We start from the raw sequence: 80,864 nt of genomic DNA, 5'->3' as shown, positions 1-80,864 counted from the left end.
GCGGCCCGCGGGCCGCTGCCTGACGCGCTACGGTTTGCCTCTTCTTCTTCATCGACATATCCATGACTTTTGCCTCTCATGATATGCCCCGCCCACAAAATGACGGATAGGTCCGTTCGCGAAGATGCCTGGATCTGGCCTCGCGACCTGCATCCCTTCTTCCGACAGAATCTGCCGGAAGGGTTTCTCTTTCAAGTGATTCGCGAGGAGTTCGGCCCTTATCTCGATGGAACCGACCTTTCGCTCCTGGCCATCATCGGCGGCTCCGGAATCGGCCGAGTAACCGTCACACCCGAAGGCGGTACGCCAGGCGGCGAACTCGACTCGCTTGACCTGAAAAGCTTGCTACACGAAGACATCACCACCGCCCGCTTCGCGGAACTTGTTCGGTACTACGCGCGTGCGGCAATTTCCGGCGCCGTGCCCAAATTCCTCGCGCCTGAATCCCCGTCAGTCCAGGCAACGCCAGGCAAGCAAACACTACGCACGAGCCGACACATCATCAAGGGATCCGACGAGCAAACGCCCTATCTCGGTTTCAACGAGCATTACTCGATGCAGGTGCTGGCAAGACTCGGCGTCGCACGAGTAGCGAAGACCACGATGTCGGACGACGGCCGCGTGCTCGTCGTCGACCGGTTCGACATCGACGAACAAGGCAAACCGGCGTTTGGCCTCGAAGACGCTTGTAGCCTGCTTGGCCTGCCTCCGCATGAGAAGTACCGCCCGTCGACCGAACAGGTTCTCAACGCGACAAAGCCCTACATCGGTCCTGCCAATTGGCGAAGAGAGGCAGAGCAGCTCGGCTGGCAACTCATCACCAACTACGTCGTGCGCAACGCGGACTGTCACGCAAAGAACATCGCACTCCTCTACTCAAACATCGACGACGTCATCTACACACCCGCCTATGACATTGTCACCACGGAGGCTTATCCGCGCTTTGCAAACAATCCGCCGGGGCTGAGCATCGACGGTCGAAAAACGTGGGCCCCCGGGAAGACGCTGGAGCGTTTTTTCAACACGCGTCTCGGCATCCCACCGAAGCAATACCGCGAGATGGTCGAAGCACTGTGCGACTCCGCCGTATCGACAGGAAAAGATATCGTCGAAGCAGCAAAAAACGAGACGCGCTGGCATTGGATCGCCAAGCAGATGCTGCACGCATGGAATGAAGGAATGGGATCGCTCCGCAGCGCCAAACCGCAGGTCGCACTCAAAGCGCTCACGCCAGTCATCGAGGCCGCCGGTTTTTCAGACGCCGATCAAGCCGATAACGCGAAAGCGATCATCGGTCGCTCGGAATTGCTGGCAAATCACGACAAGAAACACTGACGTTTGAAAATTTGGACTTGATTGGACAGACGATGTCAGCTCGTGTCCGGCTCAGTTCGGCCATGAGCCGACTACCATCTACGCGATCCGCGCGTCCGCAAGGCGAAGACAAACGGACGCACAGTGCCTCACGCTTGAAGAAATAAATACCCCGAAGCAACTGCGCCCCGACAAGATTCGCTATACCGTCACTCAATCGCCGCGAAAAACGGCCCGTTCGGAGAGAACGATGCGACAGTGACATTGAAGGCTCAAACGGCGAGTGAGCCACCGTCAACGTAGAGTTCGACGCCTGCGATATAGCTGCTTTCGGTCGACGCCAGGAAGAGCACGGCGCGCGCGATCTCATCCGGCCGGCCCAGGCGCCCCATCGGCACGAGTTGCTTCAACATATCTTCGACGCCCGGCCGCGCATCGAGGTAGCTCCGCATCGGGCGTGTCTCGGTCCCGCTCGGGGAGACCACGTTCACGCGGATGCCTCGCTCCTTCAGGTCGGTCGTCCAGCTTCGCGCGAACGACCGCACAGCCGCCTTGCTTGCGTTGTAAAGCGACTGGCCAGGAAAGCCTTTGCTGCCGGCCACCGAGCCATTGAGGACGACAACGCCACCTGACGAAAGTAGCGGCAAAGCCTTCTGCACAGTGAAGAGCATGCCACGCACATTGAGGCCGAAAAGTCGGTCGAAACCCGCCTCGTCGATGGTGCCCAGCGGTCGCGGCTCGACTTCGGCCACGCCTGCATTGGCGAAAACGACGTCGAGTCTGCCGTGGTCGTGCTGGATGCGCTCATAGAGTCGATCGAGGTCGGCGAGGTTACTTGCGTCCCCCTGAACGCCGACGGCACCGTTGCCGATTTCTCGTATCGCCTCGTCTAGTCGACTTTGCCTGCGGCCCATGATGTAGACCCGGGCTCCTTCGTCCGCGAAAAGCCTGGCGCTCGCAAGGCCGATGCCCTCGCTGCCGCCGGTGATCGCCACAACCTTGCCCTCGAAACGCTTTGTCATATGGACCCCTGGGTTAAGTGGAGAATTGCTCCACTTAGTATATGGAGGCATCATCCACTTATCAAGAGAAATCAAGGCAAGGATGAAGAGCAAGCATTCCACGACCGACGAAGCACCGCTGCGTGCCGACGCGGCTCGCAACCGGGAACGCATTCTCGAAGCGGCGGAAGCGCTGTTTCTCGAACGCGGCGCCGAAGCCTCGCTCGACGAGATCGCGAAGCGTGCCAACGTGGGTATCGGCACGCTCTATCGTCGCTTCCCGACGCGCGACGCGCTCCTCGCCGCGACGAGTGATGAGCGCCTCCTGTCACTCGCCGAAGCAAGCCGCGCACGCGACGACAAGCTGGAACCGGACGCTTCCGTACGCGCCTTCGTCAAGGAGCTCGTGAACCACGCGACCCACTATCGCGGGTTGGCTGCGTTGCTGGGAACGGTACTGCAGGAAGGTACCGCTGGCTGTCACGCCGGGCGTGAAGAGGGGCGCCGGCTGCTCCAGCGTGCCCAGATGGCAGGGACGGTTCGCAAGGACGTCTCGGTCGACGATCTCGTGTGCGTGGTCACGGCGATCGCTCTCGCCGTCGAGCAAGGCGGCGCAACGAAATCGCGCGTTGCCCACCTGGTGGACCTCTTCCTCGACGGCATAGGCAATACCCAGGCGGCGTGAAGACATCAACTGCTTTTCGCTTCAAACAGGCAGCACGGGCAGCGATTGGATCTGAAGCGGACATTGGCTGGAGGACAGTGAAGGTCCGCTCGGGGTCGCTTGCCGCCCTTTGCCTCGAAAAGGGTGAGGCCCCTTGCGCCCTGATCTGACTGTGTCTGTCAGATCGCGTCGTCTCGACTTGTACAACTGACGTCCGCCCAATTCAATCCACCGGAACAAGCCCCGGCCGCACTCACCCCAGCGGCCGCGCCTTGATCCACAGAAACAGCGGCACGCGCGCCCACTGCTTCAACTGATCCGTATCGGCGTGATCGGGCGGCGGCTCGCGCAGCGACACGATCGCAAACCCGGCCGCTTCCAGCGCTTCCATATACGCCTGCAGCGGCAGCGACCATCCCGCGAAATGCATCGACAGCCCGTCGCGCGTTTCCACGCCGTCGAAATGCTCGCGCCCGAAATAGCTGCCCGTCAGCACGAACGGCGCGTCGGGCTGCGGCCCGGCAAAGCCGCCGCGATCGCGGAACGGATGCACGAGCGAGATGAACAGCGTGCCGTCGGGCTTCAGCACGCGGCGCGCCTCGTTCAACGCGCGCTGCATGTCGTCGAGATCCATCAGCACGTTGTACGCCATCACGAGATCGAAGCTGGCCGCGTCGAACGGCAGCGCCGCCGCGTCCGCCAGTCGATAGCGATGCGCGGAATCCGCGTGGCGCGCGGCGTCGAGCATCGCGGGCACCGCGTCGCTCGCGGTCACGTCGTAACCGAGCGCCTTCAACTCACGGCTCACGCGACCTTCGCCGCAGCCGATCTCCAGCGCGGCGCCGGCGCCGCGCCCGATGTAGGCCGCGAGCCCCGCGCGATATTTCCAGAACGCATCGTGGCCCGGCTTGCCGGCCCAGTCGATCCATTGGTCGGCGACCCGCGTCCAGTGTTCGGTGATGGCTTTCGTGTCGGTCATGCGTGCTCCCGCCCGGTATGCGTCGTTGGCTCAGGATGCGCATGGTAAGCCGAAGCGGATCGACGCGATTGCGTGCAAGCAGCATCCGATTTCCCTCGGGAGCAAGTCGATTGATTCGCTCAATCCCACGGATTCAGAATCGCGACACCGGTTTCAACAAAATCGGCAACGTTGCGCGTCACGACCGTCATGCCATGCACGATCGCCGTCGCAGCAATGAGCGCGTCCCGCTCGGATCGCCGGTCCGGCACATGGAGCCGTGCGCATCGTTGGGCGACGGCGGTATCGACCGGTAACACGCGCCCAGCGAACTCGGGCAGGACGTGCCCGTCAAGCCATGCCCTGAGAAGCGCCCCCTGTTCCGCGTCTCTGCGCTCGACCTGCAAGACGCCTGTCCCCAGCTCCATGATCGTGATGGCCGAGACAAACAACACCGACGCATCGACGGTCGAACACCAGGCCACCACGTTCCTGTCCGCCTTGCCCGCCCGCACTTTCCGGAGTTCCGAAACCACATGGGTATCGAGAACGAACATCATCAGAAATCGACCTCTTTGATCTTGACGTTTGCGCGCGGCGGGTCGAACTCGATGTCCTCGACACCCGGCATAGCGAGCGAGTCGGCAATGTTGCGCCGCTGCCGGGTGAGGCGCTGGTATTCCTCGAAACTCAGCAGCACATGGGCCGGCCTGCCGCGATCGGTGATGAACACGGGGCCGTCCTTTGTCGCCTTCTTTGCTTTGGTCACGTCCTGGTTGAGTTCACGACTCGAAAGCGTGGTGATGGTCACGATGAACTCCTGGAAACCATAAATGTAGGTATGTTACTACAATACATGATTCCGTGCCATTCCTCGCCCTGTACGGCGGGTTCCTCGCGATGCCTGTAGCAACGTCCTACAGTTACGAGAAACAACCCGCACCGCCGCGCATCGCCCCGCTCGACGATGCGCACCCGATTCCGAGGAAAGCCCATGCCGAGTATCTTCGCCGCACCCGCCGACGCCCCGCCAAGCCCCGTCGCGGCGGAAACGCGCTTGGTGCACGACGTGGCGACGCTGAAGCTGTCCGACTACCGCTCGGCGGACGGCGCGTCGTGGGTCATCTCGACCATCACGCCTGCCGCGGACAGCGGCGAGAACGTCACCGGCACGACGTATTTCGACACCGCGAAAGGCAGGACCGTCCCGGTGCCCGACGCGCGCCGCCGCTATGCGAATCGCGGTACGTGGCAGGTCGTCGCGAGTTCGAGTCCTGCCGTGCCTGCGACGGGCCGCTACGACTGGCTCACGCTCGCGTGGCTGCCGATCAACCGGCGCCCGCTGCCGCAAACGCCCGAGCACCTGTATTCGCCGTTCATTCGCGGCGGCACGATCGTCTATCGCTGGAATCCGGCCGCGGAAGGCGGCGAGCAGTTCGGCAACGTGCGGATGATCTTTCCCGAGTGGGCGCAGCAGGTGGCCGATGCGTTGCGGTCCGCGCCCGCTGCGGCGCAGGACGGCGCGTCGTCGGCCCCACCACCGGCGCTCGACCGCCTGAAAGCAGACACGAACCCGATGACCGCCGTGCTCGACTTCGGCGATGCGCTGCGCGAGGAGCCGGCGGAACGGATCATTGCACGGCTGCCTGCGCTGCTGCGGGTGAAGGACCGTCATGAACTATCGGCGATCGTATTCCTGTGCCTGTCCGCGGCGCGCGATGAAGACCGGCCACGCTTCGTCGAAACGATCGACGCAACGATCGCGGCAACCGACGACCGCGCCCGCCTGCTGGCGATCGCGTATGGCGCGTTCGCCGCGGGGCGGACACAACCGGTTCCATTCCGCGACAGGTCGCTGAATGCGCTCATCAACGACGTATTCGGCGCGCTGAAACAGCGGACGGCGGCGCTCGGCGTGCCGGTCGGCGAAGGGACGCAGTGGTACGAGTTCTTTACGGCGTATCGGCTGGGTGAAGCGGGGCCGGACAACGGCTCGTGACGCTGACGGCACGGTACATCCCCCTTTCCGTACGCCAGCGCGCAACGTAAAAATCCGCCGCTGCATGCAGCAGCAACGGCGTCCAGCGCTTGCTGCTCGTTTCGCTCCCGCCTGTCTCCCTGCGCTCGATAAGACCAGTCCTACGAGAATTCCCTCCTGAATCAGCCGGAACCGAATGATCGGTGCGCGCCTGTTTTTTACTCTTGTATGACGCACTGACGAACAGACAACGATCCGTCGTTCGCACAACGCCTCGCCCGACAGCGGTCCCGCGCGATTCGTTCGCCATCTGCACAGGTGATGTTTCCTCGACGGTGGCGCGGTTTCGCCTCGATGTCCCTATAGTTCGAATCACTCGATATTTCCACAGGAGCGTTCTCATGTTTGCATTCTCGATCCGAAACCTCGCCCGCTACGCCGTCATCGCGTCGGCCGCCACCATGCTGCCGACCGCCGAGGCCGCATCCAGCCTGGCCGCCACGCCGACGATCCGTGCGATGGCCGGCGCGCAACCGATCGACCATCTCGATCCGAAGACGACCGCGCTCGTCGTCATCGATTTCCAGAACGAATACCTGAACGGCAGGATGCCGATCGCCGACGTTCAACAGGCGATGGCCAACGCGAAGCGCTTGATCGACTTCGCGGATCGCAACGGCATGCGCGTCTACCAGGTCCAGCACATCGCGCCGGCCGGCTCGGCGGTGTTCGCACTCGGCGGCAAGACCGTCGAGTTCATTCCGGAGATGAAGCCGCGCGCGAAGGACACTGTCGTGCAAAAGGAAACGGTCAGCGTGTTCGCGAGCACCGATATCGACAAGCGCCTGAAGGCGGACGGCATCAAGACGCTGGTGATCGCGGGCCTGATGACGCATGCGTGTGTCGCAGGCGCCGCACGCGATGCCGCGCCGCTCGGCTACAACGTCGTGGTAGCATCCGACGCCTCTGCGACGCGCGCCATCGCACGCGCGAACGGCCAGTCGATCGACAAGGACACGCTGCACCGCGCTGCGCTCGCCGAGATCGAAGACACGTTCGGCGACGTGAAGACGACGGCCGACATCCTCGCACTGCCGCTACGCTGATCGGTCGCTACATCGCGCCCGCCGAAGCGGGTGCGGCAGCCCCGATCACCGCTTCTTCCGCGCACCGGAGCCCGACATGGATCAACTGCTTGCGATGCGCGTCTATCGAAGTCTCGTCGAAGCGAAAGGATTCTCGACCGCGGCCGATCGGCTCGACACGACCCATTCGACCGTATCGCGCCAGTTGAAACTGCTCGAAGCCAGCCTCAGTGTTCAACTCGTCAACCGCAATACGCGTCACTTCTCGCTGACGCCTGCGGGCGAGCGCTACTACGATGCGTGCGTCGAGATCCTCGAACGCGTCGCCGCGGCGGCGGAAGACGTCACCGACACGCCTGGCCGGCCGTCAGGTGTGTTACGCGTCAGCATGCCGTTGTCGGTCGGCACACTGGAAATGCCTGCGTGGTTGCCCGCGTTCCGCAATGCCTACCCTGACATTCGCCTCGACGTGTCGTGCAGCGACCGCTTCGTCAATCTGATCGGCGAAGGGTTCGACGTCGCGCTACGCATCACCAGCGAACTGCCGGACTCCGATCTCGTCGCGAAAACCCTCGCGATCTCCGACGAAATTCTCGTCGCGTCGCCGGACTATGTCGCGCGTCGAGGCCTGCCGCGCACAGCTGCCGAACTGGCAAAACACGATCTGCTCGCCTACAGCGGCGGCGACCGCACCAACTGGCGCGTCACGCCGCCGAACGGCGCCGTCGTCGTGATCCCGCTCGACAGCCCGCTGCGCATCGACGCAATCACCGCGCTGCATGCGGCGACGATCGGCGGGCTCGGCATCGGCGCATTCACGTACCACACGGTGTGCAACGACATCGCACACGGGCGGCTCGCCCCGATCCTGCCCGGCCATACGCTGGCGAAGCGCCGCTACTACGTGCTGTATCCGAAATCCCGGCATGTGCCGCCGAAGGTGCGTGCATTCGTCGATTTCGTGTCGACGTTGTACGACGGGCAGACTATTGCGTGACGCTCGTACAGCCAATAGATTCGGTGTCGCCATGAAGCGTAGCCTCAATTGCCGCGTCAGGACGGGTATGGACCTCACCGGTTGCGAACCGGCGTCAGGCAATGCGCGAGTGAATGCCCTGTGCTCGCATCTGGCAGCGTTCCTATTCCGTTAAATCAGCCGATATGCACCGGAGTGCGGCCGCGCCCACCGACCGCCACAAGGCATTCACGCGCGCGCGCATGACGATGAAAAAGCGGCCGCTCGCGAGCGGAGCGGCCGTCAAGGAGAGATCCCTATGCGGGATACCGGCGGACACCACACCAGACCGGCCTGCGTATTGTTGATGAACGATCTGCCGCTGACCATCAGACCGGTCTGATTCGCTGCATGTCGACGTGAACAACATGCAGTCCTGAGCTACCCGCGCGTATATCACGATCCGCAACACGCCGTTACGTTCTCGAAGGGAACCCCCATACGCGGCAACCGGTCGAAACGCCGCACGACCGTCGACGGCTTCGTCGCCGCGGCGGACAATCCCGTCTCCTGCCCCGCTCGATCACGTCCATTCTTCCTATTTCATGCTGAGCATCGGTCCCTTCTCGATCCGCGTCGTCGCGGTAGCCGTCGCCGCGCTGCTGGCGTGGCTCGTCGCGCGCTTCATCCAGCGCCGTCCGCCCGACGGGCATCACAAGACCGCGTCGAGCCTGATCCTCGACGCGCTGCTGCTCGGGTTGATCGCCGCGCGGGTCGGTTATGTCGCGCAATGGTGGCCGGACTATGCGGCGTCGCCGCGCGCGATCGTCGCGCTCGGCGACGGCGGCTTCGATGCGCGCATCGGTATCGCGGCCGCGCTGGTGTTCGCCGGCTGGCGCCTGCGCCGCCTGCGCCGCCTGCCCGCGCTGCGTCGGCCTGTGCTGGCCGGCATCGTCGCGGGCCTCGGTGCGTGGGGCATCGCGCAAGGCACGCTGGCAACGTTGCAACGCAGCGCGCCGCCGCTTGCCGCGATGCCGCTCCAGACGCTCGATTCAACACCCGTGTTGCCGGCGGGCTTCGTCGGCAAGCCGGTCGTCGTGAACCTGTGGGCGACGTGGTGCGCGCCGTGCCGCCGCGAGATGCCGATCCTCGAACAGGCGCAGCGCGACCATCCGGGCCTCACGGTGCTGATGCTCAACCAGGGGGAAAACGCGCAAGCCGTGCGCGCGTTCCTCGAACAGCAGGGCCTGCGCTTCGATCACGTGCTGCTCGATCCTTCGCTGCACGCGATGCACGCGTACGGCTCGCGCGGGCTGCCGACCACGTTGTTCTTCAACGCGAAAGGCGAACTCGTCGAATCGCACATGGGCGAGCTGACCGCCGCGCGGCTGAAGGACACCGTCACGCAACGGTTCGGGCAGTAACGCCCGCCACGCCGGAATCAGACTCGTCCGATAGGCCCTGCGATACGCGGTCCGTACACTCGGGCGCATGATTTCGCTGATCCAGTCCTCCTTCGATACGGCGCGCGATGCCGTCACGCATGTCGCACGCCGCCCTTCGTTCCTGCGCAAGCTCGACATCGCGGTGCTCGCGCTCATCGTCGCGAGCGTACTCGTCGTGATGGCCGACAGCGTGCAGGAGCTGCACCAGCAATACGGCCACGCGCTCTACGCGGCCGAATGGGTGTTCACGCTGCTGTTCTCGGCCGAGTACCTGCTGCGCCTGTGCACCGCGAAGAAGCCGGCCGCGTATGCGCGCAGCTTCTTCGGCATCGTCGATCTCGTCTCGGTGCTGCCGACCTATCTCGCGTTCTTCTTCCCCGGCCTGCACGCGCTGATCGACGTGCGGCTGCTGCGTCTGCTGCGCGTGTTCCGCATCCTCGGGTTGTCGATCTATCTCGAGGAAGGGCAGATGCTGATCCGGGCGCTCACGCGCGCACGGCGCAAGATCTTCGTGTTCATCGGCGGGATGTTCGTGCTCGTCGTGATTCTCGGTACCGTGATCTTTCTCGTTGAAGGGCCGGAGCACGGGATCACAAGCATTCCGGTGGGCGTCTACTGGGCGGCGGTGACGATGAGCACGACCGGCTACGGCGACCTGACGCCCGTCACGCCGCTCGGCCGGTTGATCACGTCGTGCGCGATCCTGCTCGGCTACGGGATCATCGCGTTTCCGACCGGGATCATGGGCGCCGAGCTGGTTGCATCGGCGCTGGAGCGCACCCGGGCGAACGCGCGGCCGGCCGATGGCGCCGGGCCGTGCTGCCCGCATTGCGGCGGCGCGCTCCCGGTGCAAGGCGCGCCGAATACCAACGCGCACGGCGGCGTGCCCGCCAAGGGCCGCGACGCGCGATAGGCGCCGCAAGAATAAGCCCCGTCCTATTTAGCTTCCCTCTCCGCTGGCCGACACTGCACGCATCGAGCGGGTCGACCACGACCGATTGCCCGGGCTGGAACGGCCTGCGCATCGGTCGCGATCGCCGCGGTTGTCATGAAAGTTCGCATGAAGCCGCACGCGCAATGCCTCGCTCGCATCCCGTCATTTCATTGAGGAGTTCATATGATCATTCGCGCTACCCTGGCGACGCTCGTCGCCGCCACGCTGACGACCGCCGCTTCCGCGCAGGTACTTCAGGAGAAAAACCTGCCGCTGAATCTCGCCGCCGACATCGCGCAGCAGACGATCCAGGCCTGCTCGGCCAGCGGCTACAACGTGACGGTCACGGTGGTCGACCGCAGCGGTATCGAGCGCGCGGTGCTGCGCGGCGACAACGCGGGGCTGCATACGGTGGACGCGTCGAAGCGCAAGGCCTATACCGCGCTGTCGACGAAAACGCCGACCGCCACGCTGGCCACGAACCTGCAGAAGAACCCGGCCGCCGCGCAGATGACGGCCATCGACGGCTTCCTCGTGCTCGGCGGCGGCGTGCCGATCAAGGCCGGCGATGAGGTGATCGGCGCCGTGGGTGTCGGCGGGGCGCCGGGCGGGCATCTCGACGAAGCCTGTGCGCTGCAGGGGATTGCGCGGGTACAGGCGAAGCTGCTGTAACGCGACGGGCCGTTCCTTGACGGAGCGGCTTTTTTTATCGGGCGCCGGCAAAGACCGTGAATGCGCCCGCCCCTCACCCCGCCTGCCCGCCCAGCATCTGCACGAACGCGGCCAATCCCGTCAGCATGATCTGCACGCCCACGCACAGCAGCAGGAACGCGGACACGCGCATCGCGACCTTCGTCCCTTCGCTGCCGAGATAACGCGCGAGCGTCGTCGCGCGGCTGTAGATCTGCCAGATCGCGAACCCGACGAGCGCCGCGACCGCCACCGACACGACACCAGACAACAGGTAATCGCTCGCCGTATGCGCACGATTGGCATGCAGCGCGATGCCGGCCGCGATCGAGCCGGGGCCGATCGTCAGCGGCACCGTCAGCGGAAAGAACGCGCGCGACATCAGCTTCTGCAGATCGTCGCCATGCATGGCGACGTCGCCGCCGGCCGGTACGTCCGGCGCGTTCAGCATCGACCAGCCGGCCACCGCCACCGCGAAGCCGCCGCCGATCCGCAGCGCCTCCATCGAGATCCCGAAGAAGTTCAGCACCGGCGCGCCGACGAAGAAGATCACGAGCAGCGTGAAGAACACGTTCGTCGCGAGCTGCTTCGACAGGATCGCGCGCTCGGCTTCGGTCAGCGATTGCGTGCGTTCGAGAAACACGAACGCCATGCCGAACGGGTTGATGATGCCGATCAGGCCCGTGAAGCCGAACAGGATTTCAGGGATCAGGCGGTCGATCTGCATCGCGGTCGTGCGCTCCGGTAACGAACGGGAATAAAAAAGCGGCCAGTCGAGAAGACCGGCCGCGAAAAGGAGATATCTCCATGATCCGGCACGCGTTCACGTGCCAGGCCGCAGAAATCCCATTGTCACGAAAACGAACGGCGCTGGAAATCAGTCGCGTCCGATTCTGCATGCAGGGTGGGCGTGGCGTGCGGCGAGAACCGTCGACACTGCCGGGCGACCTGGCGCGCCGTCACGATTGCGTGCCGTCGGCCACACGATGCAGGCAAAAAATGCGGCCGGTCGGAAGGAGCGGCCGCTCAAGAGAGGAGAACTTTCCGCGCATCGATTCGGCGCTGCCGCGCGCATGCGCGGCCTGCCGGGAATCGACGCGTCACTGTCCGATCAACCGCGTATGACTCGGCAGCTCGACCGAGAGATCGGTACCGCCCGCAGCCGACCGCGACGTATCGCGTGTCGCGGCGAGCCATTGCGTGAACTCGGCGGCCGTCATGCCGACGGCCTGGGCCGAACTCGATACCGGCGCGGCCGCCGGCGTATCGGCCGCTCGGGCAGCCGACTGCGCATGCGGCGGAGCGCCGCGCGCCGCAATCGCCGCGGGTTGCGCGGCAGGCGCGTTCGCGTTCGATCCCGCCTGACGCGCCGTCTTGCCGCGCGACGGCGCGGCGGACTTCGCCGCCGGTTTCGCCGCCGGGCGTGCGGCCTCCACAACCGGCTTGCGCGCCGACGCGCCACGATCGGCACGCGGCGCCGCGGCTTCCGCGACGACGGCATTCGACGCCACCGCCATCGCAATCGCCACCGGCTCACCCGCCGCCCCGCTACCCGCGACGTGCAACGCACGCGCTTCCGCGGACGCGGTTTCCGCCACCACCGTCGCGGCGGCCTTCATCTGCGCATCCGTCGGCGCCGCACGGTCCGCCCGCACGATCGCGACTTCCGCCGCGTGGCCGGTTGCCCGCGCCACTTCCGTCGCCGCGACGGCGGCCGTCGGCGCAGCCGCGATCGCAGCCGAATAAGCCGAGTCGTGCTCCGCCGCATGCTGGCGCTCGTCGACCAGATGCGTCGCGAGAATGCACGTCGCGCCGAACAGCGCGCACGCCATCAGCGTGAGCCGCCAGCGGCGGCGCAGCGGATGCGGGCGCACCCATGCGCGGTTGTCGGAGCCGAAGTCGGCCGCGCGAACGACATTGACGGGCCGCGCGGCGCTGGCGACGTGGCCGCCGCCCGCCGCAGGCGTTGGCACGCGAGGCGCGCCGTAGATATCGAATACGTGTTGCCGCGCTCGTCGGCTCGCCACGAACGGCCGGCGTCGCCGGCCGTACGGCGGCGGCACATCCGAGAACGGATGCGCGAGCGGAATCGCGTAATGCCCGGTGATGTCCTGCATGCTCATGATGTCGACGACGCATTGCGCGACATCCGCCGCGGCAATCCGTGCTCCCGTAGTTGAACGAATGGCTTCGAGTATCGCCGCCGCACCGGTTCCGGTAAATCGGACGGCGTCACCTTCAGTCCGATCCGGCGGTCAGCCTGGTCCTACCGCTGCCCGGGCGGTCGAACGGACGGCGCCTCCCCGCGCGAGCCCTGCGTCGAACCCACGCGCCCTCGCGCCGTCCGTCGACCGTTCAACTGCCGCGATACGTCGACACGTACCACGGCGAACACAGCAGCGGCACGTGATAGTGCTGCGCAGGGTCGGTCACCGTGAAGCGCACCGGCACGACGTCCAGCAACGCATCCGCCTGCATGAAATACTCGCCGAGATGAAACCGCAGCTCGAAGTCGCCGCTGCGCGCGAGATCGCCGTCGAGCATCGGCGCGTCGTTGCGACCGTCCGCGTTGCTGGCCGCGCGTGCGACGAGCAGCGGCGGCGTCTCGCCCATGTCGTAGAGCTCGATGCGCACGCCGACCAACGGCTTGCCGCTCGCGATATCGAGCACGTGCGTGCTGATGCCTGTCATGTCGTGTCCTTTCGCGATGGCGTAATCGCGTGCGTGACATGCGTCACGTGCCGCGATACACCGTGTAACTCCACGGCCCGAACTGCACCGGAAGATGCAGCCGTTCGTCGCCGCGTGCGATCCGGAAGCGGATCGGCACGACGGTCAAGAACGGCGACTGCACATTGCGTGTGCGGAAGTACTCGCCGACATGCAGCATCAGCGTGTACGTGCCCGCGCGATACGCGTCGCCGGCCAGCAGCGGTGCGCCGGTGCCGCCGCGCGCATCGACGGCAGCGGTGCGCAGCGGCACGTCGTGCGCGCCGTCGACACGCGACAGCTCGACGCGCATGCCTTCGGCCGCGACGCCGTGCAACATGTCGACGATCCGCACCGTCAGGTCGGGCGACGCGTCGCGCCGTACACCGCGCGCATTGCGCGGCGCGGGCTGCGCGTCAGCCGCCCACGCGGGCACGGCGGCCAGCGCGGCCGTCGCCAGCACGAGCCTGCGTCGCCCCGAATCGATCATGTCCTTCATGCGATGCGCCTCCTCGCGCGGGTACGCCGACGGCCTGCCCGTTCGCTCATCCATCAGAACCGGCCGCGCAGGCCGATGAACACTTCGTTCGACGACAGCTTCGACTTCAGTTGTTCGTCGCGCGCGTTGATGCGGTTCGCGAACGTGTTGAAGCCGGTCTCGACGTTGCCCATGTCGACATAGCGATACCCGAGGTCGATCGAGAAGCGCTTGTTGATCGCATAGCTGACGCCCGCGCCGGCCGAGTACGCGAGGTTGGTTTGCGTCTTCGACGCGAAGCGGCGCGTATCGTTGGTCTGCCAGCCGTCGGCCGACACGATCGCGACACCGATGCCGAGCGTGCCGTACACGGAGAAGCCGCGGCCGAGGTCGAAATCCTTGTAGCCGTTCAGCATCAGGCGCTGCGCCGACACGTGGAATTCGTTCGCGTTCGCGTCGAACGGCGCCCAGTAGCTGGTGAAGTTGTTGGTGCGCTTGAACACGTATTCGCCTTCCGCGCGCCAGCCGTTGCCGAACTGGTAGCCGAGGCCGAGCGAGCCGGTGACGTTCGAGCCCGTCTCCGGGCCGCCGACGCGGCTCGCGACGCGCGGGCTCGTCAGCTCCATGTTCACCGCGTTGTCGAACGCGCCGATGACGCGGCCCGTCGCGTAGTAGCCGGCGTCGCTCGCGTCGGCGGCCTTCTTCGTCTCCGGCACGGCGACGGCATCGGCAAAGGCGGTGCCCGAGAACAGCAGGGCGAGCGTGGACGGCAGGGCAAAGCGCTTGATCATGATGAATCGAATCCTTGACGATGAATGACTTGTCGGAGAAGCCGTCATCGTAGGAATCGCGCCGTGATCGTTGAACCCGTTCGGCTACGGGTTGCGCCTCCGTAGCGCTACGGAGGCGAGCCGCCCGCGAGCGCTGCATAGTCGCGCACGAGCTCGACCAGCGACGCGGCCCGCAGCTTGTCGAACACGTTCGCGCGATAGGTCTCGACGGTGCGCGGCGACAGCCCGAGTTCGCGGGCGATCTCCTTGTTGCTGCCGCCGCGCACGATCCCGTCCAGCACCTCGCGTTCGCGCGCGCTGAGCGTCGCGAGGCGGGCCACGCGGGTCTGGTCGGCGTCGTCCTGGCCGCGCTGCGCGGCCTGCCGGCGCAGCGCTTGCTGCACCGTGTCGATCAGCTCGTCGTCGTCCACCGGCTTGCGCAGGAAATCGAGCGCGCCGCGCTTGAACGCGCGCCGGCATGCGTCGACGTTGCCGTGGCCCGTCATCACGATCACCGGCAGGTCGCGGCGCGCGCGCAGCGCGTCGAGCGCATCGAGGCCGCTCATCCCCGGCATCCGGATGTCGAGCAGCACGCAGCCGAGCGCCGCGTCGTCCGCATCGGCGAGAAAGGCCGATGCGTCCGCGTAGCAGCGCGTCGCCACGCCCACCGTGCGCAGCAGCAACGCGAGGCCGTCGCGCACAGCTTCGTCGTCGTCGACGATCGCGACCACCGACGCGTCGCGCGCCGCATGCAGTTGAAGCGAATCGTTCATGCGGCCTCCCCGGCCAGCGGCAGCAGCAACGCGGCCTCGACCCCGCCCGACGGCAGATTGCGCACCGTCAGCGTGCCGTCCTGCCGCTGCGCGAGCGTGTCGCACAGCGGCAGCCCGAGGCCAAGCCCGCGCGCCCGCGTCGTGAAGAACGGTTCGAACAGGCGCGGCAGCACGTCGTCCGGCACGCCGGGGCCGTTGTCGGTCACGCTGAAACGGTAATGCCGGCCGACGCGCGCGCCGCTGACGCGGATCTCGCCGCGCGACGCGCCAACACCGGCGCCGGCCAGCGCGTCGCGCGCGTTCTGGATCAGGTTGTGCAGGATCTGCTCGACCGCGATCGGCTCGGCGAACGGCCGCTCGCGCGCGGCCGCGTTGTGCCAGCCGAGCGCGATGTGCTCGCGCGCGCATTCGTCGCGGTACAGGAACAGCAGCGTATTCATGATCGCATCGGGATCGAGCGGGCGGCGCTCGCCGCCATGCGCGGTGGTCACCGCTTCGCGCATGCGTTCCAGGATCGCCGCCGCGCGCTTCGCCTGCGCGACGCTCGTCTGCAGCGCGCGGCGCACGCTGTCGCGCTCGGCCGGTTGATCCAGCATGCGTTCGGCCGCACGCGTATGGCTGACGATCGCGGCCAGCGGCTGATTCAGCTCGTGCGCGAGGCCGGCCGCCATTTCGCCGAAGGTGTCGAGACGACCGAAGCGGTCGAGACGCGCACGCGCATCCTCGCGCCGCCGCGCCTCGCGCAGCCGCCACGCGCCGAGCGCGCCCGCCGCGAGCAGCGCCGCCACCGCGTTCCACAGCGCGATCGGCAGCCACGGCAAATCGGCGGCCGTCAGCGTGCGCGTGGTGCGCAGCACGAACGCCTGCGGCTGCGCGGGCAAATGTTTCTCGAGATGCATCGTCCATAACGGCGTCGCGTCGCCGCTCACGCGCTGCAGCAGCTCGACGCGGCGGTCGCGCAACTCGAGCGTCGCCGATGAAATCGCCGTCGACCAATCACCCGGCTGCAGCATCTGGCCCGGATCGACGCGCACGGCCCAGCCGGTCCCCGCGACGAGCCAGTACGCGACGGGGCCGTCGAACGCGAGCATGAACGGCTTGCCGGGCCGCTGCTGCGGCAATGCGTCGGGAACCGGCCCGCGGTCGGTCTGCCAGCCCGCGCCGGGCCGCCAGTAGGCGAGCCCGTCGAGCTGCGGCATCCGCTCACGCAGGTTGTCGAGCATGTGCGCGGGCGGCGCGGCCAGCGACGACGCGCCGAGCGTCGCGAGGATCGCCTCGTGCTGCGCGGCCTTCTGCGCGAGCAGGCGGATCGTGATGCTCGAATCCTGGAAGAAGCGGCCGTACGCGTCGGACACGGCGCGCGAGATGACGAACGCGGTGCCGGCGAGGCTCAGTGCGAGCCACGCGGCCAGTGCGGCGATTCGGAAAGACGGTTTCATGTTCGATGGCAAGCCGGAAAGCGCGCCGGTGCACAACACGAGACGATTGCCGCACCCAGCGCCGGGTTGCCGTCATTGTCGGCAAATCGACACGGCCCGTGGTCCGAATCCGGTTATGCCGGATGTCAGCCCAGTCCCAAACCGCCGCGGCACCGATTGCACCGCGTGAATTTCAGACTGGGCTGATGTTCTTCACACGCCGAACCGACCAGAATCGGCTTGCTTGTTCTCCGTTGCCTCCTGGAGTACAGGCTCCATAGTCGATACTTTTCCCGCCGCCCCCGGCGGGACTTTTTTTGGACGGCGTCACGCCGCTACCTGCCCGGAACCTGTCCGGCCATGATCGCGCTCTCCTCTCCTCATTCGCGCACGCACGGTGCGACCGCATCGTGACCGACGCCCCTTCCACCGCCGTCGCGATCCTGACGATCGACCATCCGAGCCGCGGCACGTTCGACGATCGGCTGCGTCGCGCCGGGTACGGCTACGACCGCCTGCGCATCGACGACATCCTGCGCCGCGCCGGCTATCGGCCGTCGCGCTTCGAGTATCTGCCCGACCTGCTCGCGAGCTGCGACACGCGCGCGTTCGATCTCTTCATCATCCAATGCGAAACGGCCTGCCGGCGCACGACGGACGCGATCCGTGCGTTGCGCGCGCGTTTCGCCGGCACCGTGGCGATCGTGTCGATCAGCCAGCGCGACGCGGATCTCGCGCGCTCCGCGTGCTTCATCGCCGGCGCGAACGAGCATCTGCCGTACACCGTGCCGCCGGACACGCTGATCGCCAGCATCGCGACGTGGCTGCGCTGGTCCCATCATCGTGCGATCCATCATCGCCATTGGCAGATCGGCCAGTTCGAATTCGATACGGCCACGCGCAGCGTGAACGTCGCCGGCCGCGAGCACGTGCTGACCGAGAAGCACTTCCAGATCGCGACCGCGTTCTTCCTGAACATGGGCCGCGCGCTCGACCGCGCGCACGTGAGCCAGCTCGTGTGGGGCTCGCTCGTCGCGGCCTCCAGCCGGCGGCTCGACACGCACGTCGCATACCTGCGCGACCGGCTCGAACTCGACGGGCGGCACGGCGTGCGGATGATGACGATGTACGGATTCGGCTATCGGCTCGTCACGTGCGAGCCGGATGCGGAGCCTGCGACGGACGAAGCGATGCAGCAATAGCCGGCCGCGCAGCGGAATCCTGCGGGCCTCGCGCGGTCGCCAGTCGCAGGTCGTTCGGCGTACGTCCGTCGCTGGGTCGACTCGCCGGCCCCTCGCAACCCTGACAGCGCCCATTGCGCGCTGATCGGACTCCATTATCATGGGGGCACCCTGGCCGACCGCCCCGCTCCCGATGGACCACCGCGCCGCACCCGATCACTCCCGCTCCGCCGCCGCGCATGTGTCCGCCGCGCCGACCCGCGTCGGCCGTCGCCAGCGCGCGCTGCTCTATGCCGGCGGCGCGGCCGTGACGGTCGCGATCCTGCTCGCGAGCGGCCTGATGCTGTATACGATGGCGCGCGAAGCGATCCAGGCGCGCTATACGACCTTCGCGGTACGCCAGTTCCTCGTCCAGATCGAATTCAAGATGCGCACGACGGGCATGGACACGCTCGTCACGCACGACGAAGCCGTGTGGAACGCGCGCGCGACCGATCCGGCGCGCGTCGCCGCGCTCGCGGCCGGCCGCGGCCGGCTGGTCATCCAGGGCAGCCCGGCCTTCCCGCCGACGCTCGTGCTGGCCGACCTGTCGCCCGCGCACCCGGCCGACAGCTACGCGCACGATCTGGCGATGGCGAGCGACATGAGCTATCGCGTCGGCGCGTACGTCGCGAAGCACGACGCCGATCGCTCGATCGCCGGCTACGTGTATCGCCCCGACCGCAGCTTTGCGGTCGTCATCCCCGAACCGGTGCCGCCCGATCCGCTCACCGCGTCGCCCGCCACCGATGCGGCCACGCTCGTCGCCCAGGTCGCCGCCGGCATCGCGACGCCGCCGCCCGGTCAATACGAATGGCATCCGCCCGTCTACGATCCGGTGCAGCGGCGCGACGTGTTCCGCGTCGCCGGCGCCGTCTACGACAGGCAGGTGCCGCGCGCGGTGTTCCTGTCGACGCTGCCCGTCGACGTGCTGCGCACACGCCTGTCGACGGGCGACACGTCCGACGCCGCGATCGTCGTCGATGCGCACGGGCGCACGCTGCTGCGCGCCGGCACCGCGGCCGACGACGATGCCACGCGCGCGGCCATCGAACGGCTCGGCGCACGCGCGCGTGATGCGGCCAGCCGCGGCGGGCCGCGCACCGCGTTCGGCGACGGGCTGTTCACGCTGAGCCAGCCGATCGCCGAAACCGACTGGACGCTCGTGCAGGCGTTCACGCTGCGCTCGCTGCTCGCGACGATCGGCCTGCGCGCAGGCTGGTACGTCGCGATCATGTTCGCGGTGATCGCGCTCGTCTGGTGGCTGCTCGTGCGTTTCGACCGCCGCGTGCTGAAACCCGACGACGCGCGCACCCGGCGCGTGATCGACAGCGAGAACCTGAACCGGACGATCGTCGAAGCGGCGCCGTCCGGCATCGCACTGCTGTCGCTCGCGGACGGCGCGGTGCTGCTGCAGAACGACACGATGCGCGACTACGATGCGCGCCGCGCGGGCGAACCTTCATTACCAGCGAGATTGCTCGAACGCTTCGACCGCTCGCCGGCCGCCTCCGCGTGGCAGCCCGATCTGCACGTGACGCTGCCCATCGCCGGCGGCGAGGCCGTCGACCTGCTCGTCAATCTCGTGCGCACGCGCTTCCACGACATGGACGTCGTGCTGTGCAACTTCTCCGACATCACGTCGCAGAAGAACGTCGAGCGCCGGCTCGACGAAGCGGCGCGCGCCGCCGACGCCGCGAACAACGCGAAATCCGCGTTCCTCGCCACGATGAGCCACGAGATCCGCACGCCGCTGAACGCGATCCTCGGCAATCTCGAGCTGATCGGCCGCGAGCCGCTCGCCACGACGCAGCGCGAGCGGCTGCAGACGGTCGAAGGCGCGTCGTCGGTGCTGCTCGACCTGATCAACGACATCCTCGACCTGTCGAAGATCGAGGCGGGCCAGATGACGATCGAGGCGATTCCGTTCGATCTAGCCGAGACGATCCGGCAGACCGGCGCGATGTTCGAACCGCTCGCGGCAGCGAAGGGCTTGCAGTTCGACGTGTTCGTCGACGATGCGCTGGCGTCGCGCTATCTCGGCGATCCGACGCGCATCCGGCAGATCGCCGCGAACCTGCTCGGCAACGCGATCAAGTTCACCAACCACGGCGAAGTCACGCTCGAGGTCTATCTGCGCGACGACACGAACCCCGATTCGCCGATCGCGATCGGCGTCAGCGATACCGGCATCGGGATGACCGACACGCAGCGCGCGGCGCTGTTCCGCCCGTTCACGCAGGCCGATACGTCGATCACGCGGCGTTACGGCGGCACGGGCCTCGGGCTCGCGCTGACGAAGCAGCTCGCGCAGATGATGCACGGCGCGGTCGACGTGAAGAGCGAGCCGGGCAAGGGCAGCACCTTCGTCGTCACGCTGCCGCTGCCGGCGGCCACCGACGCGCAGGTGGCCGAACACGCCGCCGCGCAGGCCGACGATGCCGCGCTGCTGCCGGCCGTCACCGCGCGCGTGCTGGTGGTGGACGATCATCCGGTGAACCGCACGTTGCTGCAGGGGCAGCTCGTCACGCTCGGCTATGCGGCCGATGCGGCCGAGGAAGGGGCGGCGGCGCTGCGGCGCTGCACGGACACGCGCTACGACCTCGTGATGACCGACCTGAACATGCCGGGCATGGACGGCTACACGCTCGCGCGCGTGCTGCGTGCGCAGTATCCGGCACTGCCGGTCGTCGCCGTCACCGCGCATGCGAGCGCGGCCGAGCATGCGCGCTGCGCGGAAGCGGGGATCGTCGCGGTGCTGGTGAAGCCGGTGCTGCTCGACACGATCGACCGGACCGTGCGGCGGTATGCGCATGCCGTCGCCGGGCGGGCGCCGGCACGGCGCGCGCTCGTCGATCTCGCGGAAGGGCCGCTGCCGCCGGACGTGCATGCGCTGCTGGATGCGAGCCTGACGAAAGCGCTTGCCGCGATTCGCGATGCGCTCGCACGCGACGATATCGGCGTGCTGCGACATGAGCTGCATGCGCTGCGCGGCGCGTTCGCGACGATCCACGAGCATGCGGTGGCCGATGCGATCGGCGAACTGCAAGCCATCGTGCACGGCGGCGACCTGACGGCGTTCGATGCACGGCTGGCGGATGCGGAAGGCCTGGCGCGCGACGCGCTGCAACGGCGCACGACGCAGGCGCCGCCGGCCTGAATACGGCTCGGCCGGTGCTCGCCGGCCGGCCTCTCCCGCCCTTCTCCCATGATCTTGCGGCGTTCGCCCGCAAGGCCGCTTCACGCGTGTAGGACTGGGCCTACACAGCCGCTATCTCGAATCAGCCAGGGACGACTGATTAGGACGAGGCTGATCCCTACCATCGGTTTGTGACCTGACAAACTGAAAGGAGTAGGGCAAATGAACAAGACTTATCGCAACGTATGGAACGCTGCAACCCAGACCTGGACGGCGGCGGCCGAAACGGCGACGAGGAAGCGCAAGGGCTCGTGCCGTGTATCAATTGCGACCTGCATCCTTGCAGGCGCACTGATCGGCAGCGTATCGACCAGCGCGATCGCCGACGATCAGATCAGCTCCGATGCAACGCTCACCTGTGAGGCAGGCTACGTCGCGGACGGCGCGACGTGCGTTGCCACGCGCACTTCCGGGTCGGCCGAAGCGAAAAGCATGAGCACGACCAGCAGCGGCATCGGCATCATGCTTGGCGCGAACGCGTATCAAGCCGGCCCCGGCGCAACGGCGGACGGCGCGCAATCCGTCGCAATCGGCAATAACACGGCGACGGCCGCCACCGCCGGTGCTTCAACTGCACTTGGCACCAACTCCACAGCGTCGGCGAGTTACGGCGTCGCGATTGGCGGCGCCACGCAAGCCGGTCGAGGCGCGATCGTAACGAGCGGAGCAACAGGTTCGATCGCGATCGGCACGATCTCCAGTGCCAGTGCCCGAAACTCCGTCGCCTTGGGAATGGGGTCCGTGGCCGATCGCGAGAACACTGTGTCCGTGGGCGCGGGTGTACCCAATATCGACGGAAGCACGTTTACTCGACAGATCGTGAACGTATCCGCCGGCACGCAAGACACGGATGCCGTGAACGTCGGCCAGATGAATGCCGGCCTGTCGACCACGAACGCTTCGATCGCCGCGACGAATTCGGCATTGTCGACGACCAATGCGTCGCTTGCGAGGACGAATACCACCCTCTCGACGACCAACACGACGCTCGCCGCGACCAACACGGCCCTGTCGACAACGAACTCGCAAGTCGCTTCGCTCGAAGGCGGCCTGTCGACCGCGAACACCAACATCGCGACGCACACCACCGAGATCACGACGCTCAACGACAAGCTGAACGAACTGTCGAGCGGCACCGTCGGCCTCGTCCAGCAGGCGGCCGCGGGCGACAACATCACCGTCGGTGCGAACACCGACGGCGGCGCGGTCAATTTCGCGGGTACGGCCGGCGCGCGCAAGCTGTCGGGCATCGCAGACGGCACGGCGGACGCGGATGCCGTCAACGTCGGCCAGATGAATGCCGGCCTGTCGACCACGAACGCTGCGATCGCCGCGACGAACGCCGAACTGTCGACCACCAACACGACGCTCGCCGCGACCAACACGGCCCTGTCGACGACGAACTCGCAAGTCGCGTCGCTCGAAGGCGGCCTGTCGTCCGCGAACACGAATATCGCGACGCACACCTCCGATATCTCGACGATCAACGACAAGCTCGGCGAACTGTCGAGCGGCACGCTCGGCCTCGTCCAGCAGGCGGCCGCGGGCGCAGACCTCACGGTCGGCGCGAACACCGACGGCGGCGCGGTCAACTTCGCCGGCACGGCCGGCGCTCGCAAGCTGACGGGCGTCGCGGCGGGCGACATTTCCGCCACCAGCACCGAAGCCGTCAACGGCGCGCAACTGCACGGCGTGTCGGACAGCGTCGCCTCGGCAATCGGCGGCGGCGCATCGGTGAACCCGGACGGTTCGATCTCCGCACCGAGCTTCACCGTCGGCGACGGTAGCGGCGGCACGAAGGTCGTCAACTCGGTCGGCGACGTCGTAACCAATATCGACGGTCGCGTGACGAGCAACGAAGGCGATATCAAGAAGCTGGCCGACGACATCGGCAGCGGCACGCTCGGGCTCGTCCAGCAGGCGAACCCGGGCGACGACATCACCGTCGGCGCGAATACCGACGGCAACGCCGTGAACTTCGCCGGCACGGCCGGCGCACGCAAGCTCACGGGCGTCGCGGCGGGTGACGTGTCGGCATCCAGCACCGAAGCCGTCAACGGCGCGCAACTGCACGGCGTGTCGGACAGCGTCGCGTCGGCGATCGGCGGCGGCGCGATCGTGAACCCGGACGGTTCGATCTCCGCACCGTCCTTCACCGTCGGCGACGGCAGCGGCGGCACGAAGATCGTCAACTCGGTCGGCGACGTCGTGACCAATATCGACGGCCGCGTGACGAGCAACGAGGGTGACATCAAGAAGCTCGCCGACGATATCGGCAGCGGCACGCTCGGCCTCGTCCAGCAGGCGAACCCGGGCGACGACATCACGGTCGGCGCGAACACCGACGGCGGCGCGGTCAACTTCGCCGGTACGGCCGGCGCACGTAAGCTGACGGGCGTCGCGGCGGGCGACATTTCCGCTGCCAGCACCGACGCCGTCAACGGTTCGCAACTGCACGGCGTGTCGGACAGCGTCGCGTCGGCGATCGGCGGCGGTGCATCGGTGAACCCGGATGGTTCGGTTTCCGCACCGTCCTTCACCGTCGGCGACGGCAGCGGCGGCACGAAGGTCGTCAACTCGGTCGGCGATGTCGTGACCAACATCGACGGTCGCGTGACGAACAACGAAGGCGACATCAAGGACCTGAGCGAGCAACTCGGCAGCGGCACGGTCGGCCTCGTCCAGCAGGCCGCCAAGGGTGACGACATCACCGTCGGCGCGAACACCGACGGCCGCGCGGTCGACTTCACCGGCACGGCGGGCGCACGCAAGCTCACGGGCATCGCTGCGGGCGACGTGTCGGCCACGAGCAACGAAGCCGTGAACGGTTCGCAACTGCACGGCGTGTCGAACAGCGTCGCCTCGGCAATCGGCGGCGGCGCATCGGTGAACCCGGACGGTTCGATCTCCGCACCGAGCTTCTCGGTTGGCGACGGCAGCGGCGGCACGAAAATCGTCAACTCGGTCGGCGATGTCGTGACCAATATCGACGGCCGCGTGACGAACAACGAAGGCGACATCAAGAAGCTCGCCGACGATCTCGGCAGCGGTACGGTCGGCCTCGTCCAGCAAGCCAATCCGGCCGACGACATCACGGTCGGCGCGAACACCGGCGGCAACGCCGTGAACTTCAGCAGCAAGACCGGCGCACGCAAGCTCACGGGCATCGCCGCAGGCGACGTGTCGGCAACCAGCACCGAAGCCGTCAACGGTTCGCAGCTGCATGGCGTGTCCGACAGCGTCGCATCGGCGATCGGCGGCGGCGCGTCCGTGAACCCGGACGGCTCGATCTCCGCACCGAGCTTCACCGTCGGCGACGGCAGCGGCGGCACGCGGATCGTCAACTCGGTCGGCGACGTCGTGACCAACCTCGACGGGCGCGTGACGAGCAACGAAGGCGGCATCAAGAAGCTCTCCGAGCAGCTCGAAAGCGGCGAACTCGGCCTCGTTCAGCAGAACCCGTCGACTGGCATGATCACGGTCGGCGCAACGACCGGCGGCACGTCGGTGAACTTCGCCGGCACGGGTGGCGCACGCGTGCTGTCCGGCGTCGCGAACGGCGTGGGCGACGACGATGTCGTGACGGTATCGCAGCTCCGCGCGACCGGCCTGATCGACTACACCGGCAAGGAAGTCGGCGCGGTCACCTATGACTCGGGCCTCAATTTCGACACCGTGACGTTCGCCGGCACCTTCGGCACGAAGCTGCAACGCGTGGCGGCAGGCGAGATCAGCGCGACGAGCATGGACGCCGTCAACGGCAGCCAGCTGTTCGACCTGCAGGAGCAGTTCGCGAAGCAGTACGGCGACCTGAGCGGCCAGCTCGGCGACCTGTCGAGCCGCTTCGGCGATCTGTCCGACCGCCTCGGCGATCTCGAAGCCAACCCGGGCACGGGCGGCCCGGGAACGGGCGACGGCTCGACGGTCGTCGGCGAAGGCGCGGTCGCGTCGGGCGAAAACAGCTCGGCGATCGGCCAAGGTTCGCTGGCATCGGGCGAGAACGCGTCGGCGGTCGGCCAGGGTGCGGTCGCGTCGGGCAACAACGGTTCGGCGATCGGTCAAGGCTCGGTGGCCTCGGGCGAGAACGGCTCGGCACTCGGCCAGGGCGCGGTGGCATCGGGCGAAAACGGCACGGCGCTTGGCCAGGGCTCGGCGGCATCGGGCTCGAACGGCACAGCCGTCGGCCAGGGCGCGGTCGCCTCGGGCGAGAACAGCACGTCGCTCGGCCAGGGCGCATCGGCCACCGGCAACGGCTCGGTCGCGATCGGTCAAGGCTCGGTCGCAACGGAAGCCAACACCGTGTCGTTCGGCAACGGCACGGAAGAAGGCAACCGCCGGCTCGTCAACATCGCAGACGGCATCAACGCGTCCGACGCGGCGACGAAGGGTCAGCTCGATCGTGCGATGGAATCGGTCGACGCACGCTTCAACGACACGAACCGCGCGATCAACGACGTCGCGAAGAACGCGTACGCCGGTATCGCGGCCGCGATGGCGATGCCGAACATGACGCCGTCGCAGCCGGGCAAGACGGTGGTGGCAGTCGGCGCCGCGAACTTCAAGAGCGGCTCGGCGATCGCCGCCGGCGCCACCTACCGGTCGCGCAACGGCAACTGGCTCGTGAACGGCGCGACGTCGATCACGTCGGTCGGCGATGTGGGCGTGCGCGCCCAGGTCGGCTACGAGTTCTGACCGGACGGCTCCGCGCAAGCGGAGCGTCGACCCGAAGCGGAGGGGAGCGATCCCTTCCGCTTTTCGGCCGACGGCCAGTGGCGATTCATCGGAGTCGCCACCGGCCGTCGGCGCGACGGGATCGCGTCCGGCCAGCCGTTTCGCCGCGACCGATCGCACCCCGCGCCGGCCCCACCCCGCATCAACGACGCCGAGCGCGTGCCGCCAGGCACGACGCAACGCGTGAGAAACCATGAACAGAACCTTTCCCATCCGCATCGTGATCGCCGACGACCATCCGGCGGTCGTCATCGGCGCCCGCTACGAACTGTCCGCGACGAACACGATCTCGGTCGTCGCGACCGCGCACAACTCGACGGAACTGATGGAAGCGCTCGCGAAATATCCGTGCGACGTGCTCGTATCGGACTACGCGATGCCGGGCAGCGATTACGGCGACGGCCTCGCACTGTTCACCACCATCTTCAAGCGCCACCCCGGCCTGAAGATCGTCGTGATGACGATGATGGAGAACACGGTGGCGCTGCGCGCGCTGATCGATCTCGGCATCGCCTGCATCGTCAGCAAGTCGGACTTGCCGAACCACCTGACGATGGCGATTCACGCGGCCTATACGAGCGGACGCTATCTGTCGCCTTCGATGGACCGGATCCTGCGCCATGCGGGGAGCCTGAGCGGCAAGGCGCCCGCGTTGTCCGTGCGCGAGGTGGAAGTGATCCGGCTATTTGCGTCCGGATTGTCGGTCAACGAGATTGCCGAAAAACTGAGCCGCAGCAAGAAAACGATCAGCACGCAAAAGAGTTCGGCGATGCAGAAACTCGGCATCGAGCGCGACGTCGATCTCGTTCGTTATGCGATTTCGTGCGGGCTGGTGACCGACTACGGTTATGCGCCGGCGCATGCGGCCGGCGAGGCGAAATGAAACGCCGAAGACATGAATCGATGAAATGAACCGGCCGGCGCCCGCGAGGCGCCGGCGCAGAGTGGCTCACGCCCCCGACCTCCGCCATCCGGTTCGCCGCCTGGCGGCGGCTGCGCACGCCCGTATGCAGCCGGCGTCGTCAAACCGGCGCAGCCCCGCCTTCTTCCTCTTCCCCGCCCCGCCCTTCGCTGCCCGATGCGGCGACGATCCCGTGCTCGATCGCATAGCGCAGCAGGTCGATGTCCTTCTCGATCCCGAGCTTTTCCATCGCGCGCGCCTTCTGCGTGCTGATCGTCTTCTTGCTGCGGCTCAGTTTTTCGGCGATTTCGTTGACGGTCAGGCCCGACGCGTAGTGCCGCACGACCTCGAGCTCGCGCTCGCTCAAATCGCGCTTCTGGTCGGCCGCCCGCGCGCTCGAATGCGACGTGAGCGTGCGCACCACCTTCTCGACCGACGGCGAGTAATAGGTGCCGCCGGTGGCGGCCGCGTGAATCGCGGGAATCAGGTGATCGACCGTGTCGGACTTGCTGACGATGCAGGTAATGCCGAGGCGTGTCAGCGCACCGACCACGGCCGGATTGTCGAGCATGGTCAGGACGACCAGCTTGACCGCCGGATAGTGCCGCTGCAGGTAGGAGAACAGCGTGATGCCGTCGCCGTGCGCGCTGCCCGGCATCGCATAGTCGGACACCGCGACGTCGCACGCGCCGGCATCGAGCAGCTTGATCAGCTCGGTCGAATTGACGGCCTTGCCGGTCAACTGGATCGTCGGCACCGACGACAGGCCGTGTTCGACACCGGCGAGCATCGCCGGATGATCGTCGGCCAGTACCACACGTATCTGATAGCTTCCCATAGTCGTCCAGATTTGCGCGGCAATCGTCGCGGCCGGATCGCCGCGCGGCTGGCGGCTAACGGCGCGCATCGCGGCGTCGTGGATCGTAATTGGGCGCTATCTTCGCATGAAACCGGGGGCATCAGCCATCGCCCCGGCCGGTGGCGGCTTCCGGATGGTGCGACGCGATAAAAAAACCGCCGGCTCGTGACGAGCGGGCGGTTTCGGGTACTGGCTGAAGGGGGGAGCGTCCTGCATCGGCTCAGGGCCGATCGCCGCCCCGCGCATACCGGTGGAACGGCATCCGTTACGCGTTACTGCGCGTCGATCCGGACCTCGACGCGGCGGTTCTGCGCACGGCCTTCGGCCGTCGCGTTGGACGCGACCGGCTCGGCCGCACCCTGGCCCTGCGACACGAACGACTGCGCCTTCAGGCCGTTGGCGCTCAGGTAATTCATCGCGTTGCGCGCGCGCGAAGCCGACAGCGCGAGGTTGTGCGTCGCGCTGCCCGTCGAATCGGTGAAGCCGGTGACGGTCACGCGACGGAATTCGACGCCGCGGTTGATCTCGATGAAACGGTCGAGATTGTCGCGCGCCTGCGGCGTGAGCACCGCGCTGTCGAGCGCGAAGTTCGCGTCGCCCTGCAGCAGCACCTGGCGCTGCGGGACCGGGGCCGGCCGCGGTTGCGGCTGCGGTTGTGCGACCGGCTGCGGGGCCTGAACGACCGGCTGCGGCTTGCCGCACAGGAAGGTGATCTCGCGCGGATCCTTCTTCGGCGCACGGCTGTACACGCGGTCGATCATTTCGAGCGGCGTGAAGCCTTGCCCCTGGCAGAACTCCTCCGCCGCGCGGGCGCATGCGTTCGCGCTGCCCAGCAGCCCGTCGCAGCTCACGCGGAACACGTTGTCCGGCTTGCCGGGAATCGACACCGCGCGGATGTCGTAGGTGAGGCCCGATTGCGTCGTACACGCACCGAGCGCCATCGCGATTGCGCCGATCGACGCGGCGCGCAACAACAAGGTTTTCATGGTCATGATGAAACGTCCGCCTGGAGGCGGACGCATAAAAAGTTGAATGAGGGAAGTCGGGACGGGCGGGGCGATGTGCCCCGCCCTGCGCGTTACCACTGATACGAAGCGCCCACGCCGACCGTATTGCCGCCGCTCGACATACCCACGCCGGCCTTCATCTTCAGGTTCTGCGTGATGCGGGCTTCGCCGCCGAACGCCACGGCCTGATAGCCCTTGTAGGTCGCGCCGCCGATACCGAACGAGATCGTCTTGCCCGGATCGACGCCCGGAATCATCGTCAGCGCGGTGGCCGCGGCGATACCCGAGTACGCGTTACGCGACAGGTCGTTGACCTGGCCCTGCATGCCGCCCATGGCCCGGTCGAGCTGACCCTTCGTCGCGACGTCGGTCGCGTTCACACCATCCGACACGTTCGAGATCGTGCGGGTCCGGTCGATCGAGCCGACCGATACGGTGTCGTCGCTGTACGCCGTCGAGCCGGCACCCAGCGCAACCGAGTTCGAACCCGACGCATTCGCGCCCGAGCCGATCGCGACCGACTGGTTGCCCGATGCGTTCGAGCCGCTGCCGATTGCGGTCGAGCCCTCGGCCGCGCTCTTCGCGCCGGAGCCGATCGCGACGCCGTTGCTCTGCGACGCGCCCGCGTTCGAACCGATCACCGTGGCGTTGTTCGCGCCCGTACCGATCGTCGAACCCGAACCGGCGGCCGTGTTGCCCGTGCCGCTGCCCGCGTTGGCCGGCGTCGTGCTGCCGGTGCCAACATCGGTGCCGGCGAAGTACTCGTTACCCGAGCCACCGTCACCCGGACCACCGCTGCCCGGGGGCTGCTGCTCGAGCGCGCCGACACGGCCGTCGAGACCGCCGATACGGTCGCTCAGCTCGCTCAACTGGCCGAAGTTCACCGCGTCGTACTGGCTCGCGCCGTCCGCCACGTTCGTCAGTCGCACCGGCGCCGCGCCCGTGCCGCCCAGCGTCACCGAACCGTAGTTCGGCGTGCCGTCGCCGTTCAGGTCGTAACGCACCGCGAGCGAATCGGTCGCACCGTACGCGGCTGCGGCCTGCACTGCTTCGGCCACGGTCTTGTACTTGCTGCCGTTCACCTCGATCGACGTATCCGCGAGCTTGCCGTCGGCATCGACCGTCGTGCCGCCGCCGATCACGTCCGCCACGCTTTGCGCGGTGCCGTGCAACTGCGAACCGTTGATCGCGTCGACGCTCGTCGCATTCACCGCACCCGCGGCCACGCCGGTCAGCACGCGGTTGCCCGCCGTGCCCGCGAAGTTCACGGTCGTGCCGTCCGTGTCCTTTGCGACCGTGATGTCGCGCGTCGTGTCGTCCTGCTGAACCAGGCCGATCGAGCCGTGGACGAGGCTGTTCGAGATGTTCTCGATCGCATCGCCGACGTTGTCGAACGTCTTGTCGCTGACCTTGTACGACGGGTTCGTCACGTTGCCGTTCGCGTCGACGGCCGCGCCGCCGCCGAGCGACTTCGCGACGCTCTGCGACACGCCGTGCAGTTGCGCACCGTTGATCGCGTCCGTGCTGGTGGCCGATACCGCGCCTGCCTTCACGTTCGTGATCGTCGTGCCGTTCGCGCCGGCGAGCGTGACCTTGTCGAAGTTCGCCGAGCCGTCGCCGTTCTTGCCATACGTCACCGCGAGCGAAGCCAGACCCGCACCCGGGTTGGTCGGATCGACCGGCGCCACCAGGCCTGCGTCCTGCAGCTGACCCAGGTTGATCGCGTCGTGACGATCCGTACCGTCGGCAACGTTCTTCAGTGCGACCGGCGTCGTTGCACCCGCGCCGCCCAGCGTCACCGAACCGCGGTTCGGCGTGCCGTCCGCATTGCGGTCGTACGTCACCGCCGCGATCGACTGGCCCGTCACCGGATCGACCAGGCCCGAGTCGCCCAGCTGCTTGTTGATCACGGTGATGTTTTCCGTGTTCGTCGACGTACGGCCGTCGAGGTTTTCCAGCGCGCTGCCCACGTTGTTGTACGCGACCGACTTCGACGCATCCGCCGGATCGGCCAGCGAGTACGTCGGGTTCGTCACCTTGCCGTCCGCGCCCACCGTCGAGCCGCCGCCCAGCGATTCGGCGACACTCTGCGCCGTGCCGTGCAGCTGCGCACCGTTGATCGCATCCGTGCTGGTGGCCGTCACCGCGCCCGCCTTCACGTTCGTCAGCGTCGTGCCGTCCGCGCCCTTCAGCGTGACGACATCCTGCGTCGCGCTGTCGTATGCCACCGCGAGCGACGTCAGCCCCTTGCCCGGGTTGGTCGGATCGACCGGCGCAACCAGGCCTGCGTCCTGCAACTGGCCGAGGTTGATCGCGTCGTTGCGATCCGTGCCGTCGGCGACGTTCTTCAACGCCACCGGCGCCGTTGCGCCCGCGCCGCCCAGCGTCACGCTGTCCTTTGCCGCGCTGTCGTAGGCCACCGCCAGCGACGTCAGGTTGCCCGCGCCGTCGTCGCCGACCAGACCGGCGTTCTTCAGCTGGCCGAGGTTCAGCGCATCGCCGTCGTCCTTCGCATCCGCGACGTTCTTCAATGCGACCGGCGTCGTTGCACCCGCACCGCCCAGCGTCACGGTGTCCTTCGCCGCGCTGTCGTACGTCACCGCTGCGATCGGCTTGCCCGTCGACGGATCGATCAGGCCCGCGTCCTTCAGTTGCGAGACGTTCACCGCGTCCATGTCGGCCACACCGGCCTTCACGTTCGACAGCGTCGTGCCGTCCGTACCGGCGAGCGTGACCTTGTCGAAGTTCGCCGAGCCGTCCGCGTTCTTGCCATACGTCACCGCAAGCGAAGCCAGACCCGCACCCGGGTTGGTCGGATCGACCGGCGCAACGAGACCCGCGTCCTGCAACTGGCCGACGTTGATCGCGTCGTGACGATCCGTGCCATCCGCGACATTCTTCAGCGCCACCGGAGCCGTTGCGCCCGCGCCGCCCAGCGTCACCGAACCCATGTTCGGCGTGCCGTCAGCATTGCGGTCGTACGTCACCGCGGCGATCGACTGACCCGTCACAGGATCGACCAGACCCGAATCGGCGAGCTGCTTGTTGATCACGGTAATGTTTTCCGTGTTCGTCACCGTGCGGCCGTCGAGGTTTTCCAGCGCGCTGCCCACGTTGTTGTAGGCGACTTGCTTCGACGTGTCCGCCGGGTCCGCCAGCGAGTACGTCGGGTTCGTCACCTTGCCGTCCGCACCGACCGTCGAGCCGCCGCCCAGCGAATCGGCCACGCTTTGTGCCGTGCCGTGCAGCTGCGCACCGTTGATCGCGTCCATGCTGGTGGCCGTCACCGCGCCCGCCTTCACGTTCGTCAGCGTCGTGCCGTCCACGCCGGCCAGCGTCACCGTGTCACGTGCCGCGCCGTCGTACGTCACCGCCATCGACGTGAGGTTGCCCGCGCCGTCGTCACCCACCAGGCCGGCGTTCTTCAACTGGCCGAGGTTCAGCGCGTCGCCGTCGTCCTTCGCGTCCGCGACGTTCTTCAGCGCGACCGGCGTCGTTGCGCCCGCGCCGCCCAGCGTCACCGTGTCCTTCGCCGCGCTGTCGTATGCCACGGCCAACGGATTGCCGGCGCTGTTCTTGTCGAGCGCACCGAGGGCGTCGCCCACGCTGTGGTAGTCCTGGCCGCCGACCGAGTACGTCGGGTCGGTGAGCGAACCATCCGCGCCGACGCCCGCGCCGCCGCCGATCTTGTCCGCGACGCTCTTCGACACGGTGAACAGCTGCGAGCCGTTGACCGCGTCGTTGCTCGTTGCGTTCACCGCACCGGCTGCGACGTTGTGGATCGCGACCGGCACGCCGGCGTTGCCCAGCGTCACGCTGTTCTTCGCGGCGCTGTCGTACACCACGGCCAGCGATTCGCCCGTCGTCGGGTCGATCACGCCGCCCTTCTCCAGCGAATCCTTCAGGTCGCCGAGGTTCTGGTTCGTCGTGAACAATTGCGAACCGTTCACCGCGTCCTTGCTGTCTGCCGCGAGCACGCCGTCCGCCACGTTGTGCAGGGCGACCGGCGCGGTCGCGCCTGCGCCACCCAGCGTCACGCTGTCCTTCGCCGTGCCGTCGTACGTCACCGCCATCGACGTCAGGTTGCCTGAGCCGTCGTCGCCGACCAGCCCTGCATCCTTCAACTGGCCGAGGTTCAGCGCATCGCCGTCGTCCTTCGCGTCCGCGACGTTCTTCAGTTGGGTCGGACCCGTGCCGTCACCCAGCGTCACCGAGCCATAGTTCGGCGTGCCATCCGCGTTACGGTCGTACGTCACCGCCGCGATCGGCTTGCCCGTCGACGGATCGATCAGGCCCGCGTCCTTCAGCTGCGAAACGTTCACCGCGTCCATGTCGGACACGCCGGCCTTCACGTTCGACAGCGTCGTGCCGTCCGTGCCCTTCAGCGTGACGACGTCCTTCGCCACGCCGTCGTATGCAACGGCCAGCGACGTCAGGCCCGCACCCGGATTGGTCGGATCGACCGGCGCCACCAGGCCCGCGTCCTGCAACTGGCCGAGGTTGATCGCATCGTGACGGTCCGTGCCGTCCGCGACGTTCTTCAGTGCGACCGGCGTCGTTGCGCCCGCGCCACCCAGCGTCACCGTGTCCTTCGCCGCGCTGTCATACGTCACCGCCGCAATCGGCTTACCCGTCGACGGATCGATCAGGCCCGCGTCCTTCAGCTGCGAAACGTTCACCGCGTCCATGTCCGCCACACCGGCCTTCACGTTCGACAGCGTCGTGCCGTCAATACCCGCCAGCGTGACCTTGTCACGTGCCGTGCCGTCGTACGTCACCGCCATCGACGTCAGGTTGCCCGCGCCGTCGTCACCGACCAGGCCTGCATCCTTCAACTGGCCGAGGTTCAGCGCGTCGCCGTCGTCCTTCGCGTCCGCGACGTTCTTCAGCGCCACCGGCGTCGTTGCGCCCGCGCCGCCCAGCGTGACCGTGTCCTTCGCCGCGCCGTCATACACCACCGCCAGCGATTCGCCCGTCGTCGGGTCGATCACGCCACCCTTCTCCAGCGAATCCTTCAGGTCGCCGAGGTTCTGGTTCGTCGTGAACAGTTGCGAACCGTTGACCGCGTCCTTGCTCGTCGCGGACAGAACGCCGTCCGCCACGTTGTGCAGCGCCACCGGCGTGGTCGCGCCCGCGCCACCCAGCGTCACGCTGTCCTTCGCCGCGTCGTCGTATGTCACCGCCATCGACGTCAGGTTGCCCGAACCGTCGTCACCCACCAGGCCAGCGTTCTTCAACTGACCGAGGTTCAGTGCGTCATGATCGTCCTTCGCGTCTGCGACGTTCTTCAGCGCCACCGGCGCGGTCGCACCCGTGCCGCCCAGCGTCACGGTGCCCTTCGTTGCATCGTCGTACGTCACCGCATTCGGATCGCCGATGCCACTTGCCGCGAGCGCATCCAGTGCGTCGCCGACATTGTGGTAATCGTTGCCGCCCACGCTGTAGGTCGGATTCGTGATGCTGCCGTTCGCACCGACCGCCGCGCCGCCACCGAGCGCATTCGTCACGCCCGTCAGCTGGCTCACGTTCACCGCATCGGTCGCCTGCGTGCCTGCCGCGACGTTGACGATCTGGCGTTCCGCACCTGCACGGCCGACCGACAGCGCGTTCGCACGATTCGCGAACGAATCCGCGCCGAGCGCAATGCTGTTGGCCGCGCCTGCGGTCGCGTTCGCGCCGAGCGCCATCGCGCCTTCGACGCTGCGCGCGATGTTCGCACCGGTACCGATCGCGATCGCGTTGGTCGCACCGGCACGCACGTTCGCGGCGTTACCGACCGCGATCGAGCTGTCGCCGATCGCTTGCGCGCCGTTGTTGCCGATCGCCAGCGCGTAGTCGCCGTTCGCCTGCGCGTTCGCGCCCATCGCGACGGCTTGCGTGCCGTTCGTCTGGACGTTCGAACCCATCGCGACCGAGTAATCCTGGCCGGCGCCGGTTTGCGCGAAGCTGCCGAGTGCGACCGAGTTGTTCGAACCCGCGATGTTCTGCAGGCCGACCGCCACCGCGTTGCCGCCGCTTGCCACCGACGACGTGCCGATCGCGGCCGCCGTGGCCGTCGCCGGGTCCGCGCCGTTCAGCGAAGCGAGGTTGTTGCCCTGCAGCCCTTCGATCGCGACGAGCGGATCGCTGACGTCCATCGGCTGCATCGAGCGCGCGCTCACCTCGTCGATCGCGGCCTTGGTCTTCTTGTCGAGTTCAGACGAGAAGCTGTCGATCGCCTGCTGCGTCTTCGACGTCACCGACGTCGACAGGGTGTTCAGCGCCGCATACAGCTGACCACCGTTGACGGCGTCCGTGCTCTGGAATGCGACGTCACCGTCCGCGACGTTGACGATCCGGCGTTCCTGGCCGGCCGCGCCGACCGACACGACGTTGTTCTGGTTCGCGACCGAGTTGTAGCCGATCGCGACCGAGCCGTTGCCGGACACCCGTGCACCACTGCCGAGCGCGAGCGAATTGGCGCCCGCGCCCTGTGCGCCCGCGCCGATGGCGACGGCCAGCGCACCGCTGGCGATGGCCGGCGTGCCCGTCGTCGGGTCGGCATTGACCTTGACGAAGCGCAGGTTGCCGCCGGACAGCTCGTCGCGAAGATCCGACAGGCCCGTGTCCAGTTGCTTGACGTTGACCGCGTCCAGGTCGTCGACACCCGTCGCGACGTTCTTGATCTGCGTCGGGCCTGCGCCGTTGCCGAGCGTCACCGTGCCGTAGTTCGGGGTGCCGTCCGCGTTGCGGTCGTACGTGACCGCGGCGATCGACTTGCCGTCGTCGCCGATCAGGCCCGAGCCCTTCAGTTGCGAAACGTTTACCGCGTCCATGTCGGCCACGCCGGCCTTCACGTTCGACAGCGTCGTGCCGTTCGTGCCTGCCAGTGTCACGGTGTCCTTCGTGTTGCTGTCGTACACCACGGCCAGCGATTCACCCGTGACCGGATCGATCACGCCGCCCTTCCCCAGCGAATCTTCGAGGTCGCCCACGCGGGTGTTCGTCGCGAACAACTGCGAGCCGTTCACAGCATCCTTGCTGTCGGCGGCGAGTACACCATCCGCTACGTTGTGGATGGCGACCGGCATAGTCGCGCCTGCGCCGCCCAGCGTCACGCTGTCCTTCGCTGCGCCGTCGTACGTCACAGCCATCGACGTCAGGTTGCCTGCGCCGTCGTCGCCGACCAGACCCGTGTCCTTCAGCTGACCGAGGTTCAGTGCATCGTGGTCGTCCGTCGCGTCCGCGACGTTCTTCAGTTGCGTCGGACCTGCGCCGTTGCCCAGCGTCACCGTGCCGTAGTTCGGCGTACCGTCCGCGTTACGGTCGTACGTGACCGCAGCAATTGCCTTGCCCGTCGACGGATCGATCAGGCCCGAATCCTTCAACTGCGAAACGTTCACTGCGTCCATGTCGGCCACACCGGCCTTCACGTTCGACAGCGTCGTGCCGTCCGCGCCGGCCAGCGTGACCTTGTCGCGCGCCGCGCCGTCGTACGTCACAGCCATCGACGTCAGGTTGCCTGCGCCATCGTCGCCAACCAGACCTGTGTCCTTCAGCTGACCGAGGTTCAGTGCATCGTGATCGTCCGTCGCGTCCGCGACATTCTTGATTTGCGTCGGACCGACGCCATTGCCCAGCGTCACCGAACCGTAGTTCGGCGTACCGTCCGCATTCCGGTCGTACGTGACCGCGGCAATTGCCTTGCCGTCATCGCCGATCAGTCCCGAATCCTTCAACTGCGAAACGTTCACTGCGTCCATGTCGGCCACACCGGCCTTCACGTTCGACAGCGTCGTGCCGTCCGCGCCGGCCAGCGTGACCTTGTCGCGCGCCGCGCCGTCGTACGTCACAGCCATCGACGTCAGGTTGCCTGCGCCATCGTCGCCAACCAGACCTGTGTCCTTCAGCTGACCGAGGTTCAGTGCATCGTGATCGTCCGTCGCGTCCGCGACGTTCTTCAGTTGCGTCGGGCCAGCGCCGTTGCCCAACGTCACCGTGCCGTAGTTCGGCGTGCCGTCTGCGTTGCGGTCGTACGTCACCGCGGCGATCGACTTGCCGTCGTCTCCGATCAGGCCCGAGCCCTTCAGCTGCGAGACGTTTACCGCGTCCATGTCGGCGACACCTGCCTTCACGTTCGACAGCGTCGTGCCGTCCGTGCCCTTCAGCGTCACGGTGTCCTTTGCGTTGCTGTCGTACACCACGGCCAGCGATTCGCCCGTGACCGGGTCGATCACGCCGCCCTTCGACAGCGAATCTTCGAGGTCGCCCACGCGGGTGTTCGTTGCGAACAACTGCGAGCCGTTCACCGCGTCCTTGCTGTCGGCGGCAAGCACGCCATCCGCTACGTTGTGGATCGCGACCGGCGTAGTCGCGCCTGCGCCGCCCAGCGTCACGCTGTCCTTCGTTGCGCCGTCATACGTCACCGCGAGCGACGTCAGGTTGCCTGCACCGTCGTCGCCCACCAGGCCAGCGTTCTTCAGCTGACCGAGGTTCAGTGCGTCAAGATCGTCCGTCGCGTCCGCGACGTTCTTCAGTTGCGTCGGACCTGCGCCGTTGCCCAGCGTCACCGTGCCGTAGTTCGGCGTGCCGTCCGCGTTACGGTCGTACGTGACCGCGGCGATCGACTTGCCGTCGTCTCCGATCAGTCCCGAACCCTTCAGTTGCGACACGTTCACTGCGTCCATATCGGCCACGCCGGCCTTCACGTTCGACAGCGTCGTGCCGCCCGTGCCCGCCAGCGTGACCTTGTCGCGTGCCGCGCCGTCGTACGTCACCGCCATCGACGTCAGGTTGCCCGCGCCGTCGTCGCCGACCAGGCCCGCGTCCTTCAACTGACCGAGATTCAGTGCATCGTGATCGTCCTTCGCGTCGGCGACGTTCTTCAGCGCGACAGGCGCCGTCGCACCTGTGCCGCCCAGCGTCACGGTGCTCTTGGTTGCATCGTCGTAAATGACCGCATTGGGATTGCCGATACCGCTCGACGCAAGCGCATCGAGCGCGTCGCCGACGTTGTGATAATCGGTTCCGCCGACGTTGTAGGTCGGATTCGTGACGCTGCCATTTGCCCCAACAGCCGCGCCGCCGCCGAGCGCATTCGTCACGCCCGTCAACTGACCGACGTTGACCGCATCGGTTGCCTGCGTGCCTGCACCGACGTTGACGATTTGTCGCGTAAACACCCTTCCGTCGCCATTCGGCGATCCCGCACCGACGGATACCGTGTTGTCACGGTCGGCTACCGACCCATAACCTAACGCAACGGAGTCCGTGGCAGTCGCCTGGGAAAGCGTTCCCAGTGCCACCGCGTAAGATCCCGTTGCAACCGCACCTCGACCGCTTGCTGTCGCGCCGCCCAATGCGACGCTCCAATCACCCGTGGCGGACGCGTTCGACCCCAATGCAACCGCAGCGGTGCTCGTGGTATTCGTCAATGCATTGTTGCCCATTGCGATGGATTGGGCAGCCAGTGCATTCGCAGCACGACCGACTGCGACAGCCGAGCCACCGGCTGCGGAGGTGGATCCACCAATCGCCACCGAACCGCCAGCCGCCGCCGCTGCAGTAGCCCCCGCGCCCGGATTGACGTTCACGTATGCATTGTCGACCTTCGCAGCAAGCGCTGTGTTCATCTGGCCGAGGTTCACCGCATCCGTGTTTGCCGTACCCGCTGCCAGATTCGTGATCTGTCGTTGCAGCGAAGTCGAACCTACCGAGACTGAATTGTTGCGATCGGCAATCGAGTTCGCACCGAGCGCGACAGCGCTCGTACCGGTAGCTTGGGTGCCACGACCGAGCGCAGTGGACGTTGCGCCCGTTGCGCTTGCCCGCTCGCCCAATGCGACGCTCGACGCCGACGCGGCATTGGCGAGCACGCCGATCGCAACCGCGTTCGTGGTTGCATTAGCGGTATAGCCGATCGCCGATCCAAAGGTGCCGCTCGTGCTGGAGCCGCGACCCACCGCGATGGCGTTCGCACCCACGGCGCTTGCTGTCATGCCAAGCGCAGTGGCGCCATCTCCGCTCGCATAGGCGTTATTGCCGGCCGCAGTCGTATTGGTTGACGCCGCTACGGCCAGGCGCCCCATTGCCGTGGCGTTATTGGCAGCGGCATTGGCACCTACGCCGACCGCCACTGTCTCGGCGCCCGTTGCGCGGGCCAGCGTGCCCAGCGCCACGGCATTGGTAGCGTTTGCAACCGTATTTCCGCCCAATGCCACGGCCGAGACACCCGTCGCGCTGGCGTTGGCGCCGATTGCGGTCGCGCTGGTGCCTGCCCGCGCCGGCGTCGCCGCAGCATACAGACCCGTGCTGATCGCCACATACGGATTGCTTGCCGTCGCTGCGCCCGCAATCGCCGAATTCAACTGGCTCACGTTGACCGCGTCCGTGCCCGCCACGCCAGCGGCGAGGTTGTTGATGCGGTGGTTCGTCATATTGAAGTTGCTGTCGACGTCCACCGCTCCCCGAAGGTGTACGCCGGAACCGCCCAGCAAGAAGAGGTGCCCGTCGACGGTGCCGCTAATGCCAGCCTCGGTCGCTGCGCTTGCCTGACCGATGCCCGAACCGCGTGCATCCGCATTGTTGTAAAGCTGAAACGATCGGGCGTGGCCTTCGCTGAGCCGCCAGTTAGCGATCGGAGCACCGCAATTCGCCCCGGTGTTCCGGGTGCCGGTGGCGTTGCCGCCGCCAAAAAGCATTCCTGCGGTTCCGCCCGGCGCACAAAGCGACAACGACCCGCCACCGTTCGCTGCCTGCGCATTCGCATCGGCTGCCATCGTACCGCCACCCACCCCGGCCATCACCGCGACAGCCGCCGTCACCGACGAACGCATCGCCGTATTCGATTTCGATTTCGTGCGCATCCGCGCCGTTTCGGGCGCCGCCGCCCATGTGCCCGTCGTCGCGTTCCAGACGGTCCGATAAGACTTGTTCACGTTGATAGCCCCTGTAGAAGAGAAGTGGGAAGGACGAACCTCGTCCACAGATGCCAATGTATTGATCGCCTGTCATTTCGATAATCAGACGGCTGGACGCGATAGCAATTATTTTGTAGGCCTGGTCCTAACATAACGTTGCTTGACAATCAGCCGTGTCAAACACGACCCGACGCACCATTCTCTCGATCGATTCCGTTTGACACATCCGCGTCCCGGGCCTTATATACGCAGCGCGCCGCCGATTGCACGAGTAGGACTGGTCCTACCCATCGCGCGCGAGTGTTTCGGACTGCCCTACATACAGGCCCGTCCGCTATCCCGATAATTTTCCCGTTCCCCGAGCCGGCAACGCATGGCGCTGCCATTCGTATGGCTCGCGGATATCGTCCGCGTCCCGGCCTCGCGGCGGCGCTTGCCGCACGCACCGCGCGCGTCTCCCGATTTGCGCATTGATTCACCGGTGTTCGTCACATGCCCATCCGCCATCTCTTCGCGTCCCACACGGACGCCAGCGCGCCGTTCGCGTCGATCGACGACGACGCGCGCGACCTGAGCCTGCTGAACCGGTATCAGCGCTTCACGCTGTACGGCGGCGCGGTCGTGCTGTCGCTCGTGATCCTGATCGCGGCCGGCATCCTGCTCGTCGGCTCGGTGCGCGACTACATCGCCGAGCGCCGCGACCTGTTCGCGACGCACAAGGCGCTCGTGCAGCTCGAAATGGACGCGAAGCAGGCGTCGATGCGCCGCGCGGTGATCAATGCCGAACTGCTGTGGAACGGCCATCCGCCGCATGCGCGCGCGGCGTCCGACGCACTGCGGCGCGACGGCCACGTACTGCTTGCACCGATGCGCGGCGTGAGCGAGATCTTCCTGGCGGCGTCGCCCGCCGCGCTGGCCAACGACGAAACCGATCGCTACGTGCAACTGATGGAACGCCAGACGATTTCCGTCGCGGCCGCCGAGCGTCAGACCGGGCGCGCGGTGCGCGGCTACGCATACAGCCCCGACCGCAACGTGATCGCGATCACGCCGCCGCCGTCGATGCCGTATCACGACGTGCTCGCGCACATCGGCGTGTCCGACACGCACGCGCTGATCCAGCACCTCGCGTTCGACGCCGCCGACTGGTCCGATCCGGCCATCGCGCGCTACTGGCGCCTGTCGCGCCGCATCGCATGGCAGGCGCCCGCCATCGATCCGCTGACCGGCAAGATGGTCTTCCGTCTCGTCGAACCCGCTTTCGACGGGCAACGGCATTTCATGACCTTCGTCAGCGACTTCGACGTCGACGTGATCGCCGACCGGATGAAGCACGCGCCCGACGACACCGTCGCGATGCTGATCGACGAAAACGGCCGCGTGCTGCTGCATGTCGATCGCACCGACAACGCGGAAGACGGCGCCGCGCTGATGAAGCACGCGCTGGCCGAAGGCACCTGGCGACGCGGCCTCGTGCATTTCGACGAAAGCTACCGGCACGGCGTGTTCACGATCAGCGACCGGATCTCCGACACCGGCTACGCGATCGTCTATGCGTATTCGTGGCACACGATCGCCTATGCGCTCTGGTCGACGATGCTGCGCGAATTCGGCACGACCGCGACCATCCTGATCGTGCTGTGGACGCTCGTGATCGCGTTCGACCTGCGGGTGTTCGCGCCGCTGTTCCGCCGCTCGCGCCGCGTATTCGAAAGCGAGCGGATGAGCCGCACGATCGTCGCGACCGCGCCGTTCGGCATTGGCCTCGTCGCGCCCGACACGCATCAGGTGCTGCTGCGCAACCGGATGCTCGAGCTGTACGACCGCGAAGCCGGCGATCCGCCGCTGCACGAACGGCTGCTGGCGCGCTACCGCGAGCACGCGCACGCTGCGCCGGTCCAGCTCGACGTCGAACTGCCGGTGACGCTCGCCGACGGCCGCGCGCGCGACCTGCTCGTCAACTTCGTGCGCGTGCGCTACAAGGGCAAGGACGCGCTGCTGTGCAGCTTCTCCGACATCACGACGCGCGCCGACGCCGAGCGCGCGCTCGACAGCGCGAACCGCGCGAAATCGACGTTCCTCGCGACGATCAGCCACGAGATCCGCACGCCGCTGAACGCGATGCTCGGCAATCTCGAACTGCTCGACAAGGCGCCCGACCCGAGCCGGCAGAAGCCGCGCCTGCATGCGGTCACGTCGGCCGCGCGGATGCTGCTCGACATGCTGAACAACGTGCTCGACATGACGAAGATCGAGGCCGACCGGATGACCCTCGAAGCGACAGGGTTCCGGATCGACGAGCTGATGCGCGACGCGGCGGACCTGTTCGAGCCGGTGGCCGGCGCTAAGGGCATCGCGCTGCGCATCGACATCGATCCGGCGGTCACGCATACGTATCTCGGCGACCCGATGCGCGTGCGGCAGATTGTCGTCAACCTGGTCAGCAACGCGATCAAGTTCACCGATCGCGGCGCGGTGGCGTTGTCGGTGTCGGCGCCGCCGGGCGACGCGACGCCGGTGACGATCCGCGTCAGCGATTCGGGCATCGGCATGACGGCCGATCAGCTGGCGCACGTGTTCGAGCCGTTCGCGCAGGCCGACGAATCGATCGCGCGCCGCTTCGGCGGCACGGGCATCGGCCTCGCACTGAGCTACAAGCTCGCGGAATCGATGGGCGGCCGCATCGAGGCGAACAGCGTGCCGGGCGTCGGCTCGACCTTCGTCGTCACGTTGCCGCTGCCGCTCGACCGCCAGCCGGGCGCGGCCCAGGCGCTGCCGGGCGAGGATGCGCCGAACGTACGCGTGCTGTTCGTCGACGACAACCCGGTCAACCGTTCGCTCGTGCACGATCAGCTGGACGTACTCGGCTATCAGGCCGATATCGCATCGAACGTCGCGGACGCGCTCGATCTGGTGGATCGCCACGACTACGCGGTGGTGCTGACCGATCTGAACATGCCCGGCCTCGACGGGTACGCGTTCGCGCGCGTGCTGCGCGAGCGCGGGCGCGTGCAGCCGATCCTGGCGGTGACCGCGCATGCGGAACCCGACGTGTTGCGCCTGGCGTGGGAAGCGGGCATCGACGAGATCGTCACGAAGCCGACGTCGCTGAAATCGCTCGACCAGGCGATCACGAAGTACACGGGGACGTGGCGGCGGCCGGTGTATCCGCCCGCACCGACGCGGGCGCCCGGCCCTTTGCCGAAAGACCTGCACACGGTGCTCGCCGATGCAACGCAGCGTTCGAGCGCGACCATTGCGCGCGCATTGCAGGACGGCGACCTGAAGGTCGCCCGTTCGGAGATTCACAGCATGCGCGGTGCGTTCGCGATGATCGGCGAGCGGGAGATTTCGGGGCTCTGTGCGTCGATGGAAGCGCTGGCGCTGGCGGGCGATGCAGCGGCGTTCGCGCGGGAGTTCGAACGCTATCGACAGGCTGCGAACGAGATCCTCGTGCGGCGTGCGGCAGGCTGATCGAAGGCGTCTCTGAAACGCTTTCTGACACATCGGCAATGAAACGACGATGCGTCCAGCCGATGCGAATGCCCCGGAATCGTTGTGCAGCAAGCATTCGAAGCATTGGCCAGATGGCCAATGCCGATGAATTCGTACATGACTGGTGCCTGACGCCGGATGTTCTCGGCTACAGTGGTTGCACGTTTTCGCGACGATTTCTCAGGCCGCTTCGACACGCAGCACGTGTGATGAAGCGATGCTGGAAATCCGCTGCGTAAACGAGCGCGGCCCGCAGGTGATAACAGCACCCACGGGCCGCTGACCACAACCAACTCAACAACGGAGTTGACCATGGCTGGCGCGAATCATAACGCACCGATGTATTTCCACGATTGCTTTGTCTCCACTCGATCGTCTCTTCAATCCCGCCGTATCGTTCCGCACCTCCGGCTCGCCGACATGGCGCCGCCTGTCGTGCATCTGTGGATGAAATTGTCCGGCCGATGGATCGAGGCGGCGGGCTTCGATCCCGAGCAGCGTTTGCATATCGAGGTGTCGCACAAGCGGCTGGTGATCACGCCGATCGACGACGCGGATTGCGATCATCGCGGGAAAGACGAGTGCCCCGATGTCGGTCCTGCGGCAGCACAACAGCCGCAGCTGGTTTCGGTGACGGCGGGAGAAGCGCAATGAACTACGGCGATCCGAATCAATACACCGACGACGTACCGGACGATTTCGACTACTACGATGTCGGTGAACTGGCGGCCAAGTCCGCCCTCGTGCTGAAGCTCAACGCACTGATCGCTTCGCGCGGCCTGAACGAGGAAGAGACCGCTGCGCTCGCCGAGATGGCGCGACCGGCAGTTACGCCCGAGCAGCGCGAGCGGCTGCGGAACGTTTCACTGGATCAACTGATGCTGACGCTGGCGTCGTTTGGCCAGCATGTGGAGATCGTGGTGAAGCCGGCGGGGGAATCGGGGCCGGCGGGGATTACGGTTTCGATCTGACGGCCGAGCCAAGGCCAGCGCCAATAAGTGTTCATGTGCGGCATCGCAACGCTTCCGCCGAACGTGGAGCACATCGACAAACGGTAGCCGGCCGTGCTTGCCCACGACGGGCAAGCACGAGAACAACGGCGAATCGCAATGACCAACAAGACTGACTTTCACCAGATTCGAACCGAGGCGGATTACGAGGCCGCCCTGAAGACGGTATCCGCGCTCGTCGACCTGGATCCAGCGCCAGAAACGCCTGCGGGTAAGGAACTGCAGATTCTGGCGATTCGGATTGAGCGCTACGAGGCGAAGCGCTTCCTGAAAGAAGTGTGTGGCGGCCGGAAGCGCCTCGGCGCTCGCATGAGGCAGCGTTAGGAGTAGTGCTATCAAACACATAGCATGACGACGGCCGGGCCCAACGGCCGCCGCCGAAGCGGTTCCGGCGCCACACTCGTTCAATTTAACGTGAACGATCGTTACAACCAATCGGACCAGGCTGATTCTGTGCGAGCCGTGCATGGAGCGCAGCGAACTCCTCCTCCAACTCGTCGTACGCAACCTTGACGGCCGGATCTTCAAGCAGGCGAGCGGCGTCGGCCGCAGTGTGCGGCACCGGCACGTACTGGTCTTCGTCCGAGTGAGCCTTAGTCATCGTTGATTTCCTCCTTCAATTGCCTGCGGGCGATACCCGCGATGGCGTGCGAATGAAGTTCAAACAATAGCGGCTTCACAGGCTCGACACAAAACAAAAAAGCCGCTACCGAAATCGACGGCAGCGGCCAACCCGACGAATCACCCGATCCGCCGTCTTCCTGATACACCCGCTTACTGTTGAATCGTCGCCTGCTGCGCCAGCTTGTCCACCAGCGCCGCCATCGCACGCTGCTGCGCCTGCGCTTCGAGCTGTTGACGCAACACCGTCTTCGCCGCCTCGAACGTCGGCACGACTGTCGGGCGCTTCTCGTCGAGTTTCACGATCGCAAACGCATTACCGATCCGGATCGGGCCCGCGACGGCGCCCGGTTGCAGCGACGTAATCGCCTGCGCGAGCGACACCGGCAAGCCGCCCGCCTTCCCGTCGGCCACCGGCGTGCGCAACTCGACCCACTGTGCAACACCCCCATTCGGCGTCGTGTTGTACTTCTTCGCCACGGCGTCGAACGCAGCGCCCTGCTTCAGCTCCGCAACCAGCGCGTTCACTTCGGCCGGATCGGCCACCGCGATCACTTCCGCGCGATATTGAAACTGCCCGCCATTCGCGACGATGTCGTCGTAACGCGCCTTCACCTGCGCATCGGTCACCGCTTGCGGATGCACGTTGTCGCGCAGGTAGAGATCCGTCGCCGCGACCGTACGGGCGCGCATCACGACGCGATTCACTTCGGGGCGACTGCCGTAGTTGGCCTTTTCCGCCGCCTGCTCGACCAGATGCCGGGCGATCAGTTCCTGTTTGGCCTGCGCGCGCAGCGCGGGCGTGACGGCTTGCCCGGACGCTTCGATCATGCCGTCCACATCGCTGCGCGCGATGGGCGTGTCGTTGACGACCGCTTCGACGCCCGTCGGCAGCGGCGTTTCGGTTTTCGTGCCTGCGGCGCGTGCGACAGGGGCACCGCAGGCGCACGCGAGTGCGATCAGCGTGGAAACAATGGAAATGTGATGCTTCTTCATGACGATTCCTTCATCGAGGGAGGGAGATGCCGCACGCGATGGCGGCCGGGAGGAGATGCGGCAGCTTCGCCGCGGGCAACCGATCGCGTCGGCGCCTGACAGGCCGCGCGCGAGCGATCGCGCCACGGCCAGACCTGAAACGCGAACCGGTCGGGCCGGCCGCGCATGGCTTTGCAGCGTCGTCGCCGCCGGTCACGCTGCGACGATCGACGGGCAGAAAGACAGAGATGAATGCCCTGCGCTCGCATGAGGCAGCGTTCTCCCAACCTGCGACCCAAATGGTGCAGATGCGACCGAGCCCACCGGTCGCCGCAAGACATTCACGTGTGTCCGTCCGGCTTTGCGGGTACCGAAGGCATCGTTCGCTTCGGCCGCGCGCGGAGAAAAATACGCTGCCCGGTGACCGGGCAGCGCGTCCAACGAAGCTAGGCTTCGGATACGAGGTATCGGGCGCATACCATGCAGCCGCCCGACCTTCGCATTGTCGAAGCGCATATGGCGTCCGCACAATCAGCCTGGTCCTATTCCGCATGACATCACCGTTGAATCGTCGACGTGTCGCGCGCGTTCATCGTCACGGCGAGCGGCGGAAACGCGGCCGCGCTGCGCATCGCGCCGTAGAACTTGTTCATCGCGACGTCGATCCCGTAATTCGGCAGCGTGCGGCCGAGGCCGTGCGAGAACAGCGTCTCCGGTCGCAGCGGAAAGCAGTGGTCGAGCAGGAAGCGCGCACCGGCCGGCGAAATCGTGTACGCGCAAATCCCGTAGAACTCGAGCAGATCCATGACGAGTACGGGGCCACGGTCGCTGCGGAAATCGTCGACGGCCTGCCCGAGCGCCGCTTCGTCGAAACGCATCGTCACCGGCGTGCGGCTGTTGAAGATCGCGCCACGCAAAATCGAATCGAAGTTGTAACCCCACGCGACGAAGTCGTAGCGATCGGCATGCGCGGCGAGGAATTGCATCGCCGCGTCGTTGAAGTCGGGACGAAAGATCGCGTCGTCCTCGACGATCGTGACGAGTTCGTTGCCCGCCGCGATGTCGGTCCACAGGCGATGCGTGGTCATCGCGACGCCGATCGCGCCGCGTGTGTACGGCAGGCCGTCCGCGAACAGCGCGCTTGCGGCGATGTCCGCCTCCGACAGCGCGCGCCCGTCGATCGCGTCGGCGAATTCGAAATCGATTTCAGGATTGTTCGTACGAAACGCGTCGCGGCGGCCACACTCGCCGCGCAGCGAAATCACGCGAAGCGTCGGGCAGACAGCCGGTATGTCGGCGGCTGGCAGCCGCACCGGTGCAAGGCGGATATCGGTTCGATCCGTAACGGGCATCGACATCGTCACCACCCCGTCACGATCGAAATGCCGAACACGATGCCGATCGCCATGCCGAGCGCACGCCCCTGCAACATCGGCTTCAACGCCGCCGGCTCGTAGAACGGATCGACCACGTCGTCGCGATTGCGCCACGCGGCGACGAGCGGCGGCACGAGCAGCGCCATCGCCATCAGCAACGCGGTCGCGATCGTCACGACCATGCCGCTCGACGACCAGCGCGTGCCGAACTCGACCACTACGTGAACCAGCCCGACGGTGGCCGCGCTCGCGACCATCCCGACCACGGTGCCTTTCACCAGAAAATCTGCCGCACTCATCAATCAGTACTCCCTGTCTGAACTGGCCGAACGACGTCGGCCGGAATACTGCGTATTAAAAAGATCGTCGGACGCGATCTCTATCGGACAGGTCTTATTGGCACACCGTGAACGCAAAAATAGGACTGGGACTACAAACGTGACGGCAGGTGAAGTCGGCGTGTCGGCGCATTTCGTACCGTGTCGGCGCATTTCGTACCGCGTCGTCAATTCGGACTGGTCTTATTCAGTTGCCGGATGGCGATCCATAAAGTGGCAATCAAGACGGCGCCGCGCCGCTTGTGCGAGGAAGCGCAAGCCGCCGGCAGCCCCCGACACAGACCACGCAACCGCCCGCCGCGTCGACACGCGCGCAGGTTTCAGGAGAGCCCATCCCATGCAGACCACCCCGGCCCATCACACGCCTGCTTTCGACGACACCGCTTTGCTGGAACACGGCATCGACAACACGATGCTCGCCAAGAGCACCGATGCATCGTCGCTCGATGCGAACGACGACGCCGTCGCCACCACCACGCAAACGCTGATCGATCGCGGCGAAGTCGGACGCGCGGCCGCTCTGGCCGCCGCGCATTGGGAACGGCGTCCCGACTCGCCCGCAGCCGCGTTCAACTGCGGCTACGCGATGCAGATGGCAGGACGTCACGCAGACGCCATCGCACCGTATCGCCGCACGCTCGCCCTCGCGCCGTCCTGGCCGTCGCTCAAGAACAACCTCGCGCTGGCGATCCGCCTCACCGGCGGCGATCCTGAAGTGGAATTCGCGTTGATCGAAGGCGCACTCGACGACAACCCCAACGACCGGCGCGCGTGGACCAACGCCGTGGTCACGCGCATCGACCGCTTCGATCTCGACGGCGCCTTGCGTGCCGCCGCACGGGCAGCCGCGCTCGCGCCGGACAATGCGCTGGCGCTGAACAACGCGTCCCTCGCGCTGAAAGAAGCGCAACGCCGGGACGAAGCCGAGCACTACGCGACGCTCGCGGTCGAACGTGCGCCGCACAGCGCGACGTACCGCCACAACCTGTCGCTGCTCGAACTCGCGCGCGGCGATTTCGCATCGGGGTGGGTCAACTACGAATCGCGCTGGGACGGGTCGGCCGAATTGCGCGGCCACCTGCCGGCTTTTCCGGGCCCGCGCTGGCGCGGCGAATCGCTGAAGGGCAAGACGCTGCTCGTATGGGGGGAGCAGGGCCTCGGCGACGCACTGCAATTCTGCCGCTACGTGCCGCTGCTCGCGGAGCGCGTGCATCGCGAAGGCGGCCGGATCGTGTGGAACGCCTTTCCGGTGATGGGCGCGCTGTTCGCGCGCAGCCTCGCGCAACACGTCGACGTGTTCGACACCAGCACGCGAATCGACAATCTGCCCGCGTTCGATTTCGAGCTGCCGCTGATGAGCATTCCGGGCATGCTGGGCCTCGACGGCGACGCGATCGCCACGACGGCGCCTTACCTCCACGCCGACCCGGCAGCCACTGACGCGTGGCGCACGGCGCTCGCCGGCGAGAAACGGCTGAAGGTCGGGCTTGCGTGGACCGGCAGCCTCTCGCATCAACGCAACCGCTTCCGCCGTGTCGGCCTCGAACGGTTCGCGGAAGCGTTCGGCGGCTTGCAGCAGCACGTCGCGTTCTACTCGCTGCAGCCCGGCGCACAACACGACATCGAGGCCGCCCGTTCCAATGGGTTCGTCGTGAACGACACCACACGCGAATGGAAAACGCTCGACGACACCGCCGCTTTCATCGGCGCACTCGATCTCGTGATCACGGTCTGCACGTCGGCCGCCCACCTGAGCGGTGCGCTGGGCCAGTTCACGTGGGTGCTGCTCGATGCGAACCCGCACTGGGTCTGGCAGAACGATCGCCGCGACAGTCCGTTCTATCCGAGCGCGTCGCTGTATCGGCAGAAGACGTTCGCCGACTGGCAGCCCGTCCTCGACGAAGCCGCCGCCGATCTGCGCGATCTCGTCGGCTGACCGCACGGAGGCGCGCGTCATGGACTACAACCTCTGCATCGTCCGCCCGTCCGGCTATGCGCATTCGGGCGCATTCACCGAACTCGCCGAAGTGATCGCGTACGGGCTCGAAGATCTCGGCCACGCGGTTCACTTCAACGAGAACACCATGATGTCCGACGCACGGAACATCCTGATCGGCTGCCATCTCGCCGATCCACGCGAGACCGAGCACGTGCCGGACGACACGATCGTCGTCAACACCGAGCAGCTTCATGTCGACGAACAGCCGTGGAACGCGAACATCTATCACTGGACATCGCGATACGAAACCTGGGATTACAGCGCGCGCAACCTGGCGAAGCTCCACAGCCTCGGCATCGGGCACGCGCGCTACCTGAAGCTCGGCTTCCATCCGAAGCTGCGCCGCATTCCGGACGACGTCGAGCAGGATATCGACGTGCTGTTCTACGGCACGATCGGCCCGCGCCGGGCAGCGGTTCTGGAGGCATTGCAGGCGCGTGGGCTGACAGTCGGGATCGTCAGCGGCGGCATCTACGGCGCCGAGCGCGATGCCTGCATCGCGCGGGCGAAAGTCGTGCTGAACCTGCATCACTACGCGTCGCATATTTTCGAAGTGGTGCGCGCGTTCTATCTGATGACGAACGGCAAGGCGATCGTCGGCGAGGTGTCGCCGACGACATCGGTCGATCCGGATTATGTGGCCGGGTTCCGTGCGGCGCCGTATGACGCGCTGGTCGACACCTGCGTCGAGCTGGTGCGCGATACCGCGCAGCGCCGCCGGCTCGAAGCGGCCGCGCTCGACACGATCGGACGGATGCCGCAGGCGAAGTCGCTCGCGCCGCTGCTGTCGTGGGAGCCGGTGGCGGCATGACGGCGCCGCGGCGGGGCGCCCCCGCCGTCACGCCTTCTTCTTCGCCCTCAACACGAACGCCGCCGCCGTACAGCCGATCATCGCGATGCCCGCGATCAGGAACGTATCGCTGTACGCCATCAGCAGCGCCTCGCGCATCACGCGCTGGTTCACGAGTCCGAGCGCCAGCTCGTGCACGCCGGAAATCGACCCGCCGGGCAGCACGTCCGCGCGCGGCGCATGCACACGCGCGAGCAGCCGCGCGAGCATCGCCATGCGTTCCTGGAACGCTTCGGAGAACGGCGTGACCGCCTCGCCGATGCGCATCGCGTGCAGCTTCTGCCGCTCGACGACGATCTGGCTCATCACCGCGATGCCGATCGCGCCGCCGACGTTGCGGACCATGTTGAACACGCCCGACGCGGACCCGAGCTGCGCCTTCTCGATCCCGTCGACGGCCATCACGGCCAGCGCGATCACGACGAACGACTGCCCGATCCCGCGCACGATCAGCGACGGGACGATCACGTTCGACGCCGCATCGGCGTCGAGATGGATGTTCATCAGGCACCCGGCCGCGACCAGCACGAAGCCGAGCACGATCGTCGTGCGCGGGCTCGTGCGGCGCATCAGCGGCGGCGTCAGGAACGACATCACGAACTGCACGAGCCCGTACGGAATCATCGCGAGACCGATGTCGCGCGCGCTGTAGCCGTGCAGCTCGGCAAAGTAGTTCGGCACGAGGAACACCACGCCGAACACCACCGCGCCGAACAGGAACTGCATCAGGCTCGCGATCCCGAAGTTGTACTGGCCGAGCAGGCGCAGGTTGATGAACGGCTCCTTGCGCCGCAGCTCGATCGCGACGAACGCCGCCAGCCCGGCCGCCGCGACGATCGACAGCTCGACGATCAGGTCCGACGCGAACCAGTCCTTGCGCCCGCCCTCCTCCAGCACGATCTGCAGCGCACTCAAGCCGACCGCCATCGTCGCGATGCCGAACCAGTCGGCCCGCCTGAGCATCCCGAGCTGCACCGGCACGGGCCGGATCGCCCAGCCAATCGCCGCGACCAGCGCGATCGCCGGCGGAATCTGCAGATAGAAGATCCAGCGCCACGAATACATGTCGGTCAGCCAGCCGCCAACCGACGGCCCCGCCGCCTGCGCGACGTTGTTCGCGATCGCGAACAGCGCCATCCCGAGCGGATGTTTCGACGGCGGCAATTCGGTGACGATCAGCTGGAACGACAGCGGGATCAGCACGCCGCCGAACGCGCCCTGCAGCGCCCGCGCGATGATCATCGTCGAGATGCTCGGCGCGACCGAGCACGCCATCGAGAACGCGAGAAAACCGGTCGCGCCGACCAGCAGCACGCGCCGCGCGGAAAACACCTGCACGAGCCAGCCGGTGAGCGGAATCACGACGATCTCGGCGACCAGGTACGCAGTGGTGATCCACGAGCCTTCCTCGAAGCTCGCGCCGAGCGAGCCGCGGATGTCGGGCAGCGACGCGTTGGTCACGTGCACGTTCATGCCGGCCATGAAGCAGCCGAACACGCCGCCGAGCACCGCGACCCACGCGCGCAGCGAAACGGTGTCTTCGTGCGCAGCCTGTGCGGTCGTCGCGGTCACGAGCCGGCCCCCTGCGTGCCGCGCGTGTCGACGCGCGCGATCACCGACATGCCGGGCCGCAGCACGACGCCGGCCGGCGGCGCATCGACGCGGATCTTCACCGGGATGCGCTGCACGATCTTCGTGAAGTTACCGGTCGCGTTGTCGGGCGGCAGCAGCGCGAACTGCGCACCGGAGCCCGGCGCGAGGCCGATCACGCGGCCGTGCAGCGTGTGGCCCGAATAGGTGTCGACGTCAAGCTCGACGGGCTGGCCGTCGTGCATCGCGCCGAGCTGCGTTTCCTTGAAGTTCGCGACGACGTACACGTCGCTCAGCGGCACCACCGCGAGCAGCGGCATCCCGACTTCGACGTACTGGCCCGCACGCACCGCGCGCTGGCCGACGCTGCCGTCGCGCGTCGCGCGGATCACCGTGTGGTCGAGATCGAGCTGCGCGAGCGCAAGCTTCGCCTGGGCGGCCGCGAGCCGCGCACGCGCCTGCGCGATCGCCGCGGTGCTCTGTTCGCGGCGGCGTTGCAGCACGGTCTGCTGGTCGGTCTGCACGCGCACGGCCGCGCCGGCGCGGGCCAGCTCGGCGCGCGCCTTCAGCGCGTCCGCGTGGGCCTGCTCCCAGCGCTGTCCGCTCGCGGCGGATTCGGCCAGCAGTTGCTTGTAGCGCGTCGCATCGGCGTCGCGCCGCGCGGCTTCGGCGCGCGCGGCGGCCGCGTCGGCGTCGGCCTGCGCGATCTGGCTGCGCTGCTGGCCGACCTGCGCGTCGAGCGTCGCGGCCGCTGCCTGCTCGGCCTGCAGCGTCGCGTCGGCCGCCGCGACGGCGGCCTGCGCATCGTCGACCTTCGCGCGATAGTCGCGATCGTCGAGCCGCACGAGCACGTCGCCGCGCTTGACCCGCTGGTTGTCGTCGACGGCGACCTGCGTGACGTAACCCGACACGCGCGAGCTGACGGTCACGACGTCGGCGCGGACGTACGCGTCGTCGGTGCCTTCGATGAAGCGGCCGACGGTCCACCAGTGCCAGCCGAACACGGCGAGTGCGATGACGGCGAGCACGACGCCCGCGGCGATCAGTTGGCGCCGGGAGAACCGGGCGGATTTGGTTTTTTCGGGTACGGCAGTCGTGCTCATGATCGGAATGATGAGTAGGCGTGCAAGAGAACGGACAGGGACGCTGCGAACGCGGCCGGCTACGGTTGCCAGCCGCCTCCGAGCGCCTTGAACACGGCGACCTGGTCGAGCGAGACCTGCTGCGTCGACTCGGCCAGCGCCGAATCGACCGCGACGAGGCTGCGCTGCGCGTCGAGCACGCCGAGGAAATCGAGTGCGCCGGCTTCGTAGTTCAGCTCGGCGAGGCGATACGCGCGCGCATGCTCGGCACGCGCGGTTTCGAGCGCGGCGCGGCGGCGCCATGCGGCGCCGTACCGGGCCAGCGCCTGCTCGGTTTCCTTCAGCGCGCGCAGCACCTGCGCATCGAATTGCGCGCGGGCGAGCGTGTCGTCGGCGCGGGCCTGCGCGAGTCGCGCGCGACTCGCCGCCATGTTCGGAAAGCGCCACGTGATCAGCGGGCCGACGCCCCATGCGATCGCGTACTTGTCGCCGAGCGTCGACGGATCGCCGCCGGTCGACAGCCAGTTCACCGAGCCGCCGAGCGAAATCGACGGATACAGCTCGGCCGTCGCCACGCCGATCCGCGCATTCGCGGCGGCCAGCTGGCGCTCGCTCTCGCGCAGGTCGGGGCGGCGGCGCAGCAGCGACGCGCCGTCGCCGACCGGGAACGGCCGCGCGAGCACCGGCGCGGTGCGGCAATGCGCGGCGGCGTCGGGCAGCGCGCCGGGCGCCCGCCCGGTCAGCACCGCGAGTTCGTACAGCGCCGCGCGACGCGAGCCGACGAGTGCCGGCAGATCGGCGCGCGTGTCGTCGGCGAATGCGCGCGACCGCGCCACTTCGAGGTCGGACACGAGCCCGTGCGCGCGCTGTTTCGCCGTCAGCGCGGCCAGCCGGTCCGCGATCCCGACCGACTGCTCGGCCACGTCGATCCGCTCGCCGTATGCGCACACCTGCGCATACGCGGCCGTCGTCTCGGCGGCCACCACGACGCGCATCGCATCGGACGCAGCCTGCACCGCATCCGCATCCGCCCGCGCGGCGTCGACCAGATGGCGCACGCGGCCCCACAGATCGACTTCCCACGACAGCGCGAACGACGGCGCGAAACCCCAGCGCGTGCGCGCATCGGTGTCCTTGGCCGCCGCGACGATCTGGTCGGGCGCGTGCTTGCCGTAGTCGACGCCGAACCCGGCCGTCGTGTCGGGCAGCCGCGCGGCGCCGGCCTCGTCGAACACGGCACGCGCGCGCTCGACCCGCGCCACGGCCGCCGCGAGATCGCGGTTCTGCTCAAGCGCATCGCGCACGAGGCCGTCGAGCACGGGATCGTCGTAGAGCCGCCACCAGCGTTGCGGCGGTTCGCCGGCCGCCGCGGCCGGCACGTCGGCCACCGCGTCGAACGGGCCGGTGCGCGCCGCGTCGGATACAGGCGGCCGGTACGGCTCGCCGACCGAACACGCGGCCAGCGCGGTCGATGCCAGCAGCACGGCCGCACAGGTGGCGCGCCGTACGCGCGGCAAGCGCGCCTCGACGGCGGAAGAAACGGGCGGAGCGGACGGAATGGACGGAACGCGCATCGGGTGGCAAGAAGGTCGAACAAACGATGGGCTTATGGTAATTTCGACCTATGCGGTCGATCTCGCGCGTAAAGCGCATTCGTCGTCGAGAAAAGGACATTCGGATCAATTGGAAAATTTCTTCGTCGCACTCGAGCGCCAGGCGCGCGACAAGCAGATCGCCGTCGTCGCGTCCGACTCGCCGGCGGGCATGGCGTACCCGCCGCATTCGCACCGCCAGGGCCAGCTGATCCACGCGATTTCCGGCGTGATGATCGTGCACGCGGACGCGGGCAGCTGGGTCGTGCCGACGGGCCGCGCGGTGTGGGTGCCGGGCGGCACGCAGCACGAGATCCGCTCGGCCGGCGACGTGCAGATGCGCACCGTGTTCGTCGGCCCCGAGGTGCGGCCGAGCCTGCCGGCCGAATGCCGGGTGATCGAAGTCGGCACGCTGTTGCGCGAACTGATCGTGACGGCCTGCGACCTGCCCGCCGACTACGACCTGTCGCACCGCGCGGGCCGCGTGCTCGCGCTGATCCTCGACGAGATCGAGATCGCGCCGTCGCTGTCGCTGCACGTGCCGATGCCGCGCCATCCCGCGCTCGTCGCGCTGTGCACGCGGCTCATCAACGACCCGTCGTCGGTCGTCACGCTGCAGGCGTGGGCGCGCGACGCGCACATGAACGAGCGCACGCTCGCCCGCGCATTCAAGCGCGAGACGGGCATGACGCACGGCGCGTGGTGCCGCCACGCGCGGCTGCTGCTGAGCCTGCCGCGCCTCGCCGCCGGCACGCCGATCCTCGAACTCGCGCTCGAACACGGCTACGACAGCCCCAGCGCGTTCGCGGCGATGTTCCGCAAGGCGCTCGGCGTCGCGCCCAGCGAATACTTCCGGCGGCGTTAGGGCCTGTCGATTGTCCGTTTTGCGACGATCGATCGCTGATGCGCGCGCGCGGCGTGCCGCGGCCGTCGCTACAGTAGCGGCATCGCCACATGGCCGGCCGGAGGTTTCGTTATCCCGATGGATCTGATTCAAAGCATGCAGGCGTTCGTCACGCTCGCCGACGCGGGCACCTTCACCGAGACCGGCAAACGGCTCGGCATCACGACCGCGCACGTCAGCCGGCTCGTCGCGTCGCTCGAGCATCGTCTCGGCATCCGCTTGCTGAACCGCACGACGCGTTCGATGTGCCTGACCGAAGCGGGCGAGCGCTATCTCGCCCGCGCCCGCGACATCACGCTCGCCGTCGATGCGAGCGAGCGCGAGGCGCGCGACGCGCGCGTGCATCCGCACGGCCGGCTGCGCGCGCATTGCAGCGCCAGCATCGCGAACCATTTCGTGATTCCGCTGATCGGGCAATTCCAGGCGCGCTACCCGGACGTCAGCGTCGACCTGACGCTCGCGCCGCACCTGCCGAAACTGGTGCGCGACAGCTACGACGTCGCGGTGATCGCGATGCCGAGCCTGCCGAGTTCCGAACAGGTCGCGATCGACGTCGGCCGGATCCGCAGCGTGCTGTGCGCATCGCCCGCGTATCTCGATGCGCACGGCACGCCCGATTCGCCGGGCGCGCTCGTGCACCATCGCTGCGTGCAACTGGTCGCGCCCGCGTATCACGAGCGCATCTGGACGCTGTGGCACGGCGCGGAAGCGCAAACGGTGGACGTCGATCCGTCGATGACGGCCGACGTCGCCGCGTCGCTCGCGATCGCTGTGCGCGAAGGCGCGGGGATCGGCTTGCTGCCGGACTTCGTCGCCGCGGCCGACCTGCGCTCGGGCGCGCTCGTGCGCGTGCTGCCCGACTACCAGGCGGAGGAAATCGGCGTGTTCCTGGTGTACGCGTCGCGCCAGCATCTCGATGCGAAGACGCGCGCATGGGTCGACTTCATGAAGGCCGCGCTGCGCGACGCATTCGCACAGGCGCACGACGACGCATACGCGCCACCGCCGGGGAAAAAAGGCCACGCGCCGGGCAAGGCCGGCACGTGGGCCGGCGCGGCCGCGTAGCGGCACCGCGCCGGCGGGCGATGCACGGTTACTGCGGCTTGAACAGCGCGCGCAGGTTCGTCATCGCCATGTCGAGGAAGCCGGTGACGAACGCGTCGAATTCCGGCTGGCGCGCGGCGCCGCCGTGCGACGGTTCGCCGGCGATGTCCCACGTCACCGTGCAGGCCTGCTCGCCGCGCGGCTCGACGCGCATCAGCGCCCACAGATTGCCGATGTCGAACGACGTATGGATCAGGCTCCACGTCATCACCATCGCTTCGTCGTCGTGGCTGTTGAGCTGTTCGACGACCACGTTGCCGTCCGCGAAATGCTTGATGCGCAGCGAGCGCACGCCTTCGCCGATCATGTCGGTATGGTCGAGCCCCGTGATGAAGCGCGAGAAGCCGGCGAAATCGCCGACCACGCGCCACGCGTCGCGGGCCGGCACGTCGAGATCGGCCGTGCCGGACAGGATCGGGGTTTGCGGCGCGTAGACGAGCGTGGACGGACGGGGTTGCGTTGCAGTACGTTGCAGCATGATGCCTCCTTGATGAATGATGCGATGACAGCGATTGATCAAACGGGGTACGTCTTCACCACGCGGGTTCGGGCTCGGCGTCGCGGCGGGCGTCGTTCGCGCGCGGCGCGAGCGCGGGCTCGGCCGGCGGCGGCATGAATCCGCATTCGGCGAGATAGCCGAAATGCGCATCGAGCAGCGCGTCGTCCTTGTCCGGATACGCGACGCCGAGCCGGCGCAGCGTCGCCTCGGTGCGCGCGTGGTCGATCACGGCCATGTCGCCGATATCGTCCTGCCGGTCGTCGAGATAGAACGCGACGACGTCGAACAGCGCATTCGATTCGTCGATCGACAACAGCCGCTCGCGCCACGCTTCCGGCGCCTCGAAACGCAGCGGATAGCCGCGCCGCGCGAGCGCACGCAGGTAGCCGGCCCAGTCGAGCGGGCGCGGGTTGTGCAGATGGAACACGCGCTCGGTGCGCGCACCGTCGAGCGTGCATGCGACGATCGCGCGCGCCAGGTAGTCGACGGGGCTCAGGTCGAACAGCCCGCCCTCGCTCGCGAGCGGTGCGCAGCCGAGCTGCACCGCGCCCTTGAGCAGCAGCAGGATCCGGTTGCGTCCCGGCTGGCACAGCCCCGTGCGCGAATGGCCCGTGATGTTGCCGGGCCGCAGGATCGTCGTGTCGATCCCGCGCGCCGCCGCTTCGGCAACGAGATGCTCGGACACCCACTTCGTCAGGTTGTAGCCGTTGTTGACGAAGGCAGGGCCGGCCTCCGACGGGGCCGCCTCGATCAGGCGGCCCGTCGGGCCCGTCGCGCTCGCCGCGGATAGCGTCGATACGAAATGCAGCGCCTTGCGGCGGCCGCTGCAGCACAGGCGGAGCAGTTCGAGCGTCGAGCCGACGTTCTCCGCGTGCAGGTACGGGTAGTCGTACACGTGGTTCACGTGTGCGCCGTTGTGGTGGATCGCGCCGACCTCGGCCGCGAGCGTCTGCCACTGCGCGTCCGACAGCCCGAGGCGCGGCGCGCCGAGATCGCCGCGCAGCACCCGCACGCGCGGATGCCCGCACAGATGGCCGAGCCCGTTGACGAACGCCGCTTCGTCGAGCCGCCGGCGCGCGCTCGCATCGTCGTCGCCGCGCACGACGCAGTAGACGATCTGGTTCGTGCGGCTGATCAGCTCGCTGAGGATGAAGCTGCCCAGGAAGCCGTTCGCGCCGGTCAGCAGCACCGCGCCGGGGCCGTCGCCCGCCGGCTGGTCGGCCGGCAGTCGCACGTCGTCGGGCAAGCGGCGATCGTCGTGCACGCGCGCCGGCACGTTCGCGCCGCGCTCGACCGACTCGTCGGTCAGCAGCGCCGCGAGCGCGGCGACCGTCGGCCGCTCCATGAAACGCGCGAGCGCCGCGTTGCCGCCCAGCTCGCGCTTCACCGCCAGCATCAGCCGCGACACCAGCAGCGAATGGCCGCCCAGTTCGAAGAACGACGCATCGCGGCCGATCTCGTCCGGCGCGAGTTCGAGCAGCGCCGCCCACAACGCGGCGAGACGCGTCTCCAGCGGGCCGCGCGGCGCGGCGCGCGTGTCGCTCCCGGCACGCGACACCGGCAGGCGCGCCAGCGCGGCGCGATCGATCTTGCCGTTCGGCGTCGCGGGCAGCACGTCGAGCGCCGTGATGTCGTACGGCACCATGTAGTCGGGCAGCGTGGCGGCCAGCACGGCGCGCAGCGCGTCGGGCGTCGCCGCCGCATCGACCGGCTTCGCGGCGAACAGGCGGATGCGCTTGCGCTCGTCGGGCACCACCGCGCACTGACGGTACAGCCCTGCCGCCAGCGCGGCCGTCTCGATCTCGCCCGGCTCGACGCGAAAACCGCGAATCTTCAGTTGCGTGTCGCGGCGGCCCACGTAGCGCAGCGAACCGTCCGGCTCCCAACTGGCGATGTCGCCCGTGCGGTACATCGTCGCGCCCGGCGTGCCGTACGGATCGGCGACGAAACGCTCGGCGCTCAGGTCGGGGCGGCCGAGATAGCCGAGCCCGACGCCCGCGCCGGCGATGCACAGCTCGCCTTCCTCGCCGGTGAGCGCCGGACGGCCGTCGGCCGCGAGCACATGGCAGCGCGCGTTCGCGATCGGCCGGCCGATGCGCCGGTTGCTGTCGCCGGCGCGCAGTTCGCCCGTCGTCGCGAGCACCGTGCATTCGGTCGGCCCGTAGATGTTGTGCAGCCGCCGGTTCGCGCTCCAGCGCGCGATCGTGTCGGGGTCGCACACGTCGCCGCCCGTGACGAGATGCGCGAGCGCGGGCCAGTCGCAATCCGGCAGCGCCGCGAGCAGCGCGGGCGGCAGAAACGCGTGCGTGATCCGCGCGTCGGCAACGAGCGCCGCGAGCGCGTCGAGTTCGCGGCGCTGCGCTTCGCTCGGCGCGACCAGCGTCGCACCGGCGAGCCAGGTCGGAAACATGTCGAGCAGCGATGCATCGAATGCGACCGTCGAGAACTGCAGCACGCGCGACGACGCATCGAGCGACACGTGCGCGCGATACCAGTGGCAGAACTGCACGATGTTTCGGTGCGACAGCATCACGCCCTTCGGCACGCCGGTCGAACCCGACGTGTAGATCGCGACCGCGCAGCGCGCATCGCGGTCGGCATCGCGTTCGAGCGGCCACGCGCCGGCCGGCGCATCGGGCGCAGCGTCCGCTTCCGCGTGGGTGCCGCAGTCGATCACGTCGAGGTCGAGCCCGTCGAGCAGCGCCGGCTCGACCGCACCGCCCACGACGAGCGCCTGCGCACCCGATTCGCGCAGGATCGTACGGGCGCGCTCGGGCGGAAACGCGGGATCGAGCGGCACGCAGGTCGCACCGGCGCCCAGCACGCCGACGATCGCCGGATACAGCGCGACGCCCTTGTCGAGCCGCACGGCGACCACGCGCGGCGCGGCAGGCCGCGCGGCGATGCGCGCGGCGACCTGGCGGGCACGCGTGACCAGCTCGCGATAGGTCAACTGGCCGTCGGCCGCGACGAGCGCGCAGGCGTCCGGCGCAGCGGCCGCCGCACGCGACACGAGTTCCGGCAACGACGGTTCGCACGGCCACGCTGCGGCCGTGTCGTTCGACGCGTGCCAGCCGGCCAGCCGTTCGAGATCGAGCACGATCTCGGCCGGCCCGGGCGGCGTGGCGCGCGGCGCATCGTGCGGATCGCTCAGCTCGCGGGCGATTGCGCTCGCGACTTCGTGCATCAGATCGACCGCGCATGCGGCGATCTCGTCCGCGAGATCGGCGCCGTTGAGCGCCGCGCCGAACGCGAGCGTCGCGTCGGCCAGCACGCGCGTGTCGCCCGGCGCCGCGTCCGCGAGCCACGCGACGCGTACCTCGCGCGGCGGAAACGCATCGGCGACGATCTCGCAATGCAGCGGCCGTGCGTGCGCGCAATGCACGGCGGGGTCCGGCGCGCCGCAGACGATCGACCACTCGGCCGCGTGGCGCAACGTGTCGGGCGCCGGCGCCGGCAACAGCAGCGCATCGGCCGCGTCGCGCAACGGGCCGTCGCGGCCGTCGGCGATACAGACGGTATGGCCGGTCGCCTCGAGTTCAGCCGCCAGCCGTGCAGCGAGACGGGTCTGGCCGCCGATCGCAATGATGATCGCTTTCATCGACGTGACTCACAGGTAGTCGGACAGGGCCGCGCGGGTCGGCGCGTGATCGAGCAGGCCGCTCATCCGGAAGAACTGCCGGATGTTGACGATCATCGGATGCTGGCTCGTGATCGGATATGCGCCGACCATGTCGTCCGCGATCCGCGCGCGCTCAGTGGCCGGCAGATCGAGCGCGTCGATCAGGCGGCGATCGAACTGCAGTTGCAGATCGGCGCTCAGGTATTCGCGCAGGAAGCACGGCAGCCCTTCGCCGAGCGCAAGCCGCGCGGGTTCGTCGATCTCCGACCAGTACAGCTTCACGAGATTGATCCAGAACGCCGAGTGACGGCCTTCGTCCGCGAGGTGATCGGCCATCACGCCCTTCACCGAGCGCTTCAGCGTCGCGTCGCGCGAGAACGCCGCGACTTCCGCCGTGACCGTGTTCTCCGAGATCGCGACGCACAGCAGCTCCATGCCGTCGCGGTACTGCGCGCCGACCCGCTCGACCGCGCGCGGAATCGCGCGCGACAGCTCGATCTCGTTGTTCGGCGGCAGCGGCGCGATGCCGGTGGCCTCCTCGACCTGCCGCAGGTAGTCCATTGCGACGTACGCGTGATAATCCTCGTCGATCACCACGGTCATCGCATCCTGCCGGCACGCGAACGGAAACGGGTGCGCGAACCGGCCGCGCGCGATCCGCAACGCGGTGGCGTTGACGATCTCCGTCTCGAAGATAATCACGTCCTGGATGTACTTGTAGAAGCTCTGCAGCAGGACGAAATCGCGCACCGCATCGCCCGCGTCGACGATCGCCGCGTGCGCGCACAGCGGCTGGCGTTCGAGCGGGTAGTAGCGCAGTTCGTCGTCCTCGACGATCCGCCGCGGGCGCGATCGCACGGTCGCGCGCGCCTCCCAGCGATCGACGTGACTCACGTAGGTGACGGCGGTCGTCATCGCGTGTCCTCCGGGGAACCGTAGTAATGGATTTCAAGCAGCAGGCAGCCCGCGTCGCTGCGGAACGGGCCATGCGGCGTGCCGGCCGGACGCACGAAGTAGCTGCCTTCCCGATACGTCGCGCGATACTCGCGCGTCGCGACGTCGACCAGGCTCTGGTCGCCGTCGATCAGGTGCACTTCCTCGTGGTAGTCGTGCAGGAACGGCACGCGCGTGCCCGCGCCGGGATCGAACCGCACGATCCGGGTCCGGATGCCGCGCTTCGCGTGCTCGTCCAGCGTATCGACGAGCACGACCTGGTCGATGCCGTCGTCGAACGCCGCCGGGTGCTCCCAGTCGAGCGCCGCGAAATCGACGATGCGCTCCGACAGCCCGCGCGCGTTCATGCCGGCACCACGTTGCGGGTCTGGCCGAGATGCGCGAGCAGCCCGTCCCACAGACGCATCCGCTCGTCGATCGCATCGAGCCCGGCCTGCAGCGCTTCCTCGAGCTTCGCCGCGTCGCCGTCGGCCGCCTCGCGGATCATCGCGCGCGCCGCCGGCCCGTGTTCGCCCGAATCCACTTCGATATGGCGGTCGAGGTAATACACGAGCAGCGGGATCGACGCGCGCTCGATCTTCCATTCGTCGAGCAGCGTGCGGAACATGTCGGGAATCACGTTCTCGCGGCCGTAGAAGAAATTGCCGAGCACCTGGTGCGTCGCACCCGACGTGCACGCAGCCATCGTCGCCTCGACGAAGCGGATCACCGGCTCCGGCGCATCGACGGCCTTCAGCGCGGCCGACACCGAGAAGCCCGAGCGCACCAGCGACACCATTTCCTCGATGCGCGACGTCGACGCGCCGACATCGCGCATCGCGTGCAGGTACAGGTCGTAGTGGCTCATGTGGCCGTTCGGCGTTTCGTCCGATTCCTCGCCGAGCACGATCTCGTTGATGAGGCGCGACGCGTTCGCGTTGCGCGGCGCGACCCACGGCACCGCGACGGTCGTCAGGTCCTGCTGCAGCCGCTTCACGAGCGACATGAAATCCCACACGGCGAACACGTGCCATTCCATGAACACGCGCAGCTCGTCGATGGTACGGATCGATCCGAACACCGGATGATGCGCGAGCCGCTCGTGCTGCTCGCCGATTTTTCGCTCCAGCCCTTCCAGTTGATTCACGGGACTCTCCTAGTAATGTCCGCTCGCGCCAGCCCACCGCGCCGGCTTCCGGCGCCGGAAACCGTTTCCGGCGAATTGCCTGCATGCCGTTTTCGGCTTGTGCAGCAATTTCAGGCATCGATGCTAAATAAGCTGACAATTTGCCGCCTATTCAAAACGGACATTCTCATATTCTTTCCGGACCAGACTACCCACTCACGCCTCAACGCCTTTACCGGCAAGGCTTTGCCGAATTACCGACGAAACCGCGCGGAATTGACAGCCGCAAATCGGGCTGTCTAGGATAAGAATTGCAATTCATCAAGAAATGAAATGCACGATGCGAATGTGCATTTTTTATTAAACAAATACGCGCATTTAATTCATCCACCGGCATAAGCTTTCCAGGAGAAACGACGTGACCGATTCGACGCTTCAATTGCCGCTGTCCGCGCCGCAGCGCGATTTCTGGGAGGCCGCGCTCGCGTATCCCGTCCCGTCGACGCATATCTACGCGGCCGAGTATTTCGAGATTCGCGGTGCACTCGACACCGATGCATTCGAACGCGCGCTGCGGCAGGTGATTCGCGAGGCGCAGACGCTGCACACGACGCGGATCGTGCTGGATGGGGACACGCCGGTGCGCGTGCTCGACGCCGCGCTCGCCGACGACTGGGCGCTCGAACGCGTCGACCTCGCCGGCACGAAAGACGCGCACGCCATCGCGCTCGCCGGCATGCGCGCGCACTGCACCGGCGCGATCGAGCTGGCGCGCGGGCCGTTCTTCCGCCACACGCTGTACCGCATCGCGCCGGATCACTACTACTGGTATCACGGCTACGCGCACATCCTGGTCGACGGCTATTCGGGCAGCCTGATCGCCACACGCGCCGCCGAGCTGTACAGCGCATTCGCCGCGGGCGCCAAGGCGCCGCCCGCGCGCTTCGCGTCGCTCGCCGAGCTGCAACTCGACGAAGACGCGTACCGCGCGTCCGAACAGTTCGCGCACGACCGCCGCTACTGGCTCGAACGCTTCGCGGACCAGCCGCGCACGGTCACGCTCGCCGGCCCCGCACGCTTTCCCGAGCGCGACGACGGGCCCGACCTGCGCGAGACGCGCATCGCGAGCGCGACCGAGAGCGCGCGCATCGAGGCGGTCGCCAAGGGGCTGTTCACGTCGACGGTGCCGCGGCTCGTCACCGCGCTGACCGCCGCGTACCTGTACCTGAACACCGGCGCGCACGACATCGTGCTGTCGGTCGCCGCGATGGCGCGCACGTCTGCGCGCGAGCGCCGCACGCCGGCGCAGTGCGCGAACATGCTGCCGCTGCGCCTGCACGTCGAGCCGGGCCACACGCTCGACGATCTGTGCCGCCAGGCGAACCGCGAGATGACCGCGCTGCGCCAGCACCAGCGCTACCGGATGGGCGACCTGCACCGCGAGCTGACGTCGCTCGACAACGGCCAGGGCGTGTTCGGCCCCGAGATCAATATCATGGCGTTCGACTACGACCTGCGGTTCGGCGACTGCGTGACGACGTCGCACAACCTGTCCGTCGGCACCACCGACGACCTGATGGTGAACCTGACCGACCGCCGCAACGGCGAGCCGCTGCGCTTCGACTTCGACGCGAGCCCGCAGTACTACAGCCGCGACACGCTGAACGCCCACGTCGGACAGTTCCTGACTTTCATGCGCGTCGCGCTCGACGACCCGTTCGCGACGCTCGGCGCGCTCGAAAGCCGGCTCGACTTTCAACCGGCGGTGCTCGCCGGCTGAGCGTCATCCGCATCACCGTGTTGCCCTATCCAACCGAATCACTACGGAGTCCTATCATGTCCTATTCGGAATCGCGCTTCTGGCATCCCCGGCAACATCCGCTCGCCGCGTCGCGCCCGCCGATCCGCATCACGCGCGGCGAAGGCTGCTACCTGTACGACGACACCGGCAGGCCGTATCTCGACGCGGTCGCGTCGCTGTTCAACGTGTACGTCGGTCACGGCCGGCGGGAGATCAAGGAAGCGATCGTCCGACAGCTCGACGAGCTCGACTATCACCCGGTGTTCGCCGGGTTCAGCCATCCGCGCGCGGAAGAGCTGTCGGCGCGGCTGGTCGGCATGCTCCAGCCGGAAGACATGAGCCGCGTGATCTTCGGCTCCGGCGGCTCGGACGCCGTCGAGGCCGCGCTGATGATCGCGCGGCAATACTGGAAGGTGTCCGGGCAGCCCGAGCGCACCAAGTTCATCGCGCTGCGCCAGGCCTATCACGGCTCGCACTTCGGCGGCAGTTCCGTCACCGGCAACACCGTCTACCGGCGCAACTACGAGCCGACGCTCGCCGGCTGCTTCCACGTCGAGACGCCGTGGATCTATCGCAACCCATTCACGCACGACCCCGAGGAACTCGGCCGGCTGTGCGCGTCGCTCGTCGAGCGCGAGATCCTGTTCCAGGGGCCCGATACCGTGGCCGCCTTCATCGCCGAACCGGTGCAGGCGACCGGCGGCATCATCGTGCCGCCCGCGAACTACTGGCCGCTGGTGCGCGAAGTGTGCGACCGCCACGGCGTGCTGCTGATCGCCGACGAAGTCGTGACGGGCTTCGGCCGGACCGGCGCGGCGTTCGGCAGCCGCGGCTGGGGCGTCGCGCCGGACATCATGTGCCTCGCGAAGGGCGTGTCGTCGGGGTATCTGCCGCTCGGCGCGACCGTCGTCAACCGCCGCATCGAGAACGCGTTCGCGTCCAACCCGGGCGGCATCGGCACGCTGATGCACGGCTACACCTACTCGGGCCACCCGATCGTCTGCGCGGCCGCGCTCGCGAACCTGCAGATCATCGTCGACGAGGATCTCGCCGGCAACGCGGCGCGCGAAGGCGCGTACCTGCTCGAGCGGCTGCAGCCGCTCGTCGACCGCTATCCGGTCGTCGGCGACGTGCGCGGCAAGGGGCTGCTGGTCGGCATCGACCTCGTGAAGGACAAGGCGACGCGCGAATCGATCGATCCGTCGGACGGCTATGCGGCCGCGCTCGCCGACGCCGCGCGCGATGCGGGCGTGCTGATCCGCTCGCTCGGCAACCGGCTCGCGATCGCGCCGCCGCTCGTGATCGGCCGCGAGGACGTCGACCGGATCGTGCACGCGGTCGAGCATGCGTTCGAAGTGGTGCCGCGCTGGACCGCACGCTGAACGCGGCAGCGGGAGCAGGGCGGCGGTCAGCGCGCCGCCGCTTCCGCCGCCGCGAGGTACTGGCTCGGCGTGACGCCGAACGCGCGCTTGAAGGTGGCCGCATAGGTGGTCGGGCTGCGATAGCCGACCTGATGCGCGGCCTGCGTGACGGGCATGCCGCTCGCGAGCAGCGCGAGCGACATCGACAGCCGCAGTTGCTGGCGCCACGCAGCCACGCTCATGCCGGTCTCGCTGCGAAACAGGCGCGCCAGGTGGCGCGCACTCAGCGCGGCGTCGCGCGCGAGCGTGTCGAGCGGCAACTCGCAGTGCGGCTCGCGCTGCAGCCGCTCGCACAGCTTCAGCAGGCGCCGGTCGCGCGGCAGCGGCAGCGTGAGCGGCGTCTGCGCGAGTTCGCTCAGTTCGTCGGCGAACAGGCGCGCGAGCGGGTCGTGGTCGATGCTGCAATCGAACGGATGCGAAACACGCGTGGCGAGTGCGCGCAGCAGCGGCGATACCGTCATCGCGCACAACGTGGCCGGCAGCCGCGCGCTGAGCGCGTCGCCGAGATAGAGCGAGTAGAGCTGCACGTCGTCGGCGACGCGCATCGCATGGACGGTGCGCGCCGGAATCCAGATCGCGCGCAGCGGCGGGGTGATCCAGCGCTGGCCTTCGACGTCGAGTACTAATACGCCGCGCGTCGTAAACAATAGTTGCCCGGCCTGATGGGCGTGCGGTGCATACTCGTGAGCAAGCGCGTGGGCAGGAGCCGACGCGCAGGGAGGCTCGATCGCGCGGATCCCGCCGAAGGCGAACGCGCGCGCACCGGCGCGCGCGAGGAGAGGCACGTCTTGAACGCTGGTCATGGTCGATCGTCCTGATACGAAACCGGAGGGGCACCGCAACACGTGAAACGACGGGGGGACAGGTGCCCGCACAAGCGGGCCCGTCGTGCGAACAGCCGCCATTAAACCGGCGTCGGCTTCGTCTCAAAACTGTCCTTTTGAACAGGATACGCGCGGGCCGCAATGTACGGCCCGCCCACACCAACGAGGAACACCGATGGACCTGACAATACTGCACGACTGTTTCGACGCACTACAGCGCGCACCCACCGCGGAAGCCGCGTTCCCGCCGATTGCCGCCGCCGCCGCCGCGCTCGGGTTCCGGTATTGCGTGTATGGCTTGCGCCGCACGCTGCCGCTCGCCCGGCCCGACATGCAGATCGTCGGCAATCATCCGCGCGAGTGGGAACACCGTTACGTGAAATTCGGCTACGTCGCGATCGATCCGATCATCAAGCGGGTCGCGAGCCAGCCGCGGCCGGTCGTCTGGAACGCGTTCGACGAACCGGGCGACACCGCGTTCTGGCACGACGCGGCATGCTTCGGGATGCGTTACGGCTGGTCGCATGGCGGCTACGACCGGGCCGGCAACCTCGGCGTGCTGACGCTCGTGCGCGACACGACGCCGCTCGACGCGGATGAAATCTCACGGCTGCGCGCACCCTGCGCGAGCCTCGCGCATGCGGCGCACGCGTACCTGATGCCGCGCCTCGCCGATCCGATCGCGCCGGTCGGCAGCGGGCTGACGCTGCGCGAGCGCGAGGTGCTGGCGTGGACGGCCGACGGCAAGACGGCCTACGAGATCGGGATGATCTTCGGGATCGCGGAGCGGACGGTAAAGTTCCACCTGCAGAACGCCGTCGTGAAGCTCGACGCGATGAACAAGACGCATGCGGCCACCAAGGCCGCGATGCTCGGGCTGCTGCCCTGACGGCGCGCATGCGCGCGCCGTGATCTGAAAAAAGAAACCCGGGCCGGCCCTGCCGCCCGGGTTTCGAGCCGCTTACGCGACGGCCTGCACCGCCGGCTGCCCGGCAAAGAAGGTTGCCTGCACAACTTCATCCGCGCGGGCATACGCGCGGTTCACGCCGCTGATCACCGCACGAATCGACGCGGTCGTCAGGTTCGCATCGACACCGACACCGAACGCACTGCCGCGCACGCCCGTGCCGGCCAGCTCGGCGATCGCGATCGCCTTCGCATCGGCGCCCTGCGACAGCGCGCGTTCCTCGTAATGCTGGATCCGCAGCGGCGTGTGCAGCGCATGCATCAGCGCGTCGAGCGGGCCGTTGCCTTCGCCGCGCAGCACGCGGCGCTCGCCGTGCACGTCGGCGGTCAGCACGATCGTCTCGCGGCCGCCGCGTTCAGTCAGCTCGTGGCCGACATAACGCAGCGGCGTATCGCTTTCGACGTATTCCTGTTGGAACAGCGACCAGATCTGCGCGCTCGTCACCTCGTGCCCGCTCTCGTCGGTCAGGCGCTGCACGGCCGCGCTGAAATCGACCTGCATGCGGCGCGGCAGCGCGACGCCGTAGCCCTGTTCGAGCAGGTACGCGATACCGCCCTTGCCCGACTGGCTGTTCACGCGAATGATCGAATCGTACGTGCGGCCGAGATCGTTCGGATCGATCGGCAGGTACGGGACTTCCCACATGGCGTCGGCGCGCTGCACTGCCAAGCCCTTCTTGATCGCGTCCTGGTGCGAGCCGGAGAACGCGGTGAACACGAGGTCGCCGACATACGGATGGCGCGGGTGGACCGGCAACTGCGTGCATTCCTCGGACGTACGCGCGACTTCGTTGATCTGCGAGAAATCGAGGCCCGGATCGACGCCCTGCGTGTACAGGTTCAGCGCGAGCGTCACGAGATCGACGTTACCCGTGCGTTCGCCGTTGCCGAACAGGCAGCCCTCGATCCGGTCGGCGCCGGCCATCACCGCGAGCTCGGCCGCCGCGACCGCGGTGCCGCGGTCGTTGTGCGGGTGTACGGACAGGATCAGCGAATCGCGGCGCGCGAGGTTCCGGTGCATCCATTCGATCTGGTCCGCATAGTAATTCGGCGTGCCGATTTCCACCGTGGCCGGCAGGTTCACGATCGACTTGCGCTCCGGCGTCGGCTGCCACACGTCGAACACCGCGTCGCAGACTTCCTTCGCGAAATCGAGTTCGGTCGCCGTGAACGTTTCCGGGCTGTACTGCAGCGTGAATTGCGTGTCGGTCGCCGCATCGGCGCACCGCTTGATCGTGCGCGCCGCGTTCACCGCGAGCTGCTTCACGCCGTCGCGATCGAGGCCGAACACGATCTTGCGGAATTCCGGCGCGGTCGCGTTGTACAGGTGCACGATCGCGCGCTTCGCGCCGCGCAGCGACGCGAAGGTGCGCTCGATCAGGTCGTCGCGCGCCTGCGTCAGCACTTCGATCGTCACGTCGTCAGGAATGTGGCCGCCTTCGATCAGTTCGCGGACGAAGTTGAAATCGGTTTCGGACGCGGACGGGAACGCGACCTCGATCTCCTTGAAGCCGATCGCGACCAGCGTCTTGAACATCCGCATCTTGCGCGCGGCGTCCATCGGTTCGAACAGCGCCTGGTTGCCGTCGCGCAGGTCGGTGCTCATCCAGATCGGCGCCTGCGTGATCGTGCGCGACGGCCACGTACGGTCGGGCAGGTTGACGGGCGTGAACGGTCGGTATTTCGTCGCGGGGTTCTTCAGCATCATGATGTCGGTCCTCGGTCTGTTTGTCGGTGAAGCGCAGCGCGGCGGCCATCGGCGGTAGAGGCCGGCTGCACGCGCAGCGGTGAAAACGGCAAGAAAGCGGCACAACGGCAAAGCGGTACGGCAAACGACAGCCTTGGCGGTTGAGCGACCGGGACGGAGCAGAGTGGTGACGGAAGAAAGACGAACTCAGGCGCCGGTCGACAACCGGGGCCAGGTCGGTGATGCGGGGAAAATCTGGCGCTTCAGGAACGAAGCAGATGGAAAGCGCGCAGCCGCAGACCCAGCCCGGAGAAGCGGGCTAGTAGTCGTAGCGAGAAGAGGAACTGGGCGGCGTGCATGACCCGCATCAAATCACAGGGTGGCCACGGCTGTCAACCGGGGGGCTTCCGTCCCGCTTCATTCCCCGACGCACGCGTTGGCGCAGAATCAGCCCTGTCCGATAGGCGACGGCTGTCCCCGTCGATATGCTTCACGGGTGCGGCGCCGGTGAGGCCCTATTCATGTTCGGAGTGAGTCGGTCCATCCTCTTCGCCGGTCGCCGCACACACCCCTCCCTTGCAATCGGGCTTCGGTGTGGGCGTTCGACGGTGGCCGGTGGGCGCGGCCACGACAGAGATGTCGATGTTGAAACGAAACGCTGCCATATGCGAACGCCGAGCGTCTGCTCCGAAGCCCGATTGCGCCCCACCTCGCTCGCCCCGCCTGCCCGCTCGCGCATCGTTCAGGAAAGCGATACGCGCATCGATATAATTTATCGAATATATCGAAATCCATTTCATTAAAGACATTTCAGTCAATCGATTAGCGTTGCTTTTCGATTTACTGAACAATAACCATTCCCATCTGAATATTTTTTTATTTATTTTTCGTCATGCTCGGTACGTCGCGTTTCAAACTGCAAACGTTTGCGCGACAAGGCCCACGGCCTTACCCAATAATCAACAGGAGATAAGCATGGCCGATTCTCAAACGTCATCCAACCGTGCCGGCGAGTTTTCGATTCCGCCGAATACCGATTTCCGTGCGATTTTCTTCGCGAATGCAGCCCAGCAACAGCACATCAAGCTGTTTATCGGCGACAGCCAGGAACCCGCCGCGTATCACAAGCTGACGACGCGCGACGGCCCGCGCGAAGCCACGCTGAATTCCGGCAACGGCAAGATCCGTTTCGAAGTGTCGGTGAACGGCAAGCCGTCGCCGACCGACGCGCGCCTCGCGCCGATCAACGGCAAGAAGTCGGACGGTTCGCCGTTCACGGTCAACTTCGGGATCGTCGTGTCGGAAGACGGCCACGACAGCGACTACAACGACGGGATCGTCGTGCTCCAGTGGCCGATCGGCTGACCTGACGCGCGATCGACGCCCGCCCCGCGACGCCTCTGCGCCGGCCGGCGCTTTGCGCCCGGTACAGCGGCGTCTACATCGACGACGACCCGAAACCACCGCGACGTTCAAGGGCGCCGGCGCCCAGGACCAGAACCTCGGCACGAAGGTGCTCGATTCCGGCAACGGACACGTGCGCGTGATCGTGACGGCGAACGGCAGGCCGTCGCGGCTCGGCTCGCGACAGGCCGACATTTTCAAGAAGTCGTACTTCGGGATCGTCGGGTCGGAAGACGGCGCCGTCGACGATTACAACGACGGCATCGTGTTCCTGAACTGGCCGCTCGGCTGAGCGGCGGCCGTCACGACACATCGCAATGGCGACGGGGCCAACCCTACCTTGCGAATCGTTCGAGCAGTCATTTGCAGTTCCACGCTTTGCTCCGCGCGCGGCCCGGCGACATCCGTTCACCGGCCGCGCGACGCGAAACCTTCCATCGAGACGAGGACGACATGTCACAACCCTTTACCCACGACGACCTGTACGCGCTGCTGCAACTCGCGGGCAACGACGCCACTGCCGTGCAGGCCAACGGCGATCAGGCCGTGCTCGACCGGATGCGTCAATTCATGACCGCGCAGCTCGTCGAGAAACTGCCGCAGTACGACGTGTTCGTCGATATTGCGACGATCCCGTACAGCTTCGACGTCGGCAGCTGGCAGAACAAGGTGAAAGCCGATGCGGCGGGTGAGGTCGTTGCCTGCACGGTGACGTGGGCCGGCGCGCCGGGCGTGCTGCCCGGTGCCGCGGCGAAATTCGGCGTCGGCGCGGTGGTCAATTACTTCTCGAAAGCGACGCCGCAACCCGTGCAGCCGGCGCCCGTGCCGACCGGCGGCGGCGAACGCGACGGCATCTTCAACCTGCCGCCGAACATCGCATTCGGCGTGACCGCGCTGGTCAATTCGTCCGCGCAGCAGACGATCGAGGTCTTCGTCGACGACAACCCGAAACCGGCCGCGACATTCCAGGGCGCCGGCACGCAGGACGCGAACCTGAACACGCAGATCGTGAACTCGGGCAAGGGCAAGGTGCGTGTGGTCGTGACGGCGAACGGCAAGCCGTCGAAGATCGGCTCGCGCCAGGTCGACATCTTCAAGAAGACCTACTTCGGGCTGGTCGGGTCGGAAGATGGCGGCGACGGCGACTACAACGACGGCATCGCGATCCTGAACTGGCCGCTGGGTTGAGTCGCGGCGGCCTGACGACCGTCGCCACGCCGCCCGGCGTGGCGACGGGCCTGCGCACCTCAGCCATCCGCCATCCGCGAGCCCAGGCCCTTGCCGCAAGAACGATCAAATGCCCCGCCCGCCGATACCATATAGTCCGCCCGACACCCTCATTGGCACGCTATGGACCCGGTTGGACAAGCACTCTGGTTTATCGAAACCGAACTGGACAGGGAACTGACGCTCGACAGGATTTCCGCCGATTGCGACATGACACGCTTCGGCTTCTCGCGGCTGTTCTCGATGAATACCGGCTGGCCGGTGATGCGCTATGTCCGGTCGCGCCGGCTGACGCGGGCGGCGCATGCGTTGGCGCAAGGTGCGCCGGACATCCTGCACGTGGCGCTCGATGCCGGCTATGGCTCCCATGAGGCGTTCACGCGCGCGTTCCGCGACCGCTTCGGCATGACGCCCGAAGACGTGCGGGCACGGCGCACTCTCGACGGGTTGTCTCTTGTGGAGCCGCTACGCATGAAAGCGCTGAAAATCATCGACGTTACGCCCGCCCGCTTCGAAGCCGCCGGCAAGCAGCTGATCGCGGGCATGAGCGATCGCTACACCTTTGAAACCAACGAAGGGATTCCGGCGCTGTGGCAAGCGTTCATCCCATACATCGGTACCCTTCCAGGCCAGGTCGGCGATGCGACATACGGTGTGTGCTGCAACCCCGACGCTGACGGCAGCTTCGAATACATCGCGGGCGTGGGGGTCACGAGTTGCGATCGGCTGCCCGCGCTGTTTCGCTGCGTGGAACTGGAACCGCAGCGGTATGCGATCTTCGAGCACGTCGGACACATCTCCACGCTGCACCAGACGTTCTACAGCATCTGGAACGGGTGGCTGCCAACGTCGGGATTCAAGGCAGTGGATGCACCCGAGTTCGAGCGCTACAGCGGCGACTACGATCCGGTGACAGGTACCGGTGTGCTTGAGATCTGGCTGCCGGTCGAACCCTCCGCCTGAGCAACCGGAACCGGTCGGCCGCGACGATACGCGCCTCGGCCGATCGATTCCGGTGTCGTCTCCATCAAATCACCACGCGCGCCGCACACCCGCATTGCCGGTAATCGTGCGCGGGTGCTCGCCGCCGAGGTTCGTCAGGTAGCTGACCGAACCTCACATCGCTCATGCATCGATCTGGATCGATGTTTACGTCGATATATTCGCATTCTTCTTTTCCGGCCACCCGCGTACAACTACGTCCTGCGGCGACGCGGCTCATCGCGGCTGACGCTGACCATACGCTCTTGCCGACAGCACGAAAGGAGACAACAAAATTGAGACAGCTAACGTCGTGACCCTTCCCGGTACCGTTCGCCCCGACATGCCGGCGCCTGCGGCGGCGTCGACACCGAACTGTCGATGCATCCTGCCCGGCTGACACGCCGATCCCCGCGTACGGCCTTCGCCCCACGCAGTCCCCGATCATACGAACATTCATCAAGCGCCGCGCTCGTCGGCGCGCACACACGCCGCCCGCCGCGGCATGCTCACGGAGACATCGTCGTCATGCATCGCCCCGAGACCCTCGACCTCGCTCGCGCCGAACCGACCGGCCTCCAGATCGAGCATCATTCGATCGACTACATTCCGGAGAGCGAGCGCCATGCGAAGCTCGCCAGCCAGGGACCGTTCTGGTTTCTCGGCAATTTTCACTTTTTCACGATCTCGATCGGTTTCGTCGGGCCCGGCATGGGCCTGTCGGCGGGCTGGACGACGCTCGCCGGCGCACTCGGCATCATGTTCGGCACGCTCTTCATGGCGTTCCACGGCTCGCAGGGGCCCGAAATGGGCTTGCCGCAAATGATCCAGTCGCGCGCGCAGTTCGGCTATCGCGGCGTCATCGTCGCGCTGCTCGCCACGTTGTTCGTGTTCGTCGGCTTCAACGTCGTCAACGTGTCGCTGATGGTCGACGGCGTGCACAACGTCTTCGGCATCGACGGCGGTTTCGTCGCCGTCGCGGCGGTCGCAATCGGAGCACTGCTCGCGATCTACGGGCATGACCTGATGCATCGCACCTTCACGTGGGCGCTGTTCGCCACGCTGCCGCTCTATGCGCTCGTCACGCTCGCGCTCGTGTTTGGCCATGCTGCGCCGTCGAGTGCTCCCGTGTCGTCGATGCCGTCCGGCTTCAACTGGGTCGGCTTCGCGACCCAGTTTGCGATCGCCGCGAGCTACAACATCTCGTATGCGCCGTATGTATCCGACTATTCGCGCTATCTGCCGAAACAGACGAGCCGCGCAAAGCTGATCGCGGTGATCTTCGCCGGCGCATCGCTGTCGGGCACCTGGATGATCGGCCTGGGGGCATGGCTCGCCCAGAAGTTGCACGCGGCCGATGCGCTGGTCGCGATGAACGACGTCGGCGCCTCGCTCGTCCCGGGTCTCGGCAAGCTGATCGCGTTCGTATCGCTCGTCGGTTTCCTCCCGATCATTGCGCTCAACGCATACAGCGCGATGCTGACGGTACTGACCGGCATCGACTCGATCGTGCCGATCAAACCGACACGCCGCGCGCGGGTCGCGTCGATTCTCGCGATCAGCACGTTCGTGCTCGCCTGCGTGTTCGCGATCCGCGGCAACGGCATCGCGCTGCTTCAGACATTCCTCACGCTGATGCTCTACTTCCTCGTGCCGTGGACCGCCGTCAACCTCGTCGACTACTTCTTCGTGCGTCGTGGCCATTACGCGATCGCGCATTTCTTCACGCCGCGCGGCTTGTACGGGGCGTGGCAATTGCGCGGAATCCTGTCGTACATGATCGGATTCGCGTCGATGGTGCCGTTCTTCTATGTGTTCGACGCGGAGGTGAACCGGGAGGTATTCGTCGGGCCGTTTGCGCGGATGCTCGGGGGCGTCGACATCGCCTGGCTCGTTGGCTTGATCGTCTCCGGAGGCGTCTACTGGTTGCTGTCGCGCTCGCTCGACCTCGATCGCGAACGCAGCGTCATCGCTGAAACGCCCGCTATCGATGCGTGAACGGACTGAGTGAGTCTATGCGTCGGCGCATCCCGGCGCTCTCGCCGGAACGGCTTCCGTCACCCTTGCCATCCACTGTCATGGAGTACCGACAATGAGTATCTTGCGATTGCGCCTGATCCAGTCCACCCTGAAGGACGGCGCGTGTGCATCGAACCTTGCTCAGGCCCTTGCGCACATCGCAGCGGCGCAAGACAACGCCGATCTGGTCGTCTTCTCCGAGACGTATGTTCCGGGGTTCCCGACACCCGACAACATCGCGCAACTGGCGGAGCCGCTCGACGGGCCGTCCGTATCGGCCATTCGCGCCGCCGCGCGTGACGCGCAGGTCGCCGTTGTCATCGGGTTCGCCGAACAGGACGACGGGCGCTACTTCAATACGGCGATTCTGGTCGATGAATTCGGCGAGCTCCGGCTGCGCTATCGCAAGTCCCACCTGTACGAATCGGATGTGGGCGTCTTCGAAGCGGGCGGCACGTTCGACGTATGCGAATGGCGCGGTATCAAGGTCGGCATGTTGATCTGCTTCGATCTGGAATTCCCGGAAACCGCCCGGGCACTCGCACGGGCCGGCGCGGAATTGATCGTCATCCCTGACGGCATGATGCAACCTCATGGCCACGTCCATCGGAAAATGATTCCCGTACGCGCGCTTGAGAATCAGGTCTTCGTCGCGATGGCCAATCGGGTCGGCCCGGGCGATCGCTATACGTTCAGCGGAGAGACCGTTGTCGCGTCGCCCGACGGCGACGTCGTTGCCGCGGCACCGTCAGACCGGGACGCGGTGCTCGACGTCGGTATCGATCTGGATGCAGTTTCGCGAAACCGTGCCGCCTTCCGCTATCTCGATCTGGTGCACCCGGGTCTGTGGCGTGCATCATGCCGGGACACCACGACCGACGCACGCCCGAATTCCGGGTGATCGTGCGCTGGTGCTCGCCGCCGAGATTCGTCAGGTAGCTGACCGTCGCATACACGCTGCCGCGCTTCGTCAGTTGCGCGACGCGCCCCGCGCCGATCAGCCCGCCTGCGGCGCGACTGCCTTCGACATCGCCACCGGCTGAGCGAACGTGGCCGACGCCAGTTGCGTGCGCGCGTCGCGGGCCACGCGGTTGAACGCCACGCGCTGCGCGCCCTTCAGTTTCGCCGCTTTGGCGGCGTGCACGAGCTCGATCGGATCGACGAGACGGGCATGCCGGCGCACCTCGAAGTGCAGATGCGGGCCGGTTGCCGTGCCCGTACTTCCGACCGCGCCGACGCGTTGACCGCGCATGACGCGCGCGCCGGTTCGCAGCGTCGGCTCGAACGCCGACAGGTGCGCGTAGTACGACGCGTAGCCGCCGTCATGCCGAATCACCACGTACTTGCCGTAACCGCTCGGCTCGGTGCCGATGAACGTCACGACGCCGCGCTCCGACGCATGCACGGCGCGGCCTGCCGGCGCCGCGAGATCGACGCCCGAATGCACGTGACGCGCACCGCTCACCGGATGTACGCGCGTGCCGAACTGCGAACTGATGCGCGTCGCGGTGACCGGCATCGCGAAGCGCGCGCCGGCGAGCGGCATGCCGTCGAGTTCGTAATAGGCGCCCGGCGAGCCGGCCTGCGGGGCGAACCACACGGCCGCGACGCGCTGCCCGCGAAAGCGGATGTCGAGCGCCGTCACGCGTACGCGGCCCGGCCGCGTTGCGTCGTGGTCAGGCTCGAATGCCACGCGGAACGTGTCGCCATGCGCGCCGCGCTGCTTCGGATCGACGCGCCCGGCCAGCATGCGGACGATCTGCGCGGCGATGCCGGCCGGCAGGTCGGCGCGCGCCAACGACGCGCGCAGGCTGCCGACGATCGCGCCGGCGCGCGTGCCGCGATCCGGCTGCGCGAGCGTGAATGGCTCGGCGGATGCCAGATCGACCGAACCGTGCACGAACGTCGGCTGCGCACCCGTCGCGGGCAACGCCGACGCCAGCCCGTAATCGAACCGCGACGCATAGCCGCGCTCGACCGCACCGCGCGCGGTATCGCACAGCACGCGATACGCGACGCAGGCGCCGAAGCGCGCCACCGGATCGTCGCGCCCGGGGCCGGCCGACACGCTCAACGCATGCGATGCGTAGGCGATGTCGAGCGGCGCGGCGGCCGATACATGCAGCCCGCCCCACGTCGTGCGTGCGGAATTGAAGAAAGGCACGTCGCCAAGATCGGTGGTTTCCGCCGTCGCGGGCGCGACCGGCGCGGCGTCGTGAAACGCCTGCGCTGCCGCGCCCTGTGCGCCGGCCACGCAGGCCGCCGCGACGATGCCACGCAGTAACGCGCGGCCAATCGGGAAACGGTGAACGCCGCGGGGTGCGGGTTGACCTTGCTCGCGTGCGACACGGAAACGCAGGTCTGACCGCATGACGTCGTCACTCGCTATTCAATGAAAAATCGGGAAAGAATCGGCATCGCGGAGGAACGATCGTCGCGATCCGGCTACTCGAAAGCGAGTGTATCGGCGTGGCCGAAACGGCTAAATAGGACTCGTCCTATTTGATATAAAACATCGCTTGTACTCGTACTAAACCGACACAGCCGGGGCGCCACGCATTCGCGCGAACCCCGCTGTGCCGTGTACAGTCGAGGGCTGCCGGCGCGCGACACGCGCCGCGCACTGTGTCTTCAAAACCGGAATCCCGTCATGTTTCTCGATCATCTTCATCCGGAACGCTGGACGTTCCTGTGGAACGCGTTGTCCACGCTCTCCGTCAAGCTGTCCGCCGGCCTGGCGCTGCTCGTCGCCGGCTGGTGGCTGTCGAAACGCATCGGCAATTGGCTGAACCGGCTGCTCTCGAACAAGGAGCGCGTCGACGACACGCTGCGGCCGATCCTCTGCGACGTCGCGGTGTGGGGCATCCGCATCGTCGCGATCGTCGGCGCGCTGTCGCAGCTCGGCATCGAAACCGCGAGCATCGTCGCGGTGCTCGGCGCGGCCGGCCTGGCCATCGGCCTCGCGCTGCAGGGCACGATGCAGAACATCGCGGCCGGCATCATGCTTCTGCTGCTGCGGCCGTTCAAGGTCGGCGACTACATCGACGGCGGCACGGGCGTCGCGGGCACCGTCGACGAGGTCGGGCTCTTCATGACGCGCCTCACGAAGCCGGACGGCATCTGTGAGTACGTGCCGAACAGCGCGCTGTGGGGCAGCTCGATCCGCAACTACACGCGCAACCCGACGCGCCGCCTCGATCTCGAAGTGGAAGTGTCCGTGCATGACGATATCGATCGCGCGCTCGACGCGCTGCGTGCGCTGGCCGAAGCCGATCCCGACGTGCTGCAGGACCCCGCGCCGGACGTGATGGTGATGCGCTTCGACGACAGCACGGCCGTCGCGAACATGCGCGTGTGGACGCATACCGACAAGTTCTGGGCGATGCGCTGGCGCCTCGCGCGCCAGGTCCGCAAGACGCTCGCCGATGCGGATTGCGCGCTGCCGATCCGCACGCGGGAATTGCACATCGTGCACGATGCGGAGCGCCGCGCGGACGGGGCACGCGTGCGGGTTTCGTAAGGCAGCGCGGCGCGCCCGGCGCTGCGCGAGTGAAGTTCTCGTCGCGCGTGCCGGTGCCGGACGCGTGACCGTTCATGCTTTTCAAACGCCCGTACACGGGCATCCGCTGTCGATCGTCATCCCATGGAGCGCTACCCGATGAAACGTCACTCTCCTACCGCATTGTTTGCCGCCGCGATTGCCTGCGTGTTCGCATTGAGCGCCTGTGCGGCGCAATCGTCTGCGCCGGCCACTGCTTCAGCGCCGGCCGACGCTGCCGCGCAAGCGGCCCCGCCGGTGGTCGGCGGCGATCGCGATGCGCACGGCTGCATCGGCTCGGCCGGCTACGCATGGTGCGAGCGGACGCAGCAGTGCGAGCGTCCGTGGGAACTCGCGAAGGCGCAGGGTTTCGCGAATTCGGCGCAGGCTTATGAGCAGTTCTGCCGGAACGGCGGAACGAAGTGAAGTGATGTAACCGTGAACGGGTCGCGGTGCAACGCCGCGACTCGATGATATTCCGCTCTGCCACACGGCATGCGCGACCGCCCATTCCGCGCCGCCGATCCCCATCGATTTTCCCGCATCGCGCACCGTCATTCCGGAAACCCGGACGCACAAAAAACCCCACGAAAACAGGGATATTCGTCGGCTGCGACACATTGTCCGAGTTCGGTTATATTACGCGCCCCTTGCCACCCCGCCCCCGCACAACGCGTCGCGCGCGGCCTCTTTCAACGCAGCCTGAAGCGCCGTCCGCTCAGGCTTGCCGCCAGGGCCCCGGCGCGTGGCGCACCGTCGCGACGCAGGCGCTTGCCTGCTCGCGGGAAGCCGATCCGAAGGTGTCCTTCCGAATGGCTTCGCATGCGCAAATGCAACGGCGCGCAGTGCCGATCCGGAATTCCGGATTCGCGGTCCGGATCTCCGGATCCGCGTTTCGGCGCCACGGAACCGCGCGCCGGGCGGCATGGCAAACCGATGCATTCAAGTTGAAAAAGGGATCTGCTGTGATCAAAACGTTACGGGTAATACTGTCGGCGCTCGCGCTGTGCGTCGCGACATCGTCCGCGCACGCCGCCGATACGAAGAAGGTCGACGTCCTGCTGGTGGGCGGCGGCATCATGAGCTCGACGCTCGGCGTCTGGCTGCACGAACTCCAGCCCGACTGGTCGATGACGATGGTCGAGCGCCTCGACGGCGTCGCGCTGGAAAGCTCGAACGGCTGGAACAACGCCGGCACCGGCCACTCGGCGCTCGCCGAGCTGAACTACACGCCGGAGAAGGCGGACGGCAAGATCGACATCTCGAAGGCGATCGAGATCAACGAGTCGTTCCAGATCTCGCGCCAGTTCTGGGCCTGGCAGGTCAAACAGGGCGTGCTGAAGAACCCGCACGCATTCATCAACTCGACGCCGCACATGAGCTTCGTCTGGGGCGACGACAACGTCCGCTTCCTGAAGAAGCGCTACGACGCGCTGCAGGCGAGCCCGCTGTTCCGCGGGATGCAGTATTCGGAAGACTACGACCAGATCAAGCAGTGGGTGCCGCTGATGATGGAAGGCCGCGACCGCAACCAGAAGGTGGCCGCGACGTGGACGCCGATCGGCACCGACGTGAACTTCGGCGAGATCACGCGCCAGTTCGTCGGCTACCTGAAGACCCAGCCGAACTTCACGCTGTCGCTGTCGAGCGAAGTGCGCGAGATCTCGCGCAACGCCGACGGCACGTGGCACGTGTCGTGGGTCAAGCTGCACTCGGATGAACCGCCGCAGGCCGTCGACGCGAAGTTCGTGTTCATCGGCGCGGGCGGCGGTGCGCTGCACCTGCTGCAGGCGTCGGGCATCCCCGAGGCGAAGGACTACGGCGCATTCCCGGTCGGCGGCTCGTTCCTCGTGACCGACAACCCCGAGGTCGTGAAGCAGCATCTCGCGAAGG

Annotated in this window: 61 protein-coding genes and 1 pseudogene (1 of these 62 only partly in view); 33 read left to right on the top strand and 29 right to left on the bottom strand. The window is 67.1% G+C overall.

Annotation, left to right across the window (positions count from 1 at the left end):
- Positions 1-99 precede the first annotated feature (99 nt).
- On the top strand, positions 100-1,335 hold the full coding sequence (locus HWX03_RS21290; RefSeq protein ID WP_244132723.1) for a type II toxin-antitoxin system HipA family toxin: 1,236 nt from the start codon (positions 100-102) through the stop codon (positions 1,333-1,335).
- A 251-nt stretch (positions 1,336-1,586) separates the two neighbouring features.
- Here the strand turns inward: HWX03_RS21290 and HWX03_RS21285 are convergent, their stop codons facing one another.
- Positions 1,587-2,336 (bottom strand): SDR family oxidoreductase, encoded by a 750-nt coding sequence (locus HWX03_RS21285; protein ID WP_175872583.1) that lies wholly within the window; start codon positions 2,334-2,336, stop codon positions 1,587-1,589.
- An 82-nt stretch (positions 2,337-2,418) separates the two neighbouring features.
- On the opposite strand from HWX03_RS21285, the gene HWX03_RS21280 reads away from it, so the two are divergent.
- Positions 2,419-3,000 (top strand): TetR/AcrR family transcriptional regulator, encoded by a 582-nt coding sequence (locus HWX03_RS21280; protein WP_175872582.1) that lies wholly within the window; start codon positions 2,419-2,421, stop codon positions 2,998-3,000.
- A 232-nt stretch (positions 3,001-3,232) separates the two neighbouring features.
- Here HWX03_RS21280 and HWX03_RS21275 read toward each other — a convergent pair whose 3' ends face one another.
- The 3 genes from HWX03_RS21275 to HWX03_RS21265 form a co-directional block, all read right to left on the bottom strand.
- Entirely contained in the window at positions 3,233-3,958 is a 726-nt protein-coding gene (locus HWX03_RS21275; protein WP_175872581.1) for a class I SAM-dependent methyltransferase, read from the bottom strand.
- 119 nt (positions 3,959-4,077) lie between these two features.
- Complete coding sequence (locus tag HWX03_RS21270; protein ID WP_175872580.1) at positions 4,078-4,497, bottom strand: type II toxin-antitoxin system VapC family toxin; 420 nt, start codon at positions 4,495-4,497, stop codon at positions 4,078-4,080.
- A complete protein-coding gene (locus HWX03_RS21265) occupies positions 4,497-4,748 on the bottom strand; it encodes a type II toxin-antitoxin system Phd/YefM family antitoxin (RefSeq protein ID WP_175822744.1) in 252 nt (83 codons plus the stop codon). Before HWX03_RS21265 ends, HWX03_RS21270 begins: the two co-directional genes overlap by 1 nt.
- Positions 4,749-4,931: 183 nt before the next feature.
- Between HWX03_RS21265 and HWX03_RS21260 the strand changes: the two genes are divergently transcribed.
- The 6 genes from HWX03_RS21260 (at position 4,932) to HWX03_RS21235 (ending at position 11,006) form a co-directional block, all read left to right on the top strand.
- A complete protein-coding gene (locus HWX03_RS21260) occupies positions 4,932-5,936 on the top strand; it encodes a hypothetical protein (protein ID WP_175872579.1) in 1,005 nt (334 codons plus the stop codon).
- A gap of 440 nt (positions 5,937-6,376) precedes the next feature.
- Entirely contained in the window at positions 6,377-7,021 is a 645-nt protein-coding gene (locus HWX03_RS21255) for an isochorismatase family protein (RefSeq protein WP_175822848.1), read from the top strand.
- A 76-nt stretch (positions 7,022-7,097) separates the two neighbouring features.
- Entirely contained in the window at positions 7,098-7,997 is a 900-nt protein-coding gene (locus tag HWX03_RS21250; RefSeq protein ID WP_175872578.1) for a LysR family transcriptional regulator, read from the top strand.
- 563 nt (positions 7,998-8,560) lie between these two features.
- Entirely contained in the window at positions 8,561-9,379 is an 819-nt protein-coding gene (locus HWX03_RS21245; RefSeq protein WP_175872577.1) for a TlpA disulfide reductase family protein, read from the top strand.
- Between the two features lie 67 nt (positions 9,380-9,446).
- Positions 9,447-10,313, top strand: coding sequence for an ion transporter (locus HWX03_RS21240; protein WP_175872576.1), 867 nt, complete (start codon positions 9,447-9,449; stop codon positions 10,311-10,313).
- A 204-nt stretch (positions 10,314-10,517) separates the two neighbouring features.
- Entirely contained in the window at positions 10,518-11,006 is a 489-nt protein-coding gene (locus tag HWX03_RS21235; protein WP_175872575.1) for a heme-binding protein, read from the top strand.
- Between the two features lie 73 nt (positions 11,007-11,079).
- On the opposite strand, the gene HWX03_RS21230 is transcribed toward HWX03_RS21235, so the two are convergent.
- From HWX03_RS21230 to HWX03_RS21200, 7 genes are all read right to left on the bottom strand, one after another.
- Positions 11,080-11,751, bottom strand: a complete 672-nt coding sequence (locus HWX03_RS21230) for an NAAT family transporter (protein WP_175872574.1) — start codon at positions 11,749-11,751, stop codon at positions 11,080-11,082.
- A 373-nt stretch (positions 11,752-12,124) separates the two neighbouring features.
- Positions 12,125-13,141 carry a serine protease gene (locus tag HWX03_RS21225; RefSeq protein WP_244132722.1) on the bottom strand — a complete coding sequence of 339 codons (1,017 nt, stop codon included), beginning with the start codon at positions 13,139-13,141 and terminating at the stop codon, positions 12,125-12,127.
- Positions 13,142-13,379: 238 nt separating this feature from the next.
- Entirely contained in the window at positions 13,380-13,715 is a 336-nt protein-coding gene (uraH, locus tag HWX03_RS21220) for a hydroxyisourate hydrolase (protein WP_175822753.1), read from the bottom strand.
- 43 nt (positions 13,716-13,758) lie between these two features.
- A complete protein-coding gene (locus HWX03_RS21215) occupies positions 13,759-14,232 on the bottom strand; it encodes a hydroxyisourate hydrolase (protein WP_175872572.1) in 474 nt (157 codons plus the stop codon).
- A 53-nt stretch (positions 14,233-14,285) separates the two neighbouring features.
- Positions 14,286-15,002 carry an outer membrane beta-barrel protein gene (locus HWX03_RS21210; RefSeq protein ID WP_175872571.1) on the bottom strand — a complete coding sequence of 239 codons (717 nt, stop codon included), beginning with the start codon at positions 15,000-15,002 and terminating at the stop codon, positions 14,286-14,288.
- Positions 15,003-15,109: 107 nt separating this feature from the next.
- Entirely contained in the window at positions 15,110-15,754 is a 645-nt protein-coding gene (locus tag HWX03_RS21205; RefSeq protein WP_175872570.1) for a response regulator, read from the bottom strand.
- Complete coding sequence (locus HWX03_RS21200; RefSeq protein WP_175872569.1) at positions 15,751-17,193, bottom strand: ATP-binding protein; 1,443 nt, start codon at positions 17,191-17,193, stop codon at positions 15,751-15,753. Before HWX03_RS21200 ends, HWX03_RS21205 begins: the two co-directional genes overlap by 4 nt.
- A 389-nt stretch (positions 17,194-17,582) precedes the next feature.
- On the opposite strand from HWX03_RS21200, the gene HWX03_RS21195 reads away from it, so the two are divergent.
- The 4 genes from HWX03_RS21195 to HWX03_RS21180 all read left to right on the top strand — a co-directional run bounded on the left by HWX03_RS21195 (position 17,583) and on the right by HWX03_RS21180 (position 27,205).
- Positions 17,583-18,374 (top strand): winged helix-turn-helix domain-containing protein, encoded by a 792-nt coding sequence (locus tag HWX03_RS21195; protein WP_244132721.1) that lies wholly within the window; start codon positions 17,583-17,585, stop codon positions 18,372-18,374.
- Between the two features lie 139 nt (positions 18,375-18,513).
- A complete protein-coding gene (locus tag HWX03_RS21190) occupies positions 18,514-21,552 on the top strand; it encodes a hybrid sensor histidine kinase/response regulator (protein ID WP_244132720.1) in 3,039 nt (1,012 codons plus the stop codon).
- 201 nt (positions 21,553-21,753) lie between these two features.
- Entirely contained in the window at positions 21,754-26,283 is a 4,530-nt protein-coding gene (locus tag HWX03_RS21185; protein ID WP_175872567.1) for a YadA-like family protein, read from the top strand.
- A gap of 232 nt (positions 26,284-26,515) precedes the next feature.
- Complete coding sequence (locus HWX03_RS21180) at positions 26,516-27,205, top strand: response regulator transcription factor (RefSeq protein ID WP_175822760.1); 690 nt, start codon at positions 26,516-26,518, stop codon at positions 27,203-27,205.
- Between the two features lie 139 nt (positions 27,206-27,344).
- Here HWX03_RS21180 and HWX03_RS21175 read toward each other — a convergent pair whose 3' ends face one another.
- The 3 genes from HWX03_RS21175 to HWX03_RS21165 all read right to left on the bottom strand — a co-directional run bounded on the left by HWX03_RS21175 (position 27,345) and on the right by HWX03_RS21165 (position 38,250).
- Positions 27,345-28,061: a response regulator transcription factor gene (locus HWX03_RS21175; RefSeq protein WP_175872594.1), complete on the bottom strand. Its 717-nt coding sequence runs from the start codon at positions 28,059-28,061 to the stop codon at positions 27,345-27,347.
- A gap of 293 nt (positions 28,062-28,354) precedes the next feature.
- Complete coding sequence (locus HWX03_RS21170; RefSeq protein ID WP_175872566.1) at positions 28,355-29,074, bottom strand: OmpA family protein; 720 nt, start codon at positions 29,072-29,074, stop codon at positions 28,355-28,357.
- A gap of 86 nt (positions 29,075-29,160) precedes the next feature.
- Positions 29,161-38,250 carry a YadA-like family protein gene (locus HWX03_RS21165; protein ID WP_244132718.1) on the bottom strand — a complete coding sequence of 3,030 codons (9,090 nt, stop codon included), beginning with the start codon at positions 38,248-38,250 and terminating at the stop codon, positions 29,161-29,163.
- A gap of 1,477 nt (positions 38,251-39,727) precedes the next feature.
- On the opposite strand from HWX03_RS21165, the gene HWX03_RS36985 reads away from it, so the two are divergent.
- The 5 genes from HWX03_RS36985 to HWX03_RS21145 all read left to right on the top strand — a co-directional run bounded on the left by HWX03_RS36985 (position 39,728) and on the right by HWX03_RS21145 (position 44,816).
- Positions 39,728-39,994: a hypothetical protein gene (locus HWX03_RS36985; protein ID WP_244132715.1), complete on the top strand. Its 267-nt coding sequence runs from the start codon at positions 39,728-39,730 to the stop codon at positions 39,992-39,994.
- Positions 39,995-40,479: 485 nt separating this feature from the next.
- On the top strand, positions 40,480-43,461 hold the full coding sequence (locus tag HWX03_RS21160) for an ATP-binding protein (RefSeq protein WP_175872564.1): 2,982 nt from the start codon (positions 40,480-40,482) through the stop codon (positions 43,459-43,461).
- Between the two features lie 333 nt (positions 43,462-43,794).
- Positions 43,795-44,136 carry a SymE family type I addiction module toxin gene (locus HWX03_RS21155; protein ID WP_175872563.1) on the top strand — a complete coding sequence of 114 codons (342 nt, stop codon included), beginning with the start codon at positions 43,795-43,797 and terminating at the stop codon, positions 44,134-44,136.
- A complete protein-coding gene (locus HWX03_RS21150) occupies positions 44,133-44,453 on the top strand; it encodes an XRE family transcriptional regulator (protein WP_175872562.1) in 321 nt (106 codons plus the stop codon). Before HWX03_RS21155 ends, HWX03_RS21150 begins: the two co-directional genes overlap by 4 nt.
- Before the next feature lie 138 nt (positions 44,454-44,591).
- A complete protein-coding gene (locus HWX03_RS21145; protein ID WP_175872561.1) occupies positions 44,592-44,816 on the top strand; it encodes a hypothetical protein in 225 nt (74 codons plus the stop codon).
- An 85-nt stretch (positions 44,817-44,901) separates the two neighbouring features.
- Here the strand turns inward: HWX03_RS21145 and HWX03_RS21140 are convergent, their stop codons facing one another.
- The 4 genes from HWX03_RS21140 to HWX03_RS21125 all read right to left on the bottom strand — a co-directional run bounded on the left by HWX03_RS21140 (position 44,902) and on the right by HWX03_RS21125 (position 47,763).
- Positions 44,902-45,093 (bottom strand): hypothetical protein, encoded by a 192-nt coding sequence (locus HWX03_RS21140; RefSeq protein WP_175872560.1) that lies wholly within the window; start codon positions 45,091-45,093, stop codon positions 44,902-44,904.
- Between the two features lie 173 nt (positions 45,094-45,266).
- Positions 45,267-46,109, bottom strand: a complete 843-nt coding sequence (locus HWX03_RS21135; RefSeq protein ID WP_175872559.1) for a peptidyl-prolyl cis-trans isomerase — start codon at positions 46,107-46,109, stop codon at positions 45,267-45,269.
- A gap of 536 nt (positions 46,110-46,645) precedes the next feature.
- On the bottom strand, positions 46,646-47,353 hold the full coding sequence (locus HWX03_RS21130) for a glycosyltransferase family 25 protein (protein ID WP_244132714.1): 708 nt from the start codon (positions 47,351-47,353) through the stop codon (positions 46,646-46,648).
- A 95-nt stretch (positions 47,354-47,448) separates the two neighbouring features.
- Positions 47,449-47,763 carry a hypothetical protein gene (locus HWX03_RS21125; RefSeq protein WP_175872557.1) on the bottom strand — a complete coding sequence of 105 codons (315 nt, stop codon included), beginning with the start codon at positions 47,761-47,763 and terminating at the stop codon, positions 47,449-47,451.
- Between the two features lie 376 nt (positions 47,764-48,139).
- Here HWX03_RS21125 and HWX03_RS21120 point away from each other — a divergent pair, with 376 nt between their 5' ends.
- Together HWX03_RS21120 and HWX03_RS21115 are read left to right on the top strand one after the other, a co-directional pair.
- Positions 48,140-49,738 carry a hypothetical protein gene (locus HWX03_RS21120; RefSeq protein ID WP_175872556.1) on the top strand — a complete coding sequence of 533 codons (1,599 nt, stop codon included), beginning with the start codon at positions 48,140-48,142 and terminating at the stop codon, positions 49,736-49,738.
- 19 nt (positions 49,739-49,757) lie between these two features.
- On the top strand, positions 49,758-50,612 hold the full coding sequence (locus tag HWX03_RS21115) for a hypothetical protein (protein ID WP_175872555.1): 855 nt from the start codon (positions 49,758-49,760) through the stop codon (positions 50,610-50,612).
- Between the two features lie 27 nt (positions 50,613-50,639).
- Here HWX03_RS21115 and HWX03_RS21110 read toward each other — a convergent pair whose 3' ends face one another.
- From HWX03_RS21110 to HWX03_RS21100, 3 genes are read right to left on the bottom strand one after another with little or no spacing between them, the layout of a single operon-like run.
- Entirely contained in the window at positions 50,640-52,223 is a 1,584-nt protein-coding gene (locus HWX03_RS21110; RefSeq protein ID WP_175872554.1) for a DHA2 family efflux MFS transporter permease subunit, read from the bottom strand.
- Positions 52,220-53,344 (bottom strand): HlyD family secretion protein, encoded by a 1,125-nt coding sequence (locus HWX03_RS21105; RefSeq protein ID WP_175872553.1) that lies wholly within the window; start codon positions 53,342-53,344, stop codon positions 52,220-52,222. The genes HWX03_RS21110 and HWX03_RS21105 overlap by 4 nt, the downstream gene beginning before the upstream one ends.
- A gap of 59 nt (positions 53,345-53,403) precedes the next feature.
- On the bottom strand, positions 53,404-54,840 hold the full coding sequence (locus HWX03_RS21100; protein WP_244132712.1) for a TolC family protein: 1,437 nt from the start codon (positions 54,838-54,840) through the stop codon (positions 53,404-53,406).
- A 166-nt stretch (positions 54,841-55,006) separates the two neighbouring features.
- Here HWX03_RS21100 and HWX03_RS21095 point away from each other — a divergent pair, with 166 nt between their 5' ends.
- Positions 55,007-55,780: a helix-turn-helix transcriptional regulator gene (locus HWX03_RS21095; RefSeq protein ID WP_174385475.1), complete on the top strand. Its 774-nt coding sequence runs from the start codon at positions 55,007-55,009 to the stop codon at positions 55,778-55,780.
- A 117-nt stretch (positions 55,781-55,897) separates the two neighbouring features.
- Positions 55,898-56,884, top strand: a complete 987-nt coding sequence (locus HWX03_RS21090) for a LysR family transcriptional regulator (RefSeq protein ID WP_175872551.1) — start codon at positions 55,898-55,900, stop codon at positions 56,882-56,884.
- A gap of 28 nt (positions 56,885-56,912) precedes the next feature.
- On the opposite strand, the gene HWX03_RS21085 is transcribed toward HWX03_RS21090, so the two are convergent.
- From HWX03_RS21085 to HWX03_RS21065, 5 genes are read right to left on the bottom strand one after another with little or no spacing between them, the layout of a single operon-like run.
- The gene (locus HWX03_RS21085) at positions 56,913-57,401 is read right to left on the bottom strand and encodes an SRPBCC family protein (protein WP_175872550.1); all 489 of its coding nucleotides are present in this window, start codon (positions 57,399-57,401) and stop codon (positions 56,913-56,915) included.
- Positions 57,402-57,456: 55 nt separating this feature from the next.
- A complete protein-coding gene (locus HWX03_RS21080) occupies positions 57,457-61,023 on the bottom strand; it encodes an amino acid adenylation domain-containing protein (protein ID WP_175872549.1) in 3,567 nt (1,188 codons plus the stop codon).
- Between the two features lie 9 nt (positions 61,024-61,032).
- A complete protein-coding gene (locus tag HWX03_RS21075) occupies positions 61,033-61,959 on the bottom strand; it encodes a diiron oxygenase (protein ID WP_175872548.1) in 927 nt (308 codons plus the stop codon).
- Entirely contained in the window at positions 61,956-62,345 is a 390-nt protein-coding gene (locus HWX03_RS21070; protein WP_175872547.1) for a cupin, read from the bottom strand. The genes HWX03_RS21075 and HWX03_RS21070 overlap by 4 nt, the downstream gene beginning before the upstream one ends.
- Positions 62,342-63,124: a DUF3050 domain-containing protein gene (locus HWX03_RS21065; RefSeq protein ID WP_174385480.1), complete on the bottom strand. Its 783-nt coding sequence runs from the start codon at positions 63,122-63,124 to the stop codon at positions 62,342-62,344. The genes HWX03_RS21070 and HWX03_RS21065 overlap by 4 nt, the downstream gene beginning before the upstream one ends.
- Positions 63,125-63,521: 397 nt before the next feature.
- Here HWX03_RS21065 and HWX03_RS21060 point away from each other — a divergent pair, with 397 nt between their 5' ends.
- Both HWX03_RS21060 and HWX03_RS21055 read left to right on the top strand, forming a co-directional pair.
- Positions 63,522-64,883 carry a condensation domain-containing protein gene (locus HWX03_RS21060; protein ID WP_175872546.1) on the top strand — a complete coding sequence of 454 codons (1,362 nt, stop codon included), beginning with the start codon at positions 63,522-63,524 and terminating at the stop codon, positions 64,881-64,883.
- Positions 64,884-64,939: 56 nt separating this feature from the next.
- The gene (locus HWX03_RS21055; protein WP_175872545.1) at positions 64,940-66,286 is read left to right on the top strand and encodes an aspartate aminotransferase family protein; all 1,347 of its coding nucleotides are present in this window, start codon (positions 64,940-64,942) and stop codon (positions 66,284-66,286) included.
- Positions 66,287-66,312: 26 nt separating this feature from the next.
- Here the strand turns inward: HWX03_RS21055 and HWX03_RS21050 are convergent, their stop codons facing one another.
- The gene (locus HWX03_RS21050) at positions 66,313-67,128 is read right to left on the bottom strand and encodes a helix-turn-helix transcriptional regulator (protein WP_175872544.1); all 816 of its coding nucleotides are present in this window, start codon (positions 67,126-67,128) and stop codon (positions 66,313-66,315) included.
- Positions 67,129-67,324: 196 nt separating this feature from the next.
- Here HWX03_RS21050 and HWX03_RS21045 point away from each other — a divergent pair, with 196 nt between their 5' ends.
- The gene (locus HWX03_RS21045; RefSeq protein WP_174385484.1) at positions 67,325-68,038 is read left to right on the top strand and encodes an autoinducer binding domain-containing protein; all 714 of its coding nucleotides are present in this window, start codon (positions 67,325-67,327) and stop codon (positions 68,036-68,038) included.
- Positions 68,039-68,110: 72 nt separating this feature from the next.
- Here the strand turns inward: HWX03_RS21045 and leuA are convergent, their stop codons facing one another.
- Positions 68,111-69,820, bottom strand: a complete 1,710-nt coding sequence (gene leuA, locus HWX03_RS21040; RefSeq protein WP_208456811.1) for a 2-isopropylmalate synthase — start codon at positions 69,818-69,820, stop codon at positions 68,111-68,113.
- Between the two features lie 957 nt (positions 69,821-70,777).
- Here leuA and HWX03_RS21035 point away from each other — a divergent pair.
- From HWX03_RS21035 to HWX03_RS21010, 6 genes and pseudogenes are all read left to right on the top strand, one after another.
- Positions 70,778-71,167, top strand: coding sequence for a fucose-binding lectin II (locus tag HWX03_RS21035; RefSeq protein ID WP_174385486.1), 390 nt, complete (start codon positions 70,778-70,780; stop codon positions 71,165-71,167).
- A gap of 71 nt (positions 71,168-71,238) precedes the next feature.
- A pseudogene (locus HWX03_RS21030) lies at positions 71,239-71,498 on the top strand (fucose-binding lectin II); the annotation flags it as partial.
- Positions 71,499-71,659: 161 nt separating this feature from the next.
- A complete protein-coding gene (locus HWX03_RS21025) occupies positions 71,660-72,394 on the top strand; it encodes a fucose-binding lectin II (protein WP_175822781.1) in 735 nt (244 codons plus the stop codon).
- A 162-nt stretch (positions 72,395-72,556) separates the two neighbouring features.
- Positions 72,557-73,396: an AraC family transcriptional regulator gene (locus tag HWX03_RS21020; RefSeq protein ID WP_175872542.1), complete on the top strand. Its 840-nt coding sequence runs from the start codon at positions 72,557-72,559 to the stop codon at positions 73,394-73,396.
- A gap of 546 nt (positions 73,397-73,942) precedes the next feature.
- Positions 73,943-75,412: a cytosine permease gene (locus tag HWX03_RS21015; protein ID WP_175872593.1), complete on the top strand. Its 1,470-nt coding sequence runs from the start codon at positions 73,943-73,945 to the stop codon at positions 75,410-75,412.
- A gap of 94 nt (positions 75,413-75,506) precedes the next feature.
- Complete coding sequence (locus HWX03_RS21010; protein WP_175872541.1) at positions 75,507-76,334, top strand: carbon-nitrogen hydrolase family protein; 828 nt, start codon at positions 75,507-75,509, stop codon at positions 76,332-76,334.
- A 96-nt stretch (positions 76,335-76,430) separates the two neighbouring features.
- Here HWX03_RS21010 and HWX03_RS21005 read toward each other — a convergent pair whose 3' ends face one another.
- A complete protein-coding gene (locus HWX03_RS21005) occupies positions 76,431-77,804 on the bottom strand; it encodes a M23 family metallopeptidase (protein ID WP_175872540.1) in 1,374 nt (457 codons plus the stop codon).
- A gap of 279 nt (positions 77,805-78,083) precedes the next feature.
- On the opposite strand from HWX03_RS21005, the gene HWX03_RS21000 reads away from it, so the two are divergent.
- The 3 genes from HWX03_RS21000 to mqo form a co-directional block, all read left to right on the top strand.
- Positions 78,084-78,953 carry a mechanosensitive ion channel family protein gene (locus HWX03_RS21000; protein WP_175822786.1) on the top strand — a complete coding sequence of 290 codons (870 nt, stop codon included), beginning with the start codon at positions 78,084-78,086 and terminating at the stop codon, positions 78,951-78,953.
- A 138-nt stretch (positions 78,954-79,091) separates the two neighbouring features.
- A complete protein-coding gene (locus tag HWX03_RS20995; protein WP_175872539.1) occupies positions 79,092-79,397 on the top strand; it encodes a hypothetical protein in 306 nt (101 codons plus the stop codon).
- Between the two features lie 521 nt (positions 79,398-79,918).
- Positions 79,919-80,864 carry the 5' portion of a malate dehydrogenase (quinone) gene (gene mqo / locus HWX03_RS20990; protein WP_175872538.1) on the top strand. 716 nt of this gene lie beyond the right edge of the window, so only the first 946 of its 1,662 coding nucleotides appear in the window; it begins with the start codon at positions 79,919-79,921; the stop codon falls past the right edge of the window.

Origin of the sequence: Burkholderia sp. BCC0397 (genome assembly GCF_902832865.1) — a bacterium.
Classification (GTDB): Bacteria; Pseudomonadota; Gammaproteobacteria; order Burkholderiales; family Burkholderiaceae; genus Burkholderia.
Note: the sequence above shows the minus strand (reverse complement) of the source record. Positions and strands in the feature narration are given on the sequence as shown.

Bases quoted from the DNA above. Each gene is read 5' to 3' on its own strand.
- HWX03_RS21290 (WP_244132723.1), top strand. From the start codon at position 100: ATGACGGATAGGTCCGTTCGCGAAGATGCCTGGATCTGGCCTCGCGAC.
- HWX03_RS21285 (WP_175872583.1), bottom strand. From the start codon at position 2,336: ATGACAAAGCGTTTCGAGGGCAAGGTTGTGGCGATCACCGGCGGCAGC.
- HWX03_RS21280 (WP_175872582.1), top strand. From the start codon at position 2,419: ATGAAGAGCAAGCATTCCACGACCGACGAAGCACCGCTGCGTGCCGAC.
- HWX03_RS21275 (WP_175872581.1), bottom strand. From the start codon at position 3,958: ATGACCGACACGAAAGCCATCACCGAACACTGGACGCGGGTCGCCGAC.
- HWX03_RS21270 (WP_175872580.1), bottom strand. From the start codon at position 4,497: ATGATGTTCGTTCTCGATACCCATGTGGTTTCGGAACTCCGGAAAGTG.
- HWX03_RS21260 (WP_175872579.1), top strand. From the start codon at position 4,932: ATGCCGAGTATCTTCGCCGCACCCGCCGACGCCCCGCCAAGCCCCGTC.
- HWX03_RS21255 (WP_175822848.1), top strand. From the start codon at position 6,377: ATGCTGCCGACCGCCGAGGCCGCATCCAGCCTGGCCGCCACGCCGACG.
- HWX03_RS21250 (WP_175872578.1), top strand. From the start codon at position 7,098: ATGGATCAACTGCTTGCGATGCGCGTCTATCGAAGTCTCGTCGAAGCG.
- HWX03_RS21245 (WP_175872577.1), top strand. From the start codon at position 8,561: ATGCTGAGCATCGGTCCCTTCTCGATCCGCGTCGTCGCGGTAGCCGTC.
- HWX03_RS21240 (WP_175872576.1), top strand. From the start codon at position 9,447: ATGATTTCGCTGATCCAGTCCTCCTTCGATACGGCGCGCGATGCCGTC.
- HWX03_RS21235 (WP_175872575.1), top strand. From the start codon at position 10,518: ATGATCATTCGCGCTACCCTGGCGACGCTCGTCGCCGCCACGCTGACG.
- HWX03_RS21230 (WP_175872574.1), bottom strand. From the start codon at position 11,751: ATGCAGATCGACCGCCTGATCCCTGAAATCCTGTTCGGCTTCACGGGC.
- HWX03_RS21225 (WP_244132722.1), bottom strand. From the start codon at position 13,141: ATGCAGGACATCACCGGGCATTACGCGATTCCGCTCGCGCATCCGTTC.
- uraH (WP_175822753.1), bottom strand. From the start codon at position 13,715: ATGACAGGCATCAGCACGCACGTGCTCGATATCGCGAGCGGCAAGCCG.
- HWX03_RS21215 (WP_175872572.1), bottom strand. From the start codon at position 14,232: ATGAAGGACATGATCGATTCGGGGCGACGCAGGCTCGTGCTGGCGACG.
- HWX03_RS21210 (WP_175872571.1), bottom strand. From the start codon at position 15,002: ATGATCAAGCGCTTTGCCCTGCCGTCCACGCTCGCCCTGCTGTTCTCG.
- HWX03_RS21205 (WP_175872570.1), bottom strand. From the start codon at position 15,754: ATGAACGATTCGCTTCAACTGCATGCGGCGCGCGACGCGTCGGTGGTC.
- HWX03_RS21200 (WP_175872569.1), bottom strand. From the start codon at position 17,193: ATGAAACCGTCTTTCCGAATCGCCGCACTGGCCGCGTGGCTCGCACTG.
- HWX03_RS21190 (WP_244132720.1), top strand. From the start codon at position 18,514: ATGGGGGCACCCTGGCCGACCGCCCCGCTCCCGATGGACCACCGCGCC.
- HWX03_RS21185 (WP_175872567.1), top strand. From the start codon at position 21,754: ATGAACAAGACTTATCGCAACGTATGGAACGCTGCAACCCAGACCTGG.
- HWX03_RS21180 (WP_175822760.1), top strand. From the start codon at position 26,516: ATGAACAGAACCTTTCCCATCCGCATCGTGATCGCCGACGACCATCCG.
- HWX03_RS21175 (WP_175872594.1), bottom strand. From the start codon at position 28,061: ATGGGAAGCTATCAGATACGTGTGGTACTGGCCGACGATCATCCGGCG.
- HWX03_RS21170 (WP_175872566.1), bottom strand. From the start codon at position 29,074: ATGACCATGAAAACCTTGTTGTTGCGCGCCGCGTCGATCGGCGCAATC.
- HWX03_RS21160 (WP_175872564.1), top strand. From the start codon at position 40,480: ATGCCCATCCGCCATCTCTTCGCGTCCCACACGGACGCCAGCGCGCCG.
- HWX03_RS21155 (WP_175872563.1), top strand. From the start codon at position 43,795: ATGGCTGGCGCGAATCATAACGCACCGATGTATTTCCACGATTGCTTT.
- HWX03_RS21150 (WP_175872562.1), top strand. From the start codon at position 44,133: ATGAACTACGGCGATCCGAATCAATACACCGACGACGTACCGGACGAT.
- HWX03_RS21145 (WP_175872561.1), top strand. From the start codon at position 44,592: ATGACCAACAAGACTGACTTTCACCAGATTCGAACCGAGGCGGATTAC.
- HWX03_RS21140 (WP_175872560.1), bottom strand. From the start codon at position 45,093: ATGACTAAGGCTCACTCGGACGAAGACCAGTACGTGCCGGTGCCGCAC.
- HWX03_RS21135 (WP_175872559.1), bottom strand. From the start codon at position 46,109: ATGAAGAAGCATCACATTTCCATTGTTTCCACGCTGATCGCACTCGCG.
- HWX03_RS21125 (WP_175872557.1), bottom strand. From the start codon at position 47,763: ATGAGTGCGGCAGATTTTCTGGTGAAAGGCACCGTGGTCGGGATGGTC.
- HWX03_RS21120 (WP_175872556.1), top strand. From the start codon at position 48,140: ATGCAGACCACCCCGGCCCATCACACGCCTGCTTTCGACGACACCGCT.
- HWX03_RS21115 (WP_175872555.1), top strand. From the start codon at position 49,758: ATGGACTACAACCTCTGCATCGTCCGCCCGTCCGGCTATGCGCATTCG.
- HWX03_RS21105 (WP_175872553.1), bottom strand. From the start codon at position 53,344: ATGAGCACGACTGCCGTACCCGAAAAAACCAAATCCGCCCGGTTCTCC.
- HWX03_RS21090 (WP_175872551.1), top strand. From the start codon at position 55,898: ATGGATCTGATTCAAAGCATGCAGGCGTTCGTCACGCTCGCCGACGCG.
- HWX03_RS21085 (WP_175872550.1), bottom strand. From the start codon at position 57,401: ATGCTGCAACGTACTGCAACGCAACCCCGTCCGTCCACGCTCGTCTAC.
- HWX03_RS21080 (WP_175872549.1), bottom strand. From the start codon at position 61,023: ATGAAAGCGATCATCATTGCGATCGGCGGCCAGACCCGTCTCGCTGCA.
- HWX03_RS21075 (WP_175872548.1), bottom strand. From the start codon at position 61,959: ATGACGACCGCCGTCACCTACGTGAGTCACGTCGATCGCTGGGAGGCG.
- HWX03_RS21070 (WP_175872547.1), bottom strand. From the start codon at position 62,345: ATGAACGCGCGCGGGCTGTCGGAGCGCATCGTCGATTTCGCGGCGCTC.
- HWX03_RS21055 (WP_175872545.1), top strand. From the start codon at position 64,940: ATGTCCTATTCGGAATCGCGCTTCTGGCATCCCCGGCAACATCCGCTC.
- HWX03_RS21050 (WP_175872544.1), bottom strand. From the start codon at position 67,128: ATGACCAGCGTTCAAGACGTGCCTCTCCTCGCGCGCGCCGGTGCGCGC.
- HWX03_RS21045 (WP_174385484.1), top strand. From the start codon at position 67,325: ATGGACCTGACAATACTGCACGACTGTTTCGACGCACTACAGCGCGCA.
- leuA (WP_208456811.1), bottom strand. From the start codon at position 69,820: ATGCTGAAGAACCCCGCGACGAAATACCGACCGTTCACGCCCGTCAAC.
- HWX03_RS21035 (WP_174385486.1), top strand. From the start codon at position 70,778: ATGGCCGATTCTCAAACGTCATCCAACCGTGCCGGCGAGTTTTCGATT.
- HWX03_RS21025 (WP_175822781.1), top strand. From the start codon at position 71,660: ATGTCACAACCCTTTACCCACGACGACCTGTACGCGCTGCTGCAACTC.
- HWX03_RS21020 (WP_175872542.1), top strand. From the start codon at position 72,557: ATGGACCCGGTTGGACAAGCACTCTGGTTTATCGAAACCGAACTGGAC.
- HWX03_RS21015 (WP_175872593.1), top strand. From the start codon at position 73,943: ATGCATCGCCCCGAGACCCTCGACCTCGCTCGCGCCGAACCGACCGGC.
- HWX03_RS21010 (WP_175872541.1), top strand. From the start codon at position 75,507: ATGAGTATCTTGCGATTGCGCCTGATCCAGTCCACCCTGAAGGACGGC.
- HWX03_RS21005 (WP_175872540.1), bottom strand. From the start codon at position 77,804: ATGCGGTCAGACCTGCGTTTCCGTGTCGCACGCGAGCAAGGTCAACCC.
- HWX03_RS21000 (WP_175822786.1), top strand. From the start codon at position 78,084: ATGTTTCTCGATCATCTTCATCCGGAACGCTGGACGTTCCTGTGGAAC.
- HWX03_RS20995 (WP_175872539.1), top strand. From the start codon at position 79,092: ATGAAACGTCACTCTCCTACCGCATTGTTTGCCGCCGCGATTGCCTGC.